Consider the following 113915-nt stretch of genomic DNA (forward strand, 5'->3'; position numbering starts at 1 on the left):
CGTGCCGTTTGCCACTGGGCCTCGCCGGGATACGCCGGCGCAGTTGACCCCCTGTTTTACCCCCCCGCCCCCCCTACCCGCCCCATCCTCCTGGGGCTCCGCCCCAGACCCCGCTCCTCAAACGCCGGAGGGGCTGGATTTGCCCACCCGGCATCCGAAGACGAAGGCACCGCCACCCCGAACCCCCACCCACCCGCAGGGGGCTTCGCCTCACGGGCACCAGGGGTCACTATTCGGCGCCGGCCCAGGCATCTTCAGCCCGTCCGGCGTTTGAGGACGAGGCCCGCAGGGCCGACAGCGGGGGTGGGGTCTGGGGGCGGCAGCCCCCAGGGATGGGACGGGTAGGGGCGGCGGGGGCGAGGAAGGTCAGTTGGTCGACGCGCTCGGGGCCGGCTTCAGGCCCTTCTTCAGGAAGCCCATGTCCTCGTACACCGGCGTACCGAACCCGAAGGCACCGGCATTGGCGACGTTCGTCCTCGCCGCCGTGAGCTGGGGCCGCTGGAAGAGGGGAATCGACCCGGCCGCCGCCCAGATCCGGGAGTCGGCCTTACGGATCAGAGAGCGCGACTCGGACTCGTCAAGCGTGCCGATCGCCTGGTCGAAGAGCTGGTCCACCTGGTCGGTCCCCACCCGCGTGTAGTTCTGCTCGACGTTCAGCGAGCCGTCGGCGGCCGGCACCGGCTTGGCGTAGATGGGGCGGGCGTCGGTGGCGGGGAACGCGGAGGCGGGCCAGGAGTAGAGCGCGAGATCGTACTGACCGGACGCGATGTGGTCCTTGAAGTAGCTCTCGTCCGCGACCTTGATGATCTCGGTACGGATACCCACCCGCTCCAACATCAGCCCGATCCGGTCCGCCACCGTCCGCAACGTCTGCGATCCCGTCCCCTCCGGCACCACGAACCGCAAGGTCAGTGCCTTGCCGTCCTTGGCCAGCGGCCGCGCCGCCACCCCCGCCGGCGCCGGGGTGCCCTGCGGGGCGTACGCGCCGGGCGCCCCGCCCTGCTGCACCTGCTTGCTGCCGTACTGCTTGCCGTCCTGGGCGAGATGCCGCCCGCCCTCCTTGTCGGCGTCCGCCCCCTTGTTGTCCTCCCCGACGATGTACGTCCCGTCGTCCTTGGACTCGGACTCGGACTCGGAGTCTGAGTCGGTCTCGGAACCGGACTTGGACTTGGCCTTGGCCTCGGATTCCGACTTGGACTCGGATTCCTTCTCGGCCTTGTGCCCCTTGTCGCCCTTCTCGGCCTTCTCGGCCTTGTCGCCCTTCTCGCCCTTCTCGCCCTTCTCGGCCTTCTCCGCTCCCTCCCCCTTCTCCGCCCTCTTCCCCTCACTCCCCGCCGCCTTCTCCCCCTTCTCCTTCTCCTTCTCCTTGACCGGCCCACCCGGCACCCACCCCGCGTCCGCGAGCAGCGCCTGCGCCTCCGCCCTGTCCTCGCCGCCGATCGCCCCGCTGTTGTCGGCGTACGCGGCCTGGCCGGACAGTGCGAGATGGCTGCCGACCGGCTTGGCGGGGAGGCCGAGCGGGGACAGGACCAGCTTGGCCAGTTCCTCTCGGTCGAGCGCGCGTGCCACGCCCCGTCGGACCCTCTCGTCGGCGAGCGGGCCGTCGGCGCCGTTGAGGGCGAGCTGGGTGTACGCCGGTTCCAGGGACTTCCGTACCTCGAAGCCCCGGAACTTCGCCTTGTCCCGCCGCTGGGCCGCGGTGAGGGTACGCCGGTCGGGCCCCATCAGCGGCGTCGCGCTGGCACTGCCCGACGGTGCCACCGGACGCGGCGCGGCGATCGCGATGCGCCGGGCGGCAGCGGGGTCGATCTCGGCCAGGTCGAGATCCCCGGCGGCCAGCGCGGCGGCCCGCTCGTCGCGCGGCACGGTCCGCAGGACGATCTCGTTCAGCTTGGCCGGCTCCCCCCACCAGCGGGGGTTCCGGGTGAGGGTGACCTCGTCGGCCTTACGGTCGATCTGCTGCACGGTGAACGGCCCGGCAGTGACCTTGAGCTTGCGCCGCGCCCCGTCGTTGAACGAGTCCGGCGTGCCCATGACCTCCTTCGGGTACAGCGGCGAGAACAGCGACCGCCAGTCGGAGTACTTCCGCCCGAAGGTGACCCGGACCTCCAGGTCGTTGTCGCCGCGCTCGATCTTCTCGATGCGGTCGTAGCCGGCGTTGCGGGCGGTCCAGTAGGCGCTGTCCTTGCCGGACAGGGCCCGCCACTGGGCGGCGAAGTCGGCGGCGCCGATCTCCCGGCCGTCGCTCCAGACGGCCTGCTGGTTGAGCTTGTACAGGACGACCTGCTTGGGCTCGGTCTCGACGATCTTGGCGGATTCGAGGTAGCTCTCGTTGCGCTCCGGGCGCCCGGTCGCGTCCAGCCGGAACATCGACGGCAGCGTGGCCTGCGCGATCCGGGTCGTGGTGGTGTCGGCGTCCGACTGGAAGGTGTTCAGCGTCTCCGGTACGGCGTCCACGGCCCACCGCAAGGTGCCGCCGTCGGCGATCTGAGCCCGGCCGGCCGGTGCGATGTCCTGCCCGGCCAGCGGCTTGCCGGCCGGGTCCGGGTCGCTGCACCCGGCGAGCGCGGGCATCGCGAGCGCGCCCGCGATGAGGAAGGTGGCCGAGCGCATGACGGCGCTGCGGCCGGGCCTGGGTCCGACGCTGGGTCCGACGCCGACGTGGGACATCTCAGGTACCTCCGGGGAGCGGCTCCCGCCGGTGACAATAAGTGCGTTTTGATCACGTTTGGCGGTATTTTGGAGCTGATCTGATCTAAGGCACCCACTGAAGAGGAAAGGGTTCGCCAGGCGGAGACGACACGGCGGCGAGGGCGTACAAGGACACCCGTGCGGAGCAACGCGCTCCACACGACGCACTCCTCGCAACCTTTCGGCTCCCCCGGCGTACACAGAGCGCGTGCGGGCGTGCAATGGAGGCGCGCAATCCGCCAATCGCTGCACATCCCTTCACAGCGGTAGGTGTGACGCGCAACACTCGCAGGCGCATGAACGTTGCCACCCAGGGCCGTAGGGGCCCACGGAAGTGAGGTCACGTCATGTCCGTACAAGACGACCTGACAGCTGTCCAGCGCTGCCTCGACGACCTGGCCCGGTCCGTGGGCCGGCTGGAGAAGCAGCTGGGCACCGGCGGAATCGAGATGCGCCGCGTCCGCACCGACGCCAACCATCTCCGCGAGAGCGTCGCGCTGCTGCGGGACGCCGCCGCGGCCCCCGCCGCCGCCCAGCGCAAACCGGAGCTCGTCACCATCCCCGACACGCCGTACGACGACTCTCTGTGGATCGACACGGATGACGAGGGTCTCGGCGCCCGGGACCGCCGCGCACCCTGATCCCTCCACCTGACCCGACCGGAGTCATGCATTGGCCACTGGTACGGAACCCCATCTGAACAGCGGCGGCGTACACACCGGTACGCGCGCCGCGATCTCCGCCCCGCACCTGCGGACCGACCGCTGGTGGCTGGCCCCCGCCGCCACCGCGGCCGGTCTGCTCGCGTTCATCGTGTACTCCACGTGGCGGGCCTTCGCCAACGCGGACTACTACGCGGCGCCGTACGTCTCCCCGTTCTACTCGCCCTGTCTGGCGGAGAACTGCGAGCCCATGCGCGCCGGGCCGAACTGGGACCTGTTCGGGAGCTGGTGGGGCATCTCGCCCGCGATCATCATCCTGATCTTCCCGCTCGGCTTCCGCCTGACCTGCTACTACTACCGCAAGGCCTACTACCGCGGCTTCTGGATGTCGCCCCCGGCCTGCGCGGTGGCGGAGCCGCACAAGAAGTACTCCGGTGAGACCCGCTTCCCGCTGATCCTGCAGAACATCCACCGGTACTTCTTCTACGCCGCCCTCCTGGTCGCCGGGATCCTGACGTACGACACGGTGCTCGCGTTCCGCGACGAGAACTACGAGTGGGGCCACATGGGCCTCGGCACCCTCGTCTTCCTGCTCAACATCGTGCTGATCTGGGCGTACACCCTGTCCTGCCACTCCTGCCGGCACATCGTCGGCGGCAAGCTCAAGCACTTCTCCAAACACCCGGTGCGCTACCGGATGTGGCAGTGGATCGGGAAGCTCAACGCCCGTCACATGCTGCTCGCCTGGGCGTCGCTGGTGAGCGTGGCGCTCGCCGACTTCTACGTCTATCTCGTCGCGTCCGGGGTCTTCGACGATCCGCGCTTCTTCTAGATTGAGTGGGGACTGAACACATGTCCGTGGTCGAACGGCAGGAGTGGGACGTCGTCGTGGTCGGCGCCGGGGGCGCGGGCCTCCGTGCGGCGATCGAGGCGCGTGAGCGGGGTGCCCGTACGGCCGTGATCTGCAAGTCGCTGTTCGGCAAGGCACACACCGTGATGGCCGAGGGCGGCATCGCGGCGGCCATGGCCAACGCCAACGAGCACGACAACTGGCAGGTCCACTTCCGCGACACCATGCGTGGCGGCAAGTTCCTCAACCAGTGGCGGATGGCCGAGCTGCACGCGCGGGAGGCCCCGGACCGGGTGTGGGAGCTGGAGACCTGGGGCGCGCTCTTCGACCGCACGAAGGACGGCCGTATCTCCCAGCGCAACTTCGGCGGCCACGAGTACCCGCGCCTCGCACACGTCGGCGACCGCACCGGCCTGGAGCTGATCCGCACGCTGCAACAGAAGATCGTGTCGTTGCAGCAGGAGGACAAGAAGGAGACCGGGGACTACGAGTCCCGGCTGAAGATCTACCAGGAGTGCACGGTCACCCGGATCCTGAAGGACGGCAGCCGGGTGTCCGGGGTCTTCGCCTACGAGCGCGAGACCGGACGCTTCTTCGTCCTGGAAGCCCCCGCCGTGGTGATCGCGACGGGCGGGATCGGCAAGTCCTTCAAGGTGACCTCGAACTCGTGGGAGTACACGGGCGACGGCCACGCGCTCGCGCTGCTCGCCGGGGCGCCCCTGCTGAACATGGAGTTCGTGCAGTTCCATCCGACGGGCATGGTCTGGCCGCCGTCGGTGAAGGGGATCCTGGTCACGGAGTCGGTGCGCGGCGACGGAGGGGTGCTGCGCAACTCCGAGGGCAAGCGGTTCATGTTCGACTACATCCCCGACGTCTTCAAGGAGAAGTACGCCCAGTCGGAGGAGGAGGGCGACCGCTGGTACGAGGACCCGGACAACAACCGGCGTCCTCCGGAGCTGTTGCCGAGGGACGAGGTGGCCAGGGCCATCAACGCCGAGGTGAAGGCGGGCCGCGGCTCCCCGCACGGCGGCGTGTTCCTGGACGTGTCGACGCGTATGCCCGCCGAGGTCATCCGCCGCCGTCTGCCCTCCATGTACCACCAGTTCAAGGAGCTGGCGGACGTGGACATCACGGCGGAGGCGATGGAGGTCGGGCCGACCTGCCACTACGTCATGGGCGGTATCGCGGTCGAGTCGGACACGGCGGCGGCGCGCGGGGTGCCGGGCCTGTACGCGGCTGGGGAGGTCGCGGGCGGCATGCACGGCTCGAACCGGCTCGGCGGGAACTCCCTGTCCGACCTGCTGGTCTTCGGCCGCCGTGCGGGCTGGCACGCCGCCGAGTACGCGGCCGCGCGGGCCTTCGAACGCCCCGAGGTCAGCGATATGCAGGTCGACACGGCGGCGGCGGAGGCGCTGCGGCCCTTCTCGGCGGAGGGTCCGGGCGGGGGCGAGGACGACGGGCGTCCGCCGGAGAACCCGTACACCCTCCATCAGGAACTCCAGCAGGCCATGAACGACCTCGTCGGCATCATCCGCCGCGAGGCCGAGATGGAACAGGCGCTGGAGAAGCTGGCGGATCTGCGCGTACGCGCCCGCCGGGCCGGCGTCGAGGGCCACCGCCAGTTCAACCCCGGCTGGCACCTCGCGCTCGACCTGCGCAACATGCTGCTGGTCAGCGAGTGCGTGGCGCGGGCGGCGCTGGAGCGCACGGAGTCGCGCGGCGGGCACACCCGCGAGGACCATCCGACGATGGACCGGACATGGCGCAACATCAACCTGCTGTGCCAACTGGCCGACCCGACGGGCGGCTTGGCCGCCATGGACCCCGAACGCGGCCAGATCACGCTGAAGCGCGAGACCACCGACCCCGTCCGTCAGGACCTGCTGGCCCTCTTCGACAAGGAAGAGCTGGTCAAGTACCTCGCCGAAGAGGAGCTCTACCAGTGAGCAGCTATGAGGCCCGCTTCAAGGTGTGGCGGGGCGATGTGCAGGGCGGCGGCCTGGAGGACTTCGAGGTCGAGGTGAACGACGGCGAGGTGGTGCTGGACATCATCCACCGCCTCCAGGCCACGCAGGCCCCCGACCTGGCCGTCCGCTGGAACTGCAAGGCGGGCAAGTGCGGTTCGTGCTCCGCGGAGATCAACGGCCGGCCGCGGCTGATGTGCATGACGCGGATGTCGGTGTTCACCCGGGAGGAGACGATCACGGTGACGCCACTGCGGGCGTTCCCGGTGGTCCGGGACCTCGTCACGGACGTGAACTTCAACTACACGAAGGCACGGGAGGTCCCGTCCTTCGTACCACCGGAGGGTGTGGGCCCCGGCGAGTACCGCATGATGCAGGAGGACGTGGACCGCTCCCAGGAGTTCCGCAAGTGCATCGAGTGCTTCCTGTGCCAGGACACCTGCCATGTCGTCCGCGACCATGAGGAGAACAAACCGGCGTTCGCGGGCCCGCGCTTCCTGATGCGGGTCGCGGAACTGGACATGCATCCGCTGGACGCCGCCGCCGAGACGGGCCTGGACCGCAAGGCCACGGCCCAGGACGAACACGGCCTCGGCTACTGCAACATCACCAAGTGCTGCACGGAGGTCTGCCCCGAGGGCATCAAGATCACGGACAATGCGCTGATCCCCTTGAAGGAACGGGCGGTCGACCGCAAGTACGACCCGCTCGTGTGGCTGGGGAACAAGATCATGCGACGGACGTCGTCGGGCTGAGTCCGTCTCGGCGGGGCCCGCGCCGGGTCGTATCCCGGTCGCGCCAGGGCATTCCTGCTCATACGCTCCGAAATGTGACATCCTCCTCGATACGGCGCCGCCCGCGGCGTGGCACCTCGCACCTGTCGGTGCGGGTACTGCTTGCGCTGGCGGGCGGGCTGGTCGGGGTGGTGTGGCTGGTGTTGCCCGCGACGACCGTCGGGGGTGCGGCCGCGGGCGGGGCGGACCGGCCCGTCGCCGGTGCGGTGGCGCAGCAGGACGACGAGGGGACCTCGGACGTCGATCTGGTGATGCCGGCGCTGGCCGTTGTCGCGGCGGCGGTGCTCGCGGGATACGGGTTCATACGGCGCAGGCGGCGGGCACGGGGGCGCACGACACCTGGTGGGGCGCCCGTTCAGGCCGCCGAGCCGCCGGCCGGGGAACTCGATGAGCGGGCTCGGGCTCTGCTGGTCGAGGCGGACGACTGGGTCCGGGTCAGTGCCGAGGAGCTCGGCTTTGCCCAGGGCAGGTTCGAGGGGGAGGACCTCGCCCACATCGAGAAGGCCGCGGGGGTCGAGTACGGCGCAGCGGTCGAGCCCTTCGCGCGGGCCCTGCGGGACGCCGCGGCCGAGTTGGCGGTCGCCTTTCGGATGCGGTGGCAGTACGAGGGCGGGGTGCCGCAGGAGGGCGCGGCCCGGCGGCATGCGCTCGCCGGGATCGTCGGGCGGTGCCAGGAGGCGGGGCGGCTGCTGGATGCCCAGGCCGCCGCGTTCGATCAGCTGCGGGGGCTGGAGCAGGGCCTGGGCGAAGGGCTGGGCCATGCCCTGGTCGTCGCCGAGGGCCGGTTCCGGGAGCTGGCGGGGCGGACGGGGGGTGCCGACGCGGCTCTCCGCGAGCTCGGCGAGCGGTACGGCCCCTCCGCCACCGCCGCCGTCGCGGGCCATGTCGAGCAGGCCAAGGACCGGCTGGTGTTCGCCACCACACGCCTCAACCACGCCCGCCAGTCCGCCGACTCGGGCGACAACGAGCGGGCGGCGGCCCGGTTGCGCGCCGCCGAGGGAGCCATCGCCCAGGCCGCCGTCTTCATCGAGGGAGTCGAGAGGCTTTCCGGCGACCTCGCCACGGCCTCGGCGCTGGTGCCGGCCGCGCTGACCGGGGGCGAGGCGGAGATCGCCGGGGCGCGGGAGTCGCTGACGGGGGTGGGAGCCCCGTACCCGGACGTACCCCCCGGCGAGCTGCGCGCCCGCGTCACCCACGCCGACCTCGCGCTGGCCAGCGTACGGGAAGAGCTGACCGCGGGGCGGCCGTACGACCCCCTCGGCCTGCTGCGGCGGATCGTGCGGGCCGTCGGGCCCGTCGCCGCGGGGCGGACCGGGGTGATTCCGGCCGCCGCGCTGCTCTGCGCCCGCGGTGCGGTCGATGGTGGGGACGACGTCGTCGCGACGCACCGGGCAGCGGTGGGGAGCGAGGCACGCACCCGTCTGGCGGAAGCCCGGCGCCTGCTCACTCCCCCGGCGTCCCTCGCCGACCTCCTGGCGGCCGACACCCTGGCCCGCCAGGCCCACGACCTGGCCGAACAGGACATCCGCGTGCACGGCCACCCCGCCGACGGCCCCACCGAGGACATCAACGGCCTCGCCGGGGCCCTCCTCGGCGGCATCCTGACGGGCGGGGACCCGGCGTCCGGCCCACCGGGCAGCTTCGGCGGACCCCGCACCCGCGGCCGACACACCGGCGGCCCGACGGGCGCGTGAGCGCGTTCGGGAACAGGCTCACCGAGTCGCCGCGACCGTCTTCACTGGCGGGCCCCTTGGCGAGCGCCCCCGCCCGAACGGGCCCGCAGACGCCGACGGCGAGACGGCACCACGGGGGCCACCCGCACCCGGCGACGAAAGCCGCACGGGTGGTGCGGGTGGCAAACACCCCTGCCGAAGGCGAAGCCGAGGCCGGATCACCCGCTTCCGCCCGGCAGGGCAGCAGCTCAGAACAGGCTCAGCAACGCCTCCGCCGGGTCCGCCAGCCCGTTCTCACCGTCCGGCAGCGGCAGTTCGAACCACACCGTCTTCCCGCGCGGCGTCCGGCGGGAGCCCCACGCGGCGCTGAGCAGGCCGACCAGTTGCAGTCCACGCCCGCCCTCGTCCGTGTCCCGGGCGCGCCGCCGGCGCGGCTGGACCAGGCCGGAGTCCCAGACCTCGCACACCAGCGTGCTGTCCAGCAGCAGCCTCAGTCTGATCTCGCCCTCGCCGTAGCGCAGGGCGTTCGTGACCAGCTCGCTGACCAACAGCTCCGTGGTGTCGACCAAGGGCTCCAGGTCCCACGACAGGAGCTGCCCGCGGGCGTACTCCCGGGCACGGCCCACACTGCGCGGCTCCCGCGGCAGCGTCCAGTCGCCGACCGACTCGGCGGGCAGCCCCTGGACACGTGCCATCAGCAGCGCGATGTCGTCCTCGCCGTGGTGGCTGTCGAGAGTGTTGAGGACGTGGTCGCAGACGTCCTCCAGCGGGCGGGTCGGGTCGGTGAGCGCGCCGACGAACGCCTGGAGGCCCTCGTCCAGGGGGTGGTCGCGGGACTCGACCAGGCCGTCCGTGTAGAGGGCCAGCAGCGCGCCTTCCGGGAGTTCGACCTCCACCTCCTCGAACGGCTCCCCGCCCACCCCCAGCGGCATCCCCGGCGGCACGTCGAGCATCAGCGCGGCCTCGCCGGGTTCGACGAGGACCGGCGGCAGATGACCGGCGTTCGCGAAGGTGCAGCGGCGCGTGACGGAGTCGTAGACCGCGTACACGCAGGTCGCGAGGTACACCTCGGACAGGTCCGCCTCGCGGGGCCGGCGGGCCGCGCGGGTGGCCTGCTGGACGCCGCCGGGGGCGCCGAGGCCGCGCGCGATCTCGTCCAGCGCCGAGAGGACCTCGGCCGGTTCGAGGTCCAGCAACGCCAACGTTCGAACGGCCGAACGGAGTTCGCCCATCGCCACGGCCGCACGGAGCCCTCGGCCCATGACGTCCCCGACGACCAACGCCGTGCGGTGACCGGGGAGTTCGATGACGTCGAACCAGTCACCGCCCACCTCGCTGGGCCGGTCGGAGGAGGAGTTGCCCGGCAGATAGCGGCAGGCGATGTCCAGGCCGGACGCGACCGGGTCCCCCGGCGGCAGCAGGGACCGTTGCAGTATCAGCGCGCGCTCGTGCTCGCGCCGGTACAGGCGGGCGTTGTCGATGCACACCGCCGCCCGCGCCGCCAGCTCCACCGCGAGGTCGCGGTCCCGGTCGCCGAACGGCTCGCTGCCCTTCGTGCGGGCGAACTGCGCCAGTCCTACGACCGTGTCGTGGGCGACCATCGGCACCGCGAGCGTGGACTGGACGAGGCCGCCCTCCTCGCCGGGCACATACTGCGGCCGGGCGGTACGCAGGGCGTCCGCGCAGGGCGAGTTGAACGGGTAGTGGTGGACGGCGCCGACCGCGACGGGCACGCCACCGCCGACGAAGGGCGCGTCGGAGACGGCGCTGGAGAAGGCGACACGGCGCAGTTCCGCGCTGCCGTCGGCGAGGCCGGGCGGGGTCTCGTCGCCCGCCAGCAGCCCCTGGTAGAGGTCGACCGTGGCCAGGTCGCAGAAGCCGGGGACCACGATGTCGAGGAGTTCGCGGGCCGTGGTCTCCAGGTCGAGGGAGTTGCCGATGCGGGCACCGGCCTCGTTCAGCAGGGCGAGATTGCGCCGGGCGGCGGCGGCCTCGCGGGCGGCGGCGCGGCGCGCGGTGATGTCGATTCCGAGCCAGGCGATGCCGATGGGGCGGCCGCTGCCGCTGTGCACCCGGTAGAGGTTGACGGACCAGTGGCGGCGCTCGTCGGAGCCGGGCAGAAAGCCGCTGACGTGCATGTCCGTGATGGAGTCGCCGCTCTCCAGGACGCGGCGCAGGGTCGCCGCGACGCGATCGGCCTCGGCGCGCGACAGATAGTCGTGCACGCCTTTGCCACGGTGGTCGTCGGGGGTGCCGCCGAAGAGGGAGGCGAACCGGTGGTTGACGCGGCGCACCCGCAGGTCGGGGTCGATCAGCAGGAAGCCGAACGGAGATTGACCGAATATCGACTGCGAGGCGGCGAGGTCGGTCTCCATCCGGCGGAGCGTGCGGACGTCGACGACGATGCAGACGGCGGCCTTCTCCCCGCCCTCGGTCCGCGTCGGCATGACGTACACCTCGGCGAGGCCGTCCTGACCGCGCCGCCCGTCCGGGCCGTCCTGCGCCCGGAACGGGACGACTCCGGTCCACTCCCGTCCGTCCAGGATCTCGGCCATCTTGCGCTGGCCCTGCTCGCGCAGGTCCGGGTCGACGAACGCCTCGATGGGGTCCATGCCGACGGCACGCTGGGCCGGGATGCCGAAGATCTGCTCGGCACGCAGGCTCCACTGGTCGACCAGGCCGTCGGGGCCGATCGAGAAGGCCGCGACCTTGATGTAGTCGTAGATCGAGCCGGGCGGACTGCTCTGCCACATGGGGTCGCCGGGGCGAGGCTCGTCGACGGCGAAGCCGGGATCGCGGGGGGCGGGGGCGACGGCGGGGGCGGGGGTGTCCGAGGCGTACGGCCCCGGGGAGTCGCTTGCGCCGGTGCCACCGGAGTCCGACGTACCGCTGCGGGATTCGCCCGTCCCCTGTGTGTCATGAGAGGCGCGTGTGGCCCGTGTGCCGTGGGAATCGCCGCGGGAGGCCTGTGTGTCGTAGGCCCGCTCTCCCGCGGCCTTCGCCCTCGCGCCGTCCGACGGGTCCTCGGACTCCGTCGCCTTCGCTGGTATCTCGCTCACGCGAACCGTCCCCTCCAGCTCACCGCGTCCGGCACCGGTCACCGGCGGCGGCTGCCCGCAGTATCCAGCACTACGGCCCCGCACAACACGGTGTTCACGATCACAGCACGTTCCCGATGGTTTTCGGTCCCGGCCGCGGAAACACTTCCAGTCTTCTAACCAGCTGACACGCAGTCGAATCACGCGGTTCGACAACCGCCACTGGCCTGAACCAGTCACTCGACAGGGCGGGGGCGGGCGTACACCGTCACGGTCGCTCCGGCACCGCGAGCTCGAACCACACGGTCTTCCCCGTGTTCCGGCCCGGCCGGGTACCCCACCGGCGGGACGAGTGCGCCACGAGCTGGAGTCCGCGGCCGCTCTCGTCCTCGGGGTGCGCGACGCGTTCGCGAGGGGGGTCCGGGAGGGGGTCGGAGACCTCGACCAGGAGGACGCCGTCGAGGTCGGCGGGGCGGACCAGGCGTACGCCGATGGGCCCCGTGGCGTGCCTCAGGGAGTTGGTGACCAGCTCGCTGACCAGCAGCGCCGCGAGATCGGCGAGGCTGTCGAGGCCCCAGTCACGCAGTCGGCCACGCACAGCGGTACGTGCCGCGCGCACCGCACCCGCCTCGGCGGGAAAGGTCCACTCGGCGCAGCCGCCATCGGTGTCGATCACGCCGATCACTTCCCAGGCCAGCGAGCTCACCCATGTCCGGTTTCATAGGGTTAATGAGCACATACCCTATATTCGATGGGCAGTACCGCAGGTTTCAGCCCGTCCGGGGGTCGCCCGCACCGCCGGCCCACCCCGCACCGCCGAGCCGCCCCGCGACCTCCCGAACCGCCGGCACGTCCTGGTCCAGCCAGTCCACGTCCCAGAGCTCCCCAGCTCCCAGCCAGCGCAGCGCATCATGGTCCTGAAGGGGCTTGGGCTCCCCGGAACCGGCAAGGAGTCGGACCGTCCACACATGCAGGACGTAGGGGGGCCTCAGGGGCCACGCCCCCGGCACCCGCTCGATCACCTCGGCGTCCACGCCGAGTTCCTCCCGCAACTCCCGCACGAGCGCCGCCTCGGGCGCCTCGCCGGGCTCGACCTTGCCCCCGGGCAACTCCCAGCGTCCGGCCAGTTCCTCGGGCGCACTGCGGCGCGCCGCGAGCAGGCGGCCCCCGTCCAGCAGCGCGGCGCCGACCACGATCCGTTCCGTCATACGCCGGAGCCTAGGTCCTGCGGGGAGCACGCCGACCGTCAGTGGTCCGCGCTGTCCCCGTTCTGCGCGAGCCGCTCGACCCAGTACAGCTGCTTGTGTCCGCGACCGTCGAGGCTGTCCGCGATCTTCTGGGCCTCCGCCCGCGTCGCGTACCGGCCCACGCGGTAGCGATTGCCGTTGTCGTCCTGCCGAATCACGAGCCAAGGAAGAGTGATCGTGCTGTCGTTCATCGCGTCCCACCGCTCCTTCCCGCCCACGACCGCCCGAGTCCCTCCCCCAGCCTTCGGCCGGGGGGACCCCCATCTCGCTTCGCTCGCGGCCTGTGCCGTGCCCCGCCCGCTAAGGAAACCGCAATCCGCATATGCCCGAGCGTACGCCTAACCTTTACGCTGCGAATACGGCTTTTCACAAAGAGGTATGCAACCGGCCAAGTCACAGGGGGCGCACGGCATCGAATGCGCCGTGCGAAGACGTCGATGCATCCGGTCACGGGCATACCGCGGACGCACGGGGCGACCTGCGAAAACGGCCAGATTCGAACGGCGCCTGAAGGGGCGGGAGTTGAGGCTCTGCCGGAGGCAACTGCCGTGAAGGTGTGCGCTACTTCACGAACGAGTGCGCTACTTCACCGGGAGGTGGTACGCGACCCGGTAGCGGTCCGCCGGAATCACCACGTCCGCGGTCTCCACCGGACGGCCGGACGCGTAGTAGGTGCGCTGGATGACCACGACCACATGACCGGGAACGCCACCCAGCGTCAGCAGTTCCTCCGCGAGGCCGGGGCGCGCGCCCACTTCCTCGGTCACGTTGTCCACGACGACGTCGATGGCCGCCATGCGCTCGACGACGCCCATGCCGCCGAGCGGGCCCTCCTCGGGCAGCATCACGGGCGTACGGCCGGTGACGGCGAGCGGCTCCCAGGAGGTGGAGAGCATCATCGCCTCTCCCGCGTCCCGGAACAGGTACCTCGTGCACATGACGCGGTCTCCGGGCCGGATGCCGAGTCGCTCGGCGACCGCGACGCTCGCCTCGGCCTGCGCGCTGTTGGACTCCCAGGTGCCGCGGGTCTCGCCGTCGGCCTGCTCCTGGCGGAAGGGCGTGGCGCCGGTCGGCGGGCGGAAGCCGGAGCGGGAGATCCGGCGGGGCACGGGCCGCTCACGGACGTACGTCCCGGAACCGGAGCGGCCCTCGACCAGCCCCTCGGCCATCAGCACCTTGCGGGCCTCCAGCGCGACGGTGTCCGAGACGCCGTACTCCTCGCGGATCCTGGCCTGGGACGGGAGGCGGGTGTGCGGTGGCAGCGAACCGTCGACGATCTTCTTGCGGAGATCACCCGCGACGCGCAGGTACGCCGGCTGCTCACCGAAAGTCACTGGCCGCTCCCATCAGCTTGTACAGACAGCAACAGCGTGGCAACCGTGGGTTGTCCCGTGCAAGCAAAGGCCAGAGAATCACTCGATGTGATGACTTGTGCCCGCGGAGGGCTTTACGCAGGCACTTTCTCCCCGCTATAGCCGCGCTCACACATCCGCTCACGCATCGAGGACGCCCGCGATCCCGCTCCCGCCGCCCTCGGAGTCGTCCTCGTAGGGCTCCGGCACCGTGGTGTCCAGGCCCAGAGCCTTGCGGGCGGTGACCGTCGTCGGGCCGTCGACGTAGTCGTACCCGCTTTCGTAGTGCGTGTAGAACGTGTCCGCGTCCCTCGCCACGGCCGCCCGGGACCACTCCTTGCGGGCGTCCTCCATGTCCTCGATCAGATCGGCGACCGGCTTCTTCGCCTCGGCCCGCCAGCTGTGTCCGCGCAGCGCCGCGATCTGCTCGCCGAGTTCGGCGTGCACGTCCTTCGCCCAGTCCTGGTTGGCCGACAGGTCGTCCTCGGGGTACTCCTCGGGCTCCTCGTACAGGGCCGCGTCGATGGCGTTGGTCGCGGAGAGGAAGGCGGTCTGGTCGGCGTCGAGCGTCGTCGGGTCGGCGCGCAGCGAGCCGGTCAGCCTGCCGTCCTCGGCCGTGCTGCCGAGCAGGCAGGTGATCTCGCGGTCGCCGAGACGCCAGCTCTGCCGGGACGGGACGAGGTAGTAGACGTCCACGTCGTCCGGTACGGCCCAGGTGTCCATGGCGTAGCCGTCCTGGAGCGCATAGCACTTGTCGTCCGCGGTCAGCTCGATCTCGTCGTCGCCCGGGAAGGCGCCGCCCGGCAGCGTGACCACGGCGAACACCTCGCCGTCGTGCTCGCCGGCACAGGAGACCTCGTCGATGTCGTAGGCGTCGCCCTCCAGATCGCCGGTCGGGGTGTCGAAGCAGTCGCCCTTGGCGAGCGCGTAGGCGGTGCCGTCGCCCCGCGCGGCGCCCTTGAAGCCGTCCCAGAAGTCGGAGGCGGAGCCCGTGGACAGCGCCAGCACCCACAGTGCGAGCCCGACGGAGGACAGCACGGAACCGGCGATCGCCATGCCCTTGCCGCGCTCGCCCCTCTTCTTGATCTGCGCCAGCGCGATCAGCCCCAGCACCAGCCCCACGGCCGGCACGAAGCAGAGGATGCCGAGGACGAGGGAACCGATGGCGACGCCGTTGACGGGCACGGGGCGGCCGTACGGACCGTAGGGGTGGTACGGGTACGCGTACGGCACCTGCGCGTACGGCCCTTGGGGCTGCTCCGGGGACCCTGGTGGCTGGTGGGGTCCGGGCGGCGGAGGTATGGACACGAGTACCGTGCTCCTGGTTTCGGGCGGCGGCGCCGGGAGGGGAACGGGCGTACGACTGGGCGAATCGTAAGCGGGGGACGAGGGGGGATGTCAGGCCACCTCCGACCGCCGCTTCGGTTTCCTCGCCCCGCACCGCCACACGCGGCTCGCCCCCGCACCGCCACACGCGGCTCGCCCCCGCACCGCCACACGCGGCTCGCCCCCGCGGCCCGGCCGGGTCATGGACCCGAGCCGTACCGCGAGGACGAGGAGTACTACCGCCCCTGACTCAGGGCTGGAACTGACTCAGGGCTAGAACTGGAGCGCCCAGGCGTCGATCCGCCCGGTGTCGTAGTTCGCGTTGTCGCTCACCCGCAGCTTCCACGTGCCGTTGGCGGCCTCCGAGGAGGCGTTCACCGAGTACGTGGTGTTGATGTTGTCCGAACTGCCGCCCGTGCCGTACGCCTTCAGCGTGTACGCGGTGCCGTCGGGGGCGATCAGCTGGACCTGGAGGTCGCCGATGTACGTGTGCACGATGTGGACCTCGACGGCCAGGTTGGAGGGCGCGTTGCCCGAGACGCCGGAGACCGTCACCGGGGACTCGGCCGTGGAGTTGTCGGCGATCGCGTAGTCACCGGTGTTCTCGAAGCGCGGGCCGGGCGGGGTGGTCGTACCGCCGCCGACGTAGAGCAGCCGGTTGGGCGAGCCCGTGCCGGGGCTGGTGACGACGCCGGAGGTGGCGGCGGCCGTCAGGGCCGAGGCGACCTGGGCCGGGGTGGCCGAGGGGTTGTCGGCGAGGTGGAGCGCGGCCGCGCCCGCCACGTGCGGGCTCGCCATCGACGTACCGGAGATGGTGTTGGTGGCCGAGTCGCCGGAGTTCCAGGCCGAGGTGATCGACGAGCCCGGCGCGAAGAGGTCCAGGACCGAACCGTAGTTGGAGTAGCTCGCGCGGGCGTCGCCGCTGGTGGTCGCGCCGACCGTGATGGCCTCGGTGACGCGTGCGGGCGACTTGGTGGAGGCGTTGGTGGACTCGTTGCCCGCCGCGACGGCGAAGGTGATGCCGGAGGCGATGGCGTTGCGCACGGCCGTGTCGAGGGCGGTGTCGGCGCCGCCGCCCAGGGACATGTTGGCGACGGCCGGCTTGACCGCGTTGCGGGCGACCCAGTCGATGCCGGCGACGACCTGGGCGGTGGTGCCCTGACCGGAGTTGTTCAGCACCCGGACGCCGACGATCTTCGCCTTCTTGGCCACACCGTGGGAACCGCCGGCGACCGTGCCCGCGACGTGCGTGCCGTGGCCGTGGCCGTCCTGGGCGGTGTTGTCGTTGTCGATGGCGTCGTAGCCGTAGGAGGCCCGCCCGCCGAAGTCGCTGTGGGTGATGCGGACACCGGTGTCGATCACGTACGCCGTCACACCCTGCCCGGCCGAGTCCGGGTACGTGTACGAGCTGTTCAGCGGCAGGTTCTTCTGGTCGATGCGGTCCAGGCCCCAGGAGGGCGGGTTGGCCTGGGTCGCTTCGATGCCGAAGGTGCGGTTCTGGACGACGGAGGCGACGGCCGGGTCGGCGGCGAGCCGCTTCGCCTCGGCCTCGGACGCCTCGATCGCGTAGCCGTTGAGGGCCTTCCTGTACGTCCGCTCGATGCCGGCGCCGTACTTCTCGACGAGGGTGCGCCCCGCGGTGGAGCCCGAACGGGCGTGGTCCGCCTTGAGGGTCACGATGTAGCTGTCGGCGACGGCGTCGGCCGCGCCCGCGTACTGGATACGGCCCTCGGGAGCGGCCGCGGCGGGGAGAGCGGAGACGAGGCCCGCGGTGAGCGCCGCGGTGGCCGCCACGCTGAGCGCGGCCAGTCTTCGCCGGGTGTCTCTTCGGGAGTTACGCATCACTGCCATCTGAGGGGTCCTCCTCGATTGGTGGCGCGCTGGTGGGGGGTGATGCAGGCACACCAGGACCCATCGAATAGACGTGATCATGACAACTTTGCCGACTTCGTCCATCCCGGACCCTGTGCGAGAGCTGTGCGCCCGCCGAAAGATTGAGGCCTGCACAGGAATTGCACAAGGGCCGTGCACGGACGTAACGGAGCTGCGGGGCAACGGTCATGACCGGTGATCAGCCGGTCGTGGCGACAGGCGTGGCGAAGACCGTACCGATGGACGGCATCGATGGCCCCGCCTCCCCCGCGGCCGCCGGGGAGCGGGCCGAGCCCGCAGTACGGCGGTGAGGCGGGGACGGCGGGGCAGCCCGGCGCTGCTCGTACACCGCTTCACCCCCGCCCTGCGGACCGTCGCCCCGCACCTCAGCCGGCGTCTACGGGCCGGCGACGAGTCGGGCGCCGCCTCGCCGGACGCCCGCGGCGCAGCCGCCCGCCCCAAGGGCCGCCGCCCGGACGGCAACCCCCCGTCAGTCGTCGAACCCCGTCGCCCGCGTGCTCTTCTCCCACGCCGCGACGTCCTCACGGACCTGGTCCAGATGGCCGAGTACGGCCGTGACCCCGTCGTCGCCCAGGGGCAGCCGCAGCGGGGTCCGGTCGGCCTCCAGTGCGGTCAGGATCAGGACCGCCGCCTTCGCCGGGTCACCCGGCTGGGTGCCGTCGCCGCCCGCGACGAAGCCACGGGTGTCGCTCACCTTGGCGTACAGGCCGCTGTCCGCGCTGGCCCCCGCCCGGCCGGTCTCGAACAGCGCCGTGCGGAAGGAGCCCGGCTCGACGATCAGCACCTTGATGCCGTACTCGGCGACCTCGTCCGCGAGGCCCTCGGACAGGCCCTCCAGGGCGAACTTCGTTCCGCTGTACGCCGAGAAGCCCGCGAAGGACATCTGCCCGCCCATGCTGCTCATCTGCACGATCGCCCCGGAGCGCCGCTCGCGCATGTGCGGCAGCACGGCCCGGGTGAGCGCGGCCGGCCCGAAGACATGCACGTCGAACAGCTCGCGCAGCTCTTGCTCCGTCGTCTCCTCGAAGGCTCCGACGTGGGTGCGGCCCGCGTTGTTGACCAGGACGTCGATCCGTCCGTGCCGTGCCACCACATCCCGTACGGCGGCTTCGGCGGCCCCCGTCTCCGTGACGTCCAGGCGCAGCGCCTCCACCTGGTCGGGGTGCGCCGCCACCAGGTCGTCCAGCCCCTCGGGCCGGCGTGCCGCACCGACCACCACATCGCCCTCCGCGAGCGCCGCCTCCGCGATCGCCCGCCCGAAACCGCTGGTCGCGCCGGTGATCAGCCACACCTTGTTCATGACAGCTCCTCGTGGTCGTCTCGCTTGCAGCCCAGAGTGCGGCCGTGACCGGTTGCCCGTCCAAGACCCACGCTGATAACCGATGGTTATGACCATGGACGTTCATGTGCGCGACCTGCGCTACTTCGTGACGGTGGCCGAGGAGCTGCACTTCACCCGCGGCCCGACACTCACGCCTGGCCGCTCACGCCGGTCCGCTCACGCCTCTTCCGTCGCCGTCGCCGTCGCCGTCGGCTCGGCGGTCGTCGTGCTCAGGCTCAGCCGCGCCTGCTCCTCCTCGACGATGCGGCGGGCCAGGGCGAGGTCCGAGATGTCGACGGCGTCCGGCGTCGACTCGGCGACCGCGCTGCGGCGGGCGTAGGCGTCGAACAGGCGGGACTTGTTCTCCAGCAGCCGCACCAGCCGTTCGTCCACCCCGCCCGCGCAGAGCAGCCGGTGCACATGGACCGAGCGGACCTGGCCCATACGGTGGGCGCGGGCGACCGCCTGGTGTTCGACGGTCGGCTTGAGCTGCGGCTCGCAGAGGATGACGACGGAGGCGGCCTGCATGTTGAGGCCCACTCCGCCCGCCTCGATCTGCGCGAGCAGCACGGCGTGACCGGACGCGGCGGCGAAGTCGTCGACGAGCTGCTGCCGGCGGGCGGGCGGCACGCTGCCCGAAATCGGCCCGAAGACCCGCCCGTTCGCCGGGCCCATGCCTTCCTCCGGACCCACGCCCGTCCCCGGACCCACGCCCGTCCGCGGACCCGGGCCCTCCCCCGCTTCCACCGCTGCCGCTCCCGGCGTGTGTGCGCGGACCAGTGCCTCCCGCACTGCCGCCAGTACGTCCCGGAACCCGGAGAACACGACGACCTTCAGCCCGTTCTCGGCGGCCTCGGCGGCGATCTCGCGCAGTCGGTCCAGCTTCGCCGACCGGTCCGGGCGGGCGTAGGCCGCTCTGCGCATCGCCATGAAGTTGCCGGCCCGCACGGCCTCGCGGTAGGCCTCCTCGTCCGCTGCGCTGGGCTCCTCCCACTCGTCCGTGTGCTGGAGCGCGGGGAGTTCGGTGAGGACGTCCTGCTGGTTACGGCGCAGATAGACCGGCGCGACCGCCTTCCGGAACGCCTTGGAACCGGCGACTGAGTCATGCTCGTCGACGGTCTCGGCCAGGCCCGGTCGCAGGATCCGCACCAGGCTGCGGAACTCCTCGACACGGTTCTCCATGGGCGTGCCGGTCAGGAACAGCACGCGGTCGCAGTGCTCGGCCCACGCGGAGACGGTCCTGGCGCGGAGGGTCTCGGGGTTCTTCACGAAGTGCGCCTCGTCGACGACGAGCATGCCCAGCTCGCCACCGCCGGGCACCGGGAAGCCGCGCAGGGCGTCGAAGGTGGTGACCGCGACGCCGCCCCGCCCCTTCCAGTCGGCGAACGCCTCCCGCCGGTCGGGGCCGTGCAGCGGGGTCACGTGCAGCGCGCTGCGCTTCTCGATCTCCCGGGCCCAGTTGATGAGCACGCTGGCCGGGCAGACGACCAGGAAGTGGCTCTTTCCCTCGCCGGCGAGGTGGGCGAGCGCGGCGATGGCCTGGATGGTCTTGCCGAGCCCCATCTCATCGCCGAGGATCGTCCGGCGCTGGGCGAGCGCGAAGCGGGTGCCGAAGGCCTGGTAGCCGCGCAGCGAGACCCGGCGGTGCGTGTCGTCGAGCGTCTGGGCCCTGACCCGCTCGGCCACCTCGTCCGGCAGGAACCCTTCGGCCGCCGCGGGGTCGGGGGCACGGCCGGAGAGTTCGGCGAGCAGGCCGTAGTACTCGGCGGAGCGCAGCTCGAAGTCGACCAGGGCGGCCAGGTCGGACTCCGGACGGCGCAGCAGGTCGACCGATGCCTGGGCGAGCAGTTCGGGCACCCCGTCCCGGTCGGCCTGCTCGGTCAGGGCGCGGATCTCGGCGGCGGCCGCCAGCGCCCGTTCCCGTTTGGCCTGCCCGGCCAGCAGCATGCGCAGCCGCCCGGCCACCGGACCGGCCTCGGCGAGCAGCGGGCCGAGCCGCTCGTTCAGCGCCGCGGCCGCGTCGACGGCCCGGCGCGCCTCGGGGCCCGCCTCCACCAGCACACCCAGCGCCATGACCAGGGCGGTGGTCCGGGGCTCCGGCCGGTCCACGTCGATGTGTACGGCGATGGTGTCCCGTACGGCGTCGGCGATCCGCCGGGCGGCGGCCACGGTCTGGTCGGCGGTCTGCTGTCCGACCCCGGGCAGCTGCCGCAACCGGTACGGGCCGGCGTCGAGCACCTGCCCGACCGTCCGGAACCCGCCCTTTTCCACCTCGCCCAGCCGCAGCCTGCCCTCGGTGACGTCCTTGAGCCGGGCCACCGGGATGACGTCCAGCTCGCGCCGGGCCAGGTCGTCATGGATCGGCGCCAGGGCCTCCCGTACGGCCTCGACGGCTCGCGCGTGATCACCGGCCACCGCCGTCGCCGCCTCGTGCAGCCGCCCGCCCCGGGCCACCGCCTCCCGCTCACTCCGCCCCATCGCGCCCCGGCCCCTTCCCGCCCCTCCCGCCGCGTCCTCGCATCCTGCCATCCGGGGCGGGGACGGGTCCTACCAGCGGTCCGCGTTCCCCTGTCGTCCGACCCGGCGCACCCTCTGGAAGTGGTCCCCGCAGACGGAGGCGGCGGGCATCGTACGCTTGCCGGGCCGGCGCGGGTCGGCGAACACCTGGCGAGCACCTTGGTACGGCGAGTGATGTGCACGGCATGGACCGGCCGCACCTGCGCTGACGCGACGGATCTGGCGGAGGCCCTGTATAAGACTGGTCCGCGACAGACTCCCCCTAGTTCCCGCTACCGGTTCCCGCGACAAGAAGAAGCGAGCCTCCCGTGCCTCCCCGCCAGAAGAAGCAAGCCAAGCCGGAGGACATGAAGTCCATCCTCTGGAAGTCCGCCGACAAACTGCGCGGCAGCCTGGATGCAGCCGAGTACAAGCACTTCGTCCTCGGCCTGGTCTTCCTGAAGTACGTCTCCGACGCGATGGAGGAGAAGCGGGAGCGGCTGGAGGAGGAGCTGCGGGGTGGCAGCATGCTCGCCGAGATGGGGCTGGAAGGCGCGGCCTCGGAGGAACTGATCCTCAAGACAGTGGAGGATCCACTCCAGTACACCGGGGCCGGGATCTTCTACGTGCCGCCGACGGCGCGGTGGAACGAGGTGCTGAAGCGCGCCAAGGTCAGCACCACCGGGCCGAGCGTCGGTGAGGTCATCGACAGTGCGATGGCGACCGTCGAGTCGTTCAACCGGCCGCTGAAGGACACCCTCCCGAAGATCTACAACAGCGGGCGGGTCGACGAGCCCACCCTGGCGGAACTGGTGCGGCTTCTCGACCAGTTGACCTTCCAGTCGCAGATCTCGCTGGACGGGAAGCGGGTCGGCGCACGGGACCTGATGGGCGAGGTGTACGAGTACTTCCTCGCGCAGTTCGCGCTCGCCGAGGGGCGCAAGGGGGGTGAGTACTTCACGCCGCCGTCGGTGGTGCGGCTGCTCGTGGAGATGCTGGAGCCGAGGGAGCGTGAGCGGGTGCTCGACCCCGCGTGCGGATCGGGCGGCATGTTCGTGCAGGCCGAGAAGTTCGTGGAGACGCACGGCGGCAATCGCTTCAACGTCTCGGTCTACGGCCAGGAGCGAAACCAGACGACCTGGCGGCTCGCCAAGATGAACCTCGCCATCCACGGTATCGAGGTGGACCTGGGAGAGGAGCCCGCGGACTCGTTCCGCAACGATCAGCACGGTGACGTCAAGGCTGATGTGGTCCTCGCCAACCCGCCTTTCAACATCTCCGACTGGGGCGGCGAGCTGCTCGACGGCGACGAGCGCTGGAAGTACGGTCGCCCGCCGGTCGGCAACGCCAACTTCGCCTGGATCCAGCACATGGTCAGCAAGCTCGCGGCCGGCGGGCGGGCCGGAATCGTCCTGGCCAACGGCTCGATGAGCAGCAAGTCGGGCGGCGAGGGCGACATCCGACGCGCGATGATCGAGGACGACCTGGTCGCCTGCATGGTGGCACTGCCGGGGCAGCTGTTCCGGTCGACGCAGATCCCGGCCTGTCTGTGGTTCCTGACGGAGGGGAAGGGCAAGCGGCCCGCACGGTCGCCGTGGGTGTCGGCGGAGCGGACCGGTCAGGTCCTTTTCATCGACGGGCGAGAGCTCGGCTTCATGGCCACGCGGACAATGCGGGAGCTCAGCGAGGCTGAACTGGGGCGGATCGCGGGGACATTCCGCTCCTGGCGGGGCGTGGAGGGCGAACCCGCGTACGAGGATGTCCCGGGCTTCTGCCGCAGCGTTCCGCTGGACGAACTGGGCGAACACGACTTCGTGCTGACGCCGGGGCGGTACGTAGGTGCCGTGGAAGTCGCGGACGATCCGGACGCGGAGCCGGTGGAGGCGAAGATCGCGCGGCTCACGGCGCTACTGCGCGAGCAGTTCGCGGAGTCGGAGCGCCTCGCCAAGGTCGTGGACGAGCAGTTGGGGAGGCTCTGATGGACGCATGGTCTTTCCGGACACTCAATGAGCTCTGCGCCACCATCACCGTCGGCCACGTCAGCTCCATGGCCGGCGAATACCTACCCAGCGGAATCCCGTTTCTCCGCTCAAAGAATGTCCGCCCAGGGCGGCTCGACCTGACTGATCTCGCCTATGTGGGAAGCGACTTCCACCACCGGCTCAAGAAGTCCCGGCTCCTCGCGAACGACATCGTCATCGTCCGCACCGGAACTCCCGGCGCTGCCGCGTTGATCCCTGACGGATTCGGTGAAGCCAACTGCTCCGACATCATCATCGCGCGCCCGACCAAGCAGGTTTCTCCTCGATTCCTGTGCTATGCGATCAACGCGACGGCCGGATCCTTCGTATCCGCCCATACCGTGGGTGCGGTGCAGCAGCACTTCAACATCGGATCTGCGCGCAAGCTGCAAATTCACACGCCTCCGCTGCACGAACAGCAGGCCATCGCCGAAGTCCTCGGCTCGTTGGACGACAAGATCGCTCTGAACTCCTCTCTCGTGGTCAATGCCCGATCTCTGGGACTTGCCCAACTCCGTCGGGCACTGGCCACGCTCCCCGTCCGCCGGCACAAGATCTCGGACATCACGTCGTGCCTGACGCGAGGAGGAGCCCCCAAATACACCGGTCCCGAAGCAGGGATTCCGGTCGTCAATCAGAAGTGCGTCCGCGACGGACACGTAGACCTCACAAAGGCCCGATTCACCACTCCGCCGAAATCACGGGCAGACCGTTTTCTCCAGACGGGCGACGTCCTCGTGAATTCCACCGGCGTCGGCACACTCGGCCGCGTCGCGCGCTGGTCCCTCGATGAGCAGGTGACGGTCGACTCCCACGTCACCATCGTCCGCTTCGACCCGGAGCGCGTAGACCCGATGGTCGGCGCGTACGCAATGCTGCTGTCCCAGCCTCTGATCGAGAACATGGGGGAAGGGAGCACAGGCCAGACCGAGTTGAGCAGAGCCAAGCTGGCGTCGTTCCCCCTCGCCGTTCCCGCGGAAGCGGTCGCAACGCTCCGTCTACGCGGAATCCTCCAGTCCCTGGAGGATTCGATTTTCGCAGCCCGCGCGGAGAACCACACCCTCACCGCCCTCCGCGACACTCTGCTCCCCCAACTCGTCACCGGAAAGATCCGCGTCAAGGACGCCGAACAGATCGTGGAGGACGCAGCGTGACCATCGACGGGGGAACGGGCGCCATGGAGACGGAGACGCAGACGGACATGGAGATCGGCACGGCCGCCGGCCGTGCCATGTCGGAGCAGGAGTGGGAGCGCCACGCACTCGGTCAACTCGCCGAGCGCGGCTGGCAGCACATCCGGGGCAAGGACCTCCGCCCTCGGGACGGGCACCGGAAGGGGTGGGAGGACCTTGTTCTCTACCCTCGGCTGCGCGCGGCCATCACCTCACGCCACCCCGAGCTGCCCTCGTCCGCCGTAGAGGACGCGATCGAGACACTGCTCAACACGTTCCCGGCGAACGAGGTCCGTCTGAGCTGGTCCTTCTACCAGCACCTGAAGGCCGGCGTGAAGGTGTCCTACACGAACCCCGCCACTCAGCAGGTGCGACTCGTCACTGTCCGCCCCATCGACTTCGCCAACCCCCACGGCAACGATCTCGTCGCCGCGAACCAGGTCCGCGTCCAGGGCGCCCGGGGACGCGTCTTCATCTTCGACATCGTCCTGTACGTCAACGGGCTCCCGGTCGCCGTCATCGAGTTGAAGAAGGCAGGCGGCACGGACGACTCCCGTTCCGCGTACAACCAGATCCAGAACTACCGCCGTGAACTCAAACTCGACCGTGTCTTCCGTACGTTGCTCCTCGCGATCGCGAGCGACGGGATAACCGCCCGCCTCGGCACTCCGTACACCCCCTGGCAGCACATGGCCCCCTGGCACGCGGAGGAGGACGGCACCCTCCTGCGCAAGCACGAGCGGAACGACGACCTCGCCCTCGACCGCATGATCCACGGCGCGCTCGAGCCCGATCGCCTCCTCGACCTGATCGCGAACTTCCTCTCGTACTCCGCCGAGGAAACGGGCGGCGAGGTCGACACGGTAAAGCTCGCCAAGGCACACCAGTACGTCGCCGTGAGGGAGGCGATCGCCGCCACCGCCTCGGCCGTCGCCACCGACGGTCGGGCCGGTGTCGTCTGGCACACCCAAGGCGCGGGCAAGAGCGAGGAGATGCTCTTCTACACCGGGCTCGCCGCCACCATCCCCGACCTCCCGAACCCCACCGTCCTGCTGCTCACCGATCGCATCGACCTCGACTCACAGCTCTTCGACACCTTCGCACAGAGCAAGAGCCTGGGGATGGTCGGCGGCAGCCCGCGGAAGGCGACCACGGCCGTGCAGTTGCGCGAGCTGCTGACCCGCCGCGTGCACGGCGGCGGCATCGTCTTCTCCACGCTCCAGAAGTTCCGGGTGAGCGAGGAGGAGCGGCTGACGGGCGCCCGGCACCCCGTGATCACGGACCGGCGCGACGTCATCGTCGTCGTCGACGAGGCCCACCGCAGCCACTACGACCTGGAGGACGGCTTCGCCCGCAACCTCCGGGACGCCCTCCCGAACGCCACCTTCATCGCCTTCACCGGCACCCCCATCGACAACCGGACCGGCTCCACCCGCCAGGTCTTCGGACCGACCATCCACACGTACGACCTCACACAGGCCGTCGATGACGGGGCGACCGTGCCCGTCTTCTACGAGCCGATCCTGCACAAGGTCAATCTCCCCAAGGGCATAGACCTGGATGAGCTCAACGCCAAGGCGGAAGGGCTCGTCGAGGGGCTCAGCGCGGACGAGCAAGCCCGGGCACGCAGCGACTTCGCCCGCTTCGAGGACATCATCGGTGCGCACGAACGCATCGGCTCCATCGCCGACACGATCCTCTCTCACTGGGACACTCGCCGCCAGGAGATGACCAAGCTGACGGGCAGCCCCGGCAAGGCCATGATCGTCTGCTCCTCACGCCGCAACGCCGCCCGCCTCTTCCGGGCCCTGGCCGAACGCCGCCGGGAGTGGGCCGGTACTCCCGACCCCGAGAGCGAGCTCTACCCGGACGGCTCCGGGAAGATCCGGGTGGTCTTCACCGGCAACCCCGGCAAGGATCCGTCCGACATCGCGGACTACGTCCGCACCCCCGCCCAGTTGAAGAAGATCCAGGCGCGGGTCGGCAAGCCGGAGGACGAACTGGAACTGATCATCGTCCAGTCCCTGTGGCTGACCGGTTTCGACGCCCCTCCCCTGCACACCATGTACCTGGACCGCCGGATGCGCGGCGCCGCCCTCATGCAGGCCATCGCCCGTATCAACCGCACCTGGGACGAGAAGCCCTCCGGCCTGGTCGTGGACTTCCTGGGCGTGGCCACAGAACTCAAGTACGCGCTGGCCACGTACTCGGAGGCCGATCAGGAACAGGAGACCATCGGCGCGCACATCGGCGAGGCGGTCAAGTCCGTACGCCGTATGCACGGCAAGGTCGCCGCCGTACTGCGGGACTGCCCCTGGCGCGCGACCCTGCTGACCGCCGGATACCGCGAGGCGCTCCGTGAGGTGCTCGACCTCCTGGAGGCCGCCGAACCCGCCCGCCAACCCGGCGAGCCCACCCGTGCCCAGCGCTTCCTGCACTTCGGTCGCCTGCTGTCCCAGGCGTTCTCGCTCTGCCCCACCCACCCCGACGTACAGGACCTGCTGCCCGACATCAACTTCTTCGCGACCGTACGTACCACGTACCGGAAGCTGGCCGCGGAGCACCGGCAGCAGCTGGGTCTGGCCACCGAGGCCGATGTCCGCCGCATGATCGAGCAGCTGAACGCGGAGATGGTGGCCGCCGACGGCGTCGTCGACATCTACGACGCCGCCGGCCTCACCAAGCCCGACCTGTCCCACCTCGACGCGGGCTTCGTACAGCAGCTCAGGGACAGCCGGCACCCGAACCTGGCGCTCAAGGCCCTGCGTGACGCGATCGCCCGCGAGATCCAGGAAGCGCACCCGAGCAACCTCACGCGGCGGAAGGAGTACTCCGAGGCGATGAAGGCGGTGATGAACCGGTATCACAACGGCCTCATCGGCTCCGCCGAGGCGGCGAAACTCCTCGTCGAGGTGGCCCAGGCGGTGTCCACGTCCCGCACTCTCGCCGCCGAACTCGGCTTGTCCGAACACGAGATGGCCTTCTATGACGCCATCGCGGCCAACCCGAAGGCCCTGGAGATGGGACAGGACACCCTGTCAAAGATCGCCCGCAAGCTGTACGAGCAGGTCGCGGGCGACGTCACCATCGACTGGCGCATCAAGAGCCAGGCCCAGGACCGCATCCGCGCCAAGGTCAAGCTGCTGCTCAACTTCTTCGGCTACCCGCCGGACGAGGAGCCGGGCGCGGTCGATCGTGTCCTGAAGCAGACCGAGGTCATCGCGGACGAACTTGCCTAGGCCGTGTCAGCACCCCGTGAGAGGCTGACCTCGCCGTCCCCGGTCGGGGAACAGACGGTCGACAAGGAGGGCTGGGTGTACGTCACAGAGTTCGGCCTCTCCAATGTCCGGGGCTTTCACGGGTCCCGTGCAGTGGACACGCTCACCCTGCCCCAGCCCGGTGATGACGGCAGTTGGACGGTCATCGCGGGACGCAACGGCTCCGGAAAGTCCACGCTCCTGCGCGCCTTGGCCCTCGCGCTCGCGGGCCCACAGGTGGCTCGTGCCCTCGCCCGGGATTTCAGCGGCTGGATCACCACCGGTGAGACGGCAGGGTGGTGCCGGGCCGCCGTCTCACCCGACTACTCGGTCGACCAACTCACCGGCCGGGGCCGGGGACCGGACGGGCGCATGATGCTCGGCCTGGAATGGACGCTGCCGAGCGCCGACGGCCTCCGGCACGGCACCTTCGGCGGCTCCGTGCAGCCCTCGCTGTCCCGGTACGGCGGCGTCACTCACAGCGCTCCCGCATCCGACCGCGGCCCCTGGTCCGACAATCCGCAAGGCTGGTTCTGTGCCGCGTACGGCCCGTTCCGGCGCCTCGTGGGTGGCAGCGGGGAAGCTCAACGACTGATGCTCTCGCCGGGGCCCGCCGGACGGATGGCCTCGCTCTTCCACGAGGACGCCTCGCTCGCCGAGGGCGTCAGCTGGCTCAAGGAGTTGCGGCTGCGCAGCCTGGAGGGCAGCGAGGAAGCCACCGAGCTCCTGGACACCGTCAAGGAACTGCTCTCCGACGGCCTGCTACCGGACAGATATCGGGCACTGCGGGTCTCGTCCGAAGGACTGTGGGTGGCACCGGCCGACGCCCCGGAGCGGGCCTATCCGCTACGGGAGATGAGCGACGGCTTCCGAACCGTCGTGGCCCTGGTCCTCGATCTGGTCCGGCAGCTCCAAACCGCGTACGGAACCCTTGACCTCGGAACGGACGAGGACGGTCATCCGGTCGTACGGATGCCGGGTGTGGTCATCATCGACGAGGTGGACGCCCATCTGCACGTCACCTGGCAACGGGAGATCGGCGACTGGCTGAAGAGCCACTTCCCGAGGATCCAGTTCATCGTGACCAGCCACAGCCCGTACATCTGCCAGGCCGCGGACCCGGGGGGACTGATCCGGCTGCCGGGGCCCGAGGAGCAGCGAGCGCCCGAGGCAGTGGCACCGGACCTGTACCAGCGGATCGTGTACGGCAGCGGCGAGGATGCCGTGCTCTCCGAGCTCTTCGGCCTGGAGACCCCGTACTCCGAGCGCGCGGACAGGCTGCGAAGGCTGCTCGTGCGCCTGGAAGAGAAGGTCTTCGACGGTGAGGCGAGCGCCGACGAAGTCGCGGAGTACAAGGAGCTGGCGGCCAAGCTGACGAGTTCCCGCACCGCACGGGTCTACGAGATGGCGGCGCACCTCGCAGGTGACGAGTGATCCCCGTCCAGCGGCTGCCCGCCACTCACGCGATGACCAGGCTGTGCGACTTTCGCACGGAGAAGATCCGGGAAGCGGGAGCCGCCGGCAAGGCCGCCCATGAGCAGTGGAAGGCCGCGAAATCTGCCCGCAGGCACATCAAAGGTCTACTCGAGCAGATGGCACCCGGCCGCATCCGCTGCATGTACTGCCTGGACAGCCAGGGCACCGACATCGACCACTTCGAGCCGAAGGCTCGTACCCCGCTGCGCACCTTTTGCTGGGACAACCACCTGCTGGCCTGCTCTCACTGCAACAGCAACGAGAAGCGCGACCTCTTCCCCTGTGACCCCGAAACGGGCACCTGCCTGCTCATCGACCCAACCGTGGACGACCCGGCGGACCATCTCAAGCTGCTGCCGAGAACGGGTGAGCTGAAATGCCGCACCCGCAAGGGGTGGCAGAGCATCGAGGTCTTCGGGCTGAACCGCGACGAGTTACGGAAGGGCCGCGCGGACGCGTGCGAGATGTTCATCTCCGGACTCATCCGCTGGCACGATCAGGTGCGGCTCGGGAAGACCGAGGCTGCCGCGCGCACAGCCGTACGACTACGCCGGGCGGATTTTCCGGAGGTGCTCCGTACGCTCGAAGGTCTGGCCGGAACGCCTCTCGCCTCCGTCCTGGAAGACCGGCACTTCCCCGAGGCCCTGTCCACCTGGGTCGCCGACCGCGATCACCGGGGAGCGATCCCTGTCATTCGCCTCTCCGGTCCGGTGCCGTGGACCAGCCGATGAGGGCGCCGCGCAGTGCGGCCACCAAGCGGGAGGCGGCCTCGTCCTCGGTGCGGCCGCTCTTGATGAGGTCGAGGATGTCGCGGGGGTCGAACAGGGCGTTCCACAGGTGCAGGGCCTCAATCTCGGGCAAGGTGCTCCTCGCCTTCCGAGACGCGGCCGACTCCCGGTAAGCGGATCCCGGCACGGAAAAGACCAGGGGCCCGACCCCAAAGAGTCGGACCCCTTCTGACCTGCATGTTTGCCAGATCAGAGACGTGGCGATAGGTCAGCCGCTACACATTGAAGCGGAACGTCCACCACAACGCTCCCACCTGCGGAAACATGCCCTCTGAAGATCCGATCCAGCACAGATCCAGCACGGTAGAGACTCACCCAGCACATCCAGCACATCCAGCACATCCAGCACATCCAGCACATCAGGCTGCGGGGCCATACCCGGAGGGCTCGTCCGGGGCCTCGCTCGGAACCTCGACAGGCACCGGGCCCATGGCCTTCTGCATGATCGCCCGGCAGCGGTCCCACGCCTCGGGAACGAGGTGGCCATAGATGTCGACCGTGGTCTTGATGCTCTTGTGGCCGAGCCAGCGCGAGACCTCGTGAATCGGGATGCCAGCCGCCAGGGCCGTCGAGGCGAAGAAGTGGCGAAGCGAGTGCGGGTGGTACTTCGGCTTGCCCTCGGCGTCCACCAGCCCGGCCGCCACGCAAGCCTTCCTGAAGTGGTAGCTGTACGTGTTGGCGGTGGGCATGATGCCCTTCCCTCGCTCGCGAGGCGCGAAGAACACCTCGACCTGTCGCGTCTTCCCCGCCGCGTTCTGGAAGGTGAGCGGGATCGGCTCCCACAGCTCCACGTGGGCGGCGATCTCGTCGCATACGAAGGGCGCCGCCGGCACGTCGCGGTACTCGCCCTCTTCGCGGTGCTTGAGGGGGACAAGGCGCGTCTTGCAGTCCTCGCGGTGGGCCTTCGAGCTGATCTGCCAGCGCACACGGATCACGTCGTTGCGGAGGCAGCCGGTGTGGAAGGCGAGTGCTTCACTGACACGCAACCCGACCCCCGCCTGTAGCCAAACGGTGAGCTTGTACTGAGGAGACATGTGCTGGTGCAGGAGGCGGACCTCGGGCAGGGTGGGGATCTCGTCCTCGTCGACCGCGTTGTTGCCCGGCGCGGTCTTTACGTCCTTGGTCGGGTCCTCCTGGATGACCTTTTCTTCCTTGGCGGACCAGAAGATGTGCTTCACCATCTTCATTCGGTCGTACACCGTGCTGGCAGCGAGTTCCTTACTAATTGCCGCCTTGAAGTGCTCGATGTCCCGCTTCGCTACTCCGGCCATGGTCTTCCGCCCGAGCCGGGGTATCAGGTGCTTGTCAATGAATCCTCGATAGTTCGAATACGTCGAGTCCCCAATGACACGACGCGCCAGCCAGTCTTCCACGTACGTCCGTACGGTGACCTTCCCCGCGTTGGGGTCGATGAACGTTCCCTGGTCCTTGTCGTTCTCGACCTTGTTGGCGAAGGCGTCCGCCACCGTCTTCTTCGCGAAGCTGGTTTCCCGTTGCCTCGCCGTCCGACCACCCGGCTCCCTGTATCTGACGGTCCAGTCATGGCCGCAGCGGACTTTCTCGCACGGGTAAAGCGGGCTTCTCTCGTCGGTCTTGCATCTCTGAAAAACGGTGGCCATGCGGCCCCCTTTCTCTGAAAATTGGGCAGACTTCACCCGTCGTTGAAATTTGGAGGAACGGGAGTTATCCGTAGTTTTCGTTCAGGTAAGTCACGATGTCGCGCTCACGGAAACGCAGAAGGCGTCCGACTTTCTGGGGAGTTAGACCCCAGGCGCGATACTTATTCCGAACCGTGGTCTCGCTGACCTTCAGCCATTCGGCTACTTCTTCCGGCGTCAGCAGCCGGTTACTCCCGCCTGCCGTCAAGCCGCCACCCGCTCACTAGCGCGGGCACCCAGCGCCCCATCTGAGGTGGTGTGCTTGGCGAGATGGGCTGTCATGTCGTCGCGGTACGCGATAGCGATCCCCTTTCGGTCCAATGTTTACAGTCAGGCCGCGCAGTTGGAGGCGTGCTCCTCGTAGGAGCGGCGGGACTGCCTCGTCAGGTGCCACATGCCGAACTCGCACTCGTAGGCACGGTTCTCTCGGTTGATCGGACCGCGCCCTCGGATCGTCTGGGCCTGGCGGTCGCGCTTGGCCTGCGCGCGGCCGAGAGCCTTCTCGGCGGAGCGCTTGTCAGGGAAGGCTCGTTTGTCGGAGCAGTCGCAGGTGTAGAAGTCGACGGTCTTCACGGAGTACTCCTTCGGCTGATCAGGAACGGTTCTTCGGGGCGAGGCCATTCCGCCGAGCCATCCGCATGTAGGTGAGGACGGTCTGACGCTGGACTCCGAGGTAGTCGGCGAAGTGGCGGGCGGGGTTCAGCACTCCTTCGGCCTCGGCTTTCAGGTAGTGCTCGGCGAGACGGGCAAGGAAGGCTTTGGTCACGCGCTGGCCCTCTCGGAGGGAGCGCAGTTCGGCGACCTGGGCCGTGGTGATTCTGGGGGCGCGGAGTTCGGTCATGGCGGGTCCGTTCTGGGGGTCACTTCGCCCGGAACTTGTCGCACGGGCAGGTGGGGAGCTGACAAGCGCCTCTGCCAGCGCCTGCTGCGGAGTGGGTGAAGGGTGCGTGTCCGCATTCGGGGTGGAAGCAGTAGCCCTTCCAGCCCTTCTTGCCGTCCACGTTGGCCAGCATCACGCCGGGGCTGTGGAGTTGAACTAGGCGGCCGGTGCCTCCGAACGCCATCTTCGAGGCGAAGGTCTTGATCTCTGCCTCGCTGCCGAAGGGGCCGAAGTTCAGGCCGCGGTGGCCGTCCGCCCAGGTGTGGACGAGGGCCAGGGTGTTACGCATCTGGATGAGGTCGGCGGCTTCCTTGAAGACGGCCTTGGCCATCTGGTCGGCGCTCTCGAAGGTGGGGTCCTCCAAAAGCGCCTTCAACGCCTCGACCTCTTCCTTCCTGGGGGTCAGTCGCATGGACCAACCTTAACACTGTGGTCTCATGTTTACAGTGTGAGCGGAATGAGCTGCATCACACGGTCGCGGAGCTGGGCCATGGTGCTGTCGTTGGGGATCACGTCGTCGTACAGGTACCCGGCGAGGGCGTTCTCGCTGACGTGGCCTGCCTCGCGAATCAGCTCCTGGCCCGGCCGCTCGATCCGCACGACCAGCCCCCCGCGCTCCCGGATCGCGTTCGCCTCGTTGGGGAATCGCACATCCGTGATGACGGTCGGGCCCCACGACTCGAAGTCGCGGAACAGAGCGTCGACCCACACGTCCTGACCGAGGACTCCCCGGCCGCCTTCCGTACCGAGCCGCTGGTAGTAGCCGCGCACCACCGGATACATCTCCTTCACGTCGGCCCAGCCGTACGAGTCGACCTCGTACCGCAGGGAGGTGACCCCTTCGGGATAGTGGGGCTCGATCAACACCGGGTCGAGGGCGTACAGCACCTCGCGAACCTTGTCCGCGAAGGCCCGGCGGGTCCAACCCATGTCGAGAAGCGCCTGAGCTGCGGTGTCCTTGCCCGAGCGCGCGGCGCCGGCAAGACCTATCAGGGGTGCGGGCATCTGTCTGTCTCCTTCGTTGCGGGGGTCAGTGGCTGCGAGGACGGCGGAGCTGACTCCGTACGGCCATGTGCTCGGCGCGCTCGTCGACCCGGCGCACAATCAGGTCTCGCGAGGTGATCCCGAGGCGGTCCTTGTCGAGCGCGTCCGGCTCGTACAGCTCGGCCTCGGCCGGGATCGACTCCGAGCGACGGAGCCCGTCGAACCAGTCCAGGGCCTCGGCCTTGGTCGCGAACTCCATCGGCAGGTGCAGGCGGAACACAGTGGGTCTTCCTTTCGGGTTGGTCAGCCTTCGCGGCTGTCTACGAGTCGGCACAGGCCGGGGGCGGTGACTCGGCCCTCGCATACGTCGCAGTCGCAGTCGTGCAGGCAGGTACCGCAGGTGGACTCGTCGCAGTAGGGGTCGGGGCCGTGCCAGTTGTGGGAGGGGTCCGGGTCGGGGCAGCCCCACGCGTCACAGCTCCGGTCCTTGGCCCACGTTGGATAGAGGATGTGCTCGCGGCGGCCGAGGAGTCCGTGAACGAGCGGGCGGCCAGGGCAGGTGAAGCGGGAGCGGTCGGCGGCGTCCTGGCCGGTGAAACTAGCTCGGCATCGGGTGCACTGAAGGCGGCCTTCTGGGCGCTTGCGTAGGTGGTGCCTCACTTGTCGGCAGCCGGGGCGCCGAACGCGGGGACGGGGGCGCCGAGAGTCCACGTCGGCCCGGACTTCGGGGCGGCCTCATCGATGGCGGCCTCGAAAGACCAGGCGCCTTCCATCAGGCTCTTGCGCATTTGCAGCTCGGCGTGACGGCCCTGGAGTTCGCGGAGCATCCGGTCGACCTCGCGGTACTCCTCGCGCAGGGCAGCCGTGCGCTTGGCGCGCTTCTCGCGGGCGACCGCGACGGCCTTCGTGTAGACGTGCGTGGCGTCCTCCTGGTGGAGCCCGACCAGGGCCCGGATCAGCTCGCGCGTCTTGTCGCGGGTGCCCCTCGGCGCCGGGTAGTCGTCGATGCCGCCTTCCCTGCGGCGCACGGAGAAGTTCCAGTCCATGTCGCGCTTCGTGTAGACGTGCACCCCTTCGGCCAGGGTCGACCCCCACACTTCGAGGTCGCCTTCGCAGTCGGCGTAGTGGGCTCGGCCGTACCCGACGTAGAAGCCGGTCGGGAGGAACTCCCAGGCGTTCTCGTTGGGGCCGTTGGTGTGCCAGGTGACGAGCGGCTCGTCGTACTTCGGCATGATCCGGACCGTCCCGCGGATTCGGGGGCCGGTCACTCGGTAGGCGGTTACCCACGGCCGGTCGGTGGTGGCCCACGGCTTGTCGTTGGGCTCCTCGGCCAAGCGCTCGAAGTAGACGGTGCCGAAGGACAGGCCGACGTGCCCGGCGTACTCGAACTCGGTCGCGCTCATGTTGGTCTCTGCTTTCCGTGTGGGGCCGCCCCCGCCCTCTCTCTTTGCGGGAAGAGGCGGCCGGTTCAATGTTTACACCTGGGTCTGGGCTGCGACGGTGCCAGCGGATCGGGCGGCGTAGAAGCGGAGGGCGTCGCGAGCCTGTGCTCGGGCATCCGGGCGGCCGTAGAAGCCGAAGCAGGAGTCGACGTGCTCCCAGGTGTCCATGGACGCGTCAGGGTCGTCGTCGCGGGTCCAGCCGACGCGCTCCTCGACCACGAAGCCCCACACCTCTCCCTCGGCCCATGCCTCGTACTCCTGCATTTCGGCCTCGACGTACCCCTCGGTCATGAGGCCGCCGTCGATAGCGCGGGCCTCCTCGCCGGTCACGTACCAGAGGGATCGCGGCCCCCGCTCCGGGCTGGACTCCAGCACGATCCCGCCGTGGTAGATCGAGACGTAGCGCGTGAAGATGTCCACGCCGGTCCAGCGGTTCCACTTCAAGCGCTCCCATGCCTCGGCAAGCGGGCCGCCGTCCTTGTCGACGGGGTGGTACTGCCCGGCGTGGGTGTCGATCGTGATGACGTGGACGAGCGTCTCGTCGTCGTTGCGGGGATTCTCGGGGTGCTCGTCGCGGACCAGGCGGACGCGGAAACGGCCGTCGTCGGTGGTGGCGAGAACGTCGTCAGACATGTTGGCTTCCTTCGGATGCGTCAGGCGGCGAGGCGGGCGGCATGGGCGTCGGCGTCCCAGGCTGGGAGGACAAGGCCGAGTTCGGCGTACCGGGCGGCGCGGGCCGTGGCGCGGGTCGGGCCGCTGAACTTGCAGCCCTTGTGACGGCGCGGCGGTGCCGGGTTGGCGCCCTTGCGCTCCCGCATGTGGCTGTAGAAGACCTCGATGTCGACGGCGCACAGGAGGCAGTGCAGGGCCCATCGGTGTTCGCTGCCGGGGTAGCCCTCGTGGACCCCGGCGCATCGGGTGCGGGTGCACCCCTCGGGCTCGTCGACCGGCTCGGTGCGGGTGGTGTAGCCGAGTTCGAGCATGCGGGCCCAGGCCGCTTGGAGGCTCTCCAGGTTGCGCGGGTTAGGGCGCAGGAAGGAGGAGAGGAACGGGGCGGTGGTCATGTGTCCTGCCTTTCATGGGAGTTGGAGAGATCAGTTGCCGTTGGCGCGGTCGAGGGCCTCGTCGGCGTACGCGGTGAGGATTCGGCGGGCGATCTCGTGCTGCCGGTACTCGCTCGCCATGCGGTCGAGCCTCTGGCCATAGGCGCCGAGGTAACCGAGGTACGGGCCGAACTCCAAGGTCACGGCGTACTGCATGTCGGCGTCGATCTGCGCCTTCTCCTCAGTCAGCTCGATGTGGTCGCGGAGGTTCTTCACGGCGGAGTCCTTCGGGTCAGTTGGGGGCGGGGAGGTAGCCGAGGGTGCCGGCGGAGTCGATGACCCAGACCTCGCCCTCGTCGAAGACCAGGTCTCGGGCGGTGATCTCGGAGCCGCAGCGGTCGCAGCGGAAGAGTCCGGAGGGCTGGACGCCGAAGGGGGCCTTGCCGCACTCGGCGCAGATGATCGTGGTCATTGGTAGCCTTTCGGGGTGGCCCCTCCTCGCTCCCTGTGAGGAGGGGCCACGTGCGTGGGAGGGGTTACGCCTGCCGTTCGGCTTCGGTGTCGGCGAGGATCGCGAGCAGCTCGTCGCAGGCCGCGTATTCGGCAGGGCTGACGTGGCGCCATTCCTCGTCGGGGAGCATCTCGACCGGCAGCGCGAGGGCCAGGCTCTCGGCGGTCTCCGCGAGGTTGCACAGCGTGTACCACTCTTGCGTGCCGGGGTCGTAGTCGTTGCGCCACGCGTCGACCTCTCGCGTGGTCTTGAGCACGTCGGCTACGAGCTTCTTGATCCTTTCGAACGGGATCGACTCGGCGTTCTCAACGGACGGCATCATGTCCGGCTCTTCCTGTGTTCGAAGGGGGCCGCTCTCTGCTCTCCCTGTATGCAGGGAGCGGCCGTGGAGAGGGGCGGTCAGGAGGTGAGGGCGCGGCGCCGCTGACCGACGCGGGTCTGTCCCAGGTCAGCGCGGTTCGCTGCCGCCCGCCCTGCGTCGAGGCCGGTTCCACGTCGGCGCGAGGAGCCGCTCGGCGTTCGGGCGTCGGGGTAGGCCGCCGCGAAGCGGGCCGCGATCACGGACTTTCGGTCTGCCAAGACCAGCTCGGCCGAGCGGCCCGAGGCGGCGGCCGGAGCTTCCTGCTGGGCGCGGGCTTCGATCTCCTGGAGGCGTTCGTGAATGCGGAGGATGAACCCCGCCATCCATGCCTTCCGGTAGGTGATCAGCTTCTCGCCCGGCGCGGGGCGCCCCTGGCGGACGCCGTTGAACATCTGAAGGAGGAGCGACGTGAACAGCATCTCTACGCGGTCGAGGTCGGACTCGTATCCGAAGAGATGAACCTCGGTCCTCCCCCGCGTCACGCTCTTCTTCAAGCTCTCGCAGTGCAGCGCGTGAGCGAGATGGCCAAGGAGGTGTAGCTGATCGCTCGCGTACGTGCCCTCGACGACGATCATGCGGTCACCCGGCCGGTCGGCGTTCGGGTCGGATTCGGCGAGCATCGCTCTTTCGATCCCGTACTTCGCCATCAGCTCGGCGGCCTTCGCGAAGTACACCTGGGCCTCGTCGGGACTGGCGGCCGGATCTTCAGCCTTCGCAAGAAGGGCACGAATCTTCGCGAGCTTACCGTTCTCTGGTTCCATGTTTACACCTTGGGTAGTGGTTACCGACGCGCGGGTTGGCATCGTCAGGGGGTAGGGACCGCCTACCGCCGACCTCCTTTCGGAGGTTTCGCCTTTGCGCTGAAGGGGGGTGGATCAGACGGCGATCAGGTCCCAGCCGTCGAGGATGTGAGCAATGGCCATGTCGTCGATGTGGGCCTTGGCCGCCCTCTCGCGGTCCGCGTACGTCGGCAGGTCGAAGTTCTTGACGGCCTGGGCCGACGGGTCGGCCGCGCCGGGCTCGAAGAATCCTGCGACCACCACGTCTCCGATCCGGACGAGGAGGGACAGTGCGCCGCACTCGGGGGCGATGAAGGCGATCGAGTCGTCAATCTTGATCATGTCTGGATGCGCTTTCGTGAGGGGGCCTCCCCGCTCTCCCTGTGTGCAGAGAGGCCCGAAGGGGAAGGGTCAGGGGGTCGCGGCGCGGACGGCATCGCGCACGGCCGTGAGCTTGGACTTCAGCTCTGCGAGGGTGGCGGCGTTCCTGTCCGCGCGGTCGCGTTCCCACGTCCAGATGTCGCGGTACACCTCGTCGTCCGGGTTGTCGGCAAGGAGCTTCCGGGCGCGGTCGGCCTCGACCAGCTCGTACGCCTCGCGGCGGACGACGGCGGCCAAGAGCGGTTCCCAGTGGGTCACCATCAGCTCGTTGTCCTCGACGATCCGCCACGAGACCGCGTGTTGCAGTGCGGCGGCGAAGTCAGCGCGATGGTGGTACTCCTTCGCCCGGTGTGAAAGCTCCTTGTCCTCTGCCTTGCGGGCCATGAGCCGGAACTCTTCGCGGTCGTATCCCAGGGCCAGGCAGTAGATCGCGCCGTGAGGCAGCAAGGTGCCGGCGGCAGCCTTCACCGCGGATTGGACATGGGTGTTCATGGGGCCTCGCATTCGAGTGATGGGGATGGACTGACGCGGGCTGGCATCGTCAGAGGGCAGGAACCGCCTGCCGCTGACACCCCAAGTGGGGTGTTTCGCCTTTGCGTTGGGGGATCGGGGGCCGTCCCCGCCCACTCCCTGTTTAGGAAGGGACGGCCGAGCTATGCGGGGTGAGGGATCACCGGCGGTACACGGGGATCGGAGTGTCGGAGTCGCCCTCCCACGTGATCCACTCGCCGTAGAACCCGATGCGGATCTGCGTCCGGCCCTCGCTGTTCTCCCTGATCAGGACCCGGCCAACTCGCCAACCGTCCCGCCGGTAACGCGAGGGGTTGGCGGCCAGGCCGATTACCTCGTCCCCGCCCCTGACTTCGCGAGCGGGTACCGGCTCGGACATGACGGCGCACTGTTCACTGGCCGAGCGGTGGACCTCGAAGTCGCGGTACTGCCTGCGAGGCACCTTGCGCATCTCGGGAATCGCGATGTCCTCACGCACCGGCCACCGCCAAGGCGAGCTGACCCGGGATCTCGTTGCGCATGACCGCGCGACCGAGGTCAAGGAAGTGTTCGTCTCGGGCGTCGTTGTACGCCTCCCGCACGTCGTCCCAGTCCGCGCAACCGTCCTCGTCGCGGTAACCCAGATCCCAGAGAGCCTCGGACCCGTGCTTGACGATGGACTTGTGGTCGGCCTCGGAGTCGTACGGGAAGTGCAGCTTCACGTCTTCGAGGACCTCTTCGAGGTTCTCCTCAAACACCCCGCGACGCTGGTCGTCGTAGTCGTCCTCGTCGAGGAACGGATACTCGTACTTGACGAACTCGACCAGGGCGACGGCCGTGCGGAACGCTGCGGTGAACGCCTGGGTGCCGTGGCAGTCTCCGGTGCAGTCGGACCCATAGCAGATGTCCACAAGCGGGTCACAGCTCGGGGCACACTCCTGCCCGTGAACGCCGGCACAGTCCTCGGGGCATCCCCCCTCGTAGACCTGGACGTAGAGTTCCGCTACGTCCCAGGCCGACGACCCACCACCGCACTCGTAGAGCTGCTCGTCCGACACTTCGGTGTCGGTTCGCCCCTCGTCGGCGGCGCAGCGGATCAGGTCACGAGCGACCTCAAAGTTCGACTTGTCCCCGATCCAACCCGTCCGGTCGTCGTGCCACGTGAACATCTCGACATGCGTCGGGGTGTCCTCCGTGCCGTACGTTCCCGTGCGCCAGGACGGCCAGGATCGGTAGGCGTCCTCCAGACGGGCCGCGTACTTGGCGAGCACCTCATCAGAGGGCGTGCCGTAGTCGGAGTGCATGTGTCCTCACAGTCAGGAGAGGGGGCCGCCCCTGCCCTCTCCCTGTGTGGGAAGGGGCGGCCTGGTTACAGGTTTACACTCAGGGCTAGGCGTCGACTGTCTCGACGAAACCGGCGCCCTCACGGTCGGCGAGCTGGTCCTCCAGCTCCGCGATCCGCTGGCGAGCCTTGTCGTAGGCGTACGACACCTCGTCCAGGCGGGTCCGCAGGTTGTAAGCGATGGTCAGCAGGTCGAACCGCTGGACCTCACGCTTGGCAAGGTCGACCGGCCGGACCGGCTTACCGGCCTCCACCTGGGCGATCACGTCGGGGGCGATGAAGACGAACCCGCCGCAGTAGGCGCACCGCTCCTCGGCATCCTGCTCGGAGAGGTTCCGCTCGTAGAAGCTGAAGTCGACGCATTGGTAGCACCGGAAGTCGCCGTCCGACTTCTTCACTCCGACCGCCTTGCCGTTCTCACGGTCGGCGTCGCTGAACACGTACTCGGTCAAGTGACCTTGCCTTTCGCGTCGAGCTGGTCTCAAGTTTACACCAGCCTATTTGATTCGCCGGACCCGACCGGTTCGGCTTGGTCTCAACTTTACCACATTCACCGTTCGGAGTTTCGCGTTTGACCTGGTCAGCGGTAGGCACTCCCATTGTCCTACCGCCCGGACCGTGTGGCCGGTTGCGCTACCCCTCTCTAACCTTGCGGCTCGTTCGGTGCGGTCACACCTTAACACGCTTTCCGGTCCGTCCCGCAACCCCTTTGCGTGAACTGCGGTTTCCCGTTCCTGCGTGCCTTACGTCCGCCCCGTTGCCGGGCCGTTCGTCGTGGTGTGGTCACACCTTAACACGGCCGACGGACCGCACCGCAACCCCGGCCGTGACCGGCCTGCCTGCCCTCTCGCGCGCGTACGCGTAGGACCTGGCCTGTCTGTCCTGCTGTGCGTTGCGTTGCCCTCATGTGCCCGCTCATGGACTGTGTGGCGTTGTGTGCCCTGCCCATGCGCTCACGTACAGCTATGCAGTGAGATGCGCGGGATGCGACCGCATGAGCGCGTATGTCACTTTTCAACGCCGAACGGCTGGCCTGGTGGCTCAATGTCCGTTTCGCCATGCTCGGGCGCAGGGGTGGGGGTATGACCCCTCGCAGGTGACTTTCCCGGCCGCCGGGTCTTAGCAGCTCGGATTCTGCCACGGTTCCAAGGTCGAACAGGCTGCCGAATGGCGTCAACTTCCCTGGAGATGCGGGAAGATGCCCCATCGTCCTGTGTACGATTTGGGAATCTATCAGGCACCGCCCGCGATGCCTGGTTGGAGAGCAAGGGCGTCGGTCAGGAGATACGCCATACCTCACTGCGGCGCTCTGCTCTGCAACCAGATTCTCCAACGTCATCGCGGGCCGCCCGGAGTGCAGGACCGCGCAGTTACCGCGTGTGCCTCGCCGGGCCCGGGCGCAGGGGCAAATACATGCCTGCGCCAGCGCTAGGTGCAACCGGAAGAGCCTTGCCAGGGCTCTGGAAGGAAAGGATCATGTGCTAATGGCGAGCACATTTGACCCGTGAGCCGCGGGCTGCCGATCACGCTGAGCGTTGAAGTCGTTTCTGTGTCGATCGCAGTCCACCCATGGGTAGGAGTCGCTCTTCTGGGTGTCGCTCTCGTTGTACTCGGAGGAATTTTCCTGCCGGCCGGTTGGTCGCGCAGCCCCGAGAGACGACGGGACTTCAGACGCCTCGCTCAACTCATCCTCCGCTTCCTGCTGCGGAGGGATTGATGAAGAGCGAGATGACCCGAGCCCCTCCAACAGCGGCCGTGTAGATGAAGGGTGGCGCTCAACGGCGCCGCCCTTTGTCGTTCGCAAGCGCCTTCGCTCTCACGCCCAGGCGCAAGCCTGTAAGGCGTCTTCACGAAGGGGCGGCCTACCGGCCGCCACAGCCGCTTGCGGTCTTCATGCTGTCCGCCCTTCGGGCGGCACCACTCCTTCGCCGTCGCCCTTCGGGCGCCGTCGGACTATGAGCGAGGTCACAGGCTTCCCCGTTTCCGGAAGCAAGATCGTTTAGCGACTTGTAAGTGTAAGTACGTAAGTCGCGAGGCTCGCGAGGCTTGAGCCCCTGTCGGGGCTCGCCTGCATGAAGACGCCGTACGTACATCGCAGGTTGCAGGCTTGGCCCCCGAAGGGGGCCTCCTGATCGAAGACGAAGGACGCGAGTACGTACGTACGTCTCTCGCGCGAGGGGGTCCGCTTGGAGATCCTCGAACTCTGCGCTGGGTACGGCGGCCTGGGTGCGGCGGTGGCCCCGCTCGTGAACGGTCGCCTCGCATACGTCGCAGAGAGCGCGCCCGGACCGAGTGCAGTCCTGGCCGAGAGGTACCCAGACGCACCCAACCTCGGCGACATCCGCGACATCGACTGGGTTCAACTCGTGGGCCTGATCGACGTGATCACCGCAGGGTTCCCCTGCCAGGACATCAGCATTGCGGGGAACCGGGTTGGAATTCGAGGCGCTCGCTCTGGAGTTTGGGTCCACGTCGCTGAAGCAGTTCGCATCGTTCGCCCCCGCTTCGTCTTCCTGGAAAACGTCTCGAACCTCCGGACGCGCGGCCTCGAAGTCGTCGTCTCCGACCTGGCCGAGATCGGGTATAGCGCGCGGTGGGTGTGCGTACGAGCTTCCGAAGCTGGTGCTCCCCACCTGCGAGACCGTTGGTTCTGCATCGCGACCCCTGAAGACGCCGACAGCGAACCTCGGATCTAACGGCGGCCCCCGCCACCCTGACGAACGCCGAGCTGGTGGTCACGGCCCCACGCTCGACGACGAGGCGAGCTTCGTTCTCCCCTACTCCTGCGCGATCCGCGAAGGCCGCGAGCCCGAGCCCGAGATCGACGGTCCCCACTCCCCCGCTTCCTGGTGGGGCGAGTACCTCCCCGGCATTCGTCGGTGGGAGGACGTGACCGGCCGGGCCGCTCCTCCGCCAACCGAGATCGGCCTTCAAGGCAGTCCGCGCGTCAGCGCGCGTTGGGTCGAGTGGCTCATGGGCCTTCCCCGCGGATACGTCACCGACGTGCCCGGCCTGACGCGCGGACAACAGCTTCAGATCCTCGGCAACGGCGTCGTCCCTCAACAGGCGTCGGCCGCGTTCGCGGCCCTCCTCGACCTGGAGGTGTGATGCCGAACTGGTCCTCGTCGGACAGGCGCGAGCGTCTGCCGGCGGACTGGCCGAAGATCCGACTCCGCGTCCTGCGACGAGACGGTCACCGCTGCACCGCCCGCGATCAGTACGGGGAGCGCTGCGAGGAACTCGCAACGGACGTAGACCACATCGTGCCTGGTGATGACCATCGAGAGACCAACCTAAGAGCACTCTGCGGGTTTCATCACCAGGCCAAATCCTCCCGCGAGGGAGCCCTCGCCCTGGCTGCCCAACGGCGCCGGATCGGCAAGCGATTCAAGCGGACCGAGGCCCATCCGGGCCTCCTCTGAGGGGGTGCCCGTGTTCACCGTTGCCTGGGTCGCTTGGATCGGCCTCTTCGTCGTGATCGAGGGCGCCGCTCTCTACCTGAAAGAGCCCGGCGACACCCTGTCCGAGCACATCTGGAAGTGGTTCCACACCGCGAAGGGCACCGTGCCGGACCGGACAACCCGGCTACGCCGCTTCGTCCTGGTCGCGTTCATAGCCTGGCTGTCAGCTCACTTCCTCTCGGGCGGGACCTTCTAGCTTCCTGAGCAATCCGGTAGGTCTTCGTACTTCCGCGGGCCATTCACCATGTTGGTCCAGGACATCAACAGCTTTGTGTCCTTCCGCAGCTCTTCGCGATAGTTGGAGTCCACCCATACGAGCCCCTCATCAGCTTGCATGGACCAGTACCTCCCCTCCCAATCCTGGTAGGAGAGGTTCGCAAAATCGAGCTTGGCGAGGATTGGCTTTCCATCCTTCTGCTTCAGGTTGAACGTGTAGGTGACAGCCGTGCAAGGCGCAACGTTCGGGACCCTGAACCAAAGCTGATTCTTGCTGTCGTACGCAGGACTAAAGAAGACGTCTACACCGCGCACGGTGTGATGCGAGTAGTTGCGCAGGTAGAGACGTCCGTCCTGGGTCCTTACGTCAAATAGCGCTGCCTGCTGCTTTCTTTCGCGGGCTCGCGCCTCGCCACTCTGTTGCAGCTGGTCTTTCGTTGCCATCCATTGCAGGAATGAGCCCACGCCAGCGAACAGCAGGCTGAAAACTGCGACCGCAGCAACAATGTAGTTGGTGGTGACTTCGACCAAGGCGACCTGCTCTTGAGCATCCGCCTCACTGCTCACTGCCTGCCGCCTTGACTGAAACCGCACGAGATGGCGATGGCGACGATTCATCTACTCCCCCGGAACCGGTTAGGTGGTGAGCGCTTGTGCCTGGACCCGTACCGCAACGCGAAGCCGACCTAGCACGCCCTCGCCACCGCAAGGGAGGCGACGTCAGCACGGTGACCAAGGGGATCGCTCGGCCGACGAAGATACCGAACAGCGACCGCTCCTGGCATCCGATCGCCAAGCGCCTATGGGACTCCCTGAAGGAGTCCGGCCAGGCCGACTTCTACCAGGCGAGCGACTGGGCCCTCGCCTACTCCCTCTGCGAAGACCTCTCCTTCTACAAGAAGTCGGGGAAGCGGTCGGGTCAGATGCTCCAGACCATCTACAGCGCCTTCGAGCGGCTGCTCGTCGCCGAGGGCGACCGGCGCCGTGTGCGCATCGAACTGCATGAGCCCGAGCCCGAGGAGCAGTCTGCGGCTGTCCTCGCCATCGCTGACTACAAGAAGGATCTCGGACTCGCCGAGTAGCTCCGGGGGGTGAGCCCGCATGATGAAGGCTCCCCCGAAGCTCACCGACGAGGAGATCGACGCTCTCGAACCGTCCTTCCTCGGCCCGACCTGGCTACGTGAGCCGGACGGTTCGTGGAAGCTCCCCGAGCACACGCTCGGCTGGCAGATCGCCGGATGGTGTGCCGAGTACCTGAAGGCCGAGGACGGCGGCCCCTGGCGCTTCACGCGCGAGCAGCTCCGCTTCGTGCTCTGGTGGTACGCGGTCGATGAGACCGGCCGGTTCACCTACCGCAAGGGCGTCTTGCAGAGGCTCAAGGGGTGGGGGAAAGACCCGCTCCTGGCCGTGATCTCGCTCGTCGAGTTCGTCGGCCCCTCTCGCTTCTCCCACTGGGAAGAGGGGCAGCCGGTCGGCGTGCCGCACCCCCAGGCGTGGGTGCAGATCGCGGCAGTCTCGCGGGATCAGACCCGCAACACCATGACCCTGATGCCGAGCCTCATGAGCGACAAGCTCATCGAGACGTACGGCATCAAGGCGGGCGCCGAGCTGATCCGTGCGAACGGTGGCCGGCAGAGACTCGAAGCGGTCACCAGCTCGTTCCGCGCCCTCGAAGGCGGGCGAGTGACATTCACGGTGCTCAACGAGACGCACCACTGGGTCACCGGCAACAACGGCGACCGCATGTACGAGACAATCGACGGCAACGCGACGAAGAAGGACTCGCGGTATCTGGCGATCACGAACGCGTTCCTCCCCGGTGAGGACAGCGTGGCCGAGCGAATGCGCGAAGCCTTCGAGAAGATCCTCGAAGGCCGAGCGGCGGACATCGGCTTCATGTACGACTCGATCGAGGCGCATCCGGCTACGCCGCTGACGCCCGAGGCGATTCGCATCGTCCTGCCGAAGATCCGCGGTGACGCGGTCTGGCTGCGGGTCGAGACGATCCTTCAGTCGATCCTCGACACGACGATCGCGCCGAGCCGCTCTCGGCGCATGTGGCTGAACCAGATCGTTGCGAGTGAGGACGCTCTCTTCGGCCCGGCCGAGTGGGACGTTCTTCGGGACGACGACAAGCAGCTCCAGCCCGGTGACGAGATCACGCTCGGGTTTGACGGTGGCCTTCGAGACGACAGCACGGCTTTGGTGGCCCTGCGCGTCAAGGACATGTGCGCCTTCGTGCTCGGCCTGTGGGAGAAGCCGGACGGACCGCAGGGCCAGGACTGGGAAGTTCCCCGCGCCCAGGTCGACTCGGCCGTGCACGAAGCCTTCGGCACCTTCGAGGTGCGAGGCATGTACGCCGACGTGGCGCTCTGGGAGTCATACATCTCCGAGTGGTCGGAGACGTACGGCGAGGGCCTGGCCGTGAAGGCGCCCGGCAAGGACGCGATCGGCTGGGACATGCGCACCAGCCTGAAGGCGTCGACCCTCGCGAACGAGCGCCTGATGCGCTCGATCTTCGATCGCAAGGTCGCCCACGACGGCGACCGCAAGCTCCGCCGGCACGTCCTGAACGCGCGGCGGCGCACCAACAACTACGGCGTGAGCTTCGGCAAGGAAAGCCGAGAAAGCCCGAAGAAGGTCGATGCCTACGCCGCGTTGATGCTCGCGCACGAGGCCCTGGTCGACCTTCGAGCCCGTGGCCGGAAGGTCCGTAAGCGGACCGGCCGGGGCTTCTTCCTGTAGCAGTGTAAACATGTAACCAAGGGCGGTGAACCATGGCCGACCCCACACCCACTCCCCTGGCGGTGCAGCTCCTTGCCATCCTCGGCCGGGACAAAGAGCGACTGACCCGGATCGACGACTACCTTCACGGCCATCACGACGACCCATACATGCCCGCGATGGCAGACGACGAGTACCGGCTCCTCGCGAAGCGGTCCGTCTCAAACTGGACGCCTCTCCTCGTCAACACCCCGGCGCAGGCCCTCTATGTGGACGGCTACCGGGCGGGCGACGAGGACGGCAAGGGCTCGGCAACGGACCTGACCTCCCCCCAGTGGGAACACTGGCAGCGCTCCCGCCTCGACGCCCGTCAATCGGCCGTCTACAAGGGCGCGTTGACGTACGGCCACTCGTTCACCCTTACCGAGCGGGTGAAGGGCTCGGTCCTGACGAAGGGCCTGTCCGCGCTGCGGACGGCCGCGCTGTACGAAGACCCGGCGAACGACGACACCCCATACTGCGCGTTGACCGTAACGGCCTGGCCCTCAGGCGAGACCGCCGGCACTGCCCGTATGTGGGACGGCCGCTCCGAGTACGCGGTGTCCTTCAAGTCGCTGGACGACGCGGACGGCGTTCGCGTGGGGAAGGGCAAGCGGCACGGCGCGAGCGAGTGTCCCGTGACCCGCTTCGCGGCGTCGGTCGACCTCGAAGGCCGGACGGTCGGCGTGATCGAGCCGATGATCCCGCTCCAGAACCGCATCAATCAAACGATCTTCGATCTCCTCGTCGCGCAGACGTACGCCTCGGTGAAGGTGCGGACCGTCACGGGCATGGCCCCGCCGGTCCAGCGTGATCCGGAGACGGGCGAGGTCGTCTACGACGAGCAGGGCAACCCGATCCCCCTGCCGATCAACCACAACGCCAAGCGGTTCCTTTTTGCGGAGGACCCGGACGTTCGCTTCGGATCGCTCGACGAGACTCCGCTCGGCGGGTTCATCGAGTCGATCGACATGAGCATCCGGCACCTGAGTGCCGTCGCCCAAGTCCCGCCTCACCATTTGTTGGGGCAGATAGCCAACCTGTCGGCGGAAGCCCTTCAGGCTGCGGAGACGGCGCTCTCCCGCAAGATTCAGGAGTTCCGTACGGCATTCGGTGAAGCGTGGGAACGGGTCTTCCGATTGGCCGCCGAGCTGGAAGGCGCGGACGGCTCCGAGGACTTCAAGGGCGAGGTCATCTGGCGCGACATGGAGCAGCGCTCGTTGGCGCAGGCCGCTGACGCGCTGGGCAAGTTGCGTGAGCAGCTCGGCATCCCGGCCAAGGGCTTGTGGAAGCGCGTCCCGAACGTCACTCAAACCGAGCTGGACGAGTGGGACGAACTCGCCGAGGACGAAGACTCGGTGGGGCAGCTCGCTTCCGCACTGACGCGGGCGACCGCTGAACCTGCCTCGGTCACCACGGACTCTGTCGCGGTGGCTGCATGAGCAAGGCGACGAGGCAGGCCGAGACCGACGAAGTCTCGGCCGCCTTCCACGTCGCGCTGACGCAGATCGGCGCACAGACCACGGCCGAGGCCCTCGCCCTTTGGGCGGATGTCCCGGTCGAACGGCGAGCGGCCACGGCTGGCGCCTGGCTGCGCAAGGCGATCACGCTCGTCATGAGCCGTCGCCGCCAGTCCCGGGATCTCGCGCGGGCCTACTACCGGCTCGCCCGAGCGCTCCAGACCGGCCGCACGGTTGCTGACCCCTATCACCCCGAACCGTCGTACGTGACCCTGGCGGATCTGCGCAGGGAGTTCGCCGAACTCGCGGGCAACTACCAACCGCCCACCGAACAGGGGGGCGAGGCCACGACCGTCGCTGACGGGGAAGCCTCGTCCGCCCGGCAAGCCGAGAACGACATCCCGCAGGACGCTCCGGGCCAGGCGCCCGGCAGCGCCTCGGGGCAGACCCTCGACAGCGAGGGCGGAGAGATTCTCGAAGCCGCCCGCGCCGACGCCGAGGACCAGGACGACGAGGACGACCCGGACTGGGAACGCATTCTCGTCGAGGAGCTGGAAGGGCTCCGCGAGGAAGAGGAGCGCGTCGAGCGCCAGGCCGAAGAGGAACTTCGGATCGCGTTGGAGGCCCTCGGCACCGCGAACCTCGACCGGCGCATGACCCTCGAAGACGCCGACCCCGACGAGGCCCACCGCCAGGCGGGCGCACAGCAGGCCGCAGCCGCCTCGCGCGTCGCGATGAACGGCGGCCGGTCGGCGAACTGGACGCACATGTCGCGCGACCGGCGGGCCCTCGGGTACGTACGTCTGTCCCGCACGGGCACCCCGTGCGGATGGTGCGCCATGTTGATCAGCCGGGGCCCGGTCTACAAGAGCCGCGAGTCCGCCACGTTCAACGACGGCGACCGCTACCACGACAACTGCCACTGCTACGCGATGCCGGTCTGGAGCCGGGATCAGTACCAGTCGAGCGAGCTGACCGCCTTGTCGCGGCAGTACGAGGCCCTGTGGCCGGAGGTCACGAAGGGCCATAGCGGAAAGGCCGCGGTGACCGTCTGGCGCCGCTTCATCCGCAACAAGCAGCGAGCCGCAGCCCAGGAGGCGCGGCAGTCCACTGACACAGCCCCGGAGGCGTGAAGTGCCCGAAGAGAAGCCTGACGAGACGCCGACCGAGGAGAAGCCCGGCGAGACTCCGCCCGGCCAGAAGCCGGACGGGGAGCAGAAGCCGGACGACAAGGCTGGTGCCGCCGGGCCGTCCACGAGTTCCGAGGACGAGTTGCCCGACTGGGCGCGCAAGGAACTGGCGAAGGTCCGTGGCGAGGCAGCTGGTTACCGCACGCGGCTGCGCGACGCCGAGACGAAGCTCTCCGAGGCGAAGACGCCCGAGGAGGTCGAGGCCGCTCTCGCGGACGTGAAGTCGAAGAACGCCGAGCTGGAGCGCTCGCTCCTGGTCGCCACCGTGGCCCGGAAGTACGACCTGCCCGCCGAACTGGCCGGGCGCCTTCAGGGCGGCACGCCCGAGGAACTCGACACCGACGCCAAGGCCCTTCAGGCGCTTCTCACCCCTGCGGCCCCGCCTTCCCTCGGCGGCGGCCTCAACCCGTCCGACGAGGACGACGGAGAGATGGACCCGCGCAAACTCGCGCGGCGGTCCCGGCGCTTCTAGCTAAACTGTGCAGATCGCTTTCGTGAGTTCGCCACCGGTGGGGGTCTTGTGGAACTTCGCGCGTTTGAAAATCAATCCGAAAAGCGAACGCACAGGATTCTAGAGATTGCAACCAAGGATACGCTCTATTGGGTCAACGCTAAGACCCGTCTAGAGGATGTATTCAGCCCTGGCGCTGGCGACCCAAGGGATGAGCGGAACTTCCTCCGGGATGCACACTTTGACTACACTCTACACAGGAAGAGTTCGAACGAAGTTATCTGGGCCTTCGAGTTTGATGGCCCTGGCCACGTATCAGACCCAGACGCCATCCGGCGGGATATCCTAAAGAATCGGATCTGCTCCAAGGCCAACCTCCCCCTCCTTCGCATAGAAGACGATCTTCTAGAGGCGATCGATGGAATCTCTCTCCTGGAGTGGCTCATTCGACGCTGGATGAGGTACGAGAAAATCATTCCGCGGATGATCTCCGATCGCGACAGAGCCGCTGCCTCAATGTCCGAGAAAGACTGGGATGAGTTCCGGATCTCAGAGGATGTCTTCATTGTCCCGCCAGAGCTGGATGTGAACTCTTTGTTCGATCTGGCCAATCCGTACCCACCCCTCCCGAAGACCTCGACTCGCCTCCTGAAGACCTACGGGATCAGAGAAGGGCTGTCGCTGGAGCTGAACCCCGAGTCGCGAGAAATCACCACAGAGGCGGCGTGGGAGCTTTCAACATGCGGCGGACCTCTTCCCGACTTGAAAGACTACGGACTTTACAGTCGGAGCTTTTGCGAAGTGCAGCTGCGGCGAGTTGGGGAGGATTGGCTTAACGCACCTGCGTTCGCGGCAACCGGCGAGTATATGGCTCGGGTCGCTTACCCTACGTTTCCGAACCAGAGTGGGCTTCTTTCTCCAAACCCAACAACCGGCGAACTTGGATTGTGCGGCCCTCCCTACGGCGGCTCACTTTGGGCCGCTGGTCCGCTGATTGCATGGCACCGAGCCCTGAGGGAAGTCGAGAAGTGGGCGGCCAAGAACTTGCCTACGATCTCCTAGATATACAACAAGACGACACTTTCCCCTGTGCCATTCCGGCCAGGGGATTTTTCATGCCCGGAGGTAACACTACTTGCCCACCATTCAGCACCAGGTCGTCAAGCCCCAGAAGCTCGTCAACACCGCAGTCGGGATGCTCGAACAGGAGCTACTCATCCCGAACCTGTTCCAGAAGCAGGGCGTCGACCAGTTCAAGGGCGCCGAGAACGACACCATCTCCATGAAGGTCGAAGGCATCCTGCCGTTCCACGACTACGCGTGGCGCAACGACCGCTCCAACCCGATCGTCTTCGACGAGTACGCGGAGCGGACCATCGCCGTGACCTTCGGCGGCAACGTGTACTCGGCCGTCAAGCTCACCGACGAGCAGAACGACTTCGACATCGACAACTGGTCGAAGCTCCTGCGCCCGCAGTCCAAGGCCGTCGCGCGCGGCCTCCAGCGTCGGGCGGTCAAGACGCTGACCAACCAGACGTACAACGCCGTCATCGGTAACTCGGCCGCGAACCTGCGCGGTGCCATGATCGAGGCCCGGCGCATCCTGAACGCGTTCCACGCACCGAAGGAAGGCCGTTACCTCCTCGTCGGCACCGAGTTCGAGTCGGCGCTTCTGAACGACGACAAGCTCAATCTCGCGCAGAACGTCGGCGACGCCGAGGCCGAGTCCGCCCTTCGCCTCGCGAGCATCGGCGACCGCATGGGCTTCCGCATCGTGGTCGACCAGACCATCCCGGCCGACGCCGCGTACGCCTTCGCGTCCAGCGCGTTCATCTTCCTGTCCGGCGCCCCGAGCGTCCCGCAGTCCGTTCCGTACGGCGCGACCACCTCGTTCGAGAACATCGCGCTGCGCTGGGTCCGCGACTACGACCCGCTCTACATGCAGGATCGTTCCGTCGTGAACACGTACGCGGGCTTCCGCTCCGTGACTGACGTCCTGGTCGGCTGGGACGCGGTCAACGAGAAGGAGATCGTCTCCACTCAGGAGCACTTCGTTCGCGGCATCAGGCTGACCCTCGACGGTTCCTCGAACTACCCGGCCGCCGCGTCCGAACTGGCCACCATCACGGGCATCTCCGACGCGAAGGTTTGGACCCCGACTGGCTACAAGGCGGAGACCGACCCGGCCAACGCCTGATCGAGGCTGGAGAGCGGGTTTTAGTTCTCGTCGTCCAGCCCGCGCACCTCGCCACGCCGCAGTAGCGCCCTGCCGGCGGCCATCGTCGCGTGAATCGACGGGGCGGTTATGGGGATTGATGCTTCTCCGCGCCTGCGGACGATGCTGATGAAGGCCCCCTCAACCGACCCGTCGACGATGGCCCCGTGGACAAGGAACGGCTTCAATTCTTCCGGCTGTGGCGGCAGACTGAGCACGACAAGCATGCCTTGACCGTGTGGTACCAGCTCGATATTCAAGTAATCGGGGGGCGGATACAGGTGCTGCTCAATCGCGATCTCATATTTCCTCTGCATACGAGCGTCCATGGGAACCGGCTGCACAGCCTTGATGATCTCGCCGCTCGGAACCTTCTTCGCTTTCATTCCGACCACGATGACACCGCCGTGCTCGGCGTTCGCGAATCTAGCCACGGCCTGAGCGAGGGAAATTTTTCCTGTGCGCCCCGACAGGTCGTAGTGGTCGACCTTTACATCCAGCCATGGTCCCTCTGGCTGGCCTATTAGCAGGTCGCCCTTCTCCGCTCTGAGCAAGCTGACAGCGGTCTCCCTGGTGAGTACACCCCCTTGCAGAGCATCAATGAAGGCGAGTACGTCCTGACCGATCGCATGCATGTCGGCCAAGCTCTTGCCGCGAATCGGCGTGCGGATGTGGATCTCAGTGAAGTATGGGGGTGCAGAGCCGACATTCGGATGAGCCCCCACATGGAGAAGCTCGCACCCCAGCCTCTCCAGCATGAGGGTTAGAGACTCTTTGTAGGCTTCTGCCTCTCCGTCGTCATAGCCCTCATCAAGGTAGTCATCCAGCCAAACCGTCAAAGACAGGCGAAGCTGTCCCTTGTTCAGAGAAAACGCGATCCCGCTCGGCGGCGCCTCGTCATCCAAATACTCCTCAGGCACGTCCGCCACCGCAAGGTCTACCTCGCCTCCGCAAGGATCCCCCCACATGTATTTGCAGTAGGCCCGGAGAGCCGCCTGCAAGTCGGTGGCTGTTACGTCACCCAAGTCACTTTCATGGGCGATAAAGCCATCTGCCGTGTCCCTCATCGGCCAGCCTCTTTTGCTCGTGATGAGCGACTCGCCTCCGCGCTCCATCTTTACGGTTCGCATCACACCCCCTCACCGAAAACGATAACGGAGGTTCCCAGTTCCGTACGCAAATTTGGATGAACTGAAGGGCCGCCTCGACTGGGAGTTGGACGAAGACGAGCTGCGCATCGCAGCCGGCGCGCTGGACGATGCCTCCGAGCTGGCAGCCACCTATGGCCGCGAGTGGCCTGAGGAGACCGTTCCGCGCCTGGTGCGCACGCTGGTCCTGAAGGCTGCCGCAAGGTACCTGCGCAACCCGAACGGCTACACACAGAGCCGGGCCGGGGACGAGACCCTCGCGTGGTCCGACGCGCACGGCCGTGACGCTGGGACCGTCTACTTCACGCGCGAGGAGATCCGGCTCCTGGAAGACCTTGCCGGGCGCAAGCGCGGCATCTCCAGCGTGGTCGTCTCCGCGTGGGGCACGAAGCCCAAGCAGGGTGCCGGCGGATGCGTACCGGTGGACTACGGCGGCGACGGCTTCCCCCTCTTCGGTGACGCGGCGAGCCCCTGGTGAGCGTGCAGCGAAGGCGCGGCCAGACGGCCCGCGTGTGGCGGACGAAGGAAGTCGTCGACAACCGGGGCAACACTGTGATCACCGTGGACGAGGACCACCCCGTCACGGTGAAGGCGGCCTTCATCCCGCAGCGAAGCGGCAAGGCCGAAGTCCCCGGTCAGCAGCAGATCAACGTGACGCGGATGATCGTGGACGCCCATGTCGAGGGTGTCACCCTCTGGTCCCGCGTCGAGTACCAGGGCCGCATGTGGGACATCGTCACGCCGCCCGCCTACCACCACGGCGAGCGCCGCACCCGGCACTGGTCGATCGATATTCGGGAGCGACCCTGATGGCAGAGATCTACGAGCGCAAGGGGAGGCGTCAGCTCGAAAAGCTGGTCGCGCTCCTGCCCGTCGTTCAGGACGCCCTCGACGAGGCCCGCTTCGAAGTCGCCGCGCGAGCCGAGGCCCTGCTTCTCCTGCACCGCCAGGAGGGCCATGCCTCGATCGACGTGGAGGACGGCGAGGTCGACAAGTACGTGGTCCTCGACGACGAGCGCGGCAAGAAGGCCGCCCTGTCGATCGAGTACGGCCGCGCCGAGTCGGTCGTCGTCAAGGAGCGCAAGGACGGCACGACGTACCTCGACGTGATCCCGGCCTCTGACGGCCTGTTCATCCTCGCCCGCGCCGCGAACCTCCCGAAGAAGCGGAAGGGGAAGGTGCACCTCGACTGATGGCAGGACTCCCCGACCACATCAAGGCCATGGCGGAGCTGTCCCCCGTCGAGGATCTCCTTCTCGCGGTACTGCGCGAGGGGCTGCCCGGAGTGCGGGTGAAATCCCTTGTCGACGCGCACGAGACGTTCCCGCTGGTTCTGGTCCGCCGCGACCCGACATGGGGTGAATGGCAGGGCGATACCCGTTTCACGGACGCGGCCCGCATCGTCATCAACACGTTCGCGCCGGACCCGAACGGGGACGAGGACGCGGCGATTCTCGGCGAGGCCGTCCGCGTCGTCATGCGGAACGCCTGGCTGAACCAGAAGGTCTATCCCCGCCTCGGCCACATCATCCGCGTGGACCTGAACTCCGCGCCGAGACGCGCAACGGACTGGGCGACCGCGACGGGCCCGGTCCAGTACGCCGACCTCCCCACGGGGATCTGGCGCTACGAGTCGATCTACGACGTGCAGATCCGCAAGCCGCGGACTCGCCCCTACACCCCCCAATAAGCGCAGCAGAGGCAAGGCCCGGCCCCTTCGGAGGTGCGGGCCTTTTTTCATGCCCGAACGAAGGAACGTTTCTCTTTGGCGATCAACGACAACGCAACCCTTGTCGTCGGGTCCGGCAACTACCTGACCGCCCCGGTCGGTACGGCGATGCCGGCGGACCTTCTGACCCCGGTCAGTCCGTGGCAGAACGTCGGCCACACCTCCCTGGAAGACATCTTCGGCATCACGTCCGAGGGCGGCGAGGCGACCACCATCGGGTCGCTTCAGAACAAGTCGCTCCGCACGAAGTACAGCGCGCGGACCGAGACCATGACGTTCACGCTCCAGCAGTTCGACACGACTGCGCTGAAGCTGTACTTCGGTGCCAACGCGCCCCTTCTGCCTGATGGTTCGGTTGGCGTCCCGACTGACCCGGAGCCGACCCAGGCGGCGTTCCTGGCGGTCTTCATCGACGGAGACAACCACTTCGCCTTCTACGCCCCGCGCGCCGAGATCTACCGCGCGGACGACATGGCGATCTCCGACACGGAGTCGCTCGCGGGCCTGCCGCTCGGCGTGAAGCCGATGGCCTTCGGCTCCAACGTCTGGACGTACGCGATCACGCCTCTGGGCGGAACCCTCGCGACTGGCGCTTCCGCCGGCACCCCCGGCTCCTTCAGTCCGGACGGCTCCGTGGCCCCGGCGAACCTGGCCGGTCTGGCTGGTGTCATCGCCACCCCGTCGAGCGCGTGGACCACCGGTCAGCACGTCGTTCTCGGCGACGCCTCGAAGGCGTACTGGAACGGAACCGCCTGGGTCGCTGGCCAGGCCGCCTGATGACTCCCGGCGCGGGTGTGATGCGGACCCGCCCGCGCCGGGCTTCCCCCTCTTCTCAGGTCCGCCGCTCTCCCCCCTTGTTTCTTCTCTCTGGAGGTCCGCAAACCCCATGGCTTCTTTCTCCCTCGACGACATCCGCGCCGCTGCCGAGCGCAAGTACGGCTCGACCGACATCACCTTCGGCGAGGACACCGCGCGACTCGTCAACCCGCTCCGCCTGTCGAAGACGCGGCGTGACGCGCTCCTGGCCGTTCAGGAGAAGATGGGCGCCGAGGACGCCGACCAGGCCGAGCTTCTGGCCGACGCGATCCGGACCATTGCCGAGTCCGAGAAGGCTGCCGAGAAGCTCCTCGACACCGTGGGCGGTGACCTCGCGGTCCTCGCCGAGATCTTCGCCCATTACGGCGAGAGCACTCAGGCGGGGGAAGCCTCGGCCTCGCAGGACTGATCGACGAATACGCAGAGGGCCTTTACCCGGACCTGCTCTTTCACTACGGCGTTGACCTCGCCGAGGTGATAGCGGGCCGGGGCCCTTGCCCTGCGCTCGTCCTCCTCCTGATTCAGAGGCTCCCCGATACCTCCCTCACGATCGCCCTCGCGTCTGGCGGCCGTGAGCATTTCGGCTGGGGTCAGGACCGACATATTTCGGCTGACCTCTTTGATGCGATTAACCAAAACACGCGCGCGACCGGCCAGTGGGGCAAGGGCAAAGCCCCGAAGATTCCCGCCTATCCGAGGCCGCAGGCGAAGAAGGCCGAGAAGAAGAAGGCCAAGAAGCCGCGCTCGGTCGCTGAGATCTACAAGCACTTTCAGCGGAGGTAACTGGGTGTCGGACGCGAACATAGTCGGCCGGATCGCGGTCAAGGTCATGCCGGATACTTCCGAGTTCAAGGAAGACCTTAAGAAGAAGCTCGAAAAGATCGAAAACGATCTCGCGCTTACGATCCGCACGAAGGCCGACGCGTCCGGCGCCCGCGCGGACGTTCTCGAAATTGTCCGCGCGATCAACGCGGACAACAAGAAGACCGATTCCCGCAAGATTCGCTTCTACACGAAGCTCGATTTGACCGGCATGGCCACCGAGGTCAAGAAGGCCGCGCAGGCATACCAGCAGCGGGCGAACAGCCACAAGATCGTGTTCAACGCGAGTGGCCGGCAACTGGTACAGGCTGCCCGCCAGGCCGGTCAGGATGCACAGTCTGAGCTAGGGGACCTGCACGTCGGCGTGAACCTCGACTCGCAGGGCTCCGTCATGGCGGCCGTTGCCAAGGTGCGTGCCGCGATCGAGGCCCTCGGCGAGACCGATGTCGAGATCGGCATCAACACCGACGACCTGAACGCGGCCGTCGACATGTTCGAGGAGCGCCTCGACGAGATCCGGAGCATCACGCTTCGGGTCGACAAGGACTCGCAGTCCTCCATTCAGGCGGCTATCAATCAGATCGACCGCGAGCTTTCCGACCTTCGCGCCGTCGACATCAAGGTCAGGCTCGATCAGGAATCCCTCGAAGCCGAGCGCAAGAAGCTGGAACAGCTTCTCCGCCTGGAGCTGAAGTTCGACCCGCGTTCCTCGAACTCCGTAAAGACCGCTATCGCGCGGATCGACGCGGAACTCGCGAAGTTCAAGGAGATCGATCTCTCGGTCAAGATGGACGAGAAGTCTCTCCAGAAGGCGCGGGCCCGCCTTGAGAAGCACCTGACCCTTGACCTTCAGGTCGACAAGAAGTCGATGTCCTCAGTCGAGGGCGCGCTGAAGCAGATCGAAGACCAGCTCGCCGAAATGGGCCGGGAAGAGATCAAGGTCAAGATGGACAAGCGGTCTCTCCTGACCGCCCAAGCCGACTTGAAGGCCATTCTCAACGCCGAGATCACGGCGAAGGTCACCGCGGATCGCGAAGCCGCGCAGAACGCGCGCGAGGAGATTCAGGCTCAGATGGACTCGATCAGGGTCCGGCCGAAGCTCGACAAGCAGATGGTCGCGCAGACGAAGCGGCAACTCGAAGCCTCCTTCGAGCAGATGCGGGAGCTGAAGGCGAAGATCACGCCCGAGCTGGACGCGATCGAGAAGCGCAAGGTTGAGCGGGACGTCGAAGACCTTCAGGAGAAGATCGACGGCCTCAAGGCGAAGATCGAGCCCGAGGTCTCCCGCGCGGGCATCCTCGCGACGATCGCGCACATGGCGACCCTCTCGCGGGACCGGATCGTCGAGTTGGTCCCGCGCGTGAAGCTCTCGGCCGCCGCGTCGGCTACGGCCATGCTGCAAGCCCTGTCGGGCTCCCGGGTCCTGGGCGACATGTTCGAACGCCTCGGCAACTCAATCAAGAACCTCGACCGGTCGGCGCCGATCATCGGCACCCTGGCGACCGCGGTAGCGGGCCTGTCGGGGTGGGGCATCAGCGCTGCCTCGAACCTCTTCACGCTGTCCGCCTCGCTGGCGCAGATCGGGGCAACTTCCCTCGCCCTGCCGGGAATTCTCGGCGGAATGGCAATCGGCCTTGGCGTTACGGTTGCCGCCTTCAAGGACTTCAACAAGGTTCTGCCCGAAGTAAAGGGCAAGTTCTCCGAACTTCAGAATCTGATCAGCGAAAACTTCTGGGCCAAGGCCAAGGCGCCGATCCGGGAGCTGATCGACACCCTCATACCCGAGCTTGAAGCCGGGTTCGGAAAGACCTCTACGCAACTCGGCCAGTTCTTCGGCGGATTCGCCACCGCGATTCAGTCCACTGTCACCCCTGCATTGGGCGGCATGTTCGACGACCTCTCGAAGTCGATCGACATCGCCACAGGTGGCACTGCCACCTGGGCGAACATGATCAAGATTCTGGGAGAGGTCGGCGCGGGCTATCTCCCCCAGCTCGCGCAGTGGTTCGTCAACGTCTCTGAGAAGGCGAACGCCTGGCTCAACAAGAAGGGCGAGTCGGGTCTTCGCGAGGAGATCGACCAGGGTATCCAGGCCCTGAAGGATCTCGGCGGGATCTTGTACGAGGTGGGCGGCATCTTCGCCGGCATCTCCCGCGCAGCCAATGAGGCTGGCGGCTCCACGCTCGGAATGGTCCGCCAGACCCTCGCCGGGGTCCATGAGGCCGTCGACAGCAGTGGCGTACAGGCCAAGCTCGTCGGCCTCTTCTCCGCAGCCCACGAGGCGATGTCGAACATGGCCTCGGCCGGCGGGGCTGAAGTGAAGGCGTTCTTCAGCGAGTTCGCCACACAGCTGACCGTGCTTCTGCCGCAGGTCGGCACGATCCTCGGCACCGCAGTGGGCGGCATCGCTGCCGCGCTGAACCAGCCCGAGGTGTTTGTCGGCCTCTACGCCCTCTTCGACGGCATTCAGGCCGCGGTGGAGGCCCTCGCCCCGGCGCTGGCTCCGCTCGGCCAGGCGCTCGGCGCGGCCCTCTCTCTGGTCGGCTCGTTCCTGACGATGCTCGGCCCGCTGGTCGCTGCCGTCCTGACGCCCCTCTCTGAGGCGTTCACGATGCTGGCCCCGGCGATCGAGCCCTTGATCGGTCTCCTGGGCGAGGCCCTGGGCGGCGTCGTCGCCGCGCTGGCCCCGCTCATCATGACCGTGGTCGAGGCCGTCGTCCCTCTGGTCGACGCGCTCGTTGCGGGCCTCGCTCCCATCATCCCGATCATCGTCGAGACGCTGGCAGCAATGTCGGCCGCGCTTCAGCCGGTCATAGAGATCCTGTTGCAGATCCTCACGGCCGCGATTCTGCCGCTGATCCCAGTGGTTCAGTCGCTCGCCGCCGAGTTCCTGCCGCTGATCGCGGAAGCGTTCGGCAGGGTCATGGAGGCCGTTCAGCCTCTCCTCGAAGGGCTGCTCGCGCTCGTCAATTTCCTGATGCCGATCCTGGCACCAGCGATCGAGTTCGTCGCGGGCCTGTTTCTCGACACGCTCGTCATGGCGATCGACGGGGTGGCCAATGTCCTTACCGGACTTAAGGACATCTTCGTCGGCGTCTGGGACTACATCGTCGGCTACTTCACGACGATCGTCGGCATCTTCGTCGGCCTGATAACGGGCGACTGGGGAATGGCCCTCGACGGTCTGAAGCAGATGTGGAGCGGCGTCAAGACGTTTCTCTCCGGCCTCTGGGACACCATCAAGGGCCTGTTCCAAATCTTCCTGAGTGTCGGAATTCTCGGGGCCGGAAAGAAGCTCCTGACCGCGATCAAGAGCCTGTGGGATAACTCCTGGACCGCCGTGAAGACGGCCGCAGTCAACGCCTGGAATGCGACGAAGACCAACTTCGCCAATTTCATGACGGCCCTGAAGAACGCTCCGGGCGCGGCGTTGCAGGCGATCATCAAATTCTTCGGCGAAACCTGGGCGAAGATCAAGTCCGAGGCGGGTACCGCCTGGGAAGCGGTCAAGAAGATCTTCTCTGAGAAGGTCGCTGGCTGCGTGAAGTTCGTCAAGGATCTCCCGCAGAACATCAAGCAGATCTTCTCCGATGCGAAGTCCCTGCTTGTCGACGCCGGTAAGAAGATCATCACCGGCCTGATCGACGGTCTGAAGTCGATGTTCAGCTCGGTCAAGTCGACCTTGGGCGACCTGACGAGCAAGCTCACGGACTGGAAGGGCCCGGCGCCCAAGGACGCCAAGCTCCTCTACAACGCGGGTCAGCTCATCATCAAGGGTCTGATCAAGGGCCTTGAGTCGCAGTACGGCAGCGTCAAGAAGTCGCTCAACGAGCTGACGGCGAAGATCCCGAAGAACGCCTCGAAGGGCCTCAAGGACCGGATCAACAAGGATCGGACTCAGCTTCTCAAGCTGGCCGCTCAGTGGGAGGCCGGGGCCAAGAAGCTCGAAGCGGCGCGGGACAAGCTCGACAAGCTCCGCGAGCAGATGGCCGATTACGCGAAGCAGGTTGCGGACCGGGTCATCGACACGGGCGACGTGACGAAGGTCGATGACGCCACCTTCACCGGGATCTCGAACTCGCTGAAGAACGCGGTCGAGGAAGCCAAGCGGTTCGCGGCCGTGCTCAAGAAGCTCAAGTCGCTCGGGCTGAATCAGACGACGTTCGACCAGATCGCCATGGCCGGACCGGAAGCCGGACTCGCCGCAGCCGAGGCCATCGCCAACGCGGGCGCATCTGGCGTGTCCGAGATCAACGCTCTCCAATCGGAGCTGGAGAAGTACGCCACGAAGGCCGGGTCCACCGCCTCGCACTACATGTACGACGCGGGGATTCAGGCGGCCGAGGGCCTCGTCCGGGGCCTGGAAGCCCAGCAAGACGCGATCGAGAAGCAGATGCTCAAGATCGCGGACGCCATGGTCGACGCGATCAAGAAGGCGCTGGACATCCACAGCCCGAGCCGCCTCTTCCGCAAGCTCGGCAACTTCGTCGGCAAGGGCTTCGGCCTCGGCGTCATGGACGAGCGCGGGCGAGTCGAGCGGGCGACCAACGCCCTTGCTGAGAGCGCCACTTCGGGGGCGTCGCGCGAGGTCACAGCCGCTGTCTCTGGCGGCCTCTCGGTGGCTGGCTCGGGCCAGGCCGTGACAAAGGTTCTCAACTACTACGCAGGTTCCGGAAGCTCCCTCTCGTCCGAGGAGGAGCTGTTCGCGGCTGCCTCGCGGGCAAGGATGGTCGGCTGGTGAAGCTGGAACTGAGTTCGTCCTCGGACAGGCTCAGCCTGGACGGGTTCGAAGCGGGGGGACTTGGGTTTCAGGCACTCGCCGGGGCAACCGGCCTGGGCCTGCCCCAGCTCTCCGTTCAGTGGCTCGAAGGTGCAGGGGACGGCGCCGCCTACCGTGGGCGGCGCGTCCTCCCCCGCGACATCGACATCCCCCTCGACATCGTGGGGCGGGACCGGGAGCACCTGTCCGAACTGGTGACCCGCCTCGCGCGGGTCCTCGCGGACGAGAGCGGCCTCACCCTGACGTACGTCGACAGCAAGGGGGCGCGCTGGTCCACGCCGGTTGCGTGGACCGGGGGCGGCGAGATGGACGCGGGCGCGGGCGCGCGTGACGTTCAGACCGTCATCACCCTGCGGGCGCCGAGCCCGTACTTCCTCGCCGAGTCCCCGCAGACGGTCGCGATCGGCGGGGCGACGGCAGGCGCGTTCCTGTCGTCCATGTCGTCCATGCCGCTCGCCTCGTCACAGGCGATGGGTTCCGTGCAGCTCTCGAACGAAGGCGACGTGAGCGCCTTCCCCGTGTGGGAGGTGACTGGGCCGGGCGACAACTTCAAGGCGGTCAGCCCCGCCGGCAAGACCCTGCACTGGCTGGGGACGCTCACGGCCGGACAGAAGCTGATCGTCGACATGGGGGCGGGCACGGTCAAGGACAGCACCGGAGCGAACCGGTACGCGTCCCTGGCTGCCGCCCCTCAGTTCTGGTCGGTCCTGCCCGGCGTCTCGACGGCGACGGCCTCGCTACTCAACACCACGTCCGCATCAAAGATCGTGTGCTCGTGGCGGCCTCGTAAGTGGGTGGTGATCTAGTGCGGCAAGAGGATCTCCTCGTCGAGGTGCGCGACAAGACGCTGACCCGCGTCGGTGCCATCCCCGCGGATCTCCTGACGATGGACGCGGAGGACGTACACAACAACGTCGGCACATGGAAGTTGTCGCTGAACGCCGAGCATCCGCTCGCCGCCGTTCTGTCCACACCCGGCGCCGGCATCATCGTGACTGGCCCTACGGACGTTCTCTTCTCGGGGCCGGTGACGAAGACGGAGAACGCCGTCACCGCGACGGACCCTCTCGGCACGCTGACCGTCGAAGGCGTTGACGACACGATCATCCTGGCGGACATGCTCGCCTGGCCCGAACCGGCGAACGGGGACGCTGCCACACAGAGTCGCGCCTACGACGACCGGACCGACACGGCCGAGTCGCTCATGCACTACTACGTCAACGCGAACTGCGGTCCGGGAGCCCCGGCCACCCGGCGCCGGGCCGGACTCACCATGGGCACGAACGGCGCGAGGGGCTCGATTCTCAGCAAGTCCGCCCGCTTCCAGCAGCTCGGCGAGCTGTGCAAGGAGCTGGCCGAGCCTGCGGGCCTCGGCTTCCGCATCGTCCAGCGGGGCTCGAACCTCGTCTTCGAGACGTACGCGGTCGCCGACCGCACGGCGGAAGCCCGCCTCGGCGTCGTGAACAACACCCTCGCGGGACAGCGGGTTTCAGTGTCAACACCGGCCAAGACCCGAGTAATCGTGGGCGGCGACGGAGACGGGTCGAACCGTCTGTTCGTCGGCGTCGACAGCGCAGACTCGATCGCGGCCGAGGCGGACTGGGGCCGCCGCATTGAGGAGTTCATCGACGAGCGATCTTCGACGGACACGGCCGAGCTGACGCAGAAGGGCACCGAAGCCCTGGCTGATGGCGGCATGACCATCAAGGCCGCGCAGGCCGTACCGATGGAGGACAGCGCGCTCGACTTCGGACGCGACTGGTTCCTCGGCGACCGGGTGTCCGTGATCGTCGGGGGCGCGGAGATGGCGGCCGTGGTCACGGGCATGGTGCTCAAGGTCGACTCGGACGGCTACCGGCTCGGCGCCACCCTGGGCGACCCGGCCCCGCTCTCCAGCGAAGCGGCTGCCGCCTCCGCGCAGAAGGACTTGGAATCGCGAGTCTCTTCACTGGAGCGCACAGCGGAGGCCACCCCTCCCGGCCCTCGACTGATCGACCCTGGCGGCATCACGCAGGCGACGCCGCCCACCGGTTATCCGGAGAACGAGGCCGTCGAGTTCTACCTGAGTGCCAGCGCCGCCACGTCGGGTGGCTGGGACTTCGGCGGCAAGTGGGGATACGTCACCACCCGCACATGGTCCGGAGGCGACGCCACGCAAACGTGGCGCCGAGTGCACCAGAACACCACCGCCCACGAGATGTGGGTTCGAGGTGGAAACGCGAGCGGCTGGTCCCCCTGGCGGCAGGTCGGCTTCGACCACCAGCTGACGGCCTCCGCCGTCACCCAGTCGACCGCGGTGGCCTCCTACCCGGAGGGGACCTCGACCCTCTACCTGACCGACACGGAGGCCACGTCCGGCGGCTGGGACTTCGGAGGCAAGTGGGGAATCCTCGTCACGCGGCGGCTACGCGGCGACGCCAGTCAGACGTGGCACCGCGTTTCCGGCGCCACCACACCCGAGACGTGGATGCGCGCGGGCAGCGGGGCGGGCTGGTCCCCCTGGCGTCAGACCGGTTTCGACCACCAGCTCGTTCCCGCGAACTACACGCAAAGCTCTCTGCCCAGCGCGTACCCGTACGGCGTCTCCACGCTGACGATGAACGAGACGGAAGCCGCTGCCGGCGGATGGGCCTTCGGTATCGGAGGCAAGTACGGCACGCTCCGAACCGTCCACCCCGTCGGCAGTACCTACGCCCATCAGACGTGGCTACGGCTCAGCCCGACCACGGTCGAGGAGTGGACGCGCACGGGCAACGACGCAGCGGGCTGGACCGCTTGGCGCACCTCGGCGCACAACGAGAAGGCTGCCAAGGGCGTCGTCGCCATGCAGGCACTCTCCACCACGTCGTACGTCGGCGACACAGCCACCATGGTCTATACGCAGCAGTTCACGGCCGAGGCGGGCCGCTGCTACAAGGTCGTCCTTCGAGTCGCGGCCGTCGACACGGACGGCACAGGCGACAGCACCACCCTCCGCTACGCCAAGCAAGGCGCGTACACCACCGTCCGTTGGGCGGCCGGAACGACAGTCACCACCTCGAACACGCTCGTCGGCGACGCCTTCAGCACGACCTTCGACGACGACTCGAACACGGCCACCGGCCTCGACATCAACTGCTACATCAACAACCCCCCGGCCGGACCGATCACGGTCGGCGTCGCGCTCAACACCCGCCGGGCCGCAGCGACATACGGCATGGTCCGCTACCTGCCGGGCTCCCTGTCAATGCTGGTCGTCGAGGATGCGGGCGCGGCCCTCTAAGGAGTCCCCTCTTTGGCAATCACCTCCTACCCCTTTGACGCCCAGGTCGTCACCGAGACGCAGTACAGCCAGATGTTCCGCGAGTTCCAGGACTCGGGTGTCGTCGCGAGCTTCGGCGGGTCGGGCTTCGCGGTCACCGCGTCGTCCGGCATGAACCTCAACGTCTCGGCGGGACTCGCGATCGTGCGTGGGCACGTGGTGCAGTCCACCGCGACCGAGGTCGTGACGATTTCGGCCGCCGGCACTTCGGTCCGGGTCGACCGTGTGGTCCTGCGCCTGGACCCGTCGCTGAACAGCATCGTCCTCGCGGTGAAGGCGGGCACCGCTGGCTCGACGACCCCTCCCGCCCTGACCCAGACGGACACGGGCATTTACGAACTGGCCCTGGCGCAGGTCACGGTGAACGCGAGCGTCACCTCGATCACGTCGGCCGACATCACCAGGACTCGCCCCTTCGTCGGGTCCCGCATCCTGGTGTGGAACACCACCACGCGCCCCTCCTCTCCGCGCCTGGGCCAGATCGGCTACAACGCCGACACGAGCGCCTTCGAGTTCTGGAACGACACGGCCTGGGCCCCGCTCATCTCCAACGTGAGCTGGTCCACCCTCTCGGGCAAGCCCACAACGTTCGCCCCGTCCGCGCACACGCACTTGTGGGCGGACATCACCGACCGGCCGTCCTCCCTGCCGCCTTCCGCGCACACGCACGACTGGTCGCAGGTCACCGGCAAGCCGACGAGTTTCGCCCCGAGCGCGCACGGCCACGCCTGGTCGGATCTGACCGGCGTCCCGGCGACATTCGCCCCCTCGTCCCACTCCCACTCGTGGTCGAGCATCACGTCGAAGCCGTCGACCTTCACTCCGGCGTCCCACTCCCACTCGTCCTACTTGGAGGCCGGGGACACCATCTCGTGGGCCAACGGGACGAAGCGTGTGCACAACGACAGCGTCTCTGGCTCCGGGACGTACTACGCGGTGTGGGTGCAGGGCGACGGGACCTTCGCGCGGAACACCTCGTCCCGCCGTTTCAAGCAGAACATCAGGGACATCGACATCGACCCCGATGCAGTTCTGTCCCTACGTCCCCGCGTCTACGACCGGCGCCCGAAGGAAGAGGGCGGCGGCTACCTGCGGGACGAGTTCGGCCTGATTGCCGAAGAGGTCGCGGAGACACTTCCCGAGATCGTCACCTACGACGAAGAGGGACGCATCGACGCCCTGCGCTACGACCTTCTCGGGGTCGCTCTCCTGCCCGTTGTGCAGGACCAGGCCGACCGGATCGAGCGTCTGGAGCGCCTCGTCGAGGAGCTGTCCCGTTGAGTATTGACCCCTCTGTCCAAGCCGCGGTCGTCACTGCCGGCGGAGCGGTCACAGTGGCCCTGGTCGGCGTCCTCGTCGAGCTGGTGAGGCGGCAGGGGACGGCCCTTGCCGAAGTGCGCGAGCACGCGCAAGAGGCCCGCGACCAAGTCTCCAACACCCACACGACGAACCTGCGAGACGACCTTGACCGGGTCATCGCGGGCCTCGATCGGGTCCTCGAAGGCCAGGCCGAACACAGCCGGGACATCCGCGAGTTGCGCGCCGAACTGTCCCACGAACGCATCGAGCGCCTGGCCGTCGCCGAGCGCCTCGACTCACACATCTCTGTCTCTGTCCCCCGGGACAGCTGACCCCCCTTTCCGTCCCTGCGGCCCCGTCGAGTGCGGGGCCTTTGTCATGCCCGGAGGTATGTCCCCTGTCTGTCTCGATCGTCTCCCGTAAGAGCTGGGGCGCGAAGCCGTGGAACGGTGTCCCGGACTCCGTCCCGCTGTCCCGGCGAACCGAGTTCTTCGTCCACTACCACGGCGGTGTCCCCGCCAACTCGACCGGCGTTGCTGTCCCGCGCGAGGTCGAGAAGATCCACGTCGGTCAGGGTTGGGCCGGTACTGGCTACAACTTCATGGTCGACCAGGCCGGGACCATCTACGAGGGGCGGGGCTGGAACCTTCAGGGCGCCCACTGTCCCAACCACAACGTCTCCGGGTTTGGCGTGTACGTCGCGATCGGCGGCGACCAGAAGCCGAGCGACAAGGCCCTCGCGAGCGTCCGCGCGCTGTACGACGAGGCGTGCAAGCGGACCGGCCGGACCCTCGCCAAGCGTGGCCACAAGGACGGCTTCGCGACCGCCTGCCCCGGCGTCCACCTGTACGCATGGGTGCGGGACGGGATGCCCGCCCCGAAGGGTGCGGAGAAGCCCTCGACCTCGAAGCCGGCGGCGCCCAAGCCCGCCTCGAAGATCGTGGCCCTGTCCCCGGAGGTGAATCCGGGCGCCCGGCACGCTCAGGTCAAGGAGCTTCAGCAGCTTCTCGTGAAGGCCGGTTACGGCCCGATCAAGGGGGCGTACACCAACCTGTACGGCCCGGAGACTCAGCGTGCCGTGGCTCGCTTCCACGACCGCAACCCGAAGTACCGCAGCGGCCTGCACGACCCGAAGATCGGGCCGCAGGGCTTCATCGCGCTCCAGAAGCAGGCGGGGCGCCGGTGAGTAAGCACCGCCGCCTGGCGCCCCTGCTCGTGTCCGTCCTGCCCGTTCGCTACCGCTCGCGCGTTGCGGCCGTCCTCTCGGCCGTGGGCGTGATCGTGAGCGTCGCGGCCGTCGTCTACGCCGATAAGCCCGAGGTCGCGCTGATCGTCCAGATCGCCACCTCGCTCGGCCTGGTCGACCGCCCGGACTCCGGCGAGGCCGGGTAACAATGCGCCCCCCTGTTGGCCGTCACCGGCTTGCAGGGGGGCGCCTTTCTGCGCGTCAGGACTTCGCGGCGGCGGCCTTCTTCGATGCCTCGATCTCCGCGAGGGTCTTGACCGGGGTCCGGCCTCGCCTGCGAGGCTTCGCGGCGGCCTCCTCGGCAGCCGCCCCCTCAGTGGTCGTCTTCTTCGCGGTCGTCTTCTTGGCGGTCGTCTTCTTGGCTGACGCCGCCCTCTGTGCCGGGGGCCTCGCCTCCGTCGCAACAGGCTCGGGCTCGCTGTCCTCGCTGACGACCAGGTCGAAGACGGCTAGCACTGGGGCCGCGTCCTCGTCGCACAGGTCGCGGGTCACGGCCTCGCCCCCATCGGGCTTGAGGCTGTAGCGAGTAGCGGGCTTGCCCCTGTCCTTGCATCTGTCGCACACGCGCACGGTGATCGTTACGTCCATTCCTCCGCTACCTCGCACATGGGGGACTCTCGCTGTTGAGATTGTCCCCCATGCGCGGGCACGCGGGTTGAAGTTGTCAGGCGGTGGTCTGGTTGAGCTTGGCGAGGTAGCGGCTACCGGTGCGGCGGTCGCGCCCCATGACTTCGGCCAGGGCAGGCCCGTTGACCTCGCGGCCCTGCTCGGTAAGGGTCTTCGCGGCCTCCTTGATCTCGTCGAGGCTGGGGGACGGACGGCCGGGACGGCGGCGGGCGCGGCGCTTGGCCACCTCGTCGACCGGCGGCTCGGTGCCGTCGAGGGTCCGCTGAACCGGCTTGGCATCCTGGTCCTGGTGCTCGTCGTGCTCCTGATCCTCGGCGGCCATCACGGCTTCCGCCGGCACCGGCTTGACGGCTCGGATGACCATGTGGGCGACGTGACCGGCGACGATCGCGGGGACGGCGGAGACTGCGGCGACCAGCTCCTTCGAGGAGGTCATGTATCCAGCCGAGATCCAGTGGGCGACGACCTGCCCGGCGAGGGTCATTCCCAGTGCGCCCACGGCGCCCGCTATGGCGCTCCCCCGGCCCTTCTCACCCTTGGCCCGGCTCTCCGTGAACCAGACCGCGACGACGGCGTACACGGACATGCAGACCGGCATTCCGGCGGCGACCCACTCGTTCCAGCCTGCGGTGCGGGCGAGCTGGTACTCGCCGGGGGCGGACATCGCCAGGGCGACGGCGAGGACGAGTCCACCTACGACGTAGGCGTACCGGGGCATGCGGGCAGACGAAGACATGGCTGTGCCTTTCAGGGGTGTGCGCAGTGAAGGGGAGGGGGGTTACTTGGCCATGGCCGCGCGGGCGGCGCGGAAGGCGGCGAGGCCCTCGGGGGCCAGCGGGCCGCGCTCGGCCTCGTTCAGAAGCTCGCGGGCGAAGTCGGTCGGCACGACTCCCGCGCAGACGCCGCAGATGCCGGAGTCCTGGCCAGCGGGAAGCACACGGCCGCAGCCGTCCTCGCAGTCGGCGTACTGCTTCCACTGCCGCTTGCGCTCCGGGCGCTTGCGGTCGAGGCGGTCAGCAATCAGGCGGGCGGCGCTGTAGACCTTCGCGGGAAGGCCCTGCGTCACGGCGTCCGTGATCTCACCGATGGTGGCGCCACGGTCGAGCCAGTCAGCGACGGACGGGGCGAGCTTGGCGACCTGCCGCTCGGACAGCTTCAGGCGGCCGTCGAACGTGGCGAAGCGGCGCACGATGCGGGCGGCCTCGGCGAGCTGCGGGGACTGGTCCTCCTGCTTTTCGCTGGAGCCCTCCCCTTCTTCGGCGGGTGCGGCCGGTGCGGTCTCCTCGGCGGGAGGGAAGGGAGGGTTCTTTCCCCCGTCCTTAGAGAAGTCCTTTTCCCCGGAAGGGGACGTTCCCGCATCCCTGGCCCCCGCTGCACCGGTTCCCGGCGAGGCGGGAAGCGGAGAGAAGTCGTCCTGCGGCGTGTCGAAGACGTATGTCTCGGTGCGGATGCGGCCTTGGTCGTCACGGTTGGTGACGCGGAAGTAGTAGCGCTCGCGGATCAGCTCGTCGAGGGCGTCCGAGATGCCCTTGCGGCCTACGCCGGGGTTGTCGTCGGCGAGAGTGCGGGCGTCTTCCTTCGTCCCGTTCGGGAGGCTGATCAGGTACTCAAGGAGGCCGCGGGCCGTGAACGACAGCTTGCGGTTCTGGGCGATGCCGTTCGGCACCACCGTGAAGTTCCCGGCGTGCCGGGTACGATGGATCTGCATTGGGAGTGAGGCTCCTGATGCCGGACCCCGGGGCGTTGGTAGCGCCGCCGGGGTCGTCTGTTTACTTGTGTTTACTTGAGAGGACAGCGTCGCCGTCCGGTCACAGCTTGACATGTTAGTCGCTGTGGGTCAACCTTTACGTCGTCAGCTACAGGGTTGTACTCGTCTGCCTAATTGAGGCGACCGTCACAGATGGGGGATGCATGGGTGCCCGGAAGATCCAGGATGAAGAAGAAGTTAAGCGCTGGTTCGAAGAAGGCCGGACCTACGAGTGGATGCAGCAGTACTACCTGGAGCACTACAACATCGAGACCACGATCCCGATGTGGGCCGCCTTCCGCCGGCGGAAGGGCCTTGACCGGCGCAATCTCCGCGACGACGCCCTGATCCCCTGGAAGGTGAACGAGGAGCATCGACACCTATATCCAGTGATGATGCTTCGCGCCGAGGCTCGACTACGAGCCGGGCGCACACTCAGCCCCGACGACGCGAGGAAGCTGACGAACTGGAAGCAGTCGCTCACGGAGGACAACCTCGTCGTGCACTACGACGCGGAGACCCCGGAGGGCTTCTTCTACGTCCCGCGCGAGGAGAAGGATGCCGACCTGATCCGCGAGCCCGAGAAGAAGACCGGCAACCAGGCGCGTGACTAGCTTGCCCTTGTTCGATTCCCGTTCGAATCAACCCCCCGTCTGACTTCAGCGGGGGGTTTTCTCATCCTGAAGTCGCATAGGTCCCTGACCTGCGGCTAGATAGTGTGAACGTCCAGTGGAGGGAGCCGATCCACTTGGGTGTCCGAGGGGTGAGCACGCGGACACAATCGGTTGACACGTGTGAGGGGCCCACGTAAAAAGGTCCTCGTAAGTGCAATGTTTACACCTGGGGGGCCCACTATGCCGATGATGGGGATGATGCGGGCTGAGGGTGTGAAGCCGCTGCCTGGCTGCGGCACGAAGTGCCTGCACGTCCGCGACAAGGAGGACGTTCCGCACGAATATGGACTGCCCGACCTGTACGCGCTCAGCAAGTGCGGCATCACCGAACACATACTGGCAGGTAGCAAGATTGCCCTACCGGCTGGTATGGAACTCGTGGGAGACCCCGCCGACTGGGATTGCGCCCTGATCGTCCGGCCCGACACCCCGCCTTCCTGCATGCGCAGAGCCCTGGCCGCGCTCCGGCTCTTCGGGCTTGAGCCGCTGGACGAGGACGAAGCCGAACCCGAGCTTCTCTACGACGAATCGGTCCGCTTCTGGCTGGTGCCGATCGACCCTGAAGACCCCTTCGAGACTGACGACGACGTGGAGACCATCGCTTGAACATTGTCGACCTGACGCCCGAACCGACCGTCCCCCGCGACGGGTGGGACCGCCCCCTCGTCGTTCCGAAGCAGGGTGGCAAGCCCGTTCCCCTGACCCGTACGACGACCTTCATCGACTGCATCGAAGACAAGACCGCGCTGTCCGACTGGAAGTCGCGCATGACCCTGGTGGGGGCCGCGAAGCGGCCGTCCCTGCTCGATGTGGTGAGACAGCTCGACCCGGAGAACCCGGACGACAAGCGCAGACTGAACGCCCTTGCGGAACAGGCCACGGACATCGCCGGAGCCAACGTGAAGCGAGAGAAGGGCACCTACCTCCACAAGCTCTCCGAGTATGTCGATGCGGGCCAGCCGCTCCCCGCCGGCACATCCGCGGTGGACCAACGTGACATGACCGCGTACCTGATGGAGACGATCGACTTCGAGGTCAGGGCCGTCGAGAAGTTCGTCGCCGTGCCCGAGCTGCGGACGGGCGGCACCTTCGACCGGCTCCTCGAATACAGCGGACCCGACCCGGACGGGGAGCACGTCGAGGGCCTGTTCATCGGGGACCTAAAGACGGGCACCGTGGAGTACGGGAAGCTCAAGATGGCCATGCAGTTGGCCGTCTACTCGCGCGGCGAGTTCTACGACTACAGCCGCTTCCCCGTCGACACGACGGACAAGAAGGCGTTCGCGGCCTGGAAGAAGTGCGAGATCCCGGCGGCCGAGGCCGCGCAGGCGTACACGCCCCTGGTGGGGGTGTCCCAGAAGTGGGGCATCGTCATCAACCTCCCGGCCGGGTCGGGCGAGTGCACTCTTCACTGGGTCGACCTGGAGATCGGTTGGGCTGCGGCATGCCTGGCTCTCGACGTACGTACGACCCGCAGCGTGAAGGGCGCGATGCGCCCGTGGGTGAGGGGCGTCACAAGATCCGATGCTGCATAACCTCGACCCAAGTGTTAAGTTTGAACCAAGAGAGAGGGAGAGAGAGTGAAGGCAGACCAGGCGGAACTCGTGACGTCCTACCCGGACGGCGCGATCGGCGTCACCATCAAGTACGGCAAGGGCTACGAGGACACCTGGGTGGTCTTCCGTGGCTCCGTGAGGCAGGTCCGCGAACTGATCTGTGATTACTTCGGGTTCGAGTGTAAAGATGAGACCGACCTCTCGCTGAGCGCCCTCGTCGTGAACGCGACGAACCTCGCGCACGGCAAGGGCAATGTCGCTTCGATCCTCGACGCCCGAGTCGTCTCCGAGACTCCCGCCCAGGCTTCAGCGGACGACCCATGGGCGACCGCATCGGCCTCAAAGCCCGAGCAGCCCACCGGCAACGCGTCCGCCTGGATTCTCGGCGAGATCGAGAAGCAGACCAGCATCGCCGACCTGCAAAAGCTGTGGGCGGCAAACCAGGCGATGTTCTCCGACCCCGCAGTCATGACCGCCTACAAGGCTCGCGGCCGGGCCCTGAAGAACGGGTGACGCCGTGCCCGCCGTGATCCTCGCCCTCGTCCTGGTCGTCTCCGCGCTGGGCTCCGTCATCACCCCGCGCCTCTCCGAGCCGACCCCCTACTACCGCAATGACACCCGAACCGAAGGAGAAACCGAGTGACCCTGAACTTCGTCGAGATCCCCACCGCTGGCGGCGGCTGGTTCAAGCCCGCTGATGTAAAGGACGCGGTGGCGTTCCTGATCGAGGTCAACTCCTACGAGGCACAGCGCCCCACCCCGAACGGCCCGAAGGATTCCGCGCTCTGCGACGTGACGGTCTTCAAGAGCGCCGAGGCCCTGGCCGCCCACTCCCCCGAGATCAACAGGGGGATGCGGATCGAACAGACCCTTCTCGCCCGCGACCTGGAGAAGGTCGTCGGCAACGCCACGATCGTCAAGCTGGACCAGGTTCCGCCGAAGCGGCCGGGGGCCCACCCCGCCTGGGTCTGGCGTCCGGTGAACGACGCCAGTGTCCGCCAGGCCGTCATCGAGTACGCGAAGGCTCGTGAGGCCGCCGTTCAGGCCGCCGTCGCCGACGCCCCGTCCTTCGACGACTGACCGTACGCGAGGAGCTGGGGGCCGGTCGCTCGGCTGGCCCCCGCCTCGCGGGTCTGGAGGACCCGTGCCCCTGCACAACCCCGATCCGCGCTGCGGGAATCCGCGGTGCCGTCTACAGAGAGGAGCCCGTACGTGCTGACCCCCGCTAGGTCTCTCGCGCTTCACGCCGAGTCCGGCAAGGAGCTGCCGAGGATCGAGGCGTTCGACGCCCTGTACGGCATGGGGTGCCGACCGCGTCACGGCGAGGTCATCATGATCGCGGGCAGAAGTGGGACGCAGAAGTCGGGCTTCGCCTTGTTCTGGGTGGCCTCCATGAATCTGCCGACCCTGTACTTCTCGGCGGACATGTCGGCCTTCACTGCCTCGTCTCGGCTCGCATCCATGCAGACCGGCGACACGACGGAGATGGTCGAGGCCGGTATGGGTGCCGGCGGACGGCATCGCGAGGAGTACCTCGCCGCCCTGGCCCCCTTGAACGTCACCTTCTCCTTCGGTTCGCCGATCAACTGGAAGACCGTTGACGAGGAGCTGGAGGCGTACGTCGAACTCTGGGACGCCTATCCGGCCGTGATGGTGTTCGACAACCTCATGGACTTCGAGGGCGCCGAGTCCGACTACACCGAGCAAATGGCGGTGATGAGCGGCCTCACGGAGCTTGCCCGCGCGACCGGCGCGACCGTGATCGTTCTTCACCACGCGAGCGATAAGAGCTGGGAAGCGAAGTCGGACCCGTGGGCGCCGCCGTCCCGCGACCAGGTGAAGGGCGGCTTGTCAGAGAAGCCGGAGCTGTCCTTGTCGGTCGCGCTCGATCCGACCTCGCACGAGTACCGGGTCGCCGTGATCAAACAGCGCATGGGGCCCTGCGACCCCACGGCCAGGCGGTACGCGTCGATGCGTTGCCATCCCGAGGTGACGCGCTTCTCGAAGCTCGAACGCCCGGTGCCGGCGGCCACGCCCGCAAAGCCCTGGTCCCCGACCGATGCCCTGATGAAGTAGAGGTAGGTGTAAAGTTTGGACCCGATCGCCAAGCGCAACAAGGCCAACAAGCGCCGAGGCGCCGACTGGGAGATCGAACTCATGGCAGGGCTGCGCTCGGCTGGTGAGGATGTCGAGCGGCTACGGCTGACCGGCCCAGAGGACGAGGGCGATCTCGCGGTGCGCGAGGACGGCGGCCTCTTCACCATCATCGAGGCGAAGAACGCGAAGTTCGAGCCGGGCCCGTTCCTCGACGAGGCCGAACGCGAGCGGATCAACTTCGCCAAGCATCGCGGCATCGAGCCGGACCGCGTGGAGTCGATCGCCATCGTCAAGCGCCGGGGGAAGAACTGGCGGAAGGCGTTCGTCCTGACCACGGTCGAGGCGTACTTCGGGCTGGAGACGGCCGAGTGAGCGCCCTCACCTACGAAGAGGCCGCCGAGTACGAGCGCTTGGTCGAGGAGCTGGGCCGCTTCGATCACGAGACGGCCGGTGCCGCAGGGCTGGAGTCCCTCGGCTACGACGACCACAAGGGTTGGTTCGTCGGGAGCCGCGTTCCGTGAGGTTCCGCCGGATTGACAACGACCATCAGGACGACGACGAGAAGCCCACCCTCGAAGCCGTCTTCGAGCACTACGACATCGGCTTCAACTCACAGCGTGCAACCGGCATGACGCACTGCCCGCTGCACGAGGACGACACCCCGTCCTTCTCGTGGAACACCGACCGCCAGGTGTGGAAGTGCCACTCGTGCCAAGAGGCCGGGGATTCGTACACGTTGATCATGAAGAAGGAGAAGACCGACTTTGTCGGAGCCAAGCGTTTTGCAGCCTCTCTCGCCCTCCCAACGCGAGATGTTGGAAGAGGCGGTGAGCGCGTATCAGGCAGCTCTTACGCCGGGCGTCGCACGGTATCTCCTCGACCGGGGAATCGGTCGAGAGGAGGCGGCTACACACCGGCTTGGCGTCGTCGGTGACCACCCGTTCCCCGGCCATGAACGCTTCCGCGGAATGCTCGCGATCCCGTACCTCGATCGCAACGACGCTCCGCTGACGGTTCGCTTCCGCTGCCTGGAAGATCACGACCACCGGGCCAACTTCCACGGCAAGTACAACACCATCAAGGATGACCCGCCCCGCATGTACGGCGTCGGCGATGTGCACCAGGCCGGGGACACGATCGACGTGACCGAGGGCGAACTCGACCGGATCATCCTGCGAAAGCTCGGCCTCCACACGGTCGCCATCCCCGGCGCCGCCCTCTGGCAGGGCAGACACAGGCGGATGCTCGCCGGGTTCAACCGAGTGCGCGTCTGGGGTGACCCAGACGACGCGGGCGCAGAGTTCACCGCCCGAATCTGCCGGGCCCTGCGGTCGGCCAAGGGCGTGCGGCTGCGCGACGGAGACGTGACGGACACCTACATGCAGGGAGGCGCTCAGCCGCTTCTCAACCTGATCAAGGAGGACAGCCAGTGACCGAGACGACCGCCAAGAGGACCGCCCCACGAAAGGCGCCGGCACGGAAGACCGACCCCTTTTCGGCCGTCCTCGCCGAGGTGGGCGCGGAGGCCCGCGAGGTCGGCGACCTTCCCTCCGCCTTGGTCGGCGGCCACCTCCCCTCGCGCGGGGCGGAGATCTACCGCAGGCGGGCCGAGGATTGGGACTCGATCAACGAAGCCCGCCAGGACGCCGGGACGTTCGGCGTTGACGGCCTGGCCGTGCAGGTCGCCTTCTCCGCCTTCGGCGGGCGCACGGTCGAGGACATCCGCAAGGGCCTCGTCCGCCTGGCGTCGCTCACGGTCGCGGCCGTCGAGCAGATCGACCGGAGGCGGCCGTGAGCGAGGCTCTGCCAGGCAGCCCCGGCCCGACCCTGAAGCGCATCTACGAGGAGCTGGAACCAGACGTACGGGAGACGGTCGTCCTGCGTCTCCTCGACGGTTCCTCGGCCGAGCGCCTGGCCCTCGTCCTCCGCAAGCACGGACACAGCGTGTCCGCCTCCACGATCCGTACGTACCGCCGGTCTCTTCGTGATGGAGTGTAAAGTTTGACCCAGTCTGAATTGCTGAACGACCTTCTCCAGACGCCGACCGCCCCGACCGTTCCCGGCCGCCAGGCCGACCCCGAGCGGGACTTCACCCGCCAGATCGAGGTCTCGGGTGACGCGGCCGAGGTAACCGTGCGCGGCCCCGAGAGCATCGACCCCGAGTCGTCTGCGGCCGACGTACTCCGCGCCCACCAGCTCGACCCCGCCGAGTGGGAGGTGACCGGCTTCCGGTCCTCCGAGTGGACCATGCCGAACGGCGAACCGGGCGTCTCGGCCCGCTTCTCCTTCGGCCGCCGCAAGGTGCCGGCGGATTTCGAGCGGCCGAGTGTCGACGAGCTGCTCCGGGTCTTCGACGAGCACGCCCCCGCGCCCCGCCAGGCCGAGCCCGCTGACGGCGAGTGGACCTACGTAATCGCCCTGGGCGACATGCAGTTCGGCAAGGTCGATGGCGACGGCTACGAAGGCACTCTGCGGCGGGCGATGGCCTGCATCGACAAGTCCGCCGAGCTGCTGTCCCAGTACCGGTGGCGGTACAAGATCGAGCACGTCCACCTCGCGTGGCTCGGCGATCACATCGAAGGCTACGTCTCACAGGGCGGTTCGAACGTGGCCCGGACCCAGCTCACGCTTACCGAGCAGATCCGTTTGACCCGGCGCCTGATGGCGTACGCGATCCTCCGCCTGGCCCCGCTGGTGGCCCGGCTGACGGTCGTGGCCGTACCCGGCAACCACGGCGAGGCCGTCCGCGTGAACGGCAAGGGTGTGACGCGCTACGACGACAGCCACGACACGGACGCCCTGATCTCGGTCGGCGAGGCCCTGGCCCTGGCGGGTGAGGAGTACGAGCACGTCGAGGTGTACGTCCCCGACACGGACGAACTGACGGTCGTCGTCGAGTGCTCCGGAACGGTCGTCGCTCATGCCCACGGGCACCAGTGGCGGCCGGGCAGGCACTTCGAATGGTGGCGGGGCCAGGCGTTCGACAAGACGAGCGCCATGCACACGGCGGACCTGCTTCTCGCCGGTCACCTGCACCACGAGTTCATCGACACGGACGGCCCGCGCACCTTCATACAGGTGCCGGCGATGGAGTCCGAGTCGACGTGGTGGCGCCACCTGAAGGGCACGCGCGGGGCGCCCGGCCTGATGGTCATGGTCACGAAGGGCGGCGAAGTACCGGTCAAGGAAGTGGTCCGGTGACAACCCTTGCCGATTGGCGGGTCCTCGACCTGCCCGAGGTGGTGGCCCTCGCGGGCCGCGCTGCCCGCCGCATCGCGGACGGGTACGAGGACACGCTGACGATGGAGTACGAGGACGCCCGGCAAGAGGCGTTGATCATCCTGGCGACGAAGCCCGCGATGGTGAACGAGTGCCTGGCCGACCCGAACCTCGGACTCGGCGTCCTCTATCACCGCCTCGTCCTCGACCTGATCGACCGAGTGAAGACCGAGGCCAAGCACCGCATCCGTCACACGTCCTACGAGGCGGCCTGCGACGCGGCCGAGAAGGGGCGTGTGTGACCGGGTACGACCGGCGCCTCGTCGAGCACCTGCTTCCGGCCGTGTGGGACGTGGAAGCCGCCTATGGCATCCGCAACCCCACGGCCCCGGACGCGGACATGCCGAAGGGGACCGTCGACAAGAAGTCCGCGGGGACCCTGTTCGCCCACCTCGCCGACATCCGGCGGTGCTGGAAGACGGCCCCGCTCTCCCTGGCCGAACGGCGGACTCTGTTCATGCACTTCGCCCTCGACTGGGAGGACCGGCGAATCGCGGCCCGCGAAGCGGTCACCGACCGGGCCATCCGCTACCGCCTTGAGCGCGGAGTCGGCAAGCTCGCCGCCCACCTCAACGGCACTGATTACATCGACAGTTACGACGAATTGGAGACCGCAGCGTGAGCGAACCCCTGCCCGAGGAGCCCACGCCCGTCGTGGAGGCCCCCGGCGGCATGGGCCCCGAGGACTACGAGTTCTGGGACGACGCGACCCTGACCTTCTACGAGCGCCGAGCGGACGGGGCGGTCACTGCCCGCCCGTTCAGCGAGGCCGAAGTCGCCCAGCATCAGGATGAGTTGGCGCTCGACAGCCTGCATGCGGAGGCCACGCTCGCGATCGGCTACCTCGACCAGCGAATCGACCTGAGCCTCGCTTACCTGGCGCTGCCCGCGCCGACCGGCGAGGAGACGGCGGCACAGATCAAGGTTCTGTCCGACCTCGCGGCGTACAGTGCCGGAACCCTGAAGCGGGTGATCAAAGTCCTGTCCGTCCTGGTGAACAAGCCGGTGTGACCTCGGCGCGTGTGTAAAGTTGGGCCCCTTTTCGGAGGGGTCCTTCGCATGTTCGGGCGTTAAGCTGAGACCATGACGTTCAAGATGACGTGGGCGCTGGTCGCCGAGCATGCAGACGAGTGGACCGGCAGTGACTTCGGCCAGGCGGCTACCGTCCTGGACGAGAAGGTCGGAGCGATCGTCTCCGCCAGCCCCATGAACGCAGACGCCCAGTCGCACTTCCTTACGACCTTCCTGGAGCCACTCCGCGACAGCCTCGCCAGTGACGGGCGCAAGGCAGTGGAATCCGGCCAGCGGTGGAGCGCTGCGGCGGGTCCCCTGCTCGTGGCCGTGGCCCCGGCCGCGTAGGGTCACAGTCCGAAGTCCTGGCAAGTTTCGGCAAGTTCCTCGCCTCACAGCAGAACCGTGGGCAAGCTCTGGCACAGAAAGCATTCCCGGTACCCGAGGAGGTCATCATGGCCCTGCGTAAGCTCGGTAAGGACCCGGAGAGTCCCAGTGGCGGCTCCCCCACCGTCTACCTCGACGAGGAGAAGGACACCTACGTCGTGCAGGGGTGGAAGGTAGAGGACGAGGACCGGCTCGGACAGATGGACATCCCCGGACATGAGACGGTGGTGGAGATCCCTCGGCGCATGGTGCAGTTCTTCTTGGAGGTGAAGCGTGACGGGGACCCCGACGTTTGAGGAGCTGTTCCACGACTGCCAGAGGACCGCTGTGCACCTGGAGATGCGTGACGCCTACATGAAGTCGGACCCGGCCTTCATCGACTGGCAGGCCGGAGTGGTTCTAGACCCGGCCGAACGCTGGGCGGACTGGCACGCGATCGTCACGGAAGCGGCCTCGCGAGGTGTCGAGGTACGCCGAGCACGCGTCGTCTCCACTCCCGTCAGCGAGTACATCCGCTTCGAGTACGACGTGACGGATGGCCTGAACATCGCAGCCGGCGAAGACGTGCGCTGGCTCTCGCGGCGGAGCGCCACCGACATTGCGCTCCCTGGGAACGACTTCTGGCTCTTCGACTCCAGCCTCGTCCTCGTCAACCACTTCGACGGCGACGGTGAGAACATGGAGGTCGAACTCACCGATGCCCCAGAAGTGGTGAAGCTCTGCGAGTCGGCCTTCGAGGCCGTGTGGAGGCGTGGAACGCCGCACGCAGAGTTCCAGACGGCCTGACAGCTCGACCAGACAATTCGCATCGCCATGACATCCCCATCTTCGAGTGTCCAGGAGGCCCGAAAGGCCCTTGGCCAACGCCTTGCCGAAATCCGGACCGAAGCCGGTCTCACCAAAAGGGCGTTGGCAGCCGCGCTTGGCTGGCACGAGTCGAAATGTTCGCGCTTCGAGAGCGGCACTCGTCCGCCCTCGGAGCGCGATCTTCGTGAATGGGCGGCTGCCTGCGGAGCGCAGGATTCAGCCGAGGACCTCGTCACGACGGCGCGCGGCATCGAAGGCATGTACGTCGAGTGGCAACGGATGGAACGGGATGGGCTCAAGCTGGCCCAAGAGTCCGTCGTTCCCCTATGGGAACGCACTCAGCGTTTCCGTATCTACTCGCCGTGGTTGATTCCCGGCCCCGTGCAAACGGCCTCATACATTACGGCCCTGCTCACCTCAATTCGCGACCGCCGCGGCCTCATTGATGATGTGCCGGCGGCCGTCAAGGTCAGGGTCGAGAAGCAGCAGGTCGTGTACGGCAATCACACGTTCGCCATCCTCCTCGAAGAGAGCGTGCTCCGGTACCGCATCGGCGGAGTAGATGTGATGGCCGGGCAGCTCGGCTATCTCCTCAGTGCTATGGCTCTGCCCTCTGTGAGCATCGGCATCATCCCCCAGGACACGGACCGTTCGAAGCTCTGGCCCGTCGAGGGGTTCTTCCTCTATGACGACGAAATCGTGAACGTTGAACTCGTGTCCGCACACCTGACGGTGGTTCAGCGTCACGAACTTGCCATGTATGCCAAGACGTTCAGCGACCTGGCCGAACTCGCGGTCTACGGCCCGGCTGCGCGCGAACTCATCACGGCTGCCATCGAATCTCTCGGGTGAACGCCTGGCAAGTTCCGGCAAGCTCGTGGAACCTCAACTGCCGCCCTTCTTAGCTTTGTTAGCACGGCTGAAAACGTGCTCGGAAGGGGCGAAGCGGTGATGGCTTTGGCAAGTACCGGCAAGGAACTGGAGGCAGCCGAAGACTCCTCGGCTGAGCCCATCCCCATCGACGTGGACGCGATCTCCATCCGGACCGAATCCATTCTCGGCATGAGAATGGGCACGACCACACGGAAGGAAATGGACAACGCCTTGGCGGGCGTCACGCGGAACCTGGACCAACTGCTCTGCCAGGACTTGGGGGCCGACGGCGACGAGGACGTACGGACGCTGTTCCGGAAGGGATACGCGCTGTTCGCCCGCGAGACCCGGCCGACCGCCGAGACCCCCGCGTTCGGCGTCTTCACCCACCTCCGGGACACCGCGCTTCTTACTCGACAGCTCCTGTGGATCTACACCCAGCGCAATGGGCTGGAGTCCCCGTGAGCGTCCGCGAGGATCAGATCGTCCGAGAACTTCTGAGCTACATCCACGCGTTCCCCGCCGAGCAGATGGCGCTCATGCCCGTGTACGACTCTGCCCACGACCACGTACGACGTGGAGAGTGCACGCATGAACACCGCTGCCCTCTCGTCATGACGGGCGCGGTCGTCGTCGACGAACACCATCGCGTCCTGTGCCTGCGCCACGAAGGCGGCTACGCCCTCGCCGAGGCGGAGCCGGAAGCCAAGGACGACTCTCTTCAAGAAGCCGCACTGCGGCTTCTCGCGGAGGAGGCCGGTGTCCACGACGTGTGGACGGACGAAGTCAGCAGTCTCCCGTTCCTGATCGACGTGACCCGGCCAGGGCTGCACAGGTACGGCCCCCGGCTCCGCGTCGGCGTCCGGTACCTCTTCCGGGCCCACTCGGGCGCCGTCTTCCCCGAGAGCATCGCGACGGGCGCGGCGGCCTGGCTGCCGCTCTCGGAGATCAACATTCCGCAACTCCGCGATCGCCTGCAAAGCCACCTGATCGGCGTTCCATGAGTCCACGAACTCAGCAACTCGCCTACGTCGCCTGCGTCGTAGCCCTCGGCGGCTCCCTCCTTCTGGGCATCTGGAGGAGCTGAATGTACGAACGAAAGCACAAGGAGCCTGACGCTCCTCCGCCCCCGCCTGTGGGCACGATCGGCTCCAACCGGCCTCCGGGAGACGTCCGTATAGGGGACTTCCTCTTGATCGACGGTGCCTACCTCCGCATCCGGGACATGAGGGCCGCCGGAACTGCGGCTCACCGAGTCCTCCACTTCGCCGGTTACCACCCCCCATTGGTCATGAAGGAGCCGGTGACCACATACCGGCCGATCAACTTCCTTTGACCGCACCCCCGTTCAGGCGTCGACCAAAGCTGTCATCCATGACGCGAGGAGCTTTGCCATGCGCTTCCGCAAGATCCACGGAGCCGGGAACGACTTCGTCCTCCTCTCCAATCTCGAACCAGGCAGCACCAAGGAGTGGCCGAAGGAAGCGGAACGCCTCTGCGCCAGGAGAACCGGCGTCGGAGCGGATGGGCTGGTGATCAGCACCGTCTTAAGCGTCAGCCCAGCCGTCCTCGAAGTCTCCTGCTTCAACGCTGACGGCTCCACGGCAACCATGTGCGGGAACGCCCTGCGCTGTAGCGCCTGGGCCGCCCACCACGACCACGGCTTCGCGGAGATGAGCCTCCTCATGGAGGGCGTGAAACACGAAGCAGTCGTAGGCGACGACTCCGTGTGGGTCACGGCCGAGGTTGGTGCAGTCCACCCCCGCCGTGTCCAGACCGTCATCAACGGCAGGCCGACGTGGTTCGACAGCGCCCACACCGGGACGGAGCACGTCGTCGCCATCGTGGACGACGTAGACGCGATCGACGCGATAACGGTCGGCCGCCTCATTCGCCACCATGCCGACCTCGCTCCGCTGGGGACGAACGTCAACTTCGTCCAGGCCGCCGGAACTCAGGCTCTGAAGATCCGCACCTACGAGCGCGGCGTCGAGGCCGAGACCCTCTCGTGCGGGAGCGGAGCCGTTGCGGCCGTCGTCATCGCCACCATGCGCGGGCTCGTCGCAGCCCGCGCCGTCACCGTCCACAACCGTGCCGGGGAACCGCTCACGGTCCGGCCGCACGCCGACCGGCCCAAGCGAACCCACTGGGTCGGCGGACCTGTCACCAACACCTTCGAAGGAGTGCTCGCGTGACCATCTTCCTCAGCTCCGAGTCCCAAGCAGCCGTCCGGGAGGCTGCTGAGCGCCTCCGCGCCTGGCGGCGGGAGGGACTCAACGTCGCACTGGTGTACGGCCCGGTGTCAGCCGAAGACCGGCTCTACCACTCGCTGTGCCCGCCGGACCAACTGTCCGCCACGGCCCTCTCCGAGGCCCTGGACGACATCGGCGTCCGTTGGAACATCCTTGACCCTTGCGAGCCGGACTTCATCGCAAGGTTGTCGACGTACGATGTCGCGCTCTCCAACCTCCATGGCGAGTTCGGGGAAGACGGACGCCTTCAGGGACTGCTCGACTACATGCGCATCCCGTACTGCGGCAGCGGGGTCGGGGCATCCGCGGTGGCAACCGACAAGATCCTTTGCAAGCGGATGATGGTGAGCCTCGGTATCCCCACGCCCGGCTGGCAGGTCTGGTCGGAAGGCCCGGCGCCCTGGAACGGCCGCCCTGTGATGGTCAAGCCGCCCCTAGGCGGGTCCAGCGTGAACATGAGCCTCGTCCGTGAACGTGACGACCTCCTCAAGGCCCTGACGAAAGCCGCCGGCACCGAAGGCGGCCCCGTCCTCGTCGAAGACTTCCTGCCGGGTGTACCCGTAACCGTGGGGCTCCTGGAGCTGCCCGGAGACTCTGTGGTCATGTTCCCCCCGCTGGCGACCGAAGCCACGGAAGCGGAGTTCTACGACGCCGACACCAAGCTCGACGCGGACTCCCAGGGCAGGGTGAACGTCCAGGTCGCAGAGATGACGAGCGAGGTACGCGAGCGAGTCGCCGAATACGCGCGAACCTTGTGGATCGGCCTCGGGCTGCGGGGCTCGGCGCGGATCGACTTCATCCTCGGCAAGGACGAGCAGGTGTTGGAGGTCAACACCACTCCGGGCATGTCCCGCGAGAGCAACTTCGCGGTGGGGGCGGCGATGGTCGGGCTCACACACTCGGATGTCGTACTGGCGATGCTTTACGAGGCGCTGGCCCGTCCGCCGTACGATGTCCCCCTGCCCACTCCCGCACTCTCCAGCCCCATCGTGACGCGGGAGGCCGCCGTCTCCCCGTAGGAGCCTGCCGCTGTGCCGCGCGTCCACGAAGTCCCCATGTGCCGTCAGCTCATCGACCCCGCCGAATGGGATCTACACGGAGGGTGGGCACTCGGGGACAGGATCGAATGGTCCAACCGGGCGTGCGGCCTGGCCTCGCTGAGAATGGTCCTCCTCGCCTACGGGCGCGAGGCTCCCACGGTTACGGAACTGCTGAAACTCGCGGTGAAGAACGAGGTTCTGACGCCCCGTGGGGCGCTCCATGCAGGGATCGCGAGTCTGTCGGCCGATCTCGGGGTTCCATCGGCCGCTGAGCCTGTGGCGGCCGATGACCTCCTCGGCCGTCTCGACGAGGCCCCGCTGATCGTCTCTGTGACCGAGCAGTTCCCCAACGACGGCCGCTCTGGCGGCCACCTCGTCATCCTTCGCGGCTACGAGGATGGCCCCGAACCGACGATCTTCATCCGAGACCCGTCGGCTTGGGGCCAGACTCACGACCGGGTCACTCTCAGCCGCTTGTCCCCCTCGTACACCGGCCGCGCGATCACCTTCGCACCCTTGAAACTCACTGGAGAGTCTTAATGACCGAGGCAGACGGCGACACGACCCAGGCCGCAGGTGGCCGCAAGATCGCCGTACTCGGAGAGATGCTGGAGCTGGGCGACCAAGCCGTTGAAGCCCACCACGAGGTCGGCCGCATGGCGGCGGAGTACGGCATTGACCTCGTGGTCGCGGTTGGCGGTGACCTCGCAAAGCAACTCGCCCTCGTTGCGGGCGCGGCAGGCGTGCCGGACATCGCAATGGTGGGCGACAACCAGACGGCTGCCGCCTACCTCCATTCCATCCTTCAGCCCGGCGATACGGTGCTCGTGAAGGCGTCGAGAGGCGGTCAGCTCTGGCAGATCGCCCAGGCCCTCACCGGACAGCCGATCACCGGCCTGTAAGCCGCTAGGACGCCTGGTCGGCCCCTACCAAGGCATCCTCCTCCCGGGCCGCCGACGCGGGGGTCTCGCTGCTTTCAGGCTGCGGCTGCTCTACCGAGGCTTGGTCCTGGGCGTCCTCCTGGGCCTCAGTCACTGTTGCCACTTCCTCGCTCTCGTCCCCGGGGAGCGACTCGGCTTGTGGCTGCGCGACTTCCACAACCGTGTTCACGACTTCGCCGATCGCAGCCTGCGATACCGACTGAGGGTCGTCTACGACGATCGGTTCGGGTGCCGCAAGAACTTCGTTCGTGGCCGGGTCGGTCACCGTCACCGCGACGATGCGCGGGTGGGCGTCGGGCGACTCCTCAATGGGCGTGACGACCTCCGCCATAACGACCATGGAGTCCGAGACCTGGGCCGTGGCTGCGACGTAGACGGCATCTGCGGCTTCGTCGCCGTTAGTGTCGAGCTGCTGGACATCGAACGTCGTGCTCATGCCCGGCTGGCTGATGTCGGCCATGAAGGTGCGGAACGGGGTCAGCTCGTCAGGGAGGGACTCGACCACATCCTCGATCGGGTCCGGCACAACGTCCTTCACGGTGTCGCCGAGCACGTCGACAAGCCCCTTGTCCGCCTCGTCGTCGGCCTTCCCCGTGGCCTTGCCGTCCCCCTTGTCCTCCTTCGCGGCGGGCTTGTTGCCCTTCTCCTTGCTGGCCTTGCCGTTGTCGCTCGGAGCCTTGCGGCTACCAGCCTCCTGGGCGTCCGCCTTGCCGCTCTCGCTGGAAGCTTCGTCGTACGAAACCTCCTCCGCTGGCGCCACCTGCCGGTACACGTCGCCCCCCGCAACTACGTACGTCCGCGCGTCGTCCTTACCTTGCTCCTCGCCGTAGGCGAGTTCACGGGCCTCTTTGAGGGTCAGCCCTCGACTCAGTGCCTCGCGGATGATGGCCTCACGCTGCGCGGCGGTGAACTCCACCCCAGCGATGCCGCCCCGGCCGTCGAAGAAGGTCGGCACATAGTCGTCCGGAGCCGTTTCGGCCTGGCTCGCCTCACTCTCCCCGGCCCCCGCGTCGGGGGCGCTGCGGCCCGCCTCCGCGCGCTGCGCGGCCCCTGTGTCGCCGCCTGACTGCACCACCGCGAGCGACCCGCCATAGACGAGAGCGGTTGCGAGCATGCCCCAGCTCGCGAGGGCCGTTCTTCTCTGCGGCTCCCCCTTCGCCGGCAGCGCGAGGACACGGGAAACGGACAGACGACGTGCAGCCACAGAAGAACCCCCCGGTTCGGAACAAGTGCTTCCAGTTATCCAAAACGGACGTGAGTTCGAAAGCAAGCGCATTCCGCACCCGTGAGGCTCACACTTTGTACTGCCGAGTAGCGGGCAACCCTGGCGGCGCCTCGTGCGTCTGAGGCCCACCCAGAAGACCCAGCACCAATCCAGCACGGTAGGGATGAAGAGGGGTGATGATAGGTGACGATGTGTCAGATTATCCAGCACCGATCCAGCACGGGAAAAACTAAGGGGCCGAACCCCGGAAGGTTCGACCCCTTCTGACCTGCGCATTTGTCAGATCAGCAACGTGGTGGTATGTCGCCCGCTACACATTGAACCGGAACTCCACCACGTCCCCGTCCTGCATCACATAGTCCTTGCCCTCCATCCGCGCCTTCCCCTTGGCGCGGGCCTCGGCCACCGAACCGGTTTCCACCAGGTCGGCGAAGGAGATGACCTCGGCCTTGATGAAGCCCTTCTGGAAGTCGGTGTGGATGACGCCGGCGGCCTCCGGGGCGGTGGCGCCCTTCTTGATGGTCCAGGCGCGGGATTCCTTGGGGCCGGCCGTGAGGTAGGTCTGGAGGCCCAGGGTGTTGAAGCCGACGCGGGCCAGGGTCGCCAGGCCGGGCTCCTCCGCGCCGACCGACTCCAGCAGCTCCATCGCGTCCTCCTCGTCGAGCTCGGCGAGGTCCGCCTCCAGCTTGGCGTTGAGGAAGATCGCTTCGGCGGGGGCGACCAGGGCGCGCTGCTCGTCCTTGAAGGTCTCGTCCACCAGCTCGTCCTCGTCCACGTTGAAGACGTAGAGGAAGGGCTTGGTCGTCAGGAGGTGCAGGTCGTGCAGGAGCTCCTCGTTGCCCGAACCCTGGACGATGCCCGCGGAGAACAGCGTGTCGCCCTTCTCCAGGATCTCCTTCGCCGCCTCGACCGCCGCCACCTTCGGAGCCACGTCCTTCTTGATCCGCGATTCCTTCTGGAGGCGCGGCAGGACCTTCTCGATGGTCTGGAGGTCGGCGAGGATCAGCTCGGTGTTGATCGTCTCGATGTCGTCCTTGGGCGAGACCTTGCCGTCGACGTGGACGACGTTCTCGTCCTTGAAGGCGCGGATGACCTGGCAGATCGCGTCGGACTCACGGATGTTCGCGAGGAACTTGTTGCCCAGGCCCTCGCCCTCGGAGGCGCCGCGCACGATGCCGGCGATGTCCACGAAGTCGACAGTGGCCGGGAGGATGCGCTGGGAGGAGAAGATCTCGGCCAGCTTGGTGAGGCGGGAGTCGGGGACGCCGACCACGCCGACGTTCGGCTCGATCGTGGCGAACGGGTAGTTGGCCGCCAGCACGTCGTTCTTGGTCAGGGCGTTGAACAGGGTCGACTTGCCGACATTCGGCAGACCGACGATTCCGATCGTGAGCGACACGTTGCGACTTCCCGTACGTGAGAGGACTTCAGGGGCTGGGCTGGGGCCCGGTCCTTCTTTGATCTTCGATGCAGATGACGCAGATGCACGGGCCGATCCACCAGTCTACGGCGTACCGAACCCGGCCCCGGCGCCCTGTCGAACACCTGGCCAAGGTCCGCCCCAAGGTGTGTCTCAGGGCCGATTCGCCACATAAACCGACCTAGGTTGGTCGTGTGGAGCAAGACAGGGCGCGATCCGCCGGGTACGGAGCGCGAAGCGGTGCGCCGCCGCCGTTGCCGCCGCAGACCGTGCGGGGCAGGGGTGGTGCGGGACGGGGTGAGCGCGGGCTCGCGCCGGACGGGGACAGTGGCGGGGAGCGTGTGGAGCGGGGCGAAGGTCGTACGGGGCGCGGCGCGGGCGAGTGGGCGCCGGAGGTGAGCGGCGCGAGCCGTGCGAGGGGGATGCGGGGTGTGAGCGGGGTGCGGGGTTCGGGCCAGTCCGTCTGGGCCTCACGGTCATCCGAGTCATCCGGCCCGTCCGGGGCGCCCAGGCCGACCAGGTCATCCGGGTCATCCGAGTCGTCCGGGACGTCCGGCTCCGGGGCGGCTGCACGGGGCGCCCGCGCTTCCCGCGCCGCCCGGGCGTTCCGAGCCACCGCGTCCGCCCAGCCCGCCCGCTCCACCCGGCCCGTGTCCCAGCGCCGCCCGGGTACGGCCCCGGCGGCAGCGGCGGTACGGCGCCCGGGGTCGACGCCCGCGCCGCAGGCCGTACGCCGGTTTCCCAACCCCCGGCTCACCGGCCTGGGCTGCGGTCTGTTCTGCGGTGCCGTGATGTTCCTGCTCGGCCACCTCGACGCACTGCTCTTCGGGTCGTCGCTCACCGTGTACAGCGTGCTGTTCCTGCCGGTGTGTGCGCTGACCGCGGTCTGGGTGCGCCGGGGTGATCTGATGACCGCGCCGGTGGTCGTACCGATCGCGTTCGCCGTGGGGCTGGTTCCCGTGGCCGACCACGGCGGGGACCTCGGCGATCATCTGATGGGGCTGTTCAGTGCCCTCGCCACACAGGCCGGGTGGCTGTACGGGGGGACGCTGGTAGCCGGTCTCCTCGTGCTCGTCCGAAGGGTCCGCCTGCTGGCGCGCAGGGCGGCGGCCCGGCGCCGACAGGCGTGACCGTCACCGTCGGCCGACGGTCCCTCGCCGGCCGTCGGCCGCCCCTCGCCGGGTCAGCCGGTCTTCTCCGCCGCGTGCATCGCCGCGCCCACGATCCCCGCGTTGTTCTGCAACTGCGCCGGGACGATCTCCGCCTTGATGCCCTCGATGTGGTGCAGGAACTTGTGGGACTTGCGGCTCACCCCGCCGCCGATGATGAACAGCTCCGGGGAGAACAGCATCTCGACATGGGCCAGGTACTTCTGGACGCGGTGGGCCCAGTGCTCCCAGGTCAGCTCCTCGTCCTCCTTGGCCTTGCTGGAGGCGCGCTTCTCGGCGTCGTGGCCGTGGAGTTCCAGGTGGCCCAGCTCGGTGTTGGGGACGAGGACGCCGTCCATGAAGAGCGCGCTGCCGATGCCCGTGCCGAAGGTGAGGAGGATCACGGTGCCTCTGCGGTCGCGGCCCGCGCCGAAGTGCATCTCGGCGACGCCGGCCGCGTCCGCGTCGTTGACCACCGTCACCGGGTGGCCGCCGAGGCGGTCGCTGAACAACGCGCGCGCGTCCGTGTCGATCCAGCCCTTGTCGACGTTCGCCGCCGTACGGATGGTGGATCCGTCGGTGACCACGCCGGGGAAGGTGAGCCCGACCGGCCCGGTCCAGCCGTAGTGCTCGACGACCTGCTTCACACCGTCGGCCACCCCGTCGGGCGTGGCCGGGTGCGGAGTGAGCACCTTGAAGCGCTCCTGAGCGAGATCGCCCCTGTCGAGGTCCACCGGGGCACCCTTGATTCCGGATCCGCCGATGTCCAAGCCGAAGATCTGCATGGCCCTACGTTACGACGCAGGACCGACAGTCACTCCGCGGAGTCGCCGGAGCCACCGGACCCCGTGCGCTCGGCGATCAGCGACGCCGCCTCCTCGCGCAGGTCACGGCGTAGTTCCTTCGGCAGCGAGAAGGTGATGGACTCCTCGGCCGCCTTGACGAGTTCGACGTCCCCGTAGCCGCGCTGCGACAGCCACTCCAGGACCTCCTCGACCAGCACCTCCGGGACGGAGGCGCCGGAGGTGACGCCGACGGTGGTGACGCCCTCCAGCCAGGCTTCGTCGATCTCGCTCGCGAAGTCCACGAGGTATGCCTCGCGCGAGCCCGCGAGCTTGGCGACCTCTACGAGCCGCTTGGAGTTGGAGGAGTTGCGGGAGCCGACCACGATGACCAGCTCGGCCTCGGCGCCCATCTGCTTCACCGCGAGCTGGCGGTTCTGCGTGGCGTAGCAGATGTCGTCGCTGGGCGGGGAGATGAGCTGCGGGAACTTCTCCTTCAGCGCGTCGACGGTCTCCATCGTCTCGTCGACGGAGAGGGTGGTCTGCGACAGCCACACGATCTTCGACGGGTCGCGGACCTCGACCTTGGCGACGTCCTGCGGACCGTCGACGAGCTGGATGTGGTCGGGGGCCTCGCCGGACGTGCCGATGACCTCCTCGTGGCCCTCGTGTCCGATCAGGAGGATGTCGTAGTCCTCGTTCGCGAAGCGGACGGCTTCCTTGTGGACCTTGGTGACCAGGGGGCAGGTGGCGTCGATGGTGGCGAGTTGGCCGCGCTTGGCCTCTTCGTGGACGACGGGGGCGACGCCGTGCGCCGAGAACATCACGATGTTGCCCGGCGGGACCTCCTCCGTCCGCTCGACGAAGATGGCGCCCTTCTTCTCCAGGGTCTGTACGACGTACTTGTTGTGGACGATCTCGTGCCGGACGTACACCGGAGCGCCGTACTGCTCCAGGGCTTTCTCGACGGCGATCACGGCGCGGTCCACACCCGCGCAGTAGCCACGGGGGGCGGCGAGCAGGACACGGCGGCCAGGCGAAGCAGTCATGCGTCCCATCGTAAGGGTGCGTTCGGCGGGTCGAAGATCGCGTGGGTGACGGGTTGGTGGACAGACTGACCGTGGGCTGTGAGGGGTGGGGAACAACGCGACGGGCGAGGTGGTGGCGGAGGCGTGATGTCCGGAACCGGCACGGCGGAGCGTACGACCGACGAAGGACACGGGCTACGCCGGAGCCTCGGCTTCCGTGACCTGGTCGTCTACGGGCTGCTGTTCATCGCGCCGATGGCACCGGTCGGGGTGTTCGGCACGCTGGACGCCCGCTCGCAGGGGGCGGTCGCGCTGGTGTACGGGGGTGGGGGCGGGCGGAGGACGTTCGGGGGTAACGGTTCTTCGCCCCCGCCGCCCCTACCCGTCCCATCCTTCTGGGGCTCCGCCCCAGACCCCGCTCCTCAACGCCGGAGGGGCTGGGTTTTTCAGCCCGTCCGGCGTTTGAGGACGAGGCCCCTTCAGGGCCGAAGCGGGGGTCTGGGGGCGGCAGCCCCCAGGGACGGGACGGGTAGGGGCGGCGGGGGGCGAAGAACCCCCCGGCGGGTGGGCCGGGTTGTCGGTGGTGGCCGTTACGCTCGGCGCATGGCTGTGAACACGTCTCCCGAATCGCCCCTGCCCGTCGGCGAGGTGTCGCGGCTCATCGGGGGGTGGATCGACCGTCTCGGGGCGGTGTGGGTCGAGGGGCAGATCACACAGCTGTCGCGGCGGCCCGGCGCCGGCGTCGTGTTTCTGACGTTGCGGGACCCGTCGTACGACATCTCCGTGAGCGTGACGGCGTACCGGCAGGTGTTCGACTCCGTCGCCGACGTGGTGAGCGAGGGCGCCCGCGTCGTCGTCCTCGCCAAGCCCGAGTGGTACGCCCCGCGCGGCCAGCTCTCCCTGCGCGCCACCGAGATAAAGCCCGTCGGCGTCGGCGAGCTCCTCGCCCGGCTGGAGATGCTGAAGAAGTCCCTCGCCGCCGAGGGGCTCTTCGCACCGGAGCGGAAGAAGCCGCTGCCCTTCCTGCCGCAGCTCATCGGCCTGGTCTGCGGACGCGCCTCCGCCGCCGAGCGGGACGTCCTGGAGAACGCCCGCCACCGCTGGCCCGCCGTCCGCTTCGAGGTCCGCAACGTCCCTGTACAGGGCGTGCACGCCGTACCGCAGGTCGTGCAGGCGGTGAAGGAACTCGACGAGATCGACGACGTGGACGTGATCATCGTCGCCCGTGGGGGCGGGAGCGTCGAGGATCTGCTGCCCTTCTCCGACGAACAGCTCGTCCGGGCCGTCGCCTCGTGTCGGACCCCGGTCGTGTCCGCGATCGGGCACGAGCCCGACAACCCCCTCCTGGACCACGTCGCCGACCTGCGCGCCTCCACCCCCACCGACGCCGCCAAGAAGGTCGTGCCGGACGTGGGCGAGGAGTACGAGCGGGTGCGGATGCTGCGTGACCGGGCCCGGCGGTGTGTCGAGGCGTTCGTCGAGCGCGAGGAGCGAGGGCTCGCGCATGCCCTCGCGCGGCCCTCGATAGAGGATCCGCATCGGATGATCGACGAGCGCGCCGATCACGTGGCCTCGCTCCTCGACCGCAGCCGCCGCTGTGTCGGCCACCTCCTCGACCGCGCCCAGTCCGAGCTGACGCACACGCACGCACGCGTGGTGGCCCTCTCCCCCGCGGCGACCCTGAAGCGGGGCTACGCGGTGCTGCAGCGGGCCGACGGGCATGTGGTCCGTGACCCGGATGAGGTGACGGCGGACGAGGCGCTGCGGGCGCGGGTCGCCGAGGGCGAGTTCTCCGTACGGGTCGACGCCGCGCGAAGCGACGCGGCAAGTGACGCACGAAGCGATGCATAGGGTGGGCGAATGACCAGCAAGGTGGAAGAGGCACTCGGGTACGAGCAGGCCCGGGACGAGCTGATCGACGTCGTACGGCGGCTGGAGGCGGGCGGTACGACGCTGGAGGAGTCTCTCGCGCTCTGGGAGCGGGGCGAGGAGCTGGCCAAGGTGTGCCGACGGTGGCTGGACGGGGCGCGGGCGCGGCTGGACGCGGCCCTTGCCGAGGAGGCCGAGGAGTCTCAGGGGGCCCAGGAGGCCGCGGCGGAGCGGGAAGACGGCCGGGACGGTTCGTAACGCATCGCACCACCGCGTTTCCCCCGCGCGGCACCGTGCTGTGAAGCGGATCACCACACCCGACTCTTTGTTGAAGCTTGAACTTGTTTCGCGTACCGTCGGACGCGACAACCGGTCCCCGGTCCGTTTACGCGGACGACGCACATCCCGAGAAGGTTCACACATGTCTCTCGTTCTTGACCCCGCCGCCCAGGACCTGCTGTTCCGCGAGGCTCGCACCGCGAACACCTTCACCGACGAGCCGGTGTCCGAGGAGCAGGTCCAGGCGATCTACGACCTGGTCAAGTACGGCCCCACCGCCTTCAACCAGACCCCGCTGCGCATCACCCTGGTCCGCTCGGCCGAGGCCCGTGAGCGTCTGGTGCAGCACATGGCCGAGGGCAACCAGGCCAAGACCGCCGCCGCCCCGCTGGTCGCGATCCTGTCCGCGGACAACGAGTTCCACGAGGAGCTGCCGACCCTGTTCCCGGCGTTCCCGCAGGCCAAGGACCTCTTCTTCAGCGAGCGCGCGGCCCGCGAGAACGCCGCCGGGCTGAACGCCGCGCTTCAGGCCGCGTACTTCATCGTCGGCGTCCGTGCCGCCGGGCTGGCCGCCGGACCGATGACCGGCTTCGACTTCGAGGGCGTCCGCAAGGAGTTCCTGGACGACGACCACACCCCGCTGATGGTCGTCAACATCGGCAAGCCCGGCGCCGACGCCTGGTACCCGCGCTCCCCGCGCCTGGAGTACGACCAGGTCATCACCACGGTCTGAACCGACCGCGGACGCGGACAACGGCAACGACGAACGCGTATGACGAAAGGCCCCCAGCCGTACGCCGGGGGCCTTTCGTCATGCCCGGAGGGTCACTCCGCCTTCAGCGCCTTCGCCATCTGCCTCAGCTGCTCGAACGACCCCGTGCCCGCCACCACCGTGGTCGCGCCCTTGTCCTGGTGGACGAGCGCGTCGTAGCGGCCGCCCGTGTACCGCGTCCACGTCCGGTCGCCGATCTTCTCGGTGTCCTCGGTCGCCCGGCCGCCCTGGGTGGCCTCCTCCAGGAACGTCGCCGGCTTCTCGGTCGACTGCTCGACCTGGACGTAGTCCCCGCCCGAGATGTGGAAGCCGAGATGCCAGGCGTCGGAGTCGTCGCCCTTGAAGCGGACGGATGTCGCCTTCCAGGTGTCGGGCAGCCCCTGCGGCGCGACCACCGGGTAGGACGCCGCGCGCCGGGCCGTGAGCAGCTCGACGCGGTAGTCGACCCGCGGGAGGTCGGGGGTGCCGTCCTCGTGGGGCACGAAGAGATAGATGACCCCCGCCGCGAGCACGGTCACTCCCAGGGAGAGGACCATGTTGCGGACCGACTTCTGCTTGCCGTTCGTACCTGCCACGCCCCCTATCGTCGCAGGTGCCCTGGCCTGCTCATCCGTGGGGCCCCCTGCTCATTCTGTCCGCCCGAGGATAGAGTCAGGGCCGTCACCCTCATCCGGCCGTCGTCGTATCAGAAAGGTGCGCTCCGATGACCGAGAATCATCATCATTTGCCGTCCGAGCTCGAAGTACCCAGTGAAGCCCCCGACCGCAACCTCGCCCTGGAACTGGTCCGTGTGACCGAAGCAGCGGCGATGGCCGCCGGCCGCTGGGTCGGGCGCGGCGACAAGAACGGCGCCGACGGTGCCGCGGTGCGCGCCATGCGGACCCTCGTCCACACCGTGTCGATGAACGGCGTCGTCGTCATCGGTGAGGGCGAGAAGGACGAAGCACCGATGCTCTTCAACGGAGAGCGGGTCGGCGACGGAACCGGGGCCGAGGTCGACATCGCCGTCGACCCGATCGACGGGACCACGCTGACCGCGAAGGGCATGCCCAACGCGATCTCCGTGCTCGCCGCGGCGGACCGTGGGGCCATGTTCGACCCGTCCGCCGTCTTCTACATGGACAAACTGGTCACCGGCCCCGAGGCCGCCGACTTCGTCGACATCGACGCGCCGGTGTCCGTGAACATCCGCCGCGTCGCCAAGGCCAAGCGGTCCACGCCCGAGGACGTCACCGTCGTCATCCTCGACCGGCCCCGCCACGAGGGCATCATCAAGGAGATCCGGGACGCCGGTGCGCGCATCAAGCTGATCTCCGACGGTGACGTCGCGGGATCGATCTACGCGCTGCGCGAGGGCACCGGCGTCGACATGCTGCTCGGCATCGGCGGTACGCCCGAGGGCATCATCTCGGCCTGTGCGGTGAAGTGCCTGGGCGGCACGATCCAGGGCAAGCTGTGGCCCAAGGACGACGAGGAGCGGCAGCGGGCCATCGACGCGGGGCACGACCTCGACCGGGTGCTGCTGACGGACGACCTGGTCGCCGGGGACAACGTGTTCTTCGTCGCCACGGGAATCACCGACGGTGAGCTGCTGCGTGGTGTGCGGTACCGGTCGGAGAACGCCACGACCGACTCCATCGTGATGCGGTCGAAGTCGGGCACGGTGCGGAGGATCGACTCCGAGCACCGGCTGAGCAAGCTGCGGGCCTACAGCGCGATCGACTTCGACAGGGCGAAGTGAGATTTCGGCAGGACGAAACGCGCGCAGCGCGCTAGCGAGTAGCACCTGAAGGAAATGCGCAGCCAATTGGGCGCCCCCGGTGCGGAGGGGGCGCCCAATTTCCTGCTTCTCAGCCTGCTTGCGCTATGGGGTTCGCCGTCCTTGCCGCCTTCTTCAATTCCATCTCGCGGCGGCGGCGCCTTGCCAGCACCACTCGGCGTTCTGCCGCGGTGAGGCCGCCCCAGACGCCGTACGGCTCGGGTTGGAGAAGGGCGTGTTCGCGGCACTCGACCATGACCGGGCAGCGTGCGCAGACCCGCTTGGCCGCCTCCTCACGGGAGAGACGGGCCGCGGTCGGCTCCTTGGAGGGGGCGAAGAACAGGCCGGCCTCATCGCGCCGGCACACGGCCTCCGTATGCCATGGGGCGTCTTGGTCCCTGTCTCGCACTGGCACCCGCTGGGCCGGAACGGCAGCGACCTGCAGGGACGAATGCGGCGGTTGCAGCACGGTCTACTCCTGACGACGGCTTCGCGAGCGAGAGACGATGCAGCAAGGTCTACCCGCTGTACGCGCGCCTATGCAGTCAGTTCCGAACCGCTGGATTTCGAGGGGTCGTGCGCAGTGCTGTGCGGCTCCCGATTCGCTTCGAAACCGGGTCGGAAGCGGTCCGATTCACAACCGTCAACGATCCAGATGCTTGCGCAAACCCTTGTCGACCTTGCGCTGAACCCGGTCGAGAATGTCGGCGACGACCTTCCCCCGTTTCGGCCTGCCCTCGATATTGCCGAGCACGGCCCAGCCGTCGACATGGACGACCGGCGCCTCGGGATCCTCCGCGTCGAGGTGGTCCACCTCGAAGTTGCCGAGCACGCCGCCGCCGGTGCCGCGCAGCGAGACGTTCTCCGGGACGCGGACCTCGACGTTGCCGAAGACCGAGATCGCCCGGATCACGACGTGCTGGTACTCGAAGAGCGCCTCGGTGAGGTCTATCTCCACACTGCCGAAGATCGCGTACGCGTGGATACGGCGGCCCGCGCGCCAGCGGCCCTTGCGGACGGCGCTGCTGAAGACCGCGACCACGTTCTCGTCGGGCTCGGCCGGTACCGCGCCGGCGGCGGGCCGGCCGGGGGCGGGGATGTGGGGCGCGCGGCGCACATGGGCGGCGGGCAGGTCCCGTATGAAGACATCCAGTTCACCGACCGTCTTGGCCGCCAGCACGCCCTCTACGCGCTCGGCGTGCTCGTCGGCGGTGAGGCGGCCCTCGGCCAGGGCGTCGCGCAGGATGTCGGCGATCCGGTCGCGGTCGGCGTCGGAGGCACGAAGCTCGGAGGCACGGAGCTCGGCAACGCGGGGCTCGGTGGCGGCAGCGGGTGCGGTCTGCTTCTGAAGGTCCACGGCAGCAGAGTACCGAAACACGATAGATCGCGATAGCCCCCTGCCTGAACCCGCCCTGACCCCCACTCCGACCCATCCCGGCCCGCCTCGACCCGCCCTGGCCCCCGCGTTCGGGCATCGAACTGAGCCTTACCTCACAAGCTCGTCGTCAGTGGCAGGTTCTACGCTGGTGGACGCTGCCAATGGAGGCCAGCCGCGCTGTCTGTTTAGTGAGGAATGGGCGACATGCCTGAGTTCGCGTACACCGATCTGCTCCCCATGGGAGAGGACACCACCCCGTACCGGCTGGTGACCGCCGAGGGTGTCTCCACCTTCGAGGCCGACGGGCGGACGTTCCTCAAGGTGGAGCCCGAGGCGCTGCGCAAGCTGGCCGAGGAGGCCATCCACGACATCCAGCACTACCTCCGCCCCGCCCACCTGGCGCAGCTGCGCCGGATCATCGACGACCCCGAGGCGTCGAGCAACGACAAGTTCGTGGCACTGGACCTGCTGAAGAACGCGAACATCGCGGCGGCGGGAGTCCTGCCCATGTGCCAGGACACCGGTACGGCCATCGTGATGGGCAAGCGCGGGCAGAACGTGCTGACCGAGGGCGGGGACGAGGCGGCACTGAGCCGCGGCATCTATGACGCGTACCTCAATCTGAACCTGCGCTACTCGCAGATGGCTCCGCTCACCATGTGGGAGGAGAAGAACACCGGGTCGAACCTGCCGGCCCAGATCGAGCTGTACGCCACCGACGGCGGCGCGTACAAGTTCCTGTTCATGGCAAAGGGCGGTGGCTCCGCCAACAAGTCCTTCCTCTACCAGGAGACCAAGGCCGTCCTGAACGAGGCCTCCATGATGAAGTTCCTGGAGGAGAAGATCCGTTCGCTGGGTACGGCCGCCTGCCCGCCGTACCACCTGGCGATCGTGGTCGGCGGCACGTCCGCCGAGTACGCGCTGAAGACCGCGAAGTACGCCTCCGCGCACTACCTGGACGAGATCCCGGCCGAGGGCTCGCCGCTCGGGCACGGGTTCCGGGACAAGGAGCTGGAGGAGAAGGTCTTCGAGCTGACGCAGAAGATCGGGATCGGGGCGCAGTTCGGCGGCAAGTACTTCTGCCACGACGTGCGGGTGGTGCGGCTGCCGCGGCACGGTGCCTCGTGCCCCGTCGCCATCGCCGTCTCCTGCTCCGCCGACCGTCAGGCCGTCGCGAAGATCACCGCCGAGGGTGTCTTCCTGGAGCAGTTGGAGACGGACCCGGCGCGGTTCCTGCCGGAGACGACGGACGAGCACTTGGAGCAGGACGGCGACGTCGTCAAGATCGACCTGAACCAGCCGATGGACGACATCCTCGCCGAGCTGACCAAGTACCCGGTGAAGACCCGTCTGTCCCTCACCGGTCCGCTGGTCGTGGCCCGCGACATCGCGCACGCCAAGATCAAGGAGCGGCTGGACGCGGGGGAGGACATGCCGCAGTACCTGAAGGACCACCCGGTGTACTACGCCGGGCCGGCGAAGACCCCCGAGGGCTACGCGTCCGGCTCCTTCGGGCCGACGACGGCCGGGCGCATGGACAGCTACGTCGAGCAGTTCCAGGCGGCCGGCGGCTCCAAGGTCATGCTGGCCAAGGGGAACCGCAGCAAGCAGGTCACCGACGCGTGCGGCAGCCACGGCGGTTTCTACCTGGGCTCCATCGGCGGCCCGGCCGCGCGCCTCGCCCAGGACTGCATCAAGAAGGTCGAGGTCGTCGAGTACGAGGAGCTCGGCATGGAGGCCGTGTGGAAGATCGAGGTCGAGGACTTCCCGGCGTTCATCGTGGTCGACGACAAGGGCAACGACTTCTTCCAGGACCCGGCGCCGGCGCCGACGTTCACGTCGATTCCGGTGCGGGGCCCGGGCCTGGCGTAGCCCCTCGGGGCGCGGCGGGGGACTGAACTCGCTCCCGCCGCCCCTACCCGTCCCATCCCTGAGGGCTGCGCCCCCAGACCCCCGCTGTCGGCCCTGCGGGCCTCGTCCTCAAACGCCGGACAGGCTGGATGATGCCGGCCGGCACTGACAATCCAGCCCCTCCGGCGTTTGAGGAACGGGGTCTGGGGCGGAGCCCTCAGGGATGGGACAGGTAGGGGCGGCGGGGGCGACCAACCTGTGGGGCGAAGTCCCGTGTGCAGAACGCCCGCCCCACATGCCCCACATGGCCCAACCCCGGAACATCTCCGCCCGCCCGATCGCTGTAGCCGGTATGAGCGACTACCGCATCGAGCACGACTCCATGGGCGAGGTCCGCGTCCCGGCGGACGCCAAGTGGCGGGCGCAGACGCAGCGTGCCGTCGAGAACTTCCCCATCTCCGGCCAACGCATCGAGCGCGCCCACATCGAGGCGCTCGCGCGGATCAAAGGCGCCGCCGCCAAGGTGAACGCGCGGCTCGGGGTGCTCGACAAGGACATCGCCGAGGCCATCCAGGAAGCGGCCGGCGAGGTCGCCGAGGGGCGGTGGGACGAGCACTTCCCGATCGACGTGTTCCAGACCGGGTCCGGGACCTCGTCCAACATGAACACCAACGAGGTCATCGCCACCCTCGCGACCGAGCGGCTCGGGCGGGACGTCCACCCCAACGACCATGTGAACGCCTCGCAGTCCTCCAACGACGTCTTCCCCTCCTCCATCCACATCGCCGCCACCGCCGCCGTCACCCGTGATCTGGTGCCGGCGCTGGAGCATCTCGCCGCGGCCCTGGAGCGGAAGGCCGAGGAGTTCGCCGACGTCGTGAAGTCGGGGCGGACCCATCTCATGGACGCCACTCCGGTGACGCTGGGGCAGGAGTTCGGCGGGTACGCCGCTCAGGTGCGGTACGGCGTCGAGCGGCTCCACGCCTCCCTGCCCCGCCTCGCCGAACTCCCCCTCGGTGGAACGGCCGTGGGGACCGGCATCAACACGCCACCCGGGTTCTCCGCCGCCGTCATCGAGGAGGTGGCCCGCGCCACCGGGCTGCCGCTCACCGAGGCCCGCGACCACTTCGAGGCGCAGGGTGCCCGGGACGGGATCGTGGAGACCAGCGGACAGCTGCGGACCATCGCGGTCGGGCTGACGAAGATCTCGAACGACCTGCGGTGGATGGCGTCCGGGCCCCGCACCGGGCTCGCCGAGATCAGCCTGCCCGACCTCCAGCCGGGGTCCTCGATCATGCCCGGCAAGGTCAACCCGGTCATCCCGGAGGCCGTCCTCATGGTCGCCGCGCAGGTCGTCGGCAACGACGCGACCGTGGCCACCGCCGGCGCCGCCGGCAACTTCGAGCTGAACGTGATGCTCCCGGTCATCGCGAAGAACGTCCTGGAGTCGGTCCGGCTGCTCGCCAACGCCTCCCGGCTGCTGGCCGACCGCACCGTCGACGGCATCGTCGCCCATCGCGAACGGGCCCTGGAGTACGCCGAGTCGTCCCCCTCCGTCGTCACGCCGCTCAACAAGTACATCGGGTACGAGGAGGCCGCCAAGGTCGCCAAGAAGGCCCTGGCGGAGCGGAAGACCATCCGCCAAGTCGTGTTGGAGGGCGGCTATGTGGAGCGTGGTGACCTGACCGTCGAGCAGTTGGACGAGGCCCTCGATGTCCTGCGGATGACACGGCCGTAACGAGTCGTCGCGTGATCGTCGCGGTGCGGTGAACCGTGACGGTCGCCGCAGCGTCGTATGCCTGTGGCACCTAATATCTGTACATGGCAGACGGTGGAGCGGTGACGACGGAAATGGAAGCGGGCGGATCTACGGGATTCTGGGCCCCCGGGACACAGATCCTGTGGCGGTACCGGGAGAACGCCGGCCGTCGCTTCCATATCGCGCGTCCCGTCACCGTCGTACGCGACGACCACGAGATCCTCGCCGTGTGGCTCGCTCCGGGGACGGAGTGTGTGAAGCCCGTGCTCGCCGACGGAACGTCCGTGCACGGGGAGCCGCTTGAGACGCGGTACACCAAGCCGCGTACCGTCCAGCGCGACCGGTGGTTCGGGACCGGGGTGCTGAAGCTCGCGCGGCCCGGTGAGCCGTGGTCGGTGTGGCTGTTCTGGGAGCCCGGGTGGCAGTTCAAGAACTGGTACGTGAACCTTGAGGAACCGCTGGCCCGTTGGGCGGGCGGGGTGGACTCCGAGGACCATTTTCTCGACATCTCCGTGCACCCGGACCGCAGTTGGCACTGGCGGGACGAGGACGAGTTCGCGCAGGCCCAGCGGGACGGGCTGGTGGACGACCGGCTCGCCGCGCGGGTGCGGGCGGCGGGGCAGAACGCGGTGGAGGTGATCCGCGCCTGGGGGCCGCCGTTCGCCGACGGCTGGCAGCACTGGCGCCCGGATCCCGCCTGGGCTGTACCTTCTTTGCCTGAGGACTGGGATCGCACGCCCGCGCACATGTCCTCATGAGACCCTTGATGCGCCCCCGGGCAACAAACGTAGGATCGTCCTCCGCAAGGGCGCGCATCGGCAGCAACTACCGGAGTGCGCGCCGGGCTTGACCGATCGTCACCGAGGGGCGGCAGGACGTGAGCGAGGGTTACCAGGGCAACGTCGGCAGGGGCAGACGGTCCACCGGCTGCACAGGAACTGCCTCTTGCCACGCGGGAATTCCGTTCCTGGGGCACGTATTCCGGGTATCGGAGTTTCGGCGGGACGAACCGCACGCGCGGCGTGCAGCCCCGGACGGATGGATTCGAAAGGCGTGACGGAGCAGCCGACCTCCTTCGAACGCCCCGAGACGGGCGTCGACCCCGCGGAGTCCCGCGGGGCGCCCGTGCGTACCTCGACACCGCCGACGACCCACTCCACGCCGCCGCACTCCACGCCGTCGCACTCCCCTGGCGGCGACGCCTTCGGGGGCACCTCCCTCCCCGCGCAGGCGCGCACCGGAGAGACCCCCTCCACGCCGGGCATCACCGAACCGTCCGGCCCGAGCAAGGAGCCCTCAGACATCGCCGGCAACGGCCCCGAGCACTCGCAGCCCTCCGTCGCCGCCGAGCCCGGCTCGCACCGGCCGCGGCCCGTTCCGGAGGCCGTCCCGCCGCAGCCCGGCGCCGAGCCGCCGCAGTCCTCCGCCGAGCGGCGTACCGGACAGGGGCTGCCGCCCGGGCGGCCCACGCCGATGCGGCGGGACGGGGACCGGCTGCGCTTCGTGGGCGCCGCCACCCGGCGGATCGCCCGCGGCATAGACCTGGACGAGATCGTGATGGGGCTGTGCCGGGCGACCGTGCCGACCTTCTCCGACGCGATCCTCGTCTATCTGCGCGACCCGCTGCCGGTCGGCGACGAGCGACCCACCGGCCCCGTCGTGCTGCGGTTGCGCCGCACCGACCGCATCCCCGAGGAGCGGGACACCGAGGGCGGCTTCCTGCCCGCCCAGGCGCAGCCGGAGCCGACCGAGCTGACCGAACTGTCCACCGTCACCGCCGAACTGTGCGAGGTACGGCCCGGCGGCGCGCTCGCCGAGGTACTGCGAGGCGTACGTCCCGTCTTCGCCGACGCGCCCGCCGCCCGCGCCGCCCTGCCCGAACTACTGGGCGAGGAAGGCGAGTTGATCATCCCGGACGGGCAGCGCGCGATCCTCGCCCCGCTGCGCGGCCGGCGCCGTGTCATCGGCGCCGCCGTCTTCCTGCGCCGCCCGGATCGCCTGGCCTTCGAGCCCGACGACCTCCTCGTCGCCGCCCAGCTCGCCACGCACAGCGCGCTCGGCATCGACAAGGCGGTGCTGTACGGCCGTGAGGCGTACATCGCCGACGAGCTCCAGCGCACCATGCTGCCGGAGACGCTGCCCCGCCCGACCGGCGTGCGGCTGGCGTCCCGCTACCTCCCTGCGGCCGAGACGGCCCGGGTGGGCGGCGACTGGTACGACGCGATCCCGCTGCCGGGCAGCCGGGTGGCGCTGGTCGTCGGTGACGTCATGGGCCACTCCATGACCTCGGCCGCGATCATGGGCCAGCTGCGGACGACGGCCCAGACCCTCGCCGGGCTCGACCTGCCCCCGCAGGAGGTCCTGCACCACCTCGACGAGCAGGCGCAGCGCCTGGGCACCGACCGCATGGCGACCTGCCTCTACGCCGTCTACGACCCGGTCTCGCACCGCATCACCATCGCCAACGCCGGCCATCCGCCGCCCGTCCTGCTGCACCTGGGCGGTCGCGCGGAGGTGCTGCGGGTTCCGGCGGGCGCGCCGATCGGCGTCGGGGGCGTCGACTTCGAGGCCGTAGAGCTGGACGCGCCGGCCGGAGCGACGCTGCTGCTCTACACGGACGGTCTGGTCGAGTCGCGCCTGCGTGACGTGTGGACCGGCATAGAGCAGCTGCGTGAGAAGCTCGCCGCCGTCGCCCAGCTCACCGGGCCCGACCATCCGCCGCCGCTGGAAGCTCTTTGCGACGAGGTCCTCGACATGCTCGGGCCGGGCGACCGGGACGACGACATCGCGCTGCTCGCCGCCCGCTTCGACGGGATCGCGCCCAGCGACGTGGCGTACTGGTTCCTGGAGCCGGAGGACGCGGCGCCGGGCCGGGCCCGGCGGCTGGCGCGGCGGGCGCTCGCCCGCTGGGGCCTGGAGGAACTGACGGATTCCGTGGAGCTGTTGGTCAGCGAGGTCGTGACCAACGCGGTGCGGTACGCCTCGCGGCCGGTGACGTTGCGGTTGCTGCGGACCGATGTGCTGCGGTGCGAGGTCGGGGACGATGTGCCGCAGTTGCCGCGGCTGCGGCAGGCTCGGGCCACGGACGAGGGTGGGCGGGGCTTGTATCTCGTGAACCGGCTGGCTCGGCGGTGGGGGGCGACTCGGTTGAGTACCGGGAAAGTCGTCTGGTTCGAGTTGAATCGCGGCTGAGCGTCGTAGGGGACCTGCGCGACCAGCCACGACTGCAGGTTCGTCGTGGCTGGTCGGCCCACGCGGCGGAGCCGCACATCGATACTCCCCGCGCCCCCTTCGGAGCGCGCTGTCCTACTGGTCGTCGTCAGGTCTGACCGGGTCCAGGGTGATGGGGTCCGTCGGCTCGTCCGTCGGGGCCGTCGGGACCGGTTCGGTCGTCGGCTCCTCCGTCGGCGGCTCGGTCGTCGGGGTCTCCGTCGGCGGCTCGGTCGTCGGGGTCTCCGTCGGCTTCTGAGTCGTCGGTTCCTCCGTGGGCTCCTGGGTCGTCGGCTCCTGGGTCGGAGTCGGCGTCCAGGTCGGCTGGACGGCCGCGCCCTGGTCGGTGTCCAGGTCGAACCTGGCGTCCGGGTCCGTCACGCCGAACATGTACGCCGCCCAGATCTCCGCCGGGAAGCCACCGCCGTTGACGCGCTCCTCGCCGCCCGCGCCGTACATCTTGGTCTGGGCGTGGGTCTTCTCGTCCTCACCGAACAGGCCCACCGAGGTGACCAGGTCGGGCGTGTAGCCGGTGAACCAGGCCGACTTGTTGTCGTCGGACGTACCCGTCTTGCCGGCGACCTTCTGGCCCTCGTGCTTGGGGTTGTTCGCCACGGCCCGCTGCGCCGTACCGTCGTCGACCACGCCCGTCAGCACCGAGGTCACCGTGTCGGCGGCCTCACGGCTGATGACCTGCTCGCCGATCGGGTTCGGGATGTCGACGGCACGGCTGTTGTGCTCGGCCTTCTTGAGGATGCTCGGGGTGACCTTCTCGCCGTGGTTGTCGAGGGTCGCGTACACGCCGGCCATCTGCAGCGGGCTGGCGCCCATGGTGCCGAGCGTCTGCGCGGGGACGGCCTCCTCCTTGGAGGTGTCCATGCCGAGCTTGCCGGCCACGTCCATGACGTTCGTCATGCCGACGTCGACGCCCATCTGCGCGAAGACGGAGTTGACCGACTTGTTCATCGCCGTCTGGACGGTGATGGGGCCGTAGTTCCCGTCGTCCTCGTTCTCCGGGGCGAAGCCGACCTTGTCGCCGTCGGCGTTCAGGACCTGGCGCTTGCTGGTGCCGTCGTAGATCGTGTTCGCGGTGATCGGCTTGCCGGACCGTGTCCGGGCGCTCTCCTCCAGGGCTGCGGCCAGGATCACCGGCTTGAAGGTCGACGCGGGCTGGTAGTCGGTGCGCGTGGCGTTGCTCGTGTAGTGCTTGAAGTAGTCCACGCCGCCGTACAGCGCGACGACCTTGCCCGTCTTGGGATCGACGGAGACGGCGCCGGCCTGGACGTCCGCGTCGACCGGCCGCTTCTTCTTGTCGAGCTTGCTGGTGAGCTGCGCCTTGACGGCCTTCTCCAGCTGCGCCTGCTTCTTCTTGTCGATGTTCAGGGTGATGGTCCAGCCCTGGTCGACGACCTCGGCCTCCGCCTGGGAGCGCGGGATGCCCTCCTGCTTCATCAGCTGGCCGATGAGCTGCTCGTTGGCGAGCTCGATCAGATAGCCCTTCTGGCCTTCCCGGCCGGCGGTGGGCTTCGGCTCCTCGGGCTTCGGGAACTTCATGTCCTGACGTTCGGCCTTGTCGAGCCAGCCCTCCTCGACCATGTTGTCCAGGACGTAGTTCCAGCGGGCCGTGACCAGCTTCCTGCCGGTGTCGGACGCGGAATGCCAGTCGTACTGGCTCGGCGCCTGGAGCAGCGCGGCGAGATACGCGCCCTGTTCGACGCTGAGCTTTTCGGCGTCGACGCGGTAGTAGGCCTGGGCGGCGGCCTGGATGCCGTAGGCGCCACGGCCGTAGTAGCTGGTGTTGATGTAGCCGGCGAGGATGTCGTCCTTGGACATCTGGCGGTCGACCTTCAGGGAGATGACGATCTCCCTGAGCTTGCGGCTGACCGTCTGTTCCTGGCTGAGGTAGTAGTTCTTGACGTACTGCTGGGTGATGGTCGAACCACCCTGCGCGCCCTTGCCCATCAGCGTGTTGAGCACACCGCGGGCCGTGCCCTTCAGGTCGATGCCGTTGTCGTTGTAGAACGACTTGTTCTCGGCCGCGACGAAGGTGTCCCGGACTTCCTTCGGCACCTTGGACAGGTCCACGATCTCGCGGTTGACCTTGCCGTCGCGGGCCAGGGTGGTGCCGTCGCTGTACTTGTAGACGTTGCTCTGGCGCTGGGCGGCCTGGGCGGCGGCGTTGTCGTCGGGCACGTCCACGTACAGGTACAGCCCGATGAACGCGGCGATGGCGAGCAGGCACGTACCGAGGAACGTGCCGAGGATCTTCTTCCAGGTGAAGAGCCGGCGTATTCGGCCCTTGCCGTTCCCGCTCCTGCCTCCCGACCTGGCCGCCCGGCGGGCCGCGGCCCGGCCTCCCACGGCGTCCGACGGTGTCCCGATGACGGTGGCCGACGCGTCTCCCCCGGCGACCGACGGCGACCCGGACGAACGCCGGGGCGCCGCGCGGCGGCCGCCGCGCTGCCGCGCTCGTCTGTCTTCCGCTCGTCCCATGGGTCCGTTCCGCTCCGCTTCGCTCTTGTGTGCGCTACCGCCACACAGGTTCGCCGCTCAGGTCAGCTCAGAAAGCTAACACCGGAAGTTGTGACAAAGCCCTGTCGATCCGGGCTTTTGGGGACGTGACAATCAGCACCTGTCCCACCGGAACCGACGACTGAGGCGTGCATAGGGTTGCCCGGACGGGGTAAAGTGATATCACTTAGATAGACCCGAGATAGGGGCGAAGCCGCTCGCGGCTTCGTGAGGGAAACGAAGCACTGAAGAAAACGGGGGAACCACCACCATGTCGCACGACAAGAACGACAAGACCGACGCCACATCCCGCACCGCCGCCGCACCTGCCGCATCAGACGCACCTGACGTGCCCCAGATGCCGGCACCGCGCGTGCGCGAGTTCACCGCGCACAGCATCGGCGGCGGGCTCGCCCTGCTGCTCGGCCTGGTCGGGCTGCTGGTAGGCGCGGGGCTGATCGTCACCGGCTCGACGGTCTCCGGGGCCGGCGGCCAGGCCACGCTGATCGTCGCCGGCATCCTGGTCGCCATCGCCGCGACCCTGGCCATGTGCGGGCTGAACATGGTCGCGCCGGGCGAGGCGCGGGTCGTCCAGCTCTTCGGGCGGTACCGGGGCACGATCCGGGAGGACGGGCTGCGCTGGGTGAACCCCTTCACGTCCCGTACGAAGATCTCGACCCGGGTCCGCAACCACGAGACGGCCGTCCTCAAGGTCAACGACGCCTACGGAAACCCGATCGAGCTCGCCGCGGTCGTGGTGTGGAAGGTGGAGGACACCGCGCAGGCCACGTTCGAGGTGGACGACTTCCTGGAGTTCGTCTCCACCCAGACCGAGGCGGCGGTGCGGCACATCGCCATCGAGTACCCGTACGACGCCCATGACGAGGCCGGCCTCTCCCTGCGCGGCAACGCCGAGGAGATCACCGAGAAGCTCGCCGCCGAACTGCACGCGCGCGTGGAGGCGGCCGGGGTGCAGATCATCGAGTCACGCTTCACGCATCTCGCGTACGCTCCCGAGATCGCCTCCGCGATGCTCCAGCGGCAGCAGGCCGGGGCGGTCGTCGCGGCCCGGCGTCAGATCGTCGACGGGGCGGTGGGCATGGTCGAGGCGGCGCTCGCGCGGATCTCCGAGCGGGACATCGTGGAGCTGGACGAGGAGCGGAAGGCGGCGATGGTGTCGAACCTGATGGTGGTGCTGTGCGGTGACAGGGCGCCGCAGCCGGTCCTCAACACCGGGACGCTCTACCAGTGACGGGTCCCTCCGGGGGTTCGGCCCCTCAAGGTCGGCCGCAGCGCAAGCAGGTGCTGCTGCGGCTCGACCCGTCGGTGTACGAGGCGCTCGCGCGGTGGGCGGGTGACGAGCTGCGCTCGGCCAACGCGCAGATCGAGTTTCTGCTGCGGAAGGCTCTGGCTGACGCGGGTCGCCTGCCGAAGGACACCGGGCCGATCGCCCGGCGTGGGCGACCGCCGGGGGGCTCCGCCCCCAGACCCCCCTCGGCCTGAACGGCCTCGTCCTCAACCGCCGGACGGGCTGAATGGACTGAGCCGGCCCCACCCCCCGCGCGCCGGCCTGGGGGAAGGGGCCGCGCCCGCCTCATCCGTACACCGACCCGCCTGAACGGGGTTCGCGCCCGCCTCATCCGTACGCCGACCGGCCTGGACGAGGCTCGCACCCGCCCCACCCCGGCACGCCGAACCGGCCCCTGCGCCCCGCCTCCCGCCCCAGCCGTCACCGTGTAGCAGAACCGTGACAATGGCCCGCCACCTGGCCCGACACACCCACCGCCGTGATCTCCACACTCGGCGTATACATACGGCGTATACACCACGTGTAGAGTCCAGCTCATGTCCATCGGTCACACCCTTCTAGGGCTCCTGGAATCGGGCCCCCGCCACGGCTACGACCTGAAGCGGGCCTTCGACGAGAAGTTCGGTCACGACCGGCCGCTGCACTACGGCCAGGTCTACTCGACGATGTCCCGGCTGCTGAAGCACGGGCTCGTCGAGGTCGACGGGATCGAGCCCGGCGGCGGGCCGGAGCGGAAGCGGTACGCGATCACCGACGCCGGGATCACCGACGTACAGCGGTGGCTCGCGACCCCGGAGAAGCCGGAGCCGTACCTCCAGTCGACCCTCTACACCAAGGTCGTCCTCGCGCTGCTCACCCGGCGCGACGCGGCCGACATCCTCGACACCCAGCGCGCCGAGCATCTGCGCATGATGCGGATCCTCACCGACCGGAAGCGGAAGGGGGACCTGGCCGACCAGCTCATCTGCGACCACGCCCTCTTCCATCTGGAGGCCGACCTGCGGTGGCTGGAACTGACCGCCGCGCGCCTCGACAAGCTGGCCGAGGTGGTGGTCAAGTGACTCCTCCGCCCGGTTCCCTGCTCGCGGCCCAGGAGCTGCGCAAGGCCTACGGTCCGACCCTCGCGCTCGACGGGGCCGAGTTCTCCATACATCCCGGTGAGGTCGTCGCCGTGATGGGGCCGTCCGGCTCCGGCAAGTCGACGTTGCTGCACTGCCTCGCCGGGATCGTGCCGCCGGACTCGGGGTCCATCACCTACAACGGGCGCGAGCTGGCCACCATGAGCGACGCCCAGCGCAGCGCCCTGCGGCGCTCCGAGTTCGGGTTCGTCTTCCAGTTCGGGCAGCTCGTGCCGGAACTCACCTGCGTCGAGAACGTCGCCCTCCCGCTGCGGCTGAACGGGACCTCCCGCAAGGAGGCCGAGCAGACCGCCCTGACCTGGATGGAGCGGCTGGAGGTCGACGACCTGCGCAAGAAGCGGCCCGGTGAGGTCTCCGGCGGTCAGGGGCAGCGCGTCGCCGTCGCCCGTGCGCTGGTCACCAACCCGCGGGTGCTGTTCGCCGACGAGCCGACCGGCGCGCTCGACTCCCTCAACGGCGAGCGCGTGATGGAGCTGCTGACGGACGCCGCCCGGTCGACCAACGCCGCCGTCGTCCTCGTCACGCACGAGGCGCGGGTGGCCGCCTACTCCGACCGCGAGATCGTCGTACGGGACGGTAAGTCCCGGGACATGGAGCGGGTCGTATGAGCGTGGGCCAGTGGGCCAAGGATCTGGCCATGGGGGTGCGGTTCGCCTTCGCCGGCGGACGTGAGGGCTGGGTCCGGGCCCTGCTGACGGCCGTCGGGGTCGGGCTGGGTGTGGCGTTGCTGCTGCTGACGACCGCCGTCCCGAACATGCAGTCGGTCCGGCACGAGCGGGAGAGTGCCCGCGCCGACATCGACTACAGCTACACGGAGACGAAGAAGTCCGACGCCACCCTGCTCGTCGCGGACGTCGACACGGACTTCCACGACAAGGACATCCGCGGCCGGGCGCTGGAGCCCGAGGGAGCGCGGGCTCCGCTGCCGCCGGGGCTGGAGAAGTTCCCGGCGGTGGGCGAGATGGTCGTCTCCCCCGCGCTGAAGCGGCTGCTGGAGTCGGACGACGCGAAGCTGCTGCGCGAACGGCTGCCCGAGCGGATCGTCGGGACCATCGGGGAGAGCGGGCTGATCGGCTCGCACGAACTCGCCTTCTTCCGGGGCGGCGACGACCTCGCGCCGCACATCGACGGCGTCCGGGTCGCCCGTATCGAGCGGTTCGGGGACACGAGCCCGACCGAGACGCAGACCGACCCCGTGCTGCTCCTGCTCGTCCTCGTCGTCTTCGTGGCGCTGCTGATGCCGGTCGGCGTGTTCATCGCCGCGGCCGTGCGCTTCGGTGGCGAGCGGCGCGACCGCCGGCTGGCGGCGCTGCGGCTGGTCGGCTCCGACAGCCGGATGACCCGGCGGATCGCGGCCGGCGAGGCACTGGCGGGCGCCGTGCTCGGACTCGTCTTCGGTACGGTCTTCTTCCTGATCGGCCGCCAGATCGCGGGCTCGGTCGAGGTGTTCGGCGTCAGCGTGTTCCCGAGCTACCTCAACCCCTCCCCCACGCTGGCCCTGCTGGTCGGCCTCGCGGTTCCGGCAGCCGCCGTCCTGGTCACGCTGTTCGCGATGCGCGGGGTGGTGATCGAGCCGCTCGGCGTGGTGCGTACGGCGAAGCCCTCGCGGCGCCGGCTGTGGTGGCGGCTGCTGCTGCCGCTGGGCGGCCTCGCGATGCTCTATCCGATGATCGGCCAGGGCAGGGACGACGGCACCTTCAACGAGTACCTGGTGACCGGCGGCGTACTCCTGCTGCTCATCGGCGTGACCACGCTGCTGCCATGGGTCGTCGAGGCGGTCGTCGCCCGGCTCGGCTCAGGCGGTGTCGCCTGGCAACTCGCCGTCCGCAGGCTCCAGTTGAGCAGCGGCACGGCGGCTCGCATGGTGAACGGCGTCGCGGTGGCGGTCGCCGGGGCGATCGCGCTCCAGATGCTGTTCGCCGGGGTGGAGAGCGACTACACGAAGCAGTCCCAGTACGACATCGAGCGGGCGCAGATGCAGGTGGCCCTGTCCCGCAACGCCCCGCTCGACCCGGCGGTCGCGGAGTTCCGGGACACCAAGGGCGTCCAGCAGGTCTACGCGTACGCCGAGGGCTATCTGGGCGAGCGGCGCAAGGACCCGGACATGGGTGTCGAGATGACCGTCGGCGACTGCGCGTCGCTGCGCCAGACAGCCGAGCTTCCCGCGTGCCGGGACGGCGACGTCTTCTACGTGGCGAACTCCGAGTACGACGAGGACACCCCGAAGCTGGCGAAGCAGCCGGGCCGGACGGTCTATCTGGACCCGTCGTACGAGAGTGGCCCGCCGCGGCAGGAGATCGCCTGGACCGTGCCGAAGGGCCTGAAGACGGCGCGGACGCACGAGGACTTCATGGGCCGGCAGCGCGGCGGCTTCCTGCTCACCCCGAAGGCGCTGCCCGCGGCGGCCGCGCCGGGGCTGCGGGGGCAGGTGTACCTCAAGCTCGACCGCTCCGTGTCCGACGTGGACGACCTCGTACGGAACGCGGCGACGGCCGCGGACCCGCTGTCCTACCCCATGACCTGGTACGCCACCCAGACGTCCAACCGCTACAGCACCATCCGCACCGGCCTGTTCGTCGGCGCTGTCTGCGTCCTGATGCTGATCGGCGCGAGCCTGCTGGTCTCCCAGCTGGAGCAGCTGCGCGACCGCAAGAAGCTGCTGTCGTCCCTGGTCGCCTTCGGCACCCGCCGCCGCACGCTGAGCCTGTCGGTCCTGTGGCAGACCGCGATCCCGATCACCCTGGGCCTGCTGCTGTCCTCGGTGGTGGGGCTGACCCTGGGCGCGGTCCTCCTCCGTATGACGGACACCCCGATCGTCGTGGACTGGCCGAGCATGCTCTCCATGACGGGCGTCGCCGCCGGCGTCGTCCTCGGGGTGACGCTCCTCAGCCTGCCCCCGCTGCTGCGCATGATGCGGCCGGACGGTCTGCGCACGGAGTAGTCCCGGTACGGACGGGCGCCGTCCCGCCCTTGGCCGCAGGCCGTCCCCGACCACACCGGTCCGGATGGGATGGCCTGCGGCCGACAGCCGTACCCGGCGGCCGTGCGCGCGCCGGCTCACGCATCCGCGTTCAGCACCCGCACCGGCAGTGGGCGCAGGGCCTCGCGGAGGGCGGAGGCCAGTTCCTCGTACTCCGCGCCGCGCGCCGCTCCCGCCCGCATGGCGAGGGCGACGCGGCGGGTGGGGGCCGGGTCCGCGAAGCAGCCGGTGAGGAGCTGGCTGCTGCGGCTGGTCTCGACCTTGAGGGCGGTCCGGGGCAGCAGGGTCACCCCCAGCCCGCCGGCGACGAGTTGCACCAGCGTGGACAGTCCGGCGGCCGTCGTGGTCACCGGAACGTCGTCGCGACCGGCCTCCCGGCAGATGTCGAGGGCCTGGTCGCGCAGGCAGTGCCCCTCGTCGAGCAGCAGCAGGTTCAGCTCGCGCAGCGCCTCCCGCGGAATGCCCTCGCGGCCGCCGAGCCCGTGGTCGAGCGGCGTGACGAGTACGAAGTCCTCGTCGAAGAGCGGGAGTTCGGCGACCCCGGGCACGCCGAGGGGAACCGCGAGCAACAGCAGGTCCAGGCGGCCGGTGGTGAGGCCGTCGACCAGGCTCGCGGTCTGCTCCTCGTGCACCTGGAGGTCGAGGTGCGGATACCGGTCGTGGACCAGCCTCAGCACGGTCGGCAGAAGGTACGGCGCCACCGTGGGGATGACGCCGAGGCGCAACGCCCCCGTGAACGGCGCCCGGACCGCCTCGGCCTCCTCCATCAGCGCCCCGACCTCCGCCAGCACCGCCTTCGCCCGTACGGCCAGCCGCTCCCCCGCCGGCGACAGCAGCACCTTGCGCGTGGTGCGCTCCAGCAGCGTCACTCCGAGTGACTCCTCCAGCGCCGAGACGGCACCGGACAGGGCGGGCTGGCTCATGCCGATCGCGGCGGCGGCGTCCCGGAAGTGGAGCTGCTCGGCGACAGCCGCGAAGGCACGCAGCTGGGCGAGGCTGGGCTGCCTCCTCTTACTCACGGTCACTGATAGATTCTTCCGATCAACCGGAGCGAGTGTAGCCATTTCCCGTATCAGTGCGAGATCAAGCGCCGCGGCGGGGCCATCGTCCATGGCGCCGGAAGTCCACCGAAGCGGCCCACCCGTCTATGGGAAGCCCTGGAACGCGTCCGCGACCGGCTCGACGCGGAAGGCTCGTTGCCACTACTCGGTGCGAGAAAACGCCTGGCGCGGCGACACTCCCCCGTTCAGCCGCGCCGGACCCATGGCACTCCCGCTGTGGACCGAGACCAATCACCGGTTCGTCACGCTCCGATGGCGCCCAGCCCAAAAGGCCGACGGCGCCGCAGGCGGACTGCACGCCGAGCACCGCCGGACCACACGTGGACCGTAATTGTCATTTTGGTTGCATTTGTAGTCTTCCATCAGGAGTCATACGGTTTGGGTATCGGGCAGCGCGGAGGTCTGCCATGGTGGAAGGCAGCGGAGCCAAGCGCCTTGTAGCGGGGCGGTATCGGCTGGTGCGCAGGCTCGGAGCCGGGGGGATGGGCCGGGTATGGCTCGCCCACGATCAGATCCTCGACTGTGATGTCGCCCTCAAGGAGCTTGCCCTCACGGGGGTGCGCGAAGACCACCTGGGCGCGCGAATCGCCCGCGCCAGAGGCGAGGCGCGGCATGCAGCCCGGCTGCGCGGCCATCCGCACGTCGCCACCGTGTACGACGTCCTGGAGGAAGACGGCCTGCCCTGGATCGTGATGGAATTCGTGCCCGGTGCGAAGGATCTCGCCGAGATGGTGAGTGAACACGGACCGCTGTCACCCACAGAGACTGCGCGTATCGGCGTGGCGGTGCTCGATGCGCTGGCGGCGGGCCATCGGGCGGGGATCCTGCACCGGGACGTCAAACCGGCCAACATCTTGCTGACCGGGCCTGGTGCACACGGCCCAGGCGGGCAGGTCTTGTTGACCGACTACGGCATCTCGCTACAGCCGGACTCGGGCGAGACACGGCTGACCACAACGTCGGGATTCGTCGGAACCCCAGGTTTCCTGGCCCCAGAGCGCGCCCGCGGTGTAGCACCAAGCCCGGCTTCCGACCTCTTCTCACTTGGTGCCACCTTGTATTACGCCGTGGAGGGGACCGGACCTTTCGACCGGCCGACGCCCTACGAGACCCTGTCGGCATTGCTCTTCGAGGACCACCCGCCACCGAGCCGGGCCGGCGACCTGGGACCGGTGCTCGCCGGCTTGATGGCCAAGGATCCCGAACAGCGGATGGGCGGCGACGAGGCCATGCGCAAGCTCGCCGGACTCACCACCGCACCGGGTACGGAACCGGGGGTGCACAGGCCGGCCGTCCCGGAGAAGGAGACGACGCCGCTGCCGGAAGAGCCACTGGCCTCGCTGCCGGCTCCTGGCACACCGCCGGCAGAAGAAGGCATGTCGCACGCGGAGGCTCCGCGCCGACCGGGGCGGCACGGGAGCACCAAGGTCCCTTCGGGCCGGGTTTGGGGCGTCATCGCTGCTGTACTGGTGCTCGTCGGCGGCGGCACATGGGCGGCGGTCGCACTGCTCGACAGCCCGGACGCCACGGCCCCGACGACTGATCTGGTCCCACCGTATGGCGACCGGGTCGGACTGCCCCGCGAACTGAAGCCCGGCAACTGCGTCTCGGCTTCCTGGCCGGCAGAGCGGTTCAAAGACCCACCCAACCTGAAGGTCGTCGACTGCAAGACCTACCCGGACGGTCAGGTCCTGGACATCAACGCAACCACTTCCTTGGAGGACGCGAAAACCAACGGTCAGGGCGTTTGCAGGGGACTGCTGCGCGACACGACGAGCAAGATGGCCGACGTCGAGTCCTACGCGCTGACACCCAGTGAGGCCGGCTGGGACAACGGCGCGCGAAACACCGCCTGCCTGCTCTTCGGCAAGACCGTCGGCCTCTACGGCCCAGTGGCTGACTACCGGAAGCACGGCGAACAGATCTTCGTTGAGAACAGCTCTGTCGGGGACTGCTACAACCTCAAGAAGCTGGAGGAACACAACTACGCCCACCTGCTTGTCGATTGCAAGCAGCCACACGAATTGCAGGGACTGGGCTACGTCAAGGCGCCGGCGAGCATGAAGTTCGACTCCTGGGACGCGTTGTACGATCTGTGCGTAAAGCGTTATGGGTCCTACAAGAGTTCCACGCGCGACCTGTACGCGTGGAACCACGCGGAGAACACCTGGAATCAAGGGTTCCGATTCGCGATGTGCCTGCTCGCGATGCCCGAAGAGGGCCAGAAGCTTCCGCCCGGCTCAGTCGTACCCACACCAGGTGACTGAACCGATCCGCATCGATGGGGCTCGATCTGAGAAGGGCGGAATTATTTGCTCCTGCTAGGCAGATGTCAAGCCCCGAATATTCGTGGATT

Annotated in this window: 120 protein-coding genes; 76 read left to right on the top strand and 44 right to left on the bottom strand. The window is 68.2% G+C overall.

What is annotated here, in order from left to right; all coding sequences use genetic code 11:
* Positions 1-366: 366 nt before the first annotated feature.
* Positions 367-2670, bottom strand: a complete 2304-nt coding sequence (locus tag ADK36_RS02055; protein ID WP_053196036.1) for an ABC transporter family substrate-binding protein — start codon at positions 2668-2670, stop codon at positions 367-369.
* Positions 2671-3038: 368 nt separating this feature from the next.
* Here ADK36_RS02055 and ADK36_RS02060 point away from each other — a divergent pair, with 368 nt between their 5' ends.
* From ADK36_RS02060 to ADK36_RS02080, 5 genes are all read left to right on the top strand, one after another.
* Entirely contained in the window at positions 3039-3332 is a 294-nt protein-coding gene (locus ADK36_RS02060; protein WP_048583518.1) for a hypothetical protein, read from the top strand.
* Between the two features lie 31 nt (positions 3333-3363).
* Positions 3364-4185, top strand: a complete 822-nt coding sequence (locus ADK36_RS02065) for a hypothetical protein (RefSeq protein ID WP_048583517.1) — start codon at positions 3364-3366, stop codon at positions 4183-4185.
* 20 nt (positions 4186-4205) lie between these two features.
* On the top strand, positions 4206-6149 hold the full coding sequence (locus tag ADK36_RS02070; protein WP_048583516.1) for a fumarate reductase/succinate dehydrogenase flavoprotein subunit: 1944 nt from the start codon (positions 4206-4208) through the stop codon (positions 6147-6149).
* A complete protein-coding gene (locus ADK36_RS02075; protein ID WP_048583515.1) occupies positions 6146-6922 on the top strand; it encodes a succinate dehydrogenase/fumarate reductase iron-sulfur subunit in 777 nt (258 codons plus the stop codon). Before ADK36_RS02070 ends, ADK36_RS02075 begins: the two co-directional genes overlap by 4 nt.
* Before the next feature lie 74 nt (positions 6923-6996).
* Positions 6997-8655, top strand: coding sequence for a hypothetical protein (locus tag ADK36_RS02080; RefSeq protein WP_053196038.1), 1659 nt, complete (start codon positions 6997-6999; stop codon positions 8653-8655).
* A 227-nt stretch (positions 8656-8882) separates the two neighbouring features.
* Here ADK36_RS02080 and ADK36_RS02085 read toward each other — a convergent pair whose 3' ends face one another.
* The 7 genes from ADK36_RS02085 to ADK36_RS02115 all read right to left on the bottom strand — a co-directional run bounded on the left by ADK36_RS02085 (position 8883) and on the right by ADK36_RS02115 (position 17448).
* Positions 8883-11693: a SpoIIE family protein phosphatase gene (locus ADK36_RS02085; protein WP_053196040.1), complete on the bottom strand. Its 2811-nt coding sequence runs from the start codon at positions 11691-11693 to the stop codon at positions 8883-8885.
* Positions 11694-11940: 247 nt separating this feature from the next.
* Positions 11941-12378 (bottom strand): ATP-binding protein, encoded by a 438-nt coding sequence (locus tag ADK36_RS02090; protein ID WP_048583512.1) that lies wholly within the window; start codon positions 12376-12378, stop codon positions 11941-11943.
* A gap of 64 nt (positions 12379-12442) precedes the next feature.
* Positions 12443-12880, bottom strand: a complete 438-nt coding sequence (locus ADK36_RS02095; RefSeq protein ID WP_053196042.1) for a (deoxy)nucleoside triphosphate pyrophosphohydrolase — start codon at positions 12878-12880, stop codon at positions 12443-12445.
* Between the two features lie 38 nt (positions 12881-12918).
* Entirely contained in the window at positions 12919-13110 is a 192-nt protein-coding gene (locus ADK36_RS02100) for an SPOR domain-containing protein (protein ID WP_030049322.1), read from the bottom strand.
* Positions 13111-13500: 390 nt separating this feature from the next.
* The gene (locus tag ADK36_RS02105; protein WP_048583510.1) at positions 13501-14253 is read right to left on the bottom strand and encodes a GntR family transcriptional regulator; all 753 of its coding nucleotides are present in this window, start codon (positions 14251-14253) and stop codon (positions 13501-13503) included.
* 159 nt (positions 14254-14412) lie between these two features.
* Positions 14413-15579, bottom strand: coding sequence for a DUF4190 domain-containing protein (locus ADK36_RS02110; RefSeq protein WP_053196044.1), 1167 nt, complete (start codon positions 15577-15579; stop codon positions 14413-14415).
* Between the two features lie 291 nt (positions 15580-15870).
* Positions 15871-17448, bottom strand: coding sequence for a S8 family peptidase (locus tag ADK36_RS02115; protein ID WP_053196046.1), 1578 nt, complete (start codon positions 17446-17448; stop codon positions 15871-15873).
* A gap of 209 nt (positions 17449-17657) precedes the next feature.
* Between ADK36_RS02115 and ADK36_RS50880 the strand changes: the two genes are divergently transcribed.
* Positions 17658-17780: a hypothetical protein gene (locus ADK36_RS50880; RefSeq protein ID WP_267887384.1), complete on the top strand. Its 123-nt coding sequence runs from the start codon at positions 17658-17660 to the stop codon at positions 17778-17780.
* Between the two features lie 179 nt (positions 17781-17959).
* On the opposite strand, the gene ADK36_RS02120 is transcribed toward ADK36_RS50880, so the two are convergent.
* Positions 17960-18790, bottom strand: coding sequence for an oxidoreductase (locus ADK36_RS02120; RefSeq protein WP_053196048.1), 831 nt, complete (start codon positions 18788-18790; stop codon positions 17960-17962).
* A 198-nt stretch (positions 18791-18988) separates the two neighbouring features.
* Positions 18989-21289 (bottom strand): DEAD/DEAH box helicase, encoded by a 2301-nt coding sequence (locus tag ADK36_RS02125; protein ID WP_053196050.1) that lies wholly within the window; start codon positions 21287-21289, stop codon positions 18989-18991.
* 347 nt (positions 21290-21636) lie between these two features.
* Between ADK36_RS02125 and ADK36_RS02130 the strand changes: the two genes are divergently transcribed.
* The 5 genes from ADK36_RS02130 (at position 21637) to ADK36_RS02150 (ending at position 29964) form a co-directional block, all read left to right on the top strand.
* Entirely contained in the window at positions 21637-23286 is a 1650-nt protein-coding gene (locus ADK36_RS02130) for a type I restriction-modification system subunit M (RefSeq protein ID WP_048583505.1), read from the top strand.
* Positions 23286-24482 carry a restriction endonuclease subunit S gene (locus ADK36_RS02135; protein ID WP_048583504.1) on the top strand — a complete coding sequence of 399 codons (1197 nt, stop codon included), beginning with the start codon at positions 23286-23288 and terminating at the stop codon, positions 24480-24482. The genes ADK36_RS02130 and ADK36_RS02135 overlap by 1 nt, the downstream gene beginning before the upstream one ends.
* Positions 24479-27739, top strand: a complete 3261-nt coding sequence (locus ADK36_RS02140; protein ID WP_234329634.1) for a type I restriction endonuclease subunit R — start codon at positions 24479-24481, stop codon at positions 27737-27739. The genes ADK36_RS02135 and ADK36_RS02140 overlap by 4 nt, the downstream gene beginning before the upstream one ends.
* 75 nt (positions 27740-27814) lie before the next feature.
* Positions 27815-29191, top strand: coding sequence for an AAA family ATPase (locus ADK36_RS02145; RefSeq protein ID WP_048583579.1), 1377 nt, complete (start codon positions 27815-27817; stop codon positions 29189-29191).
* Entirely contained in the window at positions 29188-29964 is a 777-nt protein-coding gene (locus tag ADK36_RS02150) for an HNH endonuclease (protein ID WP_053196052.1), read from the top strand. The genes ADK36_RS02145 and ADK36_RS02150 overlap by 4 nt, the downstream gene beginning before the upstream one ends.
* Here ADK36_RS02150 and ADK36_RS45710 read toward each other — a convergent pair.
* The 20 genes from ADK36_RS45710 to ADK36_RS02240 all read right to left on the bottom strand — a co-directional run bounded on the left by ADK36_RS45710 (position 29924) and on the right by ADK36_RS02240 (position 40343).
* On the bottom strand, positions 29924-30094 hold the full coding sequence (locus tag ADK36_RS45710) for a hypothetical protein (RefSeq protein WP_234329635.1): 171 nt from the start codon (positions 30092-30094) through the stop codon (positions 29924-29926). The genes ADK36_RS02150 and ADK36_RS45710 overlap by 41 nt on opposite strands.
* A gap of 286 nt (positions 30095-30380) precedes the next feature.
* The gene (locus ADK36_RS02155) at positions 30381-31487 is read right to left on the bottom strand and encodes a tyrosine-type recombinase/integrase (protein WP_234329636.1); all 1107 of its coding nucleotides are present in this window, start codon (positions 31485-31487) and stop codon (positions 30381-30383) included.
* 217 nt (positions 31488-31704) lie between these two features.
* Positions 31705-31887 carry a helix-turn-helix domain-containing protein gene (locus ADK36_RS45715; RefSeq protein WP_078950806.1) on the bottom strand — a complete coding sequence of 61 codons (183 nt, stop codon included), beginning with the start codon at positions 31885-31887 and terminating at the stop codon, positions 31705-31707.
* Positions 31888-32009: 122 nt separating this feature from the next.
* Positions 32010-32252 (bottom strand): hypothetical protein, encoded by a 243-nt coding sequence (locus tag ADK36_RS02160; RefSeq protein ID WP_053196056.1) that lies wholly within the window; start codon positions 32250-32252, stop codon positions 32010-32012.
* A gap of 19 nt (positions 32253-32271) precedes the next feature.
* Positions 32272-32520 carry a hypothetical protein gene (locus ADK36_RS02165; protein WP_053196058.1) on the bottom strand — a complete coding sequence of 83 codons (249 nt, stop codon included), beginning with the start codon at positions 32518-32520 and terminating at the stop codon, positions 32272-32274.
* Positions 32521-32539: 19 nt separating this feature from the next.
* Positions 32540-32971, bottom strand: a complete 432-nt coding sequence (locus ADK36_RS02170; RefSeq protein WP_053196060.1) for a hypothetical protein — start codon at positions 32969-32971, stop codon at positions 32540-32542.
* Between the two features lie 29 nt (positions 32972-33000).
* The gene (locus ADK36_RS02175; protein ID WP_053196062.1) at positions 33001-33564 is read right to left on the bottom strand and encodes a hypothetical protein; all 564 of its coding nucleotides are present in this window, start codon (positions 33562-33564) and stop codon (positions 33001-33003) included.
* Positions 33565-33589: 25 nt separating this feature from the next.
* Positions 33590-33823 (bottom strand): hypothetical protein, encoded by a 234-nt coding sequence (locus tag ADK36_RS02180; protein WP_053196064.1) that lies wholly within the window; start codon positions 33821-33823, stop codon positions 33590-33592.
* A gap of 376 nt (positions 33824-34199) precedes the next feature.
* On the bottom strand, positions 34200-34946 hold the full coding sequence (locus ADK36_RS02185) for a hypothetical protein (RefSeq protein WP_053196066.1): 747 nt from the start codon (positions 34944-34946) through the stop codon (positions 34200-34202).
* A gap of 72 nt (positions 34947-35018) precedes the next feature.
* A complete protein-coding gene (locus ADK36_RS02190) occupies positions 35019-35618 on the bottom strand; it encodes a hypothetical protein (protein ID WP_053196068.1) in 600 nt (199 codons plus the stop codon).
* A 20-nt stretch (positions 35619-35638) separates the two neighbouring features.
* On the bottom strand, positions 35639-36049 hold the full coding sequence (locus tag ADK36_RS02195; RefSeq protein ID WP_053196070.1) for a hypothetical protein: 411 nt from the start codon (positions 36047-36049) through the stop codon (positions 35639-35641).
* A 30-nt stretch (positions 36050-36079) separates the two neighbouring features.
* A complete protein-coding gene (locus ADK36_RS02200) occupies positions 36080-36304 on the bottom strand; it encodes a hypothetical protein (protein WP_053196071.1) in 225 nt (74 codons plus the stop codon).
* Positions 36305-36320: 16 nt separating this feature from the next.
* On the bottom strand, positions 36321-36500 hold the full coding sequence (locus tag ADK36_RS02205; protein WP_053196074.1) for a hypothetical protein: 180 nt from the start codon (positions 36498-36500) through the stop codon (positions 36321-36323).
* 64 nt (positions 36501-36564) lie between these two features.
* Entirely contained in the window at positions 36565-36861 is a 297-nt protein-coding gene (locus ADK36_RS02210) for a hypothetical protein (protein WP_053196076.1), read from the bottom strand.
* Positions 36862-36938: 77 nt separating this feature from the next.
* A complete protein-coding gene (locus ADK36_RS02215) occupies positions 36939-37703 on the bottom strand; it encodes a DUF2786 domain-containing protein (protein ID WP_199830078.1) in 765 nt (254 codons plus the stop codon).
* Between the two features lie 72 nt (positions 37704-37775).
* Positions 37776-38021 carry a hypothetical protein gene (locus ADK36_RS02220; RefSeq protein ID WP_053196080.1) on the bottom strand — a complete coding sequence of 82 codons (246 nt, stop codon included), beginning with the start codon at positions 38019-38021 and terminating at the stop codon, positions 37776-37778.
* Between the two features lie 69 nt (positions 38022-38090).
* Positions 38091-38552, bottom strand: coding sequence for a hypothetical protein (locus ADK36_RS02225; protein WP_053196082.1), 462 nt, complete (start codon positions 38550-38552; stop codon positions 38091-38093).
* A gap of 178 nt (positions 38553-38730) precedes the next feature.
* Positions 38731-39048, bottom strand: a complete 318-nt coding sequence (locus ADK36_RS02230; RefSeq protein ID WP_053196084.1) for a hypothetical protein — start codon at positions 39046-39048, stop codon at positions 38731-38733.
* Complete coding sequence (locus ADK36_RS02235) at positions 39041-39853, bottom strand: hypothetical protein (protein ID WP_053196086.1); 813 nt, start codon at positions 39851-39853, stop codon at positions 39041-39043. The genes ADK36_RS02230 and ADK36_RS02235 overlap by 8 nt, the downstream gene beginning before the upstream one ends.
* An 85-nt stretch (positions 39854-39938) precedes the next feature.
* A complete protein-coding gene (locus ADK36_RS02240; protein WP_053196089.1) occupies positions 39939-40343 on the bottom strand; it encodes a hypothetical protein in 405 nt (134 codons plus the stop codon).
* A 1734-nt stretch (positions 40344-42077) separates the two neighbouring features.
* Between ADK36_RS02240 and ADK36_RS02245 the strand changes: the two genes are divergently transcribed.
* From ADK36_RS02245 to ADK36_RS02255, 3 genes are all read left to right on the top strand, one after another.
* Positions 42078-42587: a DNA cytosine methyltransferase gene (locus ADK36_RS02245; protein ID WP_053196091.1), complete on the top strand. Its 510-nt coding sequence runs from the start codon at positions 42078-42080 to the stop codon at positions 42585-42587.
* Between the two features lie 277 nt (positions 42588-42864).
* Positions 42865-42999: a hypothetical protein gene (locus ADK36_RS50885; protein WP_267887385.1), complete on the top strand. Its 135-nt coding sequence runs from the start codon at positions 42865-42867 to the stop codon at positions 42997-42999.
* A 324-nt stretch (positions 43000-43323) separates the two neighbouring features.
* Positions 43324-43548, top strand: a complete 225-nt coding sequence (locus tag ADK36_RS02255; RefSeq protein WP_078950808.1) for a hypothetical protein — start codon at positions 43324-43326, stop codon at positions 43546-43548.
* Here the strand turns inward: ADK36_RS02255 and ADK36_RS02260 are convergent.
* Entirely contained in the window at positions 43545-44135 is a 591-nt protein-coding gene (locus ADK36_RS02260; RefSeq protein WP_159391072.1) for a hypothetical protein, read from the bottom strand. The genes ADK36_RS02255 and ADK36_RS02260 overlap by 4 nt on opposite strands.
* A gap of 161 nt (positions 44136-44296) precedes the next feature.
* Here ADK36_RS02260 and ADK36_RS02265 point away from each other — a divergent pair, with 161 nt between their 5' ends.
* The 7 genes from ADK36_RS02265 to ADK36_RS02290 all read left to right on the top strand — a co-directional run bounded on the left by ADK36_RS02265 (position 44297) and on the right by ADK36_RS02290 (position 51629).
* On the top strand, positions 44297-44650 hold the full coding sequence (locus tag ADK36_RS02265) for a hypothetical protein (protein WP_234329637.1): 354 nt from the start codon (positions 44297-44299) through the stop codon (positions 44648-44650).
* Between the two features lie 19 nt (positions 44651-44669).
* Complete coding sequence (locus ADK36_RS02270) at positions 44670-46313, top strand: terminase (RefSeq protein WP_234329638.1); 1644 nt, start codon at positions 44670-44672, stop codon at positions 46311-46313.
* Between the two features lie 32 nt (positions 46314-46345).
* A complete protein-coding gene (locus ADK36_RS02275) occupies positions 46346-47773 on the top strand; it encodes a phage portal protein (protein WP_053196101.1) in 1428 nt (475 codons plus the stop codon).
* Positions 47770-48924: a hypothetical protein gene (locus ADK36_RS02280; RefSeq protein ID WP_053196103.1), complete on the top strand. Its 1155-nt coding sequence runs from the start codon at positions 47770-47772 to the stop codon at positions 48922-48924. Before ADK36_RS02275 ends, ADK36_RS02280 begins: the two co-directional genes overlap by 4 nt.
* Position 48925: 1 nt before the next feature.
* On the top strand, positions 48926-49453 hold the full coding sequence (locus ADK36_RS02285; RefSeq protein WP_053196105.1) for a hypothetical protein: 528 nt from the start codon (positions 48926-48928) through the stop codon (positions 49451-49453).
* Between the two features lie 48 nt (positions 49454-49501).
* On the top strand, positions 49502-50494 hold the full coding sequence (locus ADK36_RS45725; protein ID WP_078950809.1) for a DUF2726 domain-containing protein: 993 nt from the start codon (positions 49502-49504) through the stop codon (positions 50492-50494).
* Between the two features lie 73 nt (positions 50495-50567).
* Complete coding sequence (locus ADK36_RS02290; protein WP_063784873.1) at positions 50568-51629, top strand: hypothetical protein; 1062 nt, start codon at positions 50568-50570, stop codon at positions 51627-51629.
* Positions 51630-51649: 20 nt separating this feature from the next.
* Here the strand turns inward: ADK36_RS02290 and ADK36_RS02295 are convergent, their stop codons facing one another.
* A complete protein-coding gene (locus tag ADK36_RS02295) occupies positions 51650-52777 on the bottom strand; it encodes an ATP-binding protein (protein WP_159391073.1) in 1128 nt (375 codons plus the stop codon).
* Between the two features lie 52 nt (positions 52778-52829).
* Between ADK36_RS02295 and ADK36_RS02300 the strand changes: the two genes are divergently transcribed.
* From ADK36_RS02300 to ADK36_RS02370, 13 genes are all read left to right on the top strand, one after another.
* Positions 52830-53273, top strand: a complete 444-nt coding sequence (locus ADK36_RS02300; protein ID WP_053196109.1) for a hypothetical protein — start codon at positions 52830-52832, stop codon at positions 53271-53273.
* Entirely contained in the window at positions 53270-53605 is a 336-nt protein-coding gene (locus ADK36_RS02305; protein ID WP_053196111.1) for a phage head completion protein, read from the top strand. The genes ADK36_RS02300 and ADK36_RS02305 overlap by 4 nt, the downstream gene beginning before the upstream one ends.
* The gene (locus ADK36_RS02310) at positions 53605-53988 is read left to right on the top strand and encodes a DUF5403 family protein (protein ID WP_053196113.1); all 384 of its coding nucleotides are present in this window, start codon (positions 53605-53607) and stop codon (positions 53986-53988) included. Before ADK36_RS02305 ends, ADK36_RS02310 begins: the two co-directional genes overlap by 1 nt.
* Entirely contained in the window at positions 53988-54485 is a 498-nt protein-coding gene (locus ADK36_RS02315; protein WP_053196115.1) for a hypothetical protein, read from the top strand. Before ADK36_RS02310 ends, ADK36_RS02315 begins: the two co-directional genes overlap by 1 nt.
* A gap of 75 nt (positions 54486-54560) precedes the next feature.
* The gene (locus ADK36_RS02320) at positions 54561-55301 is read left to right on the top strand and encodes a hypothetical protein (RefSeq protein ID WP_053196118.1); all 741 of its coding nucleotides are present in this window, start codon (positions 54561-54563) and stop codon (positions 55299-55301) included.
* A 109-nt stretch (positions 55302-55410) separates the two neighbouring features.
* Entirely contained in the window at positions 55411-55749 is a 339-nt protein-coding gene (locus tag ADK36_RS02325; RefSeq protein WP_053196120.1) for a phage tail assembly protein, read from the top strand.
* A gap of 378 nt (positions 55750-56127) precedes the next feature.
* A complete protein-coding gene (locus tag ADK36_RS02335) occupies positions 56128-60903 on the top strand; it encodes a hypothetical protein (protein WP_053196125.1) in 4776 nt (1591 codons plus the stop codon).
* Positions 60900-61748 (top strand): phage tail domain-containing protein, encoded by an 849-nt coding sequence (locus tag ADK36_RS02340; protein ID WP_234329639.1) that lies wholly within the window; start codon positions 60900-60902, stop codon positions 61746-61748. The genes ADK36_RS02335 and ADK36_RS02340 overlap by 4 nt, the downstream gene beginning before the upstream one ends.
* Positions 61748-64204: a Gp37-like protein gene (locus ADK36_RS49355; RefSeq protein WP_234329640.1), complete on the top strand. Its 2457-nt coding sequence runs from the start codon at positions 61748-61750 to the stop codon at positions 64202-64204. The genes ADK36_RS02340 and ADK36_RS49355 overlap by 1 nt, the downstream gene beginning before the upstream one ends.
* A 12-nt stretch (positions 64205-64216) precedes the next feature.
* Complete coding sequence (locus tag ADK36_RS02355) at positions 64217-65524, top strand: tail fiber domain-containing protein (protein ID WP_053196128.1); 1308 nt, start codon at positions 64217-64219, stop codon at positions 65522-65524.
* Entirely contained in the window at positions 65521-65874 is a 354-nt protein-coding gene (locus ADK36_RS02360; protein ID WP_053196130.1) for a DUF2746 domain-containing protein, read from the top strand. The genes ADK36_RS02355 and ADK36_RS02360 overlap by 4 nt, the downstream gene beginning before the upstream one ends.
* 41 nt (positions 65875-65915) lie before the next feature.
* Positions 65916-66728, top strand: a complete 813-nt coding sequence (locus ADK36_RS45735; protein WP_199830079.1) for a peptidoglycan recognition protein family protein — start codon at positions 65916-65918, stop codon at positions 66726-66728.
* Positions 66725-66934 carry a DUF7439 family protein gene (locus tag ADK36_RS02370; protein WP_053196132.1) on the top strand — a complete coding sequence of 70 codons (210 nt, stop codon included), beginning with the start codon at positions 66725-66727 and terminating at the stop codon, positions 66932-66934. Before ADK36_RS45735 ends, ADK36_RS02370 begins: the two co-directional genes overlap by 4 nt.
* A 55-nt stretch (positions 66935-66989) precedes the next feature.
* Here the strand turns inward: ADK36_RS02370 and ADK36_RS02375 are convergent, their stop codons facing one another.
* The 3 genes from ADK36_RS02375 to ADK36_RS02385 all read right to left on the bottom strand — a co-directional run bounded on the left by ADK36_RS02375 (position 66990) and on the right by ADK36_RS02385 (position 69123).
* Entirely contained in the window at positions 66990-67376 is a 387-nt protein-coding gene (locus tag ADK36_RS02375) for a hypothetical protein (RefSeq protein WP_053196134.1), read from the bottom strand.
* A gap of 76 nt (positions 67377-67452) precedes the next feature.
* Positions 67453-68151 carry a hypothetical protein gene (locus tag ADK36_RS02380; RefSeq protein ID WP_159391074.1) on the bottom strand — a complete coding sequence of 233 codons (699 nt, stop codon included), beginning with the start codon at positions 68149-68151 and terminating at the stop codon, positions 67453-67455.
* Between the two features lie 42 nt (positions 68152-68193).
* Complete coding sequence (locus ADK36_RS02385; RefSeq protein ID WP_053196139.1) at positions 68194-69123, bottom strand: hypothetical protein; 930 nt, start codon at positions 69121-69123, stop codon at positions 68194-68196.
* A 203-nt stretch (positions 69124-69326) separates the two neighbouring features.
* Here ADK36_RS02385 and ADK36_RS02390 point away from each other — a divergent pair, with 203 nt between their 5' ends.
* The 27 genes from ADK36_RS02390 (at position 69327) to ADK36_RS02510 (ending at position 84040) form a co-directional block, all read left to right on the top strand.
* The gene (locus tag ADK36_RS02390) at positions 69327-69776 is read left to right on the top strand and encodes a hypothetical protein (protein ID WP_053196141.1); all 450 of its coding nucleotides are present in this window, start codon (positions 69327-69329) and stop codon (positions 69774-69776) included.
* A gap of 240 nt (positions 69777-70016) precedes the next feature.
* The gene (locus tag ADK36_RS02395; RefSeq protein ID WP_159391075.1) at positions 70017-70442 is read left to right on the top strand and encodes a hypothetical protein; all 426 of its coding nucleotides are present in this window, start codon (positions 70017-70019) and stop codon (positions 70440-70442) included.
* On the top strand, positions 70439-71371 hold the full coding sequence (locus ADK36_RS02400) for a hypothetical protein (RefSeq protein ID WP_053196145.1): 933 nt from the start codon (positions 70439-70441) through the stop codon (positions 71369-71371). The genes ADK36_RS02395 and ADK36_RS02400 overlap by 4 nt, the downstream gene beginning before the upstream one ends.
* 45 nt (positions 71372-71416) lie before the next feature.
* Entirely contained in the window at positions 71417-71905 is a 489-nt protein-coding gene (locus ADK36_RS02405; protein WP_078950811.1) for a hypothetical protein, read from the top strand.
* A gap of 4 nt (positions 71906-71909) precedes the next feature.
* Complete coding sequence (locus ADK36_RS50890; protein ID WP_267887386.1) at positions 71910-72035, top strand: hypothetical protein; 126 nt, start codon at positions 71910-71912, stop codon at positions 72033-72035.
* Positions 72032-72472: a hypothetical protein gene (locus tag ADK36_RS02410; protein ID WP_053196147.1), complete on the top strand. Its 441-nt coding sequence runs from the start codon at positions 72032-72034 to the stop codon at positions 72470-72472. Before ADK36_RS50890 ends, ADK36_RS02410 begins: the two co-directional genes overlap by 4 nt.
* 132 nt (positions 72473-72604) lie before the next feature.
* Positions 72605-73468: an AAA family ATPase gene (locus ADK36_RS02415; protein ID WP_053196149.1), complete on the top strand. Its 864-nt coding sequence runs from the start codon at positions 72605-72607 to the stop codon at positions 73466-73468.
* A 15-nt stretch (positions 73469-73483) separates the two neighbouring features.
* Positions 73484-73861, top strand: coding sequence for a hypothetical protein (locus tag ADK36_RS02420; protein ID WP_053196152.1), 378 nt, complete (start codon positions 73484-73486; stop codon positions 73859-73861).
* On the top strand, positions 73858-74010 hold the full coding sequence (locus ADK36_RS48645; RefSeq protein WP_159391076.1) for a hypothetical protein: 153 nt from the start codon (positions 73858-73860) through the stop codon (positions 74008-74010). The genes ADK36_RS02420 and ADK36_RS48645 overlap by 4 nt, the downstream gene beginning before the upstream one ends.
* A 107-nt stretch (positions 74011-74117) precedes the next feature.
* On the top strand, positions 74118-74423 hold the full coding sequence (locus tag ADK36_RS45740; protein WP_234329646.1) for a CHC2 zinc finger domain-containing protein: 306 nt from the start codon (positions 74118-74120) through the stop codon (positions 74421-74423).
* Positions 74305-74922 (top strand): topoisomerase, encoded by a 618-nt coding sequence (locus ADK36_RS02425; protein WP_234329647.1) that lies wholly within the window; start codon positions 74305-74307, stop codon positions 74920-74922. Before ADK36_RS45740 ends, ADK36_RS02425 begins: the two co-directional genes overlap by 119 nt.
* A complete protein-coding gene (locus ADK36_RS02430) occupies positions 74919-75284 on the top strand; it encodes a hypothetical protein (protein ID WP_053196157.1) in 366 nt (121 codons plus the stop codon). The genes ADK36_RS02425 and ADK36_RS02430 overlap by 4 nt, the downstream gene beginning before the upstream one ends.
* The gene (locus tag ADK36_RS02435) at positions 75281-75487 is read left to right on the top strand and encodes a hypothetical protein (RefSeq protein ID WP_053196160.1); all 207 of its coding nucleotides are present in this window, start codon (positions 75281-75283) and stop codon (positions 75485-75487) included. Before ADK36_RS02430 ends, ADK36_RS02435 begins: the two co-directional genes overlap by 4 nt.
* Positions 75488-75490: 3 nt before the next feature.
* Positions 75491-76690, top strand: coding sequence for a hypothetical protein (locus ADK36_RS02440; protein WP_053196162.1), 1200 nt, complete (start codon positions 75491-75493; stop codon positions 76688-76690).
* The gene (locus tag ADK36_RS02445) at positions 76687-77010 is read left to right on the top strand and encodes a hypothetical protein (RefSeq protein WP_053196164.1); all 324 of its coding nucleotides are present in this window, start codon (positions 76687-76689) and stop codon (positions 77008-77010) included. The genes ADK36_RS02440 and ADK36_RS02445 overlap by 4 nt, the downstream gene beginning before the upstream one ends.
* Positions 77007-77390 carry a hypothetical protein gene (locus ADK36_RS02450; protein ID WP_053196166.1) on the top strand — a complete coding sequence of 128 codons (384 nt, stop codon included), beginning with the start codon at positions 77007-77009 and terminating at the stop codon, positions 77388-77390. The genes ADK36_RS02445 and ADK36_RS02450 overlap by 4 nt, the downstream gene beginning before the upstream one ends.
* The gene (locus ADK36_RS02455) at positions 77387-77779 is read left to right on the top strand and encodes a hypothetical protein (protein ID WP_199830080.1); all 393 of its coding nucleotides are present in this window, start codon (positions 77387-77389) and stop codon (positions 77777-77779) included. Before ADK36_RS02450 ends, ADK36_RS02455 begins: the two co-directional genes overlap by 4 nt.
* A 72-nt stretch (positions 77780-77851) precedes the next feature.
* Positions 77852-78127 carry a hypothetical protein gene (locus tag ADK36_RS02460; protein WP_053196168.1) on the top strand — a complete coding sequence of 92 codons (276 nt, stop codon included), beginning with the start codon at positions 77852-77854 and terminating at the stop codon, positions 78125-78127.
* A 107-nt stretch (positions 78128-78234) separates the two neighbouring features.
* Positions 78235-78462, top strand: a complete 228-nt coding sequence (locus tag ADK36_RS02465; protein ID WP_053196170.1) for a hypothetical protein — start codon at positions 78235-78237, stop codon at positions 78460-78462.
* Entirely contained in the window at positions 78440-78952 is a 513-nt protein-coding gene (locus tag ADK36_RS02470; RefSeq protein WP_199830081.1) for a DUF6879 family protein, read from the top strand. The genes ADK36_RS02465 and ADK36_RS02470 overlap by 23 nt, the downstream gene beginning before the upstream one ends.
* Positions 78953-78979: 27 nt before the next feature.
* Positions 78980-79825, top strand: a complete 846-nt coding sequence (locus tag ADK36_RS02475) for a helix-turn-helix domain-containing protein (protein WP_053196171.1) — start codon at positions 78980-78982, stop codon at positions 79823-79825.
* Between the two features lie 99 nt (positions 79826-79924).
* Positions 79925-80311: a hypothetical protein gene (locus tag ADK36_RS02480; protein ID WP_234329641.1), complete on the top strand. Its 387-nt coding sequence runs from the start codon at positions 79925-79927 to the stop codon at positions 80309-80311.
* Positions 80308-80850 carry an NUDIX domain-containing protein gene (locus ADK36_RS02485; RefSeq protein ID WP_053196176.1) on the top strand — a complete coding sequence of 181 codons (543 nt, stop codon included), beginning with the start codon at positions 80308-80310 and terminating at the stop codon, positions 80848-80850. Before ADK36_RS02480 ends, ADK36_RS02485 begins: the two co-directional genes overlap by 4 nt.
* 390 nt (positions 80851-81240) lie before the next feature.
* Positions 81241-82041, top strand: a complete 801-nt coding sequence (dapF, locus tag ADK36_RS02495) for a diaminopimelate epimerase (RefSeq protein ID WP_053196180.1) — start codon at positions 81241-81243, stop codon at positions 82039-82041.
* Positions 82038-83117 carry a D-alanine--D-alanine ligase family protein gene (locus ADK36_RS02500; RefSeq protein ID WP_053196182.1) on the top strand — a complete coding sequence of 360 codons (1080 nt, stop codon included), beginning with the start codon at positions 82038-82040 and terminating at the stop codon, positions 83115-83117. The genes dapF and ADK36_RS02500 overlap by 4 nt, the downstream gene beginning before the upstream one ends.
* A gap of 12 nt (positions 83118-83129) precedes the next feature.
* A complete protein-coding gene (locus ADK36_RS02505) occupies positions 83130-83678 on the top strand; it encodes a C39 family peptidase (RefSeq protein ID WP_234329642.1) in 549 nt (182 codons plus the stop codon).
* The gene (locus tag ADK36_RS02510; protein WP_107086814.1) at positions 83678-84040 is read left to right on the top strand and encodes a glutamate ligase domain-containing protein; all 363 of its coding nucleotides are present in this window, start codon (positions 83678-83680) and stop codon (positions 84038-84040) included. Before ADK36_RS02505 ends, ADK36_RS02510 begins: the two co-directional genes overlap by 1 nt.
* A 4-nt stretch (positions 84041-84044) precedes the next feature.
* Here ADK36_RS02510 and ADK36_RS48650 read toward each other — a convergent pair whose 3' ends face one another.
* Both ADK36_RS48650 and ychF read right to left on the bottom strand, forming a co-directional pair.
* Positions 84045-85193 carry a hypothetical protein gene (locus tag ADK36_RS48650; RefSeq protein WP_053196185.1) on the bottom strand — a complete coding sequence of 383 codons (1149 nt, stop codon included), beginning with the start codon at positions 85191-85193 and terminating at the stop codon, positions 84045-84047.
* Positions 85194-85614: 421 nt separating this feature from the next.
* The gene (ychF, locus tag ADK36_RS02520) at positions 85615-86703 is read right to left on the bottom strand and encodes a redox-regulated ATPase YchF (RefSeq protein WP_048583503.1); all 1089 of its coding nucleotides are present in this window, start codon (positions 86701-86703) and stop codon (positions 85615-85617) included.
* A 671-nt stretch (positions 86704-87374) separates the two neighbouring features.
* Here ychF and ADK36_RS02525 point away from each other — a divergent pair.
* The gene (locus ADK36_RS02525) at positions 87375-87854 is read left to right on the top strand and encodes a DUF6542 domain-containing protein (RefSeq protein ID WP_234329643.1); all 480 of its coding nucleotides are present in this window, start codon (positions 87375-87377) and stop codon (positions 87852-87854) included.
* Between the two features lie 53 nt (positions 87855-87907).
* On the opposite strand, the gene ppgK is transcribed toward ADK36_RS02525, so the two are convergent.
* Together ppgK and ADK36_RS02535 are read right to left on the bottom strand one after the other, a co-directional pair.
* Positions 87908-88657: a polyphosphate--glucose phosphotransferase gene (gene ppgK / locus ADK36_RS02530; RefSeq protein ID WP_048583501.1), complete on the bottom strand. Its 750-nt coding sequence runs from the start codon at positions 88655-88657 to the stop codon at positions 87908-87910.
* Between the two features lie 29 nt (positions 88658-88686).
* Positions 88687-89712 carry a 4-hydroxy-3-methylbut-2-enyl diphosphate reductase gene (locus ADK36_RS02535; protein ID WP_078916405.1) on the bottom strand — a complete coding sequence of 342 codons (1026 nt, stop codon included), beginning with the start codon at positions 89710-89712 and terminating at the stop codon, positions 88687-88689.
* Between the two features lie 573 nt (positions 89713-90285).
* Here ADK36_RS02535 and xseA point away from each other — a divergent pair.
* The 3 genes from xseA (at position 90286) to ADK36_RS02550 (ending at position 92563) form a co-directional block, all read left to right on the top strand.
* Positions 90286-91533: an exodeoxyribonuclease VII large subunit gene (xseA, locus tag ADK36_RS02540; protein WP_048586824.1), complete on the top strand. Its 1248-nt coding sequence runs from the start codon at positions 90286-90288 to the stop codon at positions 91531-91533.
* 9 nt (positions 91534-91542) lie between these two features.
* Positions 91543-91809: an exodeoxyribonuclease VII small subunit gene (locus ADK36_RS02545; RefSeq protein ID WP_053196188.1), complete on the top strand. Its 267-nt coding sequence runs from the start codon at positions 91543-91545 to the stop codon at positions 91807-91809.
* A gap of 163 nt (positions 91810-91972) precedes the next feature.
* Positions 91973-92563, top strand: a complete 591-nt coding sequence (locus ADK36_RS02550; protein ID WP_048586822.1) for a malonic semialdehyde reductase — start codon at positions 91973-91975, stop codon at positions 92561-92563.
* Between the two features lie 92 nt (positions 92564-92655).
* Here the strand turns inward: ADK36_RS02550 and ADK36_RS02555 are convergent, their stop codons facing one another.
* On the bottom strand, positions 92656-93177 hold the full coding sequence (locus ADK36_RS02555) for a DUF4245 domain-containing protein (RefSeq protein WP_048586821.1): 522 nt from the start codon (positions 93175-93177) through the stop codon (positions 92656-92658).
* Between the two features lie 128 nt (positions 93178-93305).
* On the opposite strand from ADK36_RS02555, the gene glpX reads away from it, so the two are divergent.
* On the top strand, positions 93306-94343 hold the full coding sequence (glpX, locus tag ADK36_RS02560) for a class II fructose-bisphosphatase (RefSeq protein WP_030049288.1): 1038 nt from the start codon (positions 93306-93308) through the stop codon (positions 94341-94343).
* A 109-nt stretch (positions 94344-94452) separates the two neighbouring features.
* Here glpX and ADK36_RS02565 read toward each other — a convergent pair whose 3' ends face one another.
* Both ADK36_RS02565 and ADK36_RS02570 read right to left on the bottom strand, forming a co-directional pair.
* Complete coding sequence (locus ADK36_RS02565; RefSeq protein WP_048586819.1) at positions 94453-94830, bottom strand: WhiB family transcriptional regulator; 378 nt, start codon at positions 94828-94830, stop codon at positions 94453-94455.
* Between the two features lie 174 nt (positions 94831-95004).
* Complete coding sequence (locus ADK36_RS02570; RefSeq protein WP_053196190.1) at positions 95005-95718, bottom strand: DUF1707 SHOCT-like domain-containing protein; 714 nt, start codon at positions 95716-95718, stop codon at positions 95005-95007.
* A 225-nt stretch (positions 95719-95943) separates the two neighbouring features.
* On the opposite strand from ADK36_RS02570, the gene ADK36_RS02575 reads away from it, so the two are divergent.
* The 4 genes from ADK36_RS02575 to ADK36_RS02590 all read left to right on the top strand — a co-directional run bounded on the left by ADK36_RS02575 (position 95944) and on the right by ADK36_RS02590 (position 102541).
* Entirely contained in the window at positions 95944-97611 is a 1668-nt protein-coding gene (locus ADK36_RS02575) for a fumarate hydratase (RefSeq protein WP_053196239.1), read from the top strand.
* A 331-nt stretch (positions 97612-97942) separates the two neighbouring features.
* A complete protein-coding gene (locus ADK36_RS02580) occupies positions 97943-99328 on the top strand; it encodes a class II fumarate hydratase (RefSeq protein ID WP_053196193.1) in 1386 nt (461 codons plus the stop codon).
* 83 nt (positions 99329-99411) lie between these two features.
* On the top strand, positions 99412-100107 hold the full coding sequence (fomD, locus tag ADK36_RS02585; protein ID WP_425315367.1) for a cytidylyl-2-hydroxypropylphosphonate hydrolase: 696 nt from the start codon (positions 99412-99414) through the stop codon (positions 100105-100107).
* 280 nt (positions 100108-100387) lie between these two features.
* Positions 100388-102541 carry an ATP-binding SpoIIE family protein phosphatase gene (locus ADK36_RS02590; protein ID WP_199830082.1) on the top strand — a complete coding sequence of 718 codons (2154 nt, stop codon included), beginning with the start codon at positions 100388-100390 and terminating at the stop codon, positions 102539-102541.
* Between the two features lie 114 nt (positions 102542-102655).
* Here ADK36_RS02590 and ADK36_RS02595 read toward each other — a convergent pair whose 3' ends face one another.
* On the bottom strand, positions 102656-105052 hold the full coding sequence (locus ADK36_RS02595) for a transglycosylase domain-containing protein (RefSeq protein ID WP_048586814.1): 2397 nt from the start codon (positions 105050-105052) through the stop codon (positions 102656-102658).
* A gap of 376 nt (positions 105053-105428) precedes the next feature.
* Here ADK36_RS02595 and ADK36_RS02600 point away from each other — a divergent pair, with 376 nt between their 5' ends.
* From ADK36_RS02600 to ADK36_RS02620, 5 genes are all read left to right on the top strand, one after another.
* Positions 105429-106322 carry an SPFH domain-containing protein gene (locus ADK36_RS02600; RefSeq protein ID WP_048586825.1) on the top strand — a complete coding sequence of 298 codons (894 nt, stop codon included), beginning with the start codon at positions 105429-105431 and terminating at the stop codon, positions 106320-106322.
* Positions 106319-106573, top strand: a complete 255-nt coding sequence (locus ADK36_RS02605) for a hypothetical protein (protein WP_048586813.1) — start codon at positions 106319-106321, stop codon at positions 106571-106573. The genes ADK36_RS02600 and ADK36_RS02605 overlap by 4 nt, the downstream gene beginning before the upstream one ends.
* A gap of 342 nt (positions 106574-106915) precedes the next feature.
* Entirely contained in the window at positions 106916-107440 is a 525-nt protein-coding gene (locus tag ADK36_RS02610) for a PadR family transcriptional regulator (RefSeq protein ID WP_048586812.1), read from the top strand.
* On the top strand, positions 107437-108126 hold the full coding sequence (locus ADK36_RS02615) for an ABC transporter ATP-binding protein (RefSeq protein WP_048586811.1): 690 nt from the start codon (positions 107437-107439) through the stop codon (positions 108124-108126). Before ADK36_RS02610 ends, ADK36_RS02615 begins: the two co-directional genes overlap by 4 nt.
* Positions 108123-110459 carry an ABC transporter permease gene (locus tag ADK36_RS02620; RefSeq protein ID WP_053196196.1) on the top strand — a complete coding sequence of 779 codons (2337 nt, stop codon included), beginning with the start codon at positions 108123-108125 and terminating at the stop codon, positions 110457-110459. The genes ADK36_RS02615 and ADK36_RS02620 overlap by 4 nt, the downstream gene beginning before the upstream one ends.
* Positions 110460-110575: 116 nt before the next feature.
* Here the strand turns inward: ADK36_RS02620 and ADK36_RS02625 are convergent, their stop codons facing one another.
* Positions 110576-111523, bottom strand: coding sequence for a LysR substrate-binding domain-containing protein (locus tag ADK36_RS02625; protein WP_425315365.1), 948 nt, complete (start codon positions 111521-111523; stop codon positions 110576-110578).
* Positions 111524-111966: 443 nt separating this feature from the next.
* On the opposite strand from ADK36_RS02625, the gene ADK36_RS02630 reads away from it, so the two are divergent.
* A complete protein-coding gene (locus ADK36_RS02630; protein WP_159391078.1) occupies positions 111967-113826 on the top strand; it encodes a serine/threonine-protein kinase in 1860 nt (619 codons plus the stop codon).
* The last annotated feature ends 89 nt before the right edge of the window (positions 113827-113915 follow it).

Source organism: Streptomyces viridochromogenes, from assembly GCF_001270495.1.
GTDB lineage: Bacteria > Actinomycetota > Actinomycetes > Streptomycetales > Streptomycetaceae > Streptomyces > Streptomyces viridochromogenes_A.

Coding starts and splice junctions, on each gene's coding strand:
- ADK36_RS02595 (WP_048586814.1), bottom strand. CDS start 105,052: ATGGGACGAGCGGAAGACAGACGAGCGCGGCAGCGCGGCGGCCGCCGC.
- ADK36_RS02620 (WP_053196196.1), top strand. CDS start 108,123: ATGAGCGTGGGCCAGTGGGCCAAGGATCTGGCCATGGGGGTGCGGTTC.
- ADK36_RS02550 (WP_048586822.1), top strand. CDS start 91,973: ATGTCTCTCGTTCTTGACCCCGCCGCCCAGGACCTGCTGTTCCGCGAG.
- ADK36_RS50885 (WP_267887385.1), top strand. CDS start 42,865: ATGGGCCTTCCCCGCGGATACGTCACCGACGTGCCCGGCCTGACGCGC.
- ADK36_RS02095 (WP_053196042.1), bottom strand. CDS start 12,880: ATGACGGAACGGATCGTGGTCGGCGCCGCGCTGCTGGACGGGGGCCGC.
- ADK36_RS48650 (WP_053196185.1), bottom strand. CDS start 85,193: ATGCTCGCAACCGCTCTCGTCTATGGCGGGTCGCTCGCGGTGGTGCAG.
- ADK36_RS02055 (WP_053196036.1), bottom strand. CDS start 2,670: ATGTCCCACGTCGGCGTCGGACCCAGCGTCGGACCCAGGCCCGGCCGC.
- ADK36_RS02170 (WP_053196060.1), bottom strand. CDS start 32,971: ATGCGACTGACCCCCAGGAAGGAAGAGGTCGAGGCGTTGAAGGCGCTT.
- ADK36_RS02385 (WP_053196139.1), bottom strand. CDS start 69,123: ATGCAGATCCATCGTACCCGGCACGCCGGGAACTTCACGGTGGTGCCG.
- ADK36_RS02460 (WP_053196168.1), top strand. CDS start 77,852: ATGACGTTCAAGATGACGTGGGCGCTGGTCGCCGAGCATGCAGACGAG.
- ADK36_RS02135 (WP_048583504.1), top strand. CDS start 23,286: ATGGACGCATGGTCTTTCCGGACACTCAATGAGCTCTGCGCCACCATC.
- ADK36_RS02120 (WP_053196048.1), bottom strand. CDS start 18,790: ATGAACAAGGTGTGGCTGATCACCGGCGCGACCAGCGGTTTCGGGCGG.
- ADK36_RS02295 (WP_159391073.1), bottom strand. CDS start 52,777: ATGCGAACCGTAAAGATGGAGCGCGGAGGCGAGTCGCTCATCACGAGC.
- ADK36_RS02225 (WP_053196082.1), bottom strand. CDS start 38,552: ATGAACACCCATGTCCAATCCGCGGTGAAGGCTGCCGCCGGCACCTTG.
- ADK36_RS02125 (WP_053196050.1), bottom strand. CDS start 21,289: ATGGGGCGGAGTGAGCGGGAGGCGGTGGCCCGGGGCGGGCGGCTGCAC.
- ADK36_RS02210 (WP_053196076.1), bottom strand. CDS start 36,861: ATGATGCCGTCCGTTGAGAACGCCGAGTCGATCCCGTTCGAAAGGATC.
- fomD (WP_425315367.1), top strand. CDS start 99,412: ATGGCAGACGGTGGAGCGGTGACGACGGAAATGGAAGCGGGCGGATCT.
- ppgK (WP_048583501.1), bottom strand. CDS start 88,657: ATGCAGATCTTCGGCTTGGACATCGGCGGATCCGGAATCAAGGGTGCC.
- ADK36_RS02310 (WP_053196113.1), top strand. CDS start 53,605: ATGGCAGAGATCTACGAGCGCAAGGGGAGGCGTCAGCTCGAAAAGCTG.
- ADK36_RS02580 (WP_053196193.1), top strand. CDS start 97,943: ATGAGCGACTACCGCATCGAGCACGACTCCATGGGCGAGGTCCGCGTC.
- ADK36_RS02275 (WP_053196101.1), top strand. CDS start 46,346: ATGGCCGACCCCACACCCACTCCCCTGGCGGTGCAGCTCCTTGCCATC.
- ADK36_RS02475 (WP_053196171.1), top strand. CDS start 78,980: ATGACATCCCCATCTTCGAGTGTCCAGGAGGCCCGAAAGGCCCTTGGC.
- ADK36_RS02390 (WP_053196141.1), top strand. CDS start 69,327: ATGGGTGCCCGGAAGATCCAGGATGAAGAAGAAGTTAAGCGCTGGTTC.
- ADK36_RS02175 (WP_053196062.1), bottom strand. CDS start 33,564: ATGCCCGCACCCCTGATAGGTCTTGCCGGCGCCGCGCGCTCGGGCAAG.
- ADK36_RS02480 (WP_234329641.1), top strand. CDS start 79,925: ATGGCTTTGGCAAGTACCGGCAAGGAACTGGAGGCAGCCGAAGACTCC.
- ADK36_RS02115 (WP_053196046.1), bottom strand. CDS start 17,448: ATGGCAGTGATGCGTAACTCCCGAAGAGACACCCGGCGAAGACTGGCC.
- ADK36_RS02630 (WP_159391078.1), top strand. CDS start 111,967: ATGGTGGAAGGCAGCGGAGCCAAGCGCCTTGTAGCGGGGCGGTATCGG.
- ADK36_RS02270 (WP_234329638.1), top strand. CDS start 44,670: ATGATGAAGGCTCCCCCGAAGCTCACCGACGAGGAGATCGACGCTCTC.
- ADK36_RS02100 (WP_030049322.1), bottom strand. CDS start 13,110: ATGAACGACAGCACGATCACTCTTCCTTGGCTCGTGATTCGGCAGGAC.
- ADK36_RS02610 (WP_048586812.1), top strand. CDS start 106,916: ATGTCCATCGGTCACACCCTTCTAGGGCTCCTGGAATCGGGCCCCCGC.
- ADK36_RS02165 (WP_053196058.1), bottom strand. CDS start 32,520: ATGACCGAACTCCGCGCCCCCAGAATCACCACGGCCCAGGTCGCCGAA.
- glpX (WP_030049288.1), top strand. CDS start 93,306: ATGACCGAGAATCATCATCATTTGCCGTCCGAGCTCGAAGTACCCAGT.
- ADK36_RS02070 (WP_048583516.1), top strand. CDS start 4,206: ATGTCCGTGGTCGAACGGCAGGAGTGGGACGTCGTCGTGGTCGGCGCC.
- ADK36_RS02465 (WP_053196170.1), top strand. CDS start 78,235: ATGGCCCTGCGTAAGCTCGGTAAGGACCCGGAGAGTCCCAGTGGCGGC.
- ADK36_RS02235 (WP_053196086.1), bottom strand. CDS start 39,853: ATGCACTCCGACTACGGCACGCCCTCTGATGAGGTGCTCGCCAAGTAC.
- xseA (WP_048586824.1), top strand. CDS start 90,286: ATGGCTGTGAACACGTCTCCCGAATCGCCCCTGCCCGTCGGCGAGGTG.
- ADK36_RS02315 (WP_053196115.1), top strand. CDS start 53,988: ATGGCAGGACTCCCCGACCACATCAAGGCCATGGCGGAGCTGTCCCCC.
- ADK36_RS45740 (WP_234329646.1), top strand. CDS start 74,118: ATGACGCACTGCCCGCTGCACGAGGACGACACCCCGTCCTTCTCGTGG.
- ADK36_RS02375 (WP_053196134.1), bottom strand. CDS start 67,376: ATGGACGTAACGATCACCGTGCGCGTGTGCGACAGATGCAAGGACAGG.
- ADK36_RS02060 (WP_048583518.1), top strand. CDS start 3,039: ATGTCCGTACAAGACGACCTGACAGCTGTCCAGCGCTGCCTCGACGAC.
- ADK36_RS02545 (WP_053196188.1), top strand. CDS start 91,543: ATGACCAGCAAGGTGGAAGAGGCACTCGGGTACGAGCAGGCCCGGGAC.
- ADK36_RS02590 (WP_199830082.1), top strand. CDS start 100,388: ATGGATTCGAAAGGCGTGACGGAGCAGCCGACCTCCTTCGAACGCCCC.
- ADK36_RS02395 (WP_159391075.1), top strand. CDS start 70,017: ATGCCGATGATGGGGATGATGCGGGCTGAGGGTGTGAAGCCGCTGCCT.
- dapF (WP_053196180.1), top strand. CDS start 81,241: ATGCGCTTCCGCAAGATCCACGGAGCCGGGAACGACTTCGTCCTCCTC.
- ADK36_RS02215 (WP_199830078.1), bottom strand. CDS start 37,703: ATGCCAACCCGCGCGTCGGTAACCACTACCCAAGGTGTAAACATGGAA.
- ADK36_RS02380 (WP_159391074.1), bottom strand. CDS start 68,151: ATGTCTTCGTCTGCCCGCATGCCCCGGTACGCCTACGTCGTAGGTGGA.
- ADK36_RS02600 (WP_048586825.1), top strand. CDS start 105,429: ATGCCGGCACCGCGCGTGCGCGAGTTCACCGCGCACAGCATCGGCGGC.
- ADK36_RS02220 (WP_053196080.1), bottom strand. CDS start 38,021: ATGATCAAGATTGACGACTCGATCGCCTTCATCGCCCCCGAGTGCGGC.
- ADK36_RS02280 (WP_053196103.1), top strand. CDS start 47,770: ATGAGCAAGGCGACGAGGCAGGCCGAGACCGACGAAGTCTCGGCCGCC.
- ADK36_RS02190 (WP_053196068.1), bottom strand. CDS start 35,618: ATGTCTGACGACGTTCTCGCCACCACCGACGACGGCCGTTTCCGCGTC.
- ADK36_RS02195 (WP_053196070.1), bottom strand. CDS start 36,049: ATGACCACCGCCCCGTTCCTCTCCTCCTTCCTGCGCCCTAACCCGCGC.
- ADK36_RS50880 (WP_267887384.1), top strand. CDS start 17,658: ATGACCGGTGATCAGCCGGTCGTGGCGACAGGCGTGGCGAAGACCGTA.
- ADK36_RS02185 (WP_053196066.1), bottom strand. CDS start 34,946: ATGAGCGCGACCGAGTTCGAGTACGCCGGGCACGTCGGCCTGTCCTTC.
- ADK36_RS02325 (WP_053196120.1), top strand. CDS start 55,411: ATGGCTTCTTTCTCCCTCGACGACATCCGCGCCGCTGCCGAGCGCAAG.
- ADK36_RS02205 (WP_053196074.1), bottom strand. CDS start 36,500: ATGACCACGATCATCTGCGCCGAGTGCGGCAAGGCCCCCTTCGGCGTC.
- ADK36_RS02575 (WP_053196239.1), top strand. CDS start 95,944: ATGCCTGAGTTCGCGTACACCGATCTGCTCCCCATGGGAGAGGACACC.
- ADK36_RS02510 (WP_107086814.1), top strand. CDS start 83,678: ATGACCGAGGCAGACGGCGACACGACCCAGGCCGCAGGTGGCCGCAAG.
- ADK36_RS02535 (WP_078916405.1), bottom strand. CDS start 89,712: ATGGGACGCATGACTGCTTCGCCTGGCCGCCGTGTCCTGCTCGCCGCC.